This is a genomic window from Pseudoalteromonas sp. Angola-7, assembly GCF_028599255.1.
Classification (GTDB): domain Bacteria; phylum Pseudomonadota; class Gammaproteobacteria; order Enterobacterales; family Alteromonadaceae; genus Pseudoalteromonas; species Pseudoalteromonas atlantica.
In genome coordinates, this window is record NZ_JAQREL010000008.1 from 1 (window position 1) to 115,343 (window position 115,343).

The 115,343-nt window shown below is 37.4% G+C and carries 117 protein-coding genes (1 of these 117 running past the window's edge); 77 read left to right on the plus strand and 40 right to left on the minus strand.

Going from position 1 to position 115,343, the window contains the following annotated elements; all coding sequences use genetic code 11:
* The 8 genes from PSH50_RS11965 to PSH50_RS12000 all read right to left on the minus strand — a co-directional run.
* On the minus strand, positions 1-4,638 hold a 4,638-nt coding region (locus PSH50_RS11965), incomplete at its 3' end, for a conjugal transfer protein TraG N-terminal domain-containing protein (protein WP_273609647.1).
* 2 nt (positions 4,639-4,640) lie between these two features.
* Entirely contained in the window at positions 4,641-6,050 is a 1,410-nt protein-coding gene (locus PSH50_RS11970; protein WP_273587671.1) for a conjugal transfer protein TraH, read from the minus strand.
* Entirely contained in the window at positions 6,050-7,000 is a 951-nt protein-coding gene (gene traF / locus PSH50_RS11975; protein WP_273609648.1) for a conjugal transfer protein TraF, read from the minus strand. The genes PSH50_RS11970 and traF overlap by 1 nt, the downstream gene beginning before the upstream one ends.
* 179 nt (positions 7,001-7,179) lie before the next feature.
* Positions 7,180-7,695, minus strand: a complete 516-nt coding sequence (locus tag PSH50_RS11980; protein WP_273587673.1) for a hypothetical protein — start codon at positions 7,693-7,695, stop codon at positions 7,180-7,182.
* A 92-nt stretch (positions 7,696-7,787) separates the two neighbouring features.
* The gene (locus PSH50_RS11985) at positions 7,788-8,390 is read right to left on the minus strand and encodes a hypothetical protein (protein ID WP_273587674.1); all 603 of its coding nucleotides are present in this window, start codon (positions 8,388-8,390) and stop codon (positions 7,788-7,790) included.
* A gap of 4 nt (positions 8,391-8,394) precedes the next feature.
* Positions 8,395-8,712: a hypothetical protein gene (locus tag PSH50_RS11990; RefSeq protein WP_273587675.1), complete on the minus strand. Its 318-nt coding sequence runs from the start codon at positions 8,710-8,712 to the stop codon at positions 8,395-8,397.
* Positions 8,713-8,968: 256 nt separating this feature from the next.
* Positions 8,969-9,373 (minus strand): hypothetical protein, encoded by a 405-nt coding sequence (locus tag PSH50_RS11995; RefSeq protein ID WP_273587676.1) that lies wholly within the window; start codon positions 9,371-9,373, stop codon positions 8,969-8,971.
* A gap of 3 nt (positions 9,374-9,376) precedes the next feature.
* Positions 9,377-10,420: a hypothetical protein gene (locus PSH50_RS12000; protein WP_273587677.1), complete on the minus strand. Its 1,044-nt coding sequence runs from the start codon at positions 10,418-10,420 to the stop codon at positions 9,377-9,379.
* A gap of 1,037 nt (positions 10,421-11,457) precedes the next feature.
* On the opposite strand from PSH50_RS12000, the gene PSH50_RS12005 reads away from it, so the two are divergent.
* The 14 genes from PSH50_RS12005 (at position 11,458) to PSH50_RS12070 (ending at position 26,044) form a co-directional block, all read left to right on the plus strand.
* Complete coding sequence (locus PSH50_RS12005) at positions 11,458-11,958, plus strand: conjugative transfer protein MobI(A/C) (protein ID WP_273587678.1); 501 nt, start codon at positions 11,458-11,460, stop codon at positions 11,956-11,958.
* The gene (locus PSH50_RS12010) at positions 11,948-12,697 is read left to right on the plus strand and encodes a hypothetical protein (RefSeq protein ID WP_273609649.1); all 750 of its coding nucleotides are present in this window, start codon (positions 11,948-11,950) and stop codon (positions 12,695-12,697) included. Before PSH50_RS12005 ends, PSH50_RS12010 begins: the two co-directional genes overlap by 11 nt.
* A complete protein-coding gene (mobH, locus tag PSH50_RS12015) occupies positions 12,697-15,306 on the plus strand; it encodes a MobH family relaxase (RefSeq protein ID WP_273609650.1) in 2,610 nt (869 codons plus the stop codon). The genes PSH50_RS12010 and mobH overlap by 1 nt, the downstream gene beginning before the upstream one ends.
* On the plus strand, positions 15,299-17,320 hold the full coding sequence (traD, locus tag PSH50_RS12020; RefSeq protein WP_273609651.1) for a conjugative transfer system coupling protein TraD: 2,022 nt from the start codon (positions 15,299-15,301) through the stop codon (positions 17,318-17,320). The genes mobH and traD overlap by 8 nt, the downstream gene beginning before the upstream one ends.
* Positions 17,311-18,399, plus strand: coding sequence for a hypothetical protein (locus tag PSH50_RS12025; RefSeq protein ID WP_273609652.1), 1,089 nt, complete (start codon positions 17,311-17,313; stop codon positions 18,397-18,399). Before traD ends, PSH50_RS12025 begins: the two co-directional genes overlap by 10 nt.
* Positions 18,396-19,046 carry a hypothetical protein gene (locus PSH50_RS12030; protein WP_273587683.1) on the plus strand — a complete coding sequence of 217 codons (651 nt, stop codon included), beginning with the start codon at positions 18,396-18,398 and terminating at the stop codon, positions 19,044-19,046. The genes PSH50_RS12025 and PSH50_RS12030 overlap by 4 nt, the downstream gene beginning before the upstream one ends.
* A gap of 1 nt (position 19,047) precedes the next feature.
* Positions 19,048-20,007 (plus strand): S49 family peptidase, encoded by a 960-nt coding sequence (locus tag PSH50_RS12035; protein WP_273609653.1) that lies wholly within the window; start codon positions 19,048-19,050, stop codon positions 20,005-20,007.
* Positions 20,008-20,231: 224 nt separating this feature from the next.
* A complete protein-coding gene (locus PSH50_RS12040) occupies positions 20,232-20,576 on the plus strand; it encodes a hypothetical protein (RefSeq protein WP_273587685.1) in 345 nt (114 codons plus the stop codon).
* 159 nt (positions 20,577-20,735) lie between these two features.
* Entirely contained in the window at positions 20,736-21,035 is a 300-nt protein-coding gene (gene traL / locus PSH50_RS12045; protein ID WP_273587686.1) for a type IV conjugative transfer system protein TraL, read from the plus strand.
* Between the two features lie 11 nt (positions 21,036-21,046).
* Positions 21,047-21,697 carry a TraE/TraK family type IV conjugative transfer system protein gene (locus PSH50_RS12050; protein WP_273587687.1) on the plus strand — a complete coding sequence of 217 codons (651 nt, stop codon included), beginning with the start codon at positions 21,047-21,049 and terminating at the stop codon, positions 21,695-21,697.
* A gap of 9 nt (positions 21,698-21,706) precedes the next feature.
* Positions 21,707-22,789 carry a hypothetical protein gene (locus tag PSH50_RS12055; protein WP_273609654.1) on the plus strand — a complete coding sequence of 361 codons (1,083 nt, stop codon included), beginning with the start codon at positions 21,707-21,709 and terminating at the stop codon, positions 22,787-22,789.
* Positions 22,789-24,147 carry a TrbI/VirB10 family protein gene (locus PSH50_RS12060; RefSeq protein WP_273587689.1) on the plus strand — a complete coding sequence of 453 codons (1,359 nt, stop codon included), beginning with the start codon at positions 22,789-22,791 and terminating at the stop codon, positions 24,145-24,147. The genes PSH50_RS12055 and PSH50_RS12060 overlap by 1 nt, the downstream gene beginning before the upstream one ends.
* Complete coding sequence (locus PSH50_RS12065; RefSeq protein WP_273587690.1) at positions 24,144-24,587, plus strand: hypothetical protein; 444 nt, start codon at positions 24,144-24,146, stop codon at positions 24,585-24,587. Before PSH50_RS12060 ends, PSH50_RS12065 begins: the two co-directional genes overlap by 4 nt.
* A gap of 473 nt (positions 24,588-25,060) precedes the next feature.
* Complete coding sequence (locus PSH50_RS12070) at positions 25,061-26,044, plus strand: hypothetical protein (protein ID WP_273609655.1); 984 nt, start codon at positions 25,061-25,063, stop codon at positions 26,042-26,044.
* 214 nt (positions 26,045-26,258) lie between these two features.
* Here the strand turns inward: PSH50_RS12070 and PSH50_RS12075 are convergent, their stop codons facing one another.
* On the minus strand, positions 26,259-26,501 hold the full coding sequence (locus PSH50_RS12075; RefSeq protein WP_273609656.1) for a hypothetical protein: 243 nt from the start codon (positions 26,499-26,501) through the stop codon (positions 26,259-26,261).
* Positions 26,502-26,509: 8 nt separating this feature from the next.
* The gene (locus PSH50_RS12080; RefSeq protein ID WP_273587693.1) at positions 26,510-26,641 is read right to left on the minus strand and encodes a hypothetical protein; all 132 of its coding nucleotides are present in this window, start codon (positions 26,639-26,641) and stop codon (positions 26,510-26,512) included.
* Positions 26,642-26,841: 200 nt separating this feature from the next.
* Between PSH50_RS12080 and PSH50_RS12085 the strand changes: the two genes are divergently transcribed.
* Positions 26,842-28,035, plus strand: coding sequence for an AAA family ATPase (locus PSH50_RS12085; protein ID WP_273587694.1), 1,194 nt, complete (start codon positions 26,842-26,844; stop codon positions 28,033-28,035).
* Entirely contained in the window at positions 28,036-28,974 is a 939-nt protein-coding gene (locus tag PSH50_RS12090; protein WP_273609657.1) for a hypothetical protein, read from the plus strand. It begins immediately after the preceding gene.
* Positions 28,975-29,029: 55 nt separating this feature from the next.
* On the opposite strand, the gene PSH50_RS12095 is transcribed toward PSH50_RS12090, so the two are convergent.
* The 14 genes from PSH50_RS12095 to PSH50_RS12160 all read right to left on the minus strand — a co-directional run bounded on the left by PSH50_RS12095 (position 29,030) and on the right by PSH50_RS12160 (position 40,811).
* Entirely contained in the window at positions 29,030-29,470 is a 441-nt protein-coding gene (locus PSH50_RS12095; RefSeq protein WP_273587696.1) for a hypothetical protein, read from the minus strand.
* Position 29,471: 1 nt separating this feature from the next.
* Positions 29,472-30,914, minus strand: a complete 1,443-nt coding sequence (locus PSH50_RS12100; RefSeq protein WP_273587697.1) for a hypothetical protein — start codon at positions 30,912-30,914, stop codon at positions 29,472-29,474.
* A gap of 451 nt (positions 30,915-31,365) precedes the next feature.
* Entirely contained in the window at positions 31,366-31,848 is a 483-nt protein-coding gene (locus PSH50_RS12105) for a single-stranded DNA-binding protein (RefSeq protein ID WP_273609658.1), read from the minus strand.
* Positions 31,849-31,926: 78 nt separating this feature from the next.
* On the minus strand, positions 31,927-32,163 hold the full coding sequence (locus PSH50_RS12110; protein ID WP_273587699.1) for a hypothetical protein: 237 nt from the start codon (positions 32,161-32,163) through the stop codon (positions 31,927-31,929).
* A 154-nt stretch (positions 32,164-32,317) separates the two neighbouring features.
* The gene (locus PSH50_RS12115; RefSeq protein ID WP_273609659.1) at positions 32,318-33,115 is read right to left on the minus strand and encodes a hypothetical protein; all 798 of its coding nucleotides are present in this window, start codon (positions 33,113-33,115) and stop codon (positions 32,318-32,320) included.
* A gap of 16 nt (positions 33,116-33,131) precedes the next feature.
* Positions 33,132-33,560, minus strand: a complete 429-nt coding sequence (locus PSH50_RS12120; RefSeq protein WP_273587701.1) for a hypothetical protein — start codon at positions 33,558-33,560, stop codon at positions 33,132-33,134.
* Between the two features lie 105 nt (positions 33,561-33,665).
* The gene (locus tag PSH50_RS12125) at positions 33,666-33,845 is read right to left on the minus strand and encodes a hypothetical protein (protein WP_273609660.1); all 180 of its coding nucleotides are present in this window, start codon (positions 33,843-33,845) and stop codon (positions 33,666-33,668) included.
* Positions 33,846-33,856: 11 nt separating this feature from the next.
* Positions 33,857-34,660, minus strand: a complete 804-nt coding sequence (locus PSH50_RS12130; RefSeq protein ID WP_273587703.1) for a PRTRC system ThiF family protein — start codon at positions 34,658-34,660, stop codon at positions 33,857-33,859.
* A gap of 2 nt (positions 34,661-34,662) precedes the next feature.
* A complete protein-coding gene (locus PSH50_RS12135) occupies positions 34,663-35,409 on the minus strand; it encodes a PRTRC system protein B (protein ID WP_273609661.1) in 747 nt (248 codons plus the stop codon).
* A gap of 78 nt (positions 35,410-35,487) precedes the next feature.
* Positions 35,488-36,837 (minus strand): hypothetical protein, encoded by a 1,350-nt coding sequence (locus PSH50_RS12140; RefSeq protein WP_273609662.1) that lies wholly within the window; start codon positions 36,835-36,837, stop codon positions 35,488-35,490.
* A gap of 118 nt (positions 36,838-36,955) precedes the next feature.
* Positions 36,956-37,165, minus strand: coding sequence for a hypothetical protein (locus PSH50_RS12145; RefSeq protein ID WP_273587706.1), 210 nt, complete (start codon positions 37,163-37,165; stop codon positions 36,956-36,958).
* 21 nt (positions 37,166-37,186) lie between these two features.
* Positions 37,187-37,741 (minus strand): hypothetical protein, encoded by a 555-nt coding sequence (locus PSH50_RS12150; RefSeq protein ID WP_273609663.1) that lies wholly within the window; start codon positions 37,739-37,741, stop codon positions 37,187-37,189.
* A 118-nt stretch (positions 37,742-37,859) separates the two neighbouring features.
* Entirely contained in the window at positions 37,860-39,572 is a 1,713-nt protein-coding gene (locus PSH50_RS12155; protein WP_273609664.1) for a PRTRC system ParB family protein, read from the minus strand.
* A gap of 66 nt (positions 39,573-39,638) precedes the next feature.
* On the minus strand, positions 39,639-40,811 hold the full coding sequence (locus PSH50_RS12160; RefSeq protein ID WP_273609665.1) for a DNA polymerase III subunit beta: 1,173 nt from the start codon (positions 40,809-40,811) through the stop codon (positions 39,639-39,641).
* 315 nt (positions 40,812-41,126) lie between these two features.
* Here PSH50_RS12160 and PSH50_RS12165 point away from each other — a divergent pair, with 315 nt between their 5' ends.
* The 6 genes from PSH50_RS12165 (at position 41,127) to PSH50_RS12190 (ending at position 47,470) form a co-directional block, all read left to right on the plus strand.
* Positions 41,127-41,912, plus strand: coding sequence for a DsbC family protein (locus PSH50_RS12165; RefSeq protein ID WP_273587710.1), 786 nt, complete (start codon positions 41,127-41,129; stop codon positions 41,910-41,912).
* Positions 41,913-42,680, plus strand: a complete 768-nt coding sequence (locus PSH50_RS12170; protein ID WP_273587711.1) for a hypothetical protein — start codon at positions 41,913-41,915, stop codon at positions 42,678-42,680.
* A gap of 144 nt (positions 42,681-42,824) precedes the next feature.
* The gene (locus PSH50_RS12175; protein ID WP_273609666.1) at positions 42,825-43,571 is read left to right on the plus strand and encodes a TraV family lipoprotein; all 747 of its coding nucleotides are present in this window, start codon (positions 42,825-42,827) and stop codon (positions 43,569-43,571) included.
* 17 nt (positions 43,572-43,588) lie between these two features.
* Positions 43,589-46,159: a TraC family protein gene (locus PSH50_RS12180; protein ID WP_273587713.1), complete on the plus strand. Its 2,571-nt coding sequence runs from the start codon at positions 43,589-43,591 to the stop codon at positions 46,157-46,159.
* A 16-nt stretch (positions 46,160-46,175) separates the two neighbouring features.
* Entirely contained in the window at positions 46,176-46,892 is a 717-nt protein-coding gene (locus tag PSH50_RS12185) for an HDOD domain-containing protein (protein ID WP_273587714.1), read from the plus strand.
* Between the two features lie 8 nt (positions 46,893-46,900).
* Positions 46,901-47,470 (plus strand): hypothetical protein, encoded by a 570-nt coding sequence (locus PSH50_RS12190; RefSeq protein ID WP_273609667.1) that lies wholly within the window; start codon positions 46,901-46,903, stop codon positions 47,468-47,470.
* On the opposite strand, the gene PSH50_RS12195 is transcribed toward PSH50_RS12190, so the two are convergent.
* The 4 genes from PSH50_RS12195 to PSH50_RS12210 form a co-directional block, all read right to left on the minus strand.
* Positions 47,412-48,431, minus strand: coding sequence for a hypothetical protein (locus PSH50_RS12195; RefSeq protein WP_273609668.1), 1,020 nt, complete (start codon positions 48,429-48,431; stop codon positions 47,412-47,414). The genes PSH50_RS12190 and PSH50_RS12195 overlap by 59 nt on opposite strands.
* 19 nt (positions 48,432-48,450) lie before the next feature.
* Positions 48,451-49,476: a hypothetical protein gene (locus PSH50_RS12200; protein WP_273587717.1), complete on the minus strand. Its 1,026-nt coding sequence runs from the start codon at positions 49,474-49,476 to the stop codon at positions 48,451-48,453.
* A gap of 58 nt (positions 49,477-49,534) precedes the next feature.
* On the minus strand, positions 49,535-50,377 hold the full coding sequence (locus PSH50_RS12205; protein WP_273609669.1) for a recombinase RecT: 843 nt from the start codon (positions 50,375-50,377) through the stop codon (positions 49,535-49,537).
* A gap of 325 nt (positions 50,378-50,702) precedes the next feature.
* On the minus strand, positions 50,703-51,764 hold the full coding sequence (locus tag PSH50_RS12210; protein ID WP_273609670.1) for a replication initiation protein: 1,062 nt from the start codon (positions 51,762-51,764) through the stop codon (positions 50,703-50,705).
* Positions 51,765-52,766: 1,002 nt separating this feature from the next.
* On the opposite strand from PSH50_RS12210, the gene PSH50_RS12215 reads away from it, so the two are divergent.
* From PSH50_RS12215 to PSH50_RS12235, 5 genes are all read left to right on the plus strand, one after another.
* Complete coding sequence (locus tag PSH50_RS12215; RefSeq protein ID WP_273609671.1) at positions 52,767-53,888, plus strand: PD-(D/E)XK nuclease-like domain-containing protein; 1,122 nt, start codon at positions 52,767-52,769, stop codon at positions 53,886-53,888.
* A 90-nt stretch (positions 53,889-53,978) separates the two neighbouring features.
* A complete protein-coding gene (locus PSH50_RS12220; RefSeq protein WP_273587556.1) occupies positions 53,979-54,701 on the plus strand; it encodes an LPP20 family lipoprotein in 723 nt (240 codons plus the stop codon).
* Positions 54,702-54,706: 5 nt separating this feature from the next.
* Positions 54,707-55,186 (plus strand): metal-dependent hydrolase, encoded by a 480-nt coding sequence (locus tag PSH50_RS12225; RefSeq protein WP_273587557.1) that lies wholly within the window; start codon positions 54,707-54,709, stop codon positions 55,184-55,186.
* Complete coding sequence (locus PSH50_RS12230; RefSeq protein WP_273587558.1) at positions 55,183-55,719, plus strand: hypothetical protein; 537 nt, start codon at positions 55,183-55,185, stop codon at positions 55,717-55,719. Before PSH50_RS12225 ends, PSH50_RS12230 begins: the two co-directional genes overlap by 4 nt.
* A gap of 116 nt (positions 55,720-55,835) precedes the next feature.
* A complete protein-coding gene (locus tag PSH50_RS12235) occupies positions 55,836-56,291 on the plus strand; it encodes a hypothetical protein (RefSeq protein WP_273587559.1) in 456 nt (151 codons plus the stop codon).
* A gap of 520 nt (positions 56,292-56,811) precedes the next feature.
* Here PSH50_RS12235 and PSH50_RS12240 read toward each other — a convergent pair.
* Positions 56,812-58,446 carry a DUF4942 domain-containing protein gene (locus PSH50_RS12240; RefSeq protein WP_273609672.1) on the minus strand — a complete coding sequence of 545 codons (1,635 nt, stop codon included), beginning with the start codon at positions 58,444-58,446 and terminating at the stop codon, positions 56,812-56,814.
* Positions 58,447-58,514: 68 nt separating this feature from the next.
* Complete coding sequence (locus tag PSH50_RS12245) at positions 58,515-59,201, minus strand: ribonuclease HI family protein (RefSeq protein WP_273587561.1); 687 nt, start codon at positions 59,199-59,201, stop codon at positions 58,515-58,517.
* Between the two features lie 167 nt (positions 59,202-59,368).
* Here PSH50_RS12245 and PSH50_RS12250 point away from each other — a divergent pair, with 167 nt between their 5' ends.
* The 4 genes from PSH50_RS12250 to PSH50_RS12265 all read left to right on the plus strand — a co-directional run bounded on the left by PSH50_RS12250 (position 59,369) and on the right by PSH50_RS12265 (position 61,963).
* Positions 59,369-60,046, plus strand: coding sequence for a hypothetical protein (locus PSH50_RS12250; protein ID WP_273587562.1), 678 nt, complete (start codon positions 59,369-59,371; stop codon positions 60,044-60,046).
* Positions 60,027-60,236 (plus strand): hypothetical protein, encoded by a 210-nt coding sequence (locus tag PSH50_RS12255; RefSeq protein ID WP_273587563.1) that lies wholly within the window; start codon positions 60,027-60,029, stop codon positions 60,234-60,236. Before PSH50_RS12250 ends, PSH50_RS12255 begins: the two co-directional genes overlap by 20 nt.
* Before the next feature lie 468 nt (positions 60,237-60,704).
* A complete protein-coding gene (locus PSH50_RS12260) occupies positions 60,705-61,337 on the plus strand; it encodes a hypothetical protein (RefSeq protein WP_273587564.1) in 633 nt (210 codons plus the stop codon).
* Between the two features lie 29 nt (positions 61,338-61,366).
* The gene (locus PSH50_RS12265) at positions 61,367-61,963 is read left to right on the plus strand and encodes a hypothetical protein (RefSeq protein WP_273609673.1); all 597 of its coding nucleotides are present in this window, start codon (positions 61,367-61,369) and stop codon (positions 61,961-61,963) included.
* A 7-nt stretch (positions 61,964-61,970) separates the two neighbouring features.
* Here the strand turns inward: PSH50_RS12265 and PSH50_RS12270 are convergent, their stop codons facing one another.
* Both PSH50_RS12270 and PSH50_RS12275 read right to left on the minus strand, forming a co-directional pair.
* Positions 61,971-62,396 (minus strand): hypothetical protein, encoded by a 426-nt coding sequence (locus PSH50_RS12270; protein WP_273587566.1) that lies wholly within the window; start codon positions 62,394-62,396, stop codon positions 61,971-61,973.
* Positions 62,393-62,920 carry a hypothetical protein gene (locus PSH50_RS12275; protein ID WP_273587567.1) on the minus strand — a complete coding sequence of 176 codons (528 nt, stop codon included), beginning with the start codon at positions 62,918-62,920 and terminating at the stop codon, positions 62,393-62,395. Before PSH50_RS12275 ends, PSH50_RS12270 begins: the two co-directional genes overlap by 4 nt.
* Positions 62,921-63,070: 150 nt before the next feature.
* Between PSH50_RS12275 and PSH50_RS12280 the strand changes: the two genes are divergently transcribed.
* Together PSH50_RS12280 and PSH50_RS12285 are read left to right on the plus strand one after the other, a co-directional pair.
* Positions 63,071-63,361: a hypothetical protein gene (locus PSH50_RS12280; protein ID WP_273587568.1), complete on the plus strand. Its 291-nt coding sequence runs from the start codon at positions 63,071-63,073 to the stop codon at positions 63,359-63,361.
* A 41-nt stretch (positions 63,362-63,402) separates the two neighbouring features.
* Positions 63,403-65,343: a helicase-related protein gene (locus PSH50_RS12285; protein ID WP_273609674.1), complete on the plus strand. Its 1,941-nt coding sequence runs from the start codon at positions 63,403-63,405 to the stop codon at positions 65,341-65,343.
* A 117-nt stretch (positions 65,344-65,460) separates the two neighbouring features.
* Here PSH50_RS12285 and PSH50_RS12290 read toward each other — a convergent pair whose 3' ends face one another.
* The gene (locus tag PSH50_RS12290) at positions 65,461-66,231 is read right to left on the minus strand and encodes a hypothetical protein (RefSeq protein WP_273609675.1); all 771 of its coding nucleotides are present in this window, start codon (positions 66,229-66,231) and stop codon (positions 65,461-65,463) included.
* Between the two features lie 207 nt (positions 66,232-66,438).
* On the opposite strand from PSH50_RS12290, the gene PSH50_RS12295 reads away from it, so the two are divergent.
* From PSH50_RS12295 to traN, 5 genes are all read left to right on the plus strand, one after another.
* On the plus strand, positions 66,439-73,365 hold the full coding sequence (locus PSH50_RS12295) for an Ig-like domain-containing protein (RefSeq protein ID WP_273609676.1): 6,927 nt from the start codon (positions 66,439-66,441) through the stop codon (positions 73,363-73,365).
* 168 nt (positions 73,366-73,533) lie between these two features.
* Positions 73,534-74,037, plus strand: a complete 504-nt coding sequence (locus tag PSH50_RS12300; protein WP_273587572.1) for a S26 family signal peptidase — start codon at positions 73,534-73,536, stop codon at positions 74,035-74,037.
* Positions 74,024-75,442 carry a TrbC family F-type conjugative pilus assembly protein gene (locus tag PSH50_RS12305; RefSeq protein ID WP_273609678.1) on the plus strand — a complete coding sequence of 473 codons (1,419 nt, stop codon included), beginning with the start codon at positions 74,024-74,026 and terminating at the stop codon, positions 75,440-75,442. Before PSH50_RS12300 ends, PSH50_RS12305 begins: the two co-directional genes overlap by 14 nt.
* 202 nt (positions 75,443-75,644) lie before the next feature.
* Entirely contained in the window at positions 75,645-76,820 is a 1,176-nt protein-coding gene (locus PSH50_RS12310) for a TraU family protein (RefSeq protein WP_273587574.1), read from the plus strand.
* Between the two features lie 254 nt (positions 76,821-77,074).
* Positions 77,075-79,888: a conjugal transfer protein TraN gene (gene traN, locus PSH50_RS12315; protein WP_273609679.1), complete on the plus strand. Its 2,814-nt coding sequence runs from the start codon at positions 77,075-77,077 to the stop codon at positions 79,886-79,888.
* 74 nt (positions 79,889-79,962) lie between these two features.
* Here traN and PSH50_RS12320 read toward each other — a convergent pair whose 3' ends face one another.
* From PSH50_RS12320 to PSH50_RS12330, 3 genes are all read right to left on the minus strand, one after another.
* A complete protein-coding gene (locus PSH50_RS12320) occupies positions 79,963-80,823 on the minus strand; it encodes a hypothetical protein (protein ID WP_273609680.1) in 861 nt (286 codons plus the stop codon).
* Between the two features lie 85 nt (positions 80,824-80,908).
* A complete protein-coding gene (locus tag PSH50_RS12325) occupies positions 80,909-81,142 on the minus strand; it encodes a hypothetical protein (RefSeq protein WP_273587577.1) in 234 nt (77 codons plus the stop codon).
* Positions 81,143-81,145: 3 nt separating this feature from the next.
* Positions 81,146-81,373 (minus strand): helix-turn-helix domain-containing protein, encoded by a 228-nt coding sequence (locus tag PSH50_RS12330; RefSeq protein ID WP_273609681.1) that lies wholly within the window; start codon positions 81,371-81,373, stop codon positions 81,146-81,148.
* A 113-nt stretch (positions 81,374-81,486) separates the two neighbouring features.
* Here PSH50_RS12330 and PSH50_RS12335 point away from each other — a divergent pair, with 113 nt between their 5' ends.
* The 13 genes from PSH50_RS12335 (at position 81,487) to PSH50_RS12395 (ending at position 93,369) form a co-directional block, all read left to right on the plus strand.
* Positions 81,487-83,403, plus strand: coding sequence for a UvrD-helicase domain-containing protein (locus tag PSH50_RS12335; protein ID WP_273609682.1), 1,917 nt, complete (start codon positions 81,487-81,489; stop codon positions 83,401-83,403).
* Between the two features lie 571 nt (positions 83,404-83,974).
* Positions 83,975-84,298, plus strand: coding sequence for a hypothetical protein (locus PSH50_RS12340; protein WP_273602787.1), 324 nt, complete (start codon positions 83,975-83,977; stop codon positions 84,296-84,298).
* A 429-nt stretch (positions 84,299-84,727) separates the two neighbouring features.
* Entirely contained in the window at positions 84,728-85,360 is a 633-nt protein-coding gene (locus PSH50_RS12345; protein ID WP_273587581.1) for a hypothetical protein, read from the plus strand.
* A gap of 48 nt (positions 85,361-85,408) precedes the next feature.
* Positions 85,409-85,711 carry a hypothetical protein gene (locus PSH50_RS12350; protein WP_273587582.1) on the plus strand — a complete coding sequence of 101 codons (303 nt, stop codon included), beginning with the start codon at positions 85,409-85,411 and terminating at the stop codon, positions 85,709-85,711.
* A gap of 146 nt (positions 85,712-85,857) precedes the next feature.
* On the plus strand, positions 85,858-86,901 hold the full coding sequence (locus tag PSH50_RS12355; protein WP_273587583.1) for an AAA family ATPase: 1,044 nt from the start codon (positions 85,858-85,860) through the stop codon (positions 86,899-86,901).
* Positions 86,902-86,939: 38 nt separating this feature from the next.
* Entirely contained in the window at positions 86,940-87,491 is a 552-nt protein-coding gene (locus PSH50_RS12360) for a hypothetical protein (protein WP_273587584.1), read from the plus strand.
* Positions 87,492-87,586: 95 nt separating this feature from the next.
* Entirely contained in the window at positions 87,587-88,678 is a 1,092-nt protein-coding gene (locus tag PSH50_RS12365) for a DUF3150 domain-containing protein (RefSeq protein ID WP_273587585.1), read from the plus strand.
* Positions 88,679-88,851: 173 nt separating this feature from the next.
* Positions 88,852-89,025 (plus strand): hypothetical protein, encoded by a 174-nt coding sequence (locus PSH50_RS12370; protein ID WP_273587586.1) that lies wholly within the window; start codon positions 88,852-88,854, stop codon positions 89,023-89,025.
* A gap of 134 nt (positions 89,026-89,159) precedes the next feature.
* Positions 89,160-90,287: a toprim domain-containing protein gene (locus tag PSH50_RS12375; protein WP_273587587.1), complete on the plus strand. Its 1,128-nt coding sequence runs from the start codon at positions 89,160-89,162 to the stop codon at positions 90,285-90,287.
* Positions 90,280-90,528: a class I ribonucleotide reductase maintenance protein YfaE gene (yfaE, locus tag PSH50_RS12380; RefSeq protein WP_273587588.1), complete on the plus strand. Its 249-nt coding sequence runs from the start codon at positions 90,280-90,282 to the stop codon at positions 90,526-90,528. The genes PSH50_RS12375 and yfaE overlap by 8 nt, the downstream gene beginning before the upstream one ends.
* A gap of 257 nt (positions 90,529-90,785) precedes the next feature.
* Positions 90,786-92,639, plus strand: coding sequence for a hypothetical protein (locus tag PSH50_RS12385; RefSeq protein WP_273609683.1), 1,854 nt, complete (start codon positions 90,786-90,788; stop codon positions 92,637-92,639).
* A gap of 30 nt (positions 92,640-92,669) precedes the next feature.
* The gene (locus tag PSH50_RS12390; protein ID WP_273587590.1) at positions 92,670-93,020 is read left to right on the plus strand and encodes a hypothetical protein; all 351 of its coding nucleotides are present in this window, start codon (positions 92,670-92,672) and stop codon (positions 93,018-93,020) included.
* Between the two features lie 88 nt (positions 93,021-93,108).
* The gene (locus PSH50_RS12395; protein ID WP_273587591.1) at positions 93,109-93,369 is read left to right on the plus strand and encodes a hypothetical protein; all 261 of its coding nucleotides are present in this window, start codon (positions 93,109-93,111) and stop codon (positions 93,367-93,369) included.
* Between the two features lie 187 nt (positions 93,370-93,556).
* On the opposite strand, the gene PSH50_RS12400 is transcribed toward PSH50_RS12395, so the two are convergent.
* A complete protein-coding gene (locus tag PSH50_RS12400; RefSeq protein ID WP_273587592.1) occupies positions 93,557-93,907 on the minus strand; it encodes a DUF3085 domain-containing protein in 351 nt (116 codons plus the stop codon).
* A 744-nt stretch (positions 93,908-94,651) separates the two neighbouring features.
* Between PSH50_RS12400 and PSH50_RS12405 the strand changes: the two genes are divergently transcribed.
* From PSH50_RS12405 to PSH50_RS12420, 4 genes are all read left to right on the plus strand, one after another.
* Entirely contained in the window at positions 94,652-95,827 is a 1,176-nt protein-coding gene (locus tag PSH50_RS12405) for a hypothetical protein (protein ID WP_273587593.1), read from the plus strand.
* Positions 95,828-95,914: 87 nt separating this feature from the next.
* Positions 95,915-96,196 carry a hypothetical protein gene (locus tag PSH50_RS12410; RefSeq protein ID WP_273609684.1) on the plus strand — a complete coding sequence of 94 codons (282 nt, stop codon included), beginning with the start codon at positions 95,915-95,917 and terminating at the stop codon, positions 96,194-96,196.
* Between the two features lie 1,190 nt (positions 96,197-97,386).
* Complete coding sequence (locus PSH50_RS12415; protein ID WP_076922842.1) at positions 97,387-98,352, plus strand: tyrosine-type recombinase/integrase; 966 nt, start codon at positions 97,387-97,389, stop codon at positions 98,350-98,352.
* A 251-nt stretch (positions 98,353-98,603) separates the two neighbouring features.
* Complete coding sequence (locus tag PSH50_RS12420) at positions 98,604-98,912, plus strand: hypothetical protein (RefSeq protein WP_273609685.1); 309 nt, start codon at positions 98,604-98,606, stop codon at positions 98,910-98,912.
* Here the strand turns inward: PSH50_RS12420 and PSH50_RS12425 are convergent.
* A protein-coding gene (locus PSH50_RS12425) for an IS3 family transposase (RefSeq protein ID WP_273609686.1) occupies positions 98,869-100,016 on the minus strand; the annotation gives its coding sequence in 2 pieces (ribosomal slippage) (positions 98,869-99,779 and positions 99,779-100,016; 1,149 coding nt in all). The genes PSH50_RS12420 and PSH50_RS12425 overlap by 44 nt on opposite strands.
* 195 nt (positions 100,017-100,211) lie before the next feature.
* Here PSH50_RS12425 and PSH50_RS12430 point away from each other — a divergent pair.
* The 3 genes from PSH50_RS12430 (at position 100,212) to PSH50_RS12440 (ending at position 101,437) form a co-directional block, all read left to right on the plus strand.
* Complete coding sequence (locus PSH50_RS12430; protein WP_273609687.1) at positions 100,212-100,481, plus strand: hypothetical protein; 270 nt, start codon at positions 100,212-100,214, stop codon at positions 100,479-100,481.
* A 71-nt stretch (positions 100,482-100,552) separates the two neighbouring features.
* On the plus strand, positions 100,553-100,888 hold the full coding sequence (locus PSH50_RS12435; RefSeq protein WP_273609688.1) for a hypothetical protein: 336 nt from the start codon (positions 100,553-100,555) through the stop codon (positions 100,886-100,888).
* A gap of 24 nt (positions 100,889-100,912) precedes the next feature.
* Positions 100,913-101,437 (plus strand): hypothetical protein, encoded by a 525-nt coding sequence (locus PSH50_RS12440; protein WP_273609689.1) that lies wholly within the window; start codon positions 100,913-100,915, stop codon positions 101,435-101,437.
* 14 nt (positions 101,438-101,451) lie between these two features.
* Here PSH50_RS12440 and PSH50_RS12445 read toward each other — a convergent pair whose 3' ends face one another.
* A complete protein-coding gene (locus PSH50_RS12445) occupies positions 101,452-101,925 on the minus strand; it encodes an RES family NAD+ phosphorylase (protein WP_273609690.1) in 474 nt (157 codons plus the stop codon).
* Positions 101,925-102,368, minus strand: a complete 444-nt coding sequence (locus tag PSH50_RS12450; protein ID WP_273609691.1) for an MbcA/ParS/Xre antitoxin family protein — start codon at positions 102,366-102,368, stop codon at positions 101,925-101,927. The genes PSH50_RS12445 and PSH50_RS12450 overlap by 1 nt, the downstream gene beginning before the upstream one ends.
* Positions 102,369-102,588: 220 nt before the next feature.
* Between PSH50_RS12450 and PSH50_RS12455 the strand changes: the two genes are divergently transcribed.
* The 19 genes from PSH50_RS12455 to PSH50_RS12545 all read left to right on the plus strand — a co-directional run.
* A complete protein-coding gene (locus tag PSH50_RS12455; RefSeq protein ID WP_273609692.1) occupies positions 102,589-103,266 on the plus strand; it encodes a hypothetical protein in 678 nt (225 codons plus the stop codon).
* A 4-nt stretch (positions 103,267-103,270) separates the two neighbouring features.
* Positions 103,271-103,603: a type II toxin-antitoxin system RelE/ParE family toxin gene (locus PSH50_RS12460; RefSeq protein WP_273609693.1), complete on the plus strand. Its 333-nt coding sequence runs from the start codon at positions 103,271-103,273 to the stop codon at positions 103,601-103,603.
* Between the two features lie 72 nt (positions 103,604-103,675).
* The gene (locus PSH50_RS12465; protein ID WP_273609694.1) at positions 103,676-103,987 is read left to right on the plus strand and encodes a helix-turn-helix domain-containing protein; all 312 of its coding nucleotides are present in this window, start codon (positions 103,676-103,678) and stop codon (positions 103,985-103,987) included.
* Positions 103,988-104,004: 17 nt separating this feature from the next.
* Positions 104,005-104,196 carry a hypothetical protein gene (locus PSH50_RS12470; RefSeq protein WP_273609695.1) on the plus strand — a complete coding sequence of 64 codons (192 nt, stop codon included), beginning with the start codon at positions 104,005-104,007 and terminating at the stop codon, positions 104,194-104,196.
* Positions 104,197-104,336: 140 nt separating this feature from the next.
* On the plus strand, positions 104,337-105,389 hold the full coding sequence (locus tag PSH50_RS12475) for an IS66 family transposase (protein WP_273609696.1): 1,053 nt from the start codon (positions 104,337-104,339) through the stop codon (positions 105,387-105,389).
* Positions 105,390-105,591: 202 nt separating this feature from the next.
* A complete protein-coding gene (locus PSH50_RS12480; protein ID WP_273587613.1) occupies positions 105,592-107,097 on the plus strand; it encodes a hypothetical protein in 1,506 nt (501 codons plus the stop codon).
* A gap of 295 nt (positions 107,098-107,392) precedes the next feature.
* Complete coding sequence (locus PSH50_RS12485; protein ID WP_273587614.1) at positions 107,393-107,581, plus strand: hypothetical protein; 189 nt, start codon at positions 107,393-107,395, stop codon at positions 107,579-107,581.
* 87 nt (positions 107,582-107,668) lie between these two features.
* Positions 107,669-108,115: a thermonuclease family protein gene (locus PSH50_RS12490; RefSeq protein WP_273587615.1), complete on the plus strand. Its 447-nt coding sequence runs from the start codon at positions 107,669-107,671 to the stop codon at positions 108,113-108,115.
* A gap of 363 nt (positions 108,116-108,478) precedes the next feature.
* Entirely contained in the window at positions 108,479-108,829 is a 351-nt protein-coding gene (locus PSH50_RS12495; RefSeq protein WP_273609698.1) for a hypothetical protein, read from the plus strand.
* Positions 108,830-108,915: 86 nt separating this feature from the next.
* Positions 108,916-109,158 carry a hypothetical protein gene (locus PSH50_RS12500; RefSeq protein ID WP_273609699.1) on the plus strand — a complete coding sequence of 81 codons (243 nt, stop codon included), beginning with the start codon at positions 108,916-108,918 and terminating at the stop codon, positions 109,156-109,158.
* Positions 109,159-109,276: 118 nt separating this feature from the next.
* Complete coding sequence (locus PSH50_RS12505) at positions 109,277-109,657, plus strand: hypothetical protein (protein ID WP_273609700.1); 381 nt, start codon at positions 109,277-109,279, stop codon at positions 109,655-109,657.
* Between the two features lie 261 nt (positions 109,658-109,918).
* Positions 109,919-110,221 (plus strand): hypothetical protein, encoded by a 303-nt coding sequence (locus tag PSH50_RS12510; protein WP_273609701.1) that lies wholly within the window; start codon positions 109,919-109,921, stop codon positions 110,219-110,221.
* A 20-nt stretch (positions 110,222-110,241) separates the two neighbouring features.
* Positions 110,242-110,637, plus strand: a complete 396-nt coding sequence (locus PSH50_RS12515) for a hypothetical protein (protein WP_273609702.1) — start codon at positions 110,242-110,244, stop codon at positions 110,635-110,637.
* 23 nt (positions 110,638-110,660) lie between these two features.
* Positions 110,661-110,924 (plus strand): hypothetical protein, encoded by a 264-nt coding sequence (locus PSH50_RS12520; protein WP_273609703.1) that lies wholly within the window; start codon positions 110,661-110,663, stop codon positions 110,922-110,924.
* A gap of 354 nt (positions 110,925-111,278) precedes the next feature.
* Entirely contained in the window at positions 111,279-111,422 is a 144-nt protein-coding gene (locus PSH50_RS12525; RefSeq protein ID WP_273609704.1) for a hypothetical protein, read from the plus strand.
* Positions 111,423-111,634: 212 nt separating this feature from the next.
* A complete protein-coding gene (locus tag PSH50_RS12530; protein ID WP_273587624.1) occupies positions 111,635-111,805 on the plus strand; it encodes a hypothetical protein in 171 nt (56 codons plus the stop codon).
* Positions 111,806-112,045: 240 nt separating this feature from the next.
* Positions 112,046-112,942, plus strand: coding sequence for a LysR family transcriptional regulator (locus PSH50_RS12535; RefSeq protein ID WP_273587625.1), 897 nt, complete (start codon positions 112,046-112,048; stop codon positions 112,940-112,942).
* Between the two features lie 212 nt (positions 112,943-113,154).
* Entirely contained in the window at positions 113,155-114,189 is a 1,035-nt protein-coding gene (locus tag PSH50_RS12540) for a TauD/TfdA family dioxygenase (RefSeq protein WP_273609705.1), read from the plus strand.
* A 13-nt stretch (positions 114,190-114,202) separates the two neighbouring features.
* A protein-coding gene (locus PSH50_RS12545) for an aminotransferase class III-fold pyridoxal phosphate-dependent enzyme (RefSeq protein ID WP_273587627.1) crosses the window boundary here: on the plus strand, positions 114,203-115,343 show its 5' portion. It continues 80 nt past the right edge of the window; 1,141 of the gene's 1,221 nt are visible here — the first part of the coding sequence; it begins with the start codon at positions 114,203-114,205; its stop codon lies beyond the right edge, outside the window.

Consider the following 115,343-nt stretch of genomic DNA (forward strand, 5'->3'; position numbering starts at 1 on the left):
AGAAACATTAGTGCTCTCTGCCGAATCCGTATAGGCATTATTACCCTGAGCATTACTAGAAGCACTTGTGTTTGCTGGTGAAATAGTGGAATTAGCTGTAGTCGTGTTAATACCTTGAGACTCGCCAGCCGGCTGACTTGAAACATTAGTGCTCTCTGCCGAAGCCGTATAGGCATTATTACCCTGAGCATTGCTAGAAGCACTTGTGTTTGTTGGTGAAATAGTTGCATTAGCTGTAGGCGTGTTAATACCTTGAGACTCGCCAACCGGCTGACTTGAAACATTAGTGTTCTCTGCCGAAGCCGTAGAGGCATTATTACCCTGAGCATAGCTAGAAGCGCTTGTGTTTGCTGGTGAAGCAGTGGCATTAGCTGTAGCCGTGTTATTACCTTGAGAATTTATGAGATTGGCAAGTCCAGGTACGCCAACTGCAAACGCAGATACTCCCGTTGAAAGAGGAACATTGCTGTTGCTAAATAAAGCATTCGATGCGTTTTCCTCTGTAGCTTGAGTTGTACTAGGAACATTTCCACCTTGATCATTGCTAGAAACAATAGCGTTTGCTGGCGAAGTAGTAACATTAGCTGTAGGTGCGTTATTAGCGCTGCCGTCTTTGCTGGTTTCAGGAGAATTAATAGGAGTTAAATAGCGTGAACCTTGCTCATAACTATATGACTGTTTTTTTTCATCTTGGTAAATAAATGAACCATTCTCTTCTTGAGACTGTAGCGTATACCTATCAGAACCAGATTTAAATGTAGCTACCGGTGAGCTACTTTGACTTACTTCTTTAGGAACATCCACATTACCTGTCTTATCTATTTTATTATTATCTGTATAAGGTGCTAGTGACGTTAATCCCTGCTCTTTATATGCTTCGCCAGCTTGATCTAGCATTTCATTCATTTTTTCTTTATAAAGAGGCAAATGCCCAGTATTTGGTAAACTATTAACAGCTGATCTTATTTCATCAGAGTTTTCATAAACACTTCTTAATAGGTTGTTATTGCCGCCACTGAGCATTTTATCTTTTTCTATATCACTTAGATATTCACTATTGTAACCATTACTTTGAACCTCATGAGAGAGTAGCTTACCTATATCAGATACGGCCAAATCGGTATCATATCCACCATTATTTTCCTGAACAATGTCTTTAACAGCTTCACCAAAAGAACTTATTTCGGGGTTAGCGTACATATTGTCATTTTGGTAGCTTATGCCATCACCAAATAGGCTACCTTTATCGGCTTGCTCAATACCTTCTCTATACGATTTATTTGTATTTGCTAAATCTACAAGTGAAGATTCATAAGGGAATTGTGATCCAACTGTACCACCTTGACCAGCCATTAAGCCAACGGCATCAACAGCGGAAGGGACGCTAAATCCATTTTTACCGCCCATATCCATAACGTTATCAATATCCTGACCTAACTCGGTCTCACTTAAAGACTGCTCAACGGCTTGAAATGCCAGTGTGCTACCGCTAAATTCATCAAGCTCGCCAGCACCTAAACCGACTATCAATGAATCATTACCGGACTGTGTATTGGTTAAATAATCGGCTGCATGTGACATTTGGGCCATTGATTTCATATCTTCAAAAGAGGCATTACCGCTATTTATGCGGCCAAACATATCTTGTACATCTGCTGGTGTTTTGGAATTAAATAGTTGCACACCATCATAAACAGTCTTTTCATCGTAACCTAAATCCGAGGCGCGACTTGCAACAAATTTAGCAAATTTATCATCTCCTAGTGTCGCATTAAAAGCCCACATAGCCCCATTTAATTCACCGCTTTGAATTCGATCAATTACCTCTTGTTGCTCACCACTAAATAATGAGAATCCTTCTACGCGCTTGATAGCATCCGCTTGCTCTTCAGTCATAGCGCCATACTTTTCTTTAGAGTAGTCACTTTCTGAAGGTACATCGTTAACAAAATCACGATTAAGATTTGACGTTATAATTTTCTTTTCTGCGGCATTAGCATTAGATGTATCTATATCAAGACCAAGTAAATCTGGTTTAGCATTAGAAACTATACTTCCTTCTTCGGTTGCTTCATCTAGCTGCCGATATGAATCAGTCATTAATTGCAACGCATTAAGCTGTGAATTAGTTGCGTTATTTCCTTCAGCATTTTGTGTAACCACTTGCCCCCAGTCTGCAAGCATATCCGCTTGATTGTTGACTTCTGAAATAGATTTAGGTTGCTTAGCTAAAGTGTCATCCAGTATAGCCATCATAGATCCGTAACCAGCTTGTCCTGGCCCAGCTAATTCAGCTCCCTCTGCTTGATATTTGTCTTTTATATAATCTTTTTTCTCCGATATTGAGCCACCAGCCTCATCGCCACTTAATAAGTTAACCTGCTCATCTGATAAACCATCTATGTATGAGCTTAATGCATTGTCGTCTACAAGGGGCGCTAACGCTTCATTATTCAAGGCTTGGCTAAATTTAAGACCATTACTTGATTGGTACATTTCATTTAAATTAGACATAAGTTCACGAGATTGCGCTATTTGCTCTTGTAATTTATGACCTTTATTTAAAGACTCTTGGAACGCATCATTTGTAAGATTTGACTTACTAACATCATAAGAGGTTTGTTCGCTAGAAGTTGTTTGGTTTCTATGGTTTTTTGATACATCTTCCAAAGCAGATAAACCTGTACTATCTTGAATACCAAAACGTGATAGATCCATATTAGATAGTGTTGAAGAAACACCAGCCGATAAACCACCTTTACCAACGCCGGGTAATCCGCCTCCCATTGAGCCACTTGCTCCCAATTGACCCATGATCGCAAATGCGGCTTGTGATGCAGCCTCTGATGTTACACCTTCCTTATTATCAAGTGATCTTTTAAGGGCGACTGCTTTTTCTGCAGTATTCATATCGCCCCATGATTTATTAGTTGAACCTGATACAACATCTGAATTTTGCTCTAGGTGTGACATTGCCGTCGCGGCTGTCTGCTCATAGGCTTGGGTGTTTGTTTGTACATCTCTTTCTGCTATTGCAGCTGAAGTACCTAACGAATTGTTAATACCAGAATCAATACTAACATCAGCAAAGCGACCTGAATTACTGGTTTTAACATTCAACTCGTTTGCACCGGTACCACTATTGTATGTATTACTATGAGTACCCATACTTTGTGTACCCTCAGACCAAGTGCTTGATAATCTTGGAGCCATATTAGTACCGTCAACGCTACCTTTACCCGTCGGATTAATAGAGCTCATAACGCCCATCAATGAATGAACACCGCCGTAAAGTAAAAACATCGCGAGCATTGGAATGGCTGCGGTTAATGCAGACGCTACACCTAAAAACCCTTCAACTTCGGCTACTACTGCAGGAATAGCCCCCATTGCAAACGGGTCCATATTGGCAAAACCAGTTGATACAGAAAAAGCCTTTTCAGCAGCTTTGTACGTAAATAGATCAACAAAAACTTTAATAAATCCCCATAGATTAACAAACAATATGAGGTACATATATTTACCAATCATGGCAAAACCGGCGCCGCCCATTACAGATAAGAGAATCATTACAGGCCCAATAAAGAATGTGAACATTTCGAAAACTGAAATCATTGGTATCATATAGTTCATGAACAAGGCACGCTCACCAGCTTGTTCATACAAACGCTTCTGCATCGATTCAAATACCATTTTATTCACCCATGGCGAATCTTGCCCTTGTAACGCTTCATAAGTATGAAAAGCCAGAAAACGACCTGCCATTACTTCATATGGATTAGGTGCGGCCAAACTGTTTGATGTTAAAAGGTTATATGCAGCAGTTATTGAAGACGGATCAACACCACGCGCGCCATAATAACTAGCAACCATATCTGGGAACTTACCATTTTTGAGGTGGTCATATATTTGGTTATAGGCCAAGTTACATGATGTGTACTCACCATCAGGGCTATCATTTAAATATATTGTTGTGTAGTAATCAGGGTAAGTGACTTTAATTTTGTCAATGACCTTATCTATTCTAGCTGCATCTAGTCCTCCCATATTTCCATTGGCATTACCCGTACTTAACTTTTGATCTGGTATATAGCAGTCATTTATATAATTTTTGATTGAAGTCTTAAAATCATAACTACCCGGTTTATCTAATGAGTTAACTACAGGTGACATTGGAATAGAGTGCAACCTTACAAGTGCACCAAGAGGATCAGCGGGTGCATTAGTACCCATGGATGGAGTTATGAAGTTATTTGCTGCTATATCACGTAAACCACCAATTAAGTTGGTTCCTGCCCATGATGGCACTGCCACTAAGAATGGTACATTTGATACAGTTCTCACCGTAAGTGAGTTACTAGAAACTGATTGTAAATGAACAGTGAAGCGCGGCGATAAAGGGCCAACAAACATAACAAAACCCATTACGCCAAATACAAACTCTTTAAAAGGGTAAGGCGAACGCTCCGGGTCTAAAATATACTTAAAGTATGATAAAAACAGGGTTAAGAATATTAAAATCCCAGCACCAGTTTGTATTTGTTCATAAGTTGAGCCCGAATTAAACATACGAGCAACGGCAACTAGAGTGTCATTCGCAAACTCTAAATCACCTTGTAAGTAAACATTTAAGTCCATGATTACCCCTTAGTAAGTTTAGTTAAGGTTGCAATTTGCACTACAGTTTGGAGGGCTTGACTACTTTCTTCATTACTTACATGTATTCTTTCACTTACTATCTCATACTTTTTAGTAAACTCTTGGTATGCAATTTCATACTCCTTTTTCAACGATGTGCCGGATTCATACATATTTTCTTTAGCCGAAGCGGTCATAGAGTAGACTTTGCTAACTTGAGAATAAATTTCGTCGTTTATTTTTCTCATCAGCAATGTCACAGCATAATTAGCAATATCGTTAATATTTATATGGTTTTCTTTGGCAAATACTGCCCAGCGTACATACGGAAAAGAAAAAACTTTTACAAAATTCTTCTCATCGACGGTAAGAGGTGTTTGAGTCAAATATTTTGCGAATATACCTGGGTTAGCATCATCCCCAAGAAGCCTTGCTTTTACTATCATTTCTAACGGAGTGAAATCTATTGTTTCAGTTTCTACATTTAAACAGCGAAAGTCACCGCCGGTAGCTGTATCTTCTTCACCACATGATCTAATTTCGATAGGAACAGTTGTTTTACCAAAAATAAAATCTGAATAATTAGCCGGGCCAGTGTTATCAACATCAGGCTCTGCTTCGACATCAGTAGTGCCATCAGCAAACTTTATGACTTTGCTACCTAATAACGTCATTAGCATTGAGGCCATTTTTTTGTGTGGTGTATCACCTTTAAAATCAAGTGATTCTAAAAATGGCGTTGATGAAGAAGGCTCTAGTAAGCTAACCGCCTGATACACCGAATTACCCTCAAGTGAGAGTTTTCTAGAATTTACATCTTTTTTCTCATTGGTATTATCATCACCTATAATAGAACCCGCCCAACTACTGACGGTACCAATTTTTGAAGCCGTCTTTGCACTAATTAGAGAATCTTGCATCATTAACTTATCTTCGCCAACATATTCATTATTAGCTAAAAAATTCTGAGTATCAGCGCAGGCATTGCGCGCCAATTCATTTAATCGTTGTAATTTATTTTGTAAGTTTTCCATTTCTGCAGCGCATGTTGAGCAAATATTGTTTATAGCTAACTTGAAAAAATAGGCAGCAGCACCTTGAGCAACCGCTCGACCAACTTGAACCAGCTCATCCCCTGAAATCATCCCAAACGAGCCGCCGTACATATCAACGCCGCCGCAACCTACTGATGCCGAGGGCATTTCTACAGATATTAGGTCTATGCTTGGCTGATTCCAACGGGCAGAGAACTGACCTAGCCCCCAGTTATTTCCTCCAGCTACGCTCACATGATATGGGCCTAAGTCATTTTGATACGAATCAAATAAATCTTTCATTCCTGCATTTGCGTTAATAGAACTTGTTAATAAGCAAAAGCCAACAACAATTCCAATTTTACTTAATTTCATCATTATTCCCCTGAAAGAGAGTTAAATAGTTGTGCACCAACTGGTTTTGAATCGGCTAATTTTGATTTAAGTATTTCAGCTAAATAACCAGGATCATTTTCGATTAGTTCAGCGTCCGCAAGCATGGTGCCGTCGGTGTCAGTTAATACGTTTATTTCACGAACGTTTTGAGTTAGTTGGTATTGCTCATCTGTAATTACATTTTTCAATCGTGCAGATAAAAGAATACGATCTTGCATTAGAGGTAATGTGGTTAGTCCTTCACCTATCTTGGTAAAGCCAGAGCCATCGTTTAATGCCATAAACATGGTGGGAGTAAATGTAACGCCAAAACGTTCAGCTACATTCGTCTTATCAACTACAACTTCCATATCATCCATGCCCGGCAACACAGAGCCATCCATCGAGATAGCTAGAATGTTTACACCAAACCGTATGTTCAGCTCTTTCAACAAAGGCAACTGCTGTTTGCAGTAAGCGCAGTTAGATGAAAAGAAAAACCATATATGTGTTTTTTCATTGATAGAGTCGAGAACTTGACTGATAGATCTTTTAGTTTCTTCTTTAAATACGTTGAGAGAAAACGAAGACATGGGACGTCTCTTTGTTTCATCTAATTCTGACTCAAACTGATTAAACTCCGTTGCTTTAGTTGCAAAACGAGAGCTAATATCAAGCATATATCGCTGCGTATACAAATAACGAGCAAGGTTTTCGCGTGTGGGATTATTTATGGCCGCTTCTTGGTACTCTGGAATTTTTGAACGTAACCATGCAACATCTAACCGAATTTTATCTCCTTTTTTCTCATCTTCAGTTTTTTGTTGAGTTGGGGTAGGCGGTTTTTCTTCTTGTGGTTTTTCTTCTGGTTCAGTCGGTGGCTCTTCAAACCAATACCAACCTCTAAACTTATCACCATAGAAAGTAGGTTCAGCTGATGCGTGAAAGCACATAGCAAGTAATAAAGCTGTGAATATAGTAGATTTCAAAATGACCCCCTGTGTTTAATAGAGTCATTTTCTTACTTTACCTAGATATTACGAAATAATAGAGAGCATAAATAAGGCGCCTCTACGCTTTTTTAGTTTTTTTGTGGCAGTTTTTGAAAAAAGAGGCTAGGCCTCTTTAATAATCATAGAAATTGAGAAGGAATTTCACATATTGAAATTGAGTTTGGCCTGACATCATCATGTAGTTTGTTAATAAAGTAACCTGCATTTCTTTCAAATTTGAATTTATACCATGGTCGAGAAGCGCCCATTTGATTTGTATATAATTTTGCACTTGTTGCAAAATCAGTTTTAACCTTTAAAAGTTCATCCGTAACATCGCCCTTCAAGCGAGTACATTTAGCATTTACTTTTACATCATTAAAATTAAAGTGAAATCCAGACAATTCTTGATTTAGGTTAGCAACAATTAAAGCCAAAGAGGTTGGTTTATTTTCCTGTAGTAACACACCAGCAAGGTAGTGATTTTCACTGGCGCTTTTCAAGCCTTTATTAATAACTGCCGCTTGGTCATTACCAAGTAATTTAGTAAAGTTAATGCTGATTTGAGACTTATAGGCAGGCATTGAATTTAGCCATGCACTAGCCTGTACTGGCACAGTAGCCAACATAACTAATGATAAAAAAGATTTACGCATAAAAAAACCAATACTATACTCTATTGAATTGTATAGTATTGGTTTTCAAACATTAAAATCAAACTTTTTAAACGAGTCTCTTACATTAAAATTCACATTTGCTTTTGTTGAGGTAAATCAGCAAAATCATAGTCATCATTTCTAGACTTAGCTGCATATTCAAAGTCAGTAACATCAGATGAATTAGCGTACTTTTGTTTTTCACATTTTAATAATGAGCTTTCACATGAGGCACACAAATCGAAGCCTGCATTGTAATCGAAATGAACCACGTAAGATTTAGAGCAGCATTTACACTCAGGAATAATACCAACTACCTGTTCACGCAATAGCGGGAAGAAATAGAAAATTCTTGTAGGGTGTATATGCGATTTAGGATAAAGGGCATTATAAGCATAATAAATGTTTAGTAACTGAACAGCTGTAATAGGTTTGTCTAGCTGTGAATCTTTATACATTTTTTTGTATAGATACAGTATCCTATCACCCATCAAGCGTCCCTCTAAAGACTTCAACCATCCACCTTGGCCACGACGGAACTGCCTTGCATAAGGCATATCACTCCAGTAATGCTTAATATCTTCTTTTCTTCGGTGCGCCAAAGCATTAAGTATTTTCTTTTCGGTACCGAGAGCTGCCAATGCACAAATGGCTATCTCATTTTCATAAAATTTTCTTTTTGTAATAAATTCCATTTATTCAGTCTCCAGAGGAAAAAACATGGTCTATAGAACCAGCTTTAGGCCGGTTAGGTACCACTGACTCGATGGCGCGGGTTAAATGTTCACCTGAACAGGAAAGTTTGAATAACGGTATACGTGAGTCTGCTTTTTTTAAACGGGCAATATCTTGAACCTGTGCATTTTTAAGAGCTGTTACTAGACCTGCATCAAGACTAAGCACACCCTCTATATCGCAATCCATATCAACTAACGATTTAATAATTAATAATAGCTCAATATTACAGCTGAAGTAGTTGTTTACTTGTTCAGCGAGAGAATTACCATTTTCAAGCATTGTCATATATCCGTTTAAAATTAATCAATGAATTTCAATTATAGGTATAATATTTAAACATCACAATAAAAAATAGAATGTGTTTTGTCAAAAAATGTGAAAGACTTTTTATTGAATCAGGGTTAATGCCAATAAATTCAGTTACTTATGCTGCATTAAACATAACCGAATAACACAAAAAAATAAACCATATCAAACATGAAGTTACGTGGGGGAGGGGGTTTGAACCCCCATTCTTGCATTTGGAGGTATAAACTTAGTTGTTATTATAATTGAAATCTTCTAGATTTAAATTACTATCTTCAACATATTTATCTAAATAGCTTAACAAGTCTATTTCATTATCAGTGATTTGCTCATTTTCGCTGCTACCTACGTGTTCGTTGGCATTATCAGCTACATTTTGGTTTTCTGTATCAAAACTATTGTTTGTATTACTTATATGAGTATTTCTATTAGCTACATCAGCATTTGGATTGTTCTCATTAAATGCTAAGTTAAGAATAGAGTTTTTAGTTACAAGCTGCTCATAGAGAAGGCCTTGAATTGCCAACCTAATTAACTCATTCGGATAGCCAGATAACTGAGAATCATTAACCAAATGAATACCAAGTTTACTTTCTCTTTTTATTCTCGCTGTTACTTTAATGATACTACTCATATATTAACCTCTAACTACTTGCTTTCCAGCAAAGAACAACCCCTCAACAACGGTAGTTAAATTATTTTCTAGTACAATCATTTTATGATGTGGGTATTGCGCTCTAATAGCTGGTTCAAATGTTCTAATAGGTCCACCAAATAAAACAAAATAATCAATATCATCTCCGCTACCTACTACGTTTCTTACATAATTTGCAGCTGTACTTGTTGAACTATTTATATTACCTGTAACGTCATATTCAATACCGAGCTCATTATCTTCTTTTTTACAAATTGGGAATGGGTAATCATAACCTCTAACCCTTAACTTTCCATTTGTTTTCCAAAAAGCATCATCCACTAAGCGTCTTGATAAGTTGTTAGTTAATGAAAAAGCTTTTGATAGTGTCGGTATAATTTCATTCAACACAGTTGAAAAGCCGTTCTCAGTCGCACCACTTCTTTTTTCTATTGGCGTTAATCCACGAGATGTACATACATCTAGTGTTAAGTATCCGGCATCGACACAAACGACGTTTGCTGTTTTAAAGTTTTTTTCAAATTCATGCTTAGGCAAGCTTGTGGCATAAGAAACTAACCCAGCCACAGGTTGTGGCAACACCATCGTCTTTTTTACTATTCGTTGTTTACCACCTTTGAAATCATGAACACCCTCAGTCAGTTTTATAAGCTCATCCTTCTTTGACCAATGATTTACAGGAAGGCCAACAACAAGTAAATCAATGACGCGATCGTTCATAAGTGAAAGGCAGCCTTTCAGTAGAGCTTTATATTGTTTTGAACCAACATAATGATCACTTAAAACATCATCAGAGTCTTGGGCACTTAAATAAGCATCAGGCCCAACTTCGAAAATATCGCCATCAATATCTACCTCTACCGATTCACGCTTACCAATACCCATTTCAGCCTGACCTATTCGGCTCTCATTTACACGCCCAACAGAAGAGCTAAACGTTTTGATCACTGGTTTATCATCACCTGACACAGTAAAACTTACAGTTCCGAACCCAACTTCAGCTGCTCTCACAATCTTCTTAGCCATTATTTACACTCCTATATGGTTTATTCAGGCAGAGAATACACCCGGCAATTAAAAGCTTTAAATATTAGAGCACCCAAAAACAGCACCTCTAACCATGTTTATACATAATTAGGTTACTTATTAGTTGGGGAGCGGAACGAAAAATACACACCAATACAAAGGAGCGGCACGAAAGTGGCACAAAAGCGGCACAATGCGCCACTACGCATTTTTTGATGTTGGTTAAATTGTTCACCCAGTGCAAGTTGGAATGAAAGCGGCACGAAAACGGCGAATTATGGACTGAGAGCTTGATAATAGCGTCTAAATTGAACACCTACGGCGAATTGGAACAAAAGCGACACAAAAGCGGCATAAAAGCGGCCTTACCTATAAAAACATATAGATTATCTCAATACTAAAGTGAACTTCGTGCTGGTGGGTTGGCACACCCAGCTATATGCATGAGATGGTGAGCGATGAAAGCAATTCCCATATCAATAATAAAAAACTACCTGCAATTAATAGTGCTCTACTCAACAAACTGCCCGCATTGATACAACGACATTAATTTAGAGACACCACAGTAAACTTCATTTATTTCAAAATAAAATCCAACCAAATAGTAAGCTACCAATCAAAAAAACTGCCCTCAATTAATAGGGTGAGAATTTTTTAGCACCCTTTTTAGGGCGTAAATTTATATTTAATGATATTTAATTTTCAAAACTGCCCGCAATTAATAGCAATTACAATAAAACTGCCCCTAGGGGGCAGTTTAATCAGCTTACCTATACTTGCCAAACAAACCATGAAATGAATACAAACCAAAGAATAAATTAAACCCTAATTAATTGAGGGCATTTATGAGAAAACCGCCCTTTTAGGGGCAGTTTGTAGAAACTGCCCTCAATTAGATTTTAGGGCATTTCTTATAAAGTAAAACCTCCCCGGTAGGGGCTGTAATTTACAGCGTGCATTTAGACCCTCTCTATTTTTTTTCTCTTATAGATAAATGCGAGAAAATAACAGCACCATAGAAGCAAGAGTTTTAAAGAATGAACCCTGACGCATTTGAAGTTCGAAAGTATTTAACAGTCAAAAAAGACGATCTAGCTCTGCAGCTTGATTCGTTAGTGGATGGATACTGGTGTACTTGGCGAGATACTAATAGACAAATAATAAGCCAAGCTGCAAACCCAGACCGAAACGATAAAGTTGGCAAGGTTGCACCGAGCATTCGCATATACAAAACCAAAAACCATAACCGAGTAACGCTTAGGTGGAGAATTTACGAAAACAGTTGGGCAAGGCTCAATGTTGCTAAAAGTAATAAGCAGACGCTTCGATACGCCAAAGAACTCAAGCGGAATAAAGATGGCACTACAAGTAGATTCCAATTGGTAAAAAATGCTGAAAGTTGGGAGGTTGAATTAATTGACGAATTTCTAGTTAAAGCAGAACCGATTATCACGCTTATAAATATTATTCATCAAAGCTTAAAGCTACTAAACAACTCAAAAAACCTAGAAACTAAGGAAGAGCAAAATGCAGAATAAAACTCAAAACTATAAACCACCTAAAGCTGTAAATAATGGCAATGCCGCCATCGCCACCACAAAACATACCGGTAAAATGAAAACAATCATTACCACTGTGCGATATGAAACTGATCACACTCATTCATATTTAAAGCTTAATGAGCACAAGATATTAAATGCATTCGAGCGCTTAGCTGCAATTTTACGTATGGCAAAATCGTCTAGCGATGCGTACACAAGAATAAGTGAGTGGCATAGAGATATTAATTTAGGGGTTGCCCAAGCTCAGTTGGATATATTCCATGAACACCGACTAGAGCGTGAGAAAAGCTTACCGGTTATGGATGAGTTTACAATTAATACTCCAGATGACTACACCATGCAATTTGAAGTTTCGCACCCTGTAGGACTTTCAATTACTCAGTTAATCATGGCCGTGGACAAAGAGTTAAACGCAATAGAAAAACTATTTATGTGTGGCGCATTGGATGACCTTGAGTATGCAGAAGCATGCAGACAGGCCGCAGCAATTGTTACTGGTGTTACTAGCAGAATAATGAAAGTGACTTCGCCAGGTAAACGTAAAGGTGGCCAATTTTACCCACGATACTATTTGGAATTTTTACGTGATCCACACTTTAACATGCTTTCGTTATGTGGAATCCCTCACGATATAGCAAAAACAATACTCACTGACGAACAAATAGCTTTACTTGATAAAGCCAATAATGAAGACAGTGAAAACAAGGTAGCCTAATGTCATTTGTATCTACAATGAAAATGCTATTGGGTCTACCCACTTCTAAAACTCTTAATCACAGTAACGTAGAGGTGCTTAAAGATAACCCTAAGCCTATCCAATTACAGACCAATGTAACTGGAGAAATTTATTTGGATATTTACAACAGGCCGGTACACGACGCTGAAGCACAGTTTTACCCACCAAAAGTAAATGGTCTTAGCGTATTTTGTGTAGATGCGATTTTAAAGCGCTATAAGGACCAAATTATAGCGCTTGAACAACACGTTGATATTGGGTTTCACAGAACCACAGAGGATGGAATTAATCTTTTTGAAGCCCGTTATTTGAGTGTAATTCGCAAGCTAGCAGAATATGTGCACATGCTTCCAGCATCGGAATACCACCACCATTCGCAACCAGGAGGGTTATTCCGACACTCACTAGATGCAGCTTTAATAGCTTTGCGTAAGGCAGACAACCAGCTGCCTCCCACTGTGGGTAAAGTGGACTTAGATGCACAACGTCGTATCCGTTATATGTATGCAGCATGGGTAGGGGCGCTTCTACATGATACCGGCAAAATTCTGACTGATATGCAGGTAAGTGCTTATACCATTTTTGATGATGAACAAAATATGTGTGTGCCAATCGCTAGTTGGAGCAAATCCATTAAGCCTTGGGTACCACAAATTGAAACTCTAATTGAATGGGCTACGCGCAATAAAGTCGAACGATACTTTGTTCACTTTAGAGCTTCGCGTGTACACAAAGAGCACGTATCTTCAGGCGCGACTCTTTTACCTCACATACTAAAAGGTGAGGGATTAGAGTTTATTATGGACTCACCAGATGACTTATATAGCAATCTAACGTCTGCACTTAATGGTTATGCTCACATTAATGGATACCTTGCCACTGCAATTCGTTTTGGTGATTCAGTTTCCACAGCTAAAGATGTAAAAACAATGGCAACATCAGCTTTTGGTAACTTAAAAAAATCAAGAATGATGTCTATTGTCGATACGATGCGTAGCCTTAAAAGCAAGTGGAATTTTAATGCGCAAAAAGGCCATGCATTTGTGATTGGAGATTGTGTTTTCATTCGCTGGCAATCAGCGTTTGATGGAATTCTCAAAGCTGCACGCGCTAATCAGCACGACTCTCTACCAAATGACACAAAATCACTATTAGGAATGATGGAAGATTTTCGAATAGTAGAGCCATTCGATAAAGATAATCGGTTTGCGCTATTTGCTATAGGCAAGTTCACTGAGAAAGATGTAATCGACATTATTGACGAAAAAATCAGCATTAGTTGGATTGAATTGATCAAAGTAGTGTATCGCGAGTGGATATATGATTCTGACCCAGTACACCCAAATTTAGAAGGTTTACTTTACCTAAGTACCACAAACAAGTATTTCATAACGAAAGAAGATGGGAGCTTTACAGAGCTAAGCTTTGACACTACAGAACTGAACATAGAAAAAGAGACGGTAATTGAAGATACTAACGAACTGCATGACAAAGTAAAAATAAGCCCCGCTAAAAATTCTGTATCAGTTAAAACTGAAGCAACCCATGTTAATAAAAATGCCGGTACCACAAAAACAGAAAATACTGCACCGTCTCAAGGTGAACTAAATGCGGGGAAAAAAAATAAAGACACGCCCAAAAAGACGAAAATGCAAAAGCCTAAAAAACCGGAGAAGGCTAATGTTACACCAATACAATTTGAGAACAGCAGCGAAACCACTGCAGAACAAGCAACACCTTCGGCACAAAGCGAAAAGGTTAATCCTACGCCACAAAGCGAACGAGCAACACCTTCGGCACAAAGCGAAGAGGTTACTCCTACGCCACAAAGCGAAAAGGTTAATCCTACGCCACAAAGCGAACGAGCAACACCTTCGGCACAAAGCGAAGAGGTTACTCCTACGCCACAAACCGAACAGGTTACTCCACCAGCCTTGGAGAAAGGTAAACGCATTACTCAAGACTATGTTTTGCAAATTAATAATAAATGGTACGTAGACGTTAACAAGTACGTTAAAGCTTACGACACTAATCAAATAGAAGCTGGCCAAGCGCTGTTAGATAGAGGCTTTATACGGCAAAAACTTGGTAGTTCCTCTCTTGCAACCCTTGTACGCCGTCAAAAAGGGAACTCGGTTGTTTGCTTTGAACTAACACCTTTAGGCAAGTCCACATTAATGGGCTCTGTAAAAAGCAGTGTAGAAAATACAGAAGGTCTTAGCTCTAAACCAAAAGGGGTGACTACCAAGACAAAGGTAACAGCCGGTAAAGATGAATTAAGTCTAACGTCTAGCGACAACACAGAGTTTGAATTCACAACAACAAGCATTAAAGGAAGTCTTGGCGAAATCCTGTTAGCTCATAAAATTAAAGTGGCAGGAGGTCCAGAACAGATAGATATTGTATTAAAAGACGTTGCTTTAGCTAGCGACTCACACCGCTCTTTTATAAAGGGAATACGAATAAGCAAACTCATCCAATTAATGAAAGCGCGCTATAAGCATAACGTAACAATCAATGATATGAGTTCATTTTCCATTCAAGTCCACATACATGATGTATCAAATACTGAGGTGTTCAGTGAGTAGCAAATATAATAGAACTGATGGAAGATACGTTGAATTTCTATTTCGACCTATCTATGAAGTTAACACAGCAATTGCTTATGGCATTGGCGCCATAACAACTCCATTTATGACGTTAGGAGCGTTTCAACCTGGAGCAACAATATCATTCGGAATAGCCGGGGTTTTGGCTGGTGGAAGTTATTTATATGCCAGAAAAGCAAAACCATTAATTCAAAGGCAGTTAAAGCTTAAATTAAACAAAAAAGAGTTCATGGATTGTCAAACCTTGCGTGAAATTAACTCACTGGAGGCGAGGATAACCAATGATAAATTTGTTGATCCAAGACACAACTTCATGGGCTATGGGTTTGAGTGGGGTTCAGAGCATGCGAACCGTATTTATCAAGTAATGAATATGGACTCTAAGTTAACCGACATAAAATTGCCTTTCTTCATAAGGAGTTTAACTAATGCCCACCAGCATGAAACTGAAGAGTTAGGTGGTAAGCCATTTATACACGCTGTTGGTGATGAAACGGAAATTAAAGTAGTTGAAGACACTTACTTTGGCCACACACTTATATCAGGAAACATAGGTACAGGAAAAACCACACTATTACGCTTGCTTAGCCTTAACGCTATTCATATGGGCGCTAAAGAAAGTTCAGCTCGTTTCAATGTCAATGAGCAACAAAGTAATAGCAAACACGATGGTAAAACAAAAAATAACAACAAAGTAATCGTCGTTATCGATCCAAAAAACGACACTGATTGGAAAGAGTCTATCAAGCAGGAAATGGAACACTTGGGCTATGGCGATAGGTTCTTCAGTGTACACCCTGCAGCACAAAGTGAGTCATGCCGTATACCTTTACTGAAAAACTTTGTACGAGTCTCAGAAATTGCAGACCGTGTAGCCCCTCTTATGGGCACCTCTGGTGGCAGCAAAACGTTTGAGGACTTCGCCTACGAGCAGATAACATTTGTCGCTGCAGGAATGGAGTACATAGGTACACCGATTCGATTAACTTCAATCCAGAAAGCCTTATCATCAGGAAAAATAGCCTTTTGTGAAAAGGTGTTACGTGTATTTTTTGATAGGACACTTGGCCAGGACTATGAGATACGCTTGAACATGGCAGAGTACATGAAGAAAGGTGTCGAGCCATGGCAAGTTATGAGCGAATACTACAAAGCACGATTAAGTGAAACAAACGAAAATGCCGCTATTTTGGGGATAATCCAGTTAATAGAACATCCATCTGAGCACTTTATAAAAATGATCACGTCGCTGCGTCCAGTTTTAACAGCTTTGACATCAAAGCCTATGGATGATTTGTTCTCACCAATAGATGACCCAGAAAGTGAAGATGAGAGACGCATTGTTGATTTAGATAACTTAATGGAAAAGGGTGGATGCCTTTATATCAGTTTAGATTCAATGACCGACAATAAAACGGCAGGTTTCTTGGCACGTTTAGTAATGGCTGAGATAGCAGCAGTATCAGGTCGTAGATATAACAACAATGATAAGAAAGCATCACGAGTTGCCGTATTTTTAGATGAAGCTCATGCGGCACTAGAAAACAATGACAGTCTTTTAAACCTATTAGCTGTAGGACGCGCATCATCTATTGAGCTTTACCTTGCCACACAAACGATAAGCGATATAGCAGCAAAAACAGATGAACCTACTGCCAATAGGGTTTTAGGTTTATGTAATAACTTCATATCGTTTAGGACAACAGATCCAAAAACGCAAGAGTATGTTGCGGCACAATTTTCAAAGACAGCAATAACCAAAGTTCAGAATCAAAGTGCGTCTGGAGCATCAAGTAGCGAGAGTATATTTAGCTTCAACTCTATGCATGGCGAACGTTCAGCAAAAGAAATGGATGAATCATTTCCAATGGGGCTTATGGGTGACCTGCCTAAGCTTCAGTATATAGCGCGCTTAGCAGATGGAAGGAAATTAAAAATGAGGTTACCGATAGTAATAAATAGTAAGCCAGAGGAGCGTGCTAAATGGTTATAGAAAGTTGGTTAAAGAAAAATTTTAGTCCGCTTACTGCAGAAAAAGAATGGTCATCCCTGAATGATATAGAAAAGCAGCAAATAAAGAATGCAATACGTTTACGCTTAGACGATAAAATTTGGCGCAAGCTTTTATCGTTATGCAATAAAGATGAAAGCATATTTGAGCTCGCCCGGAACATAGCAGTTTATGTAGGTTTAGATACAAAGATCTACACTGAGCGCCTATTCAGCTTGATAATGAATCGCTTAGTGAGTGAGCTCACTGATTCGTCAATAGAAAGCCAAATTCATGCATTTACTGAAAGCATATATCCAATCACTTACGCAAAGATTACGGGCAGACCAAAAGGGCAGACCCAAAGGGCAGCGGTCACGTGGGATTTTACTCAAGGTAGTTTAAAGTCATGGAGTGATAACTCAAACTTCGACTCAATATCGACGAGCCAATTAGAAGTAAAGTTAGAGTACCTGCGTAAAGATGAAGTTGGGTTGCTTATTTTATATAAGTTCTTTAACGCTGAATCTATTTTAAAGTTCATGAGCACAATCAAAATGAAAAAGCTTCAAAGTAAAGCTCAAAGGGTTGAGGCAATTGGATACAAGAACATACAGATGCAGCTAGACGCAATAGATACCATCAACCCGGCAGTAGTAAAAATCTGCAACAGGGTTAAGGATTTTATGGGAGATGTGGATTTATTTAATAGAGGCCTACCCACTTACTACAACATAATTACATCGTCGCTAAGCGCCTATTACGCAGAAGCCGAACTCCAGGGGCAGTCATCAGCATTTATAATTTTTTGTGATTATATTTCAAATCAAATAAATCAATTGTGCTGCATGAAAATAGAATCGAAAGGACAGAGTTGGGATTGGACTGCGGAGAGCTTAAGAAGTTGGGTAAGTAAGCACCCAACGGGTAATTCAATTACCTTACAAACACCGACAAGAGAAACAAATAAGAAGCTCTATTTAGCATTTAGCTTATTAGTATTCTCACGGGCAGATTTAAGTATTTGGGGAGTGCCGGCGGTAGGCAGAAAAGAAGCTGTATTTTGGGGTGATGCGCTATGAAGACAGCTGTCACGAGTAAACATACACGTTTAGAGGTAATACTGCTGGTGTCATCAATATCAATAGCAGCGATGTTGCTTATGTTGTTGCTCACTGATTCAGAAGAATACAAGTCAAGTGTACTGGATGAGTCATATCAAGTTAAAAACGTGATTTCACAGAATGATTGGACAGTGTTACATAATGAAACATTGGCTCTTCAAGACAAATGGGTCAATGAAAGCGGTTTATATAAATGGTTTCTTTCAAAGTTAGTGCCGGAAAAAGACACCGAATGGGATGGTGTAGTTGGCAGTACCATGCAAGAGCGATTGGCTATTAATGGGCAGATACTGGCTTATCAAATCGCCTTACGTGTAACCATGTTTAAGTATTGGTTTTTTGTATCACTGCCACTTTGTATTGCATTAATTTATGGCTCTATTAATAAGTATAAAGCAAATGCGTACAGGCTAGGCGGAGCCAAGCCCAACTTGGTTCGCTTATATATAAAAATCATTTGGATTTCTTTTTGTTTATTTACCTTTTTCATGTTGGCCCCCAACTTTGTAGGTGGTGCCTTACCATACTTTCCATTTATTTATTTAATAACAATATCTCTGTTGATTTCAGGGATCATACGTAACTTCCATAAAGGCACTAGCTAAGATGATTAAAAATTTATTGAGAAAATCCAAAATAAAGAAAACGTCAATTGAAAGGGTTGAGCCCGAAAACTTAACGCAGGCAATTTCTCAGTTAACAAGCACTGTTGAATCGAAGCTAGGGCCGGTAGCCAAAGCGTATTCATTTTCGCAAGTATTCAAAACGTTCATCCTTTTTGGCGGGTTCATTACAGCGATATTAATAAACTGGAAAACAGATACGTTAGAAATTAAAAAGCCTAAATATGTGTCACAAATTAAGCTTGAAGGGGAAATGACCGATGCTGGTGGCGGCTCTGGATACAATTTAGCGAAGGAAATTCAACGTGCTGATGCAGATGAAAATGCTAGCGCTATCATGCTGTTAGTTAACTCTGGTGGGGGATCTCTAGTACAAGGCGAAACAGCATACTCATTTATAAAAACCTATACAGAAAAGCCTTTATCAGAACGAAAGCCTCTGTATGTAAGCATACAAGCAGTATGCGCTTCAGCTTGTTACCAGGCTATATCACCAGCAGACAAAATATATGCACATAAAAGCTCAATGGTCGGCTCAATAGGTGTACGCATGGACTCATGGGATTTTACCGGGTTAGCAGAGAAGTTAGGGATTAAAAAACAAATTTTAACTTCCGTGCAGAAAAAGGTACTTATTGATCCATTTAAACAGCTGAACGACGAAGATGAGCAGCTACTAAGAGATGCTTTAATGATGCCAATGCACAATAACTTTGTCTCGGCAGTATTAGAAGCCAGGAAAAATAAGCTAGAAAACGATCCTAATTTGTTTAATGGAATGGTTTGGCTTGGAAATGACGCACACGCTAAAGGTTTTATCGATGGTATAAGCAGCACAATAGAAGTTGAAAATGAGCTAATGGAGATAACAAACACCAAAAACGCTAAATCATTCAACGCGCAAGGGTTTAGTTTAAGTCGTTTATTAGGTGGGATTTTATAAATAGAAGGTTACAGTTGCGTTTTTAACCCTCTCTAAAATTTATAAAAAAGAAAACATCGCGTAATAATGATTTTGCTGAGAATGAATAGAACAACATTAAAGGTGCTTCTTTAAATTTGCACAGTTTAGAGTGGCCATTTTAGTACGCTCTAAAATTTTTAAATTAACTAACAACAGTGAATAATCACTTTGAAATTTACAACACTCATTAATCGGAGATAACCATGAGTATAGCAATAGCAAACATCGAAACTATGAACAAAGTTGAGACACCTAAAAAAACAAAATACTTTATGATCGCTTTAGCAGTAGCATGTGTGATTTTTTCAACATTAGCGCTTGCTGCAGGTAGTGGTACAGAGTGGAACACGATTTATACGACGTTTGATGGTTGGGTAAAGGGTATTCCAGGTAAAACAATATCACTACTTGCATTCTTTTACTCTGTTTACAATATCACTCAGCAAAATTACACAATGGCCGCTGGTGCATTCCTTGGCGCAGTATTAATGGTTAACGCTGGTGCAGTTCTAGACTTAATCTTTACTGCTGGTATCCCAGGCCTTTAATAAAAACGTAGTTTCCCCTCCTAATAAAAAAGGCTCTTCAAAGAGCCTTTTTTATTGCCACAAATTTATTACAGATAGCAAATACACCCTCTGTATTTTTATGAAATCCCTCTCTGACGATAAATAATACCGCATATAAATTAATAAAAGGAAAAGCGAATGTCAGACAATCCTTATGAATACAGAATGCCGAAAAGGGTGAATGAGCCGCTAACTCTAATACTCTGGCCAATGCACTATGTACTTATGCCAATTATGTGCTTTGGATTTGGCATCCTAGTAAACAAGCCAATGGAACTGCTTACAGTTGGTTTATTTTGGTTTTTCACACTCAAATATACTGAAGAACGTTATTCGCGTGGTTTTATTTTGCACTTCCTCTGGTGGAATGGCGCTTTGCCATTTTTAAAGCAAAGTAGATACATACCAGATCCATATAGCCGTGAATATTTTCAATAGGATAGATTTAGATGAAAAAAAGTGAAAGCAAAGTTATAAAGTCCATTAGTGAAATCAAGGCTTCTACAACACAAAACAAAGTGATTCAATATGGTCTACTGGGCATATGCACAGTGCTTGCTTGTGCTTTAGCGTTTAAAGACACTAAAGTAATCGCCACTCCCCCTAACTTTAGCAAGCCTCTTGTAGTAGCAGGTAATGTAGCCAATAAAGAGTACAAATTACGCTGGGCTGTGGCGGCGGCATCAATAGCCGGTAACTTATCTAAAGACAATGCTGATTTTGTATTAAACCAGATTGATAGCATGCTCTCACCCTATTTACGACAGCAAATATTACCCGCACTGAAAAAAGAAGTTCAAATTTTAATAGCGCGCGATGCAGAACAAAGCTTTGTAATTAAAGATGCAATTTATGACCCTGAAAAAGATCTAGTTTGGATTTGGGGTGATAGAACAATCAAATTAAAGTCTACAAGCAATAAAAGCAACTTACCTCATCGTTGGACTTATGAGTTTAGGATAGAGCCTTTTTCAGAGCGTGCGGCCATAACACACTTTAACTCCTATAAAGGCTTACCAAAGAACCGAGATGTTGAATATCAAGTTGAAGAAAATCCGATGTTAAGCAGCGAAATCAAAGAAGCAATAAGTGACGATTAAGGAATTAAAATGAAATTAATAAACAAGTTAACCGCATCAATCTGCTTAGCATTAAGTCTTTCTCCGGCAGTTTATTCAAAGGAGAACGCACTAGACATACCAATAAAGACAGACTTTGGTAGAAAACCGATGAATGCTACGCCAGTTGGACAGCCTGTTAGCCAGCCTAATACCCAAAAAACGTATCAAGGCGCTAATGATTTACGAACAGCTACAAGTCCGTATACAGCAGCAAGCAATCAAGCCGGGGTTTCCCAGCATGCAACCTCAAACTCTGAGCCGGATTTTTTACAAAAGGTAAAGCAAAGCTTTAAGCCTGAGCAGTCGTACAAGCTGAAACCGGGTAGAAACATTGTTATTCCTGTAGGGCAAGGATTTAGTAACGCTATAAGAACCAACTTTAGAAGTTTATCAGTGAAAACAAGTGCCGATTCAGAACAAGCTTTATTAGAAGTCGAAGATGGCCACCTATATGCAACACTAAGAACAACGCAGCCTATTAGCTTATTGCTATCAGAAGATGGCGTATTAGAATCGGAAATATCAATTGTTTTAGTACCAATGTCATCTCCCCCAGCCATGGTTGAAATTGATATTGAAATGCCTGCAGAAATGAAATTAAAAGCATTAAATTATTTTAATGAGTTAGAAAAGCAGAAGAAAATTGATAAAGCGAAAATGGAAGCTCAAAACTCACCAATATTGCGCTCATCAAGCTACCAAAAGAACATTGTTTCAATATTAAAGCCGATAGCTCAAGGAAAGACACCTGTTGGTTATTCAATTACAAACGACATACCCAAGTACCTAAAGCACCCCTGCCGTATTGCTATATACCATGAGGCGGGCCAGCGTTTAAGTGGAAGTCGCGATTTGATTGATGTTGTATTGGTGCACAACGATAGCGATCGTGTTTATCAAGTACGTGAAGAAATGTGTCTAAATGATGGTGTCACTTCGGTAGCGCTTTACCCTAAGTCATACCTACAGCCTGGGGAAGAAACTGAGATTTACATTATTCGCAAGATACAAAAGGCCAGTTCTGAAGCGTATGGCCAGACAAGACCGCGATTAACGATGGGAGCTAAGTAATGCTAAAGGAAAATATACAAACCTACGTTGAAGACAATCCATGGTTACGAAAAGCTATTTTGGGCGGCATAGCATGTGTTGTACTGTGGTTTATTGGAAGTTCATTGTTTGCAGATGAATCGATGACAGAAACGCAAGTTCAAAATCAAAGCGTAACATCGATACTAGGCCTATCTGACTCACTGGAGACTATTGACCAGCAAGAGGCTGAGGGCATAGTGGATGAGATGAAAGTGCGCTTGGCCGATAAAGAGCGTGAAATGGAAGCTAAGTATAGTAAAGATGCTGAAAGCGTGGAGCAGTTGAAGTTAAGCATTCAACAAATGCAAAATGAAATTTTTGAGCTTAAAAAACTAAATTCAACCAATAAGAAGCCGGTAGACATAAGTACACAGCTTAATAAAAGGGAATTTAAAGTACAGGGGGAGCCAGTTAACTATCAGGCAAACCCACAAACACCTAATGTGCTATATAGGCCTCAAACGGAAATAATAACGCAATCACCTCAAATTAAAGGCAACGTAATTAGAACTATTACCCAGCGTAGTATAAGAGAAGTACAACGCTCGGGCGAAGTAACTATAAGTGATATTAAAGTTCAACGCTTAACCAATGAAACACAGAATGTAGATGATAGTCGTGAAGGCTCAACTGCAAAGGTTAGTAAAGAAAGGAACCCATCAGCCAAAGGCGATAAAGGTGAGTTTACGCTCGCGATGGGGTCCATATTATCAGGAACACTTATCAACGGTGTTGCAGCACCGACGAAAGTGGGCTCAACTGAAACGCCTATCCCAATTCTTTTACGCGTAAAGCGTGAAGCAATCATGCCTAACTTTTTCTCACTGGATATACGTGAATGTATGATACTTGGCGCTGGCATAGGTAACTTAGCGAGTGAACGTGTTGAAGTACGAGCTGAAGCAATTTCTTGTATTACGAATGATGGCCAAGCAATTGAAAAACCGTTAACAGCTTATGCCGTTTCTAGTTCGGACGGTTTAACAGGTATTCGCGGAACGGTTATTGAGCGCAGTGGTAAAGCCATAGGCAACTCGATAAAGGCAGGTTTCTTATCAGGATTTGCGAGCGCGGCAAAACCACAGCAAGTACCTTCACTTAATACCGAGCTGAGCGCATCTACAGTTTGGCAAAGTCAGAACTTAGACCAGTACGCCGGTGCAGGTATTATGGAAGGTGCGAGTAGTGCAATGGAGAGGGTTGCATCATATTACCTAGCTATTGCTGAAGCTATGTGGCCAGTAATAGAAATTCCCGCGGGCATTGAGGTTGATTTTTTAGTGCAAAAAGGTATGACACTTCAATTAAACCAAGACGATATTAAGGACATACAATGATGAAAAGCGTCTTAATTAAATTTGTTCTAGCCACCAGCATTGCGATATTAGCTTTGGTGAGTATAAAAACTTATCTACAAATGAAAGAAATTTCTCAGTTAAAAGCGCAGGTCACCAGTAAACAACAGCAAGTCATTGCTTTAGATGCAAAACAGTTGGTGAACAAGTTCGTCGAAGATGGGAGCTCACAATATGAAGCGATGGAAGCGTTTGGTTTATTAATAAAAATGATGGAAGACGAAGGCGTTTTGATCTTAAACAGCCAGCAGACTATAACCGCGCCATCTAATAGACAGTTTAGAAACTTAAGTGTAAGTGACATATTTACAATGGCCGAGAAACGTGGGGTAGACATAGAAGCGTTTCAAAAAGGAATTCTAAAACAAGCAGAAAAGGATGCGGATAAGTTAATTAAGAAATTAGAGAGCTTGCAGCCTTAAATAATAAAAGGCCAAGTACCCAGCGGAGAGTAGTGCTGGATACTCGGCCTAACCCTTAAGAGATATAATACGCAAAACTAATTTCTTGGCTACCGATTGAAAAAACTTATCAAATTAAAAAACTAAACAACTTTTGGGAATTTTCTTGATCAATACATTTAACGCAAGTATGCTCTGACAGAATTTCAGAAACACTAAGTAATTTAAAAGGTTAATTTATAGAATAAAAATAAAATTATAAAAGACATTGCAAAACAATAAAGAAAACAAAAAACCGACAATAAAGTCGGTTCTAAATAAGGTTTTATTTTTATGTAAATGTTGTAAGCAACCAGCGCCAACTGGTCAATCCCACGAAAACTAGGGTTAGCTTATAACTACATAAAAATAAGGTCAAGGGCTTTTTTGGCTAAAATTTAAGTTATAAGCATTTTAATTATGAAAATAACTCTCTTTGGTGTGCATACCAAGCAATGAGTGATTCTGTATTAACAGGTCGCTCAGTGCATAGGCATTTGATCCCGCACTTTGATTTGAAATCTAAAAATCCAATTGCGAAGATGCTTATGACACATATAGAAAAGCATAACTTTCAGCGTAATCCGTATTTGAATAAAATGCGCTATGCTGGTGGTGTTGTTAATCTCGGCTACAGTCAAAAAATACTTCCAGCGCGCACTAATCGCCTTAGAATAGAGCGCGAGCAGACACTTCGTGAAACCATGAAAGCGTTAGTTTATTGTGCCAACTACAAGCTAAACTCAGAGTCGCTATTTGAAATTAAAATGTCAGTTAAGAGTTTGGCCAAACAGATAAACCAACTCCATGTATCAGAACCCACGAAAAAGTACCGACACGGCCGTGATAACTACAACCCTGTATTAAACGCTCTTAAAGACTTAGCTGCCGCCGGGCTCGTCATGCTCCAGCAAAACTACTGCGTGAAGCTGAAACGCTATCAAAGCATGCGTATATTCATCACACCGGAACTTTTTTCATCCCTCGGTGTAAACAAGAAAACAATTAAAAAACTCATCCATTCTCAGCATAAGCACGATGTTAAGAGCGGCTATGACGTAAATAAAGAAAATAAAGCTCAGCACTTACGAGCATTGGTAAGCGCGTCAATCCAAGAAAATGACAGTCACGCCTTAAAAGCACTAAAAGCTAGAATAAAAAACGAATTCAACCTTCCTGGTGATATTAAGGATATAAAGAAGAAACTAGCATCACTGATTAAAAATCAAAAAAGTGATAACGCACAAACAGAAGCACCGCAAAAACCACAGCTCTCAGCTGAACAGCAATTTAACCGCTTGGTTGTTAACCTTAACGTGCCAGTGTTCTCAATTTTTGAAATAGAAGAAAGAGTAAGGGAACAGCACCCAGCGCTTGATAAAGGCTCCCCACCCTATTACGAAGCAATGATAAAACTAGTAAAAGACTTTCACCAATAATTCACACGCTGAAGGCACATAGCTGCATCCCCCTCAAAAAAACACCATAAATTCGCTAATTTCCAATCAAAATACACTGATTAATTGAGTTAAATCTTAGGGCTGATGCTTTGTTATAAGAGCAGCTTTGTTTGAAAACAATTATTTGGGGGATGAATTAACAGACATACTTAAATAAATTTATTAGAGCTGCCTTTAGAAGCGCAGCGTCTAATTAAAGATCGTGAGAAAGACACCGTTCTTCGTTAAACAGTATTTCAGGACGATTTAGATCAATAAAATAATCAGCTTTTAATAAGCTATGATCATCGTTGTTGAAGTTATCAATAGCATCTGGTGAATGTAATGAAACACCACATTCACTTAACTGTTGCTGTGAAGCAGTATCAACAAACATAGATGAGCTTATACAGATTAAGAAAAACAAGCCCATTAAAATTATGAATAAAGCAATCATGATAGCTCCTAGTGAAATGTCTTTGGCTTAAAGTTGTTAGCTTTTGCCTTGATGGCAAACATTAATTCTTCAGTTGAACGTTTGGTTAAACCAAGCTCTTTTTGTGCTTCAATAACACGTTTAGTAAATAAACTACCCATTAGTTTCTCGCTCTAAGTGATTTGTTATAAAGATATTATCAACATTCACTTTTCTGGCTACCGATCTAAATATGAGTTATTAAAAACCGTGTACTAATATTATGTGCGGTTATTGCACGTATGTAAGTTTGAATATAATATGTAGGAATTAAACACAAAGACAAAAATGCTACATATATTAAAATGACGAGGTTTAGAGAATGAACTTTCACCACATGGCACGAAAAGCCAAAGCAAAACTAGCCCAATTTTCAGACTCCGTAACTGAGCAAAGACGACTTGCAGGAGAAGAATCATATTCACTTACATACACTAAATCGAGCTTACATAAAGTGTTCCCGGATCTTACACGTGCGGTAGTTGATAATACTGTCGCAAATATGGAAGCAAGTGGTTATGAATTTAATCGTGTTAAACAAGGTGCAAACAGTGTTTATGGTATTACCATAGAAGATGTTACTAAAATCTATGAATATAGAGGCCATGAAAAGTTAAAAGATTTTCAACCCAATGCCATAACTGTTTTTATGTGTTCTTTAAAAGGGGGGGTGAGTAAAACCGTTTCAGGTGTGACACTTGCGCAATCATTAAGAACTTCACCTAACTTAGTGCCATACGATATAAAAACACTGGTAATTGACCTAGATCCACAATCGTCAGCTACGATGTTTATGAACCATAACCTTACTAAAGGAAGCCTTGATACCACCAGCGCGCAGGCGATGTTGCAGGATTTGCCTAAAGAAGAAATCCTTTCTGATTACATTTATCCTTCAGCCATCCCAGGTGTAGATATTATGCCAGCGTCAATTGAAGATGCATTTCTAGCAGCAAATTGGGAAGCTATTTGTGTAGAGGCCGAGATAGCGAAAGACGATATATATCAAGTGTTGAAGAAGAATATTATCGATAAAATTAAAGATGAATATTCATTTATTATCGTTGATGCGGGACCACATATTGACTCCTTCATGCTTAATTCAATGGTTGCTGCAGATATATTGCTTACACCGGTTCCACCAGCGCAAGTTGATCTACATTCAACGTTAAAATTTTTAAACCGCCTGCCAATGTTAGAGCAAAAAATCATAGATTCTGGCGCGGAGTTAAATGTAAAAGCTCACATTGGATTTATGACTAAATACCAAGATAAAAAGAGGAATAATATTGAGGCACGTAGGCATACAAAAGCAGTATTCAACACCATGCTTAATAAGTCCCTGCCAAAATTAGACGCGTTTGAGCGTTCAGGTGAGTCTTTTGATACTGTTATTACAGGTTTGCCAAAAAATTACGAGGGTAGCGCTGAAAGCCTAAAGCGCGCGAAAGATGCAGCACATGACTTTGCTGAATCGTTTTTTGAAATGATTAATGAATTGCGTGAGAGTGAATAGATGGGTACTAGAAAAACATTTGGAAGACCTTCAGCTGATATAGATTTAGACCTAGATGAAGGCACAGAGTGGGAAAGTCCGATTACAGGGAAAACCTATGTATTTAAATTAATTAAAGTACATAGCAGCAAGATACCCACATCGGTAACGGTCTCTTCGTTAAACCCTAGAAATCAACAGCACTTATCGCTTGCGGACGTTTCAGATCTTTATCCGTTAATTAAAGCAGAGAAAGGCAATACGTTTCCAGTTAGAGCGGTAGGCACTAAAGATGAATTAACAATTCTCGAAGGTTCTCGACGTTCATATTGCGTGAGCAAAATTGAAGATGCTTATCTTAATGTACTTTTAACTCCAGAAATGGATTTAAAAGATCAAGCTCACATAGCTACAATCGCTGACATATACAGAAAGCCGACAACTATAGATGTAGCTTTACACATAGAGAAAGAAGGCCTTCAAGATAAAAGCCATCAACAGATTGCTGACATGCTTAAAATATCTAAAACGACAGCTTTTAATGCAAAGAAAATACTTTCGATACCTCAAGAGCTTTATTCATTGTTTCCAGGTTTAAGCTATATCACAGTACGTTTTCTTACATCGTTGAAGGGTAAAGAGGATGAGCTTGGTGAAATAATCAATGCATGCTCTGCGTTTACTGAACACCTGACCCCAGATGAGCTTGAACAGCATAATAGCGGTACCCTATTAAATAGTGATATTTACACTAAGGCTGCCAAAGCAGTAGAAAAAGAAATCACAGAATATATCAAAAAGCCAAGTAAGCAGTTTGAACTACCACCAAGTTATGCGCCTCTAGCCAGCGTAAAGGGTGTGAAAATCGCTACCAACGCCTCTGGAGAAGTAAAACTGACATTAAGTAAGGAATTAGCTGAAGGAAAGGCTGAGCAGCTTAGAGCTATACTTGAGAGCTAATAAAGCTAATACATATAAATAAAAAATGCGCTGAAAAGCGCATTTTTTTTGGTTGTCAGTGATTGGATACAAACTTGCTTTTAAGAGTATCGACTAGTTTCATCAGGCTTATCTTGAGCGCTTTACCAATAGGTAACGAAAACGTGGCTATTGGAAAACTTAATTCATTATTACGTTTTAAATAATGAAGCTTAGCACCAAGTAAATAACTGAAAATGATATATATATCCTGGCTATACGAGTCGGTGTGCCGACAATATGTAGCTCGGTGCATAACTGTATTTTTTTTATCTACCGGATAATGTACATCTCGAACATTAAATACTTCAACGGGCTTTTTACAACACCCACACATTGCAGGCTTGTCTATTTTAATCTCTATTCCATTTGGGCAACTAATTACATTGGAGTGTAAGGTTAAGTTAGCCGCTTTTTTGAAAGATTGCTCTGCTGTTTGCTTAATAAGGCTTTGAACCAAACTTTCTAATTTATGCATATTACTTCTCGTCATAATCAATAGCTCGTGCCATAACGTAACCATGAGTTCCATTATGTATCACTTGGGCCCACCCCCAATCATCTGAAGAGATAAATGTAACTTCATCTCCAACATTCAATGAGCTAATTATCTTACTTTGAGGGTGCGCATTTTCTCTAAAGTTAACAGGTCGGTTAATGAGTGCAACGACCTTTTGAATATTTGTTTTTTCAGTATGAATATCAGTCTGCTGAGCGTTTTTAATTTTAATCTGTGAAACTGAATCAGACTTAACAGGTGTTTTAGTGGCGTTATTAGGGGGCTCAGTGGACACTTCAACTTCTTGAGCACCTTCAAGCTCATCTATTACTTCAACGCTATCTTCATCTGCATATAATAACTTCGATTCAATATAGCCATGAACCCCTTCTTGATCTGCTATTACAAAAACGAGGCCATTTTGATGTTCATCTACTACATTAATTTGGGAACCTTGCTCTATTAGAATAGGAGGTTGGTTATTTGCTTGTTCATCTGAAACGATATAAATATCTTTATCGATAGTCATTGAAGGCTTTGAGTCAAGGAGCAAGTTTTTATACGCTAAAGCGCCATTAACATTATTTGCTATTGCAGTGGAAAGTAATGGCCATGCATCACTGTAGGAGTTGTGTTCTTTGATAAAATATTTTGCAAGAATAAAGGAAGCCTTAGCAACGCCCTGTGAAGACAATTTATTTAATAATGACTCTATAAAAATCAAATCATCACTGTTGAACATTCCTTTGTCATAGAGTGAAATCAAATCACTTATCGCATCTTCATTTCCTTGTTTAGCAGCGACTTTCAACCATAAAATAGCGGGGGAGGCATCATTCAACGGGTGTGCTTTATTGAGTTTCAATAATTCTGAAGCGTATATGTATTGAGCTGAGGAATTCCCAGCTTGGGCTGCTGCAATGAGCGCTTTATCGGCTTGCTTTTTATTCCCTTCGCGCTTTTCTAAAATATGCAGGTTGAGATAACCTAGCGCGTCACCCTTATCTCCAGCTTCGCTATATAAAGTGCGAGCTTGAATTAAATTTCCTTGCTGTTCTTTGATGTAACCCATATTAACCAATGATTTAACATAACCATTTTTTGCCGCATCTTCATAAGCTATGTAAGCTTTTTCCAAATCTACTGAGCCAATCATTCCCTTTTCATACAATACACCAACTGTAAACTGCGCCTTTGCATTGCCTGCCTGGGCAGCTCGTAGTATTAGATCAATACCCTTATCAGCTTTATCGCCGGGAACTTCAATTTTATTGGTTAGCATTAATTGGCCAAGCAAAAGCTGAGCTGCGGTGTCACCAACACTGGCTTTTTGTTGTAAGTCTATGATTTCTGTTTGCTCAATACTTAGCGCACTAAAAGAGATAGTGGCCAGTAGGCTCGTATAAATTAACTTTCTTAGCATTACCTGCTCCGCTTATATGATGTATAAGCGTATTAAAGCGTTTTTTATCTTTGAAGTTAAAAAATAGAGAGTGCAAATAATGCCTGTGTAATTAACTTGATGTTTATTTGGATTAGTAGAAGAGGGGGGAAATGACGCACCAGTGGAGAGTAACCAATTCAAAACTGATGCGACACCAAACTTACGTTTTACTGCTCAAAACCCTATGAGCAGACTTCATTTTACACCACATCCCTTTAATTTCAATCGGTAAAATGAAGGTTTTAATCACTCAGGTAATAATTATTTTATCTTTTCTAAATTAATTATTACTTCCGCTATAATTTGGGGGGAATAATTTTATGCCAAAACGATACGGGGCAATTTTCGGGTCGCCGGCAGGTAAACGAAAAAAAGAGTGCTAAGCACTCTTTTGATTTCACTTCTCAATGCTCTTTACTGATCGCTTAACTTACTCAAAATCTGCCTCTGGTGCAAAGCCACCCTGCTCAAATTGTGGTTGAGGCGCACTATTACTTGCTAGATTATTTCTTTGATACTCGTTGTAAATAGGAGCTTTAGGTTCATTACCTTGTTCCAATGTGTTGTTATCCATATAGGCATGATCTTTATTTTTGCCGTCTAAAAATTTAATTGAATGGCCTTTTATTTTTTTATGGACAATCTTGCCCTTAACATCGTCATTTTGAATAGAAGTGCTCTGCTCACCTATCACAAAAACTAAGCTGCCTTTGTTAAGATATTTTTCAATATTAACAGCAACTTTACCTGTAAAAAATACATCATGGCTTTCCGTTTTCTGTTGCTTTTCCCCATTAACAACATAATAAGTGTTAGTGCCGATACGTATATTAACGATAGGTAAACCACCAGTGGTGTAACGCATTATAGGGTCTTGGAATAAATTGCCGAGAACAATAGATTGATTAAACATAAAAAGTCTCTTAACGTTTATTTAGTATAAAACTATTAAATCAAATTTAGTAACTTAGGCTACTGACCTAGAATCACTTTAATTAGCTGTTTCTTTAGTTGAAGTTAAAGTTATACGTTTTGCCTTATCAGCTTTACGTACACCACGATCTGCTATATAAAAAACTGAAAGCATTAATAAGCTATATTTTAGGCTCTCTTTGAACACAGCGAACACATACTGACTTTCAGTTATGGTGGAATCAGTTGCTATCTCCATTGGTGGAAATAATGACAAGCAAATAAACATTATTGAAGCCACTAGAACAATGGTCATACAAAGCACCACCATACTTATGCGTACAAATTTAAAGAAGTAACGTAAATACATTTGTCTTATCGCTTTAAGATTTAATTCGTGGACATTAATTTATCTATAAAATGGCACAAGTAAAAATAATACAAAGGGTAAAAAAGACCTCTGTAATTTATTATCCGACCAATTTAAAACTAGTTTGATTTAATTCTGAAAAATCATAGTAAGTAGAATAGTTACCTTCGGGGGTTTCACCATCTTGTATAGCTGCTTTAGTGATTAATGCATCGTCATGTATATAGATACCCTTTAAGCCTGTTTTTGGTGCGGTTGTTATACTCATTACATCATGTGCGAACAAATCAGCAGGGTGGCCACTTAAAACATAATCACGTCCACGTAATAGAACATGATTAATCAACCCCTCAAAAATAACGTTATTCGTATTAGAGCTGGTGGTCTTTCTAAGCATTAGGTATATGCCCATAAAAAAATACAAGGACGGTACATTGTAATTATCATATGCTGCATGGCCACTCGTTACCGTACTTAGAGAAGAGCTGTACGCTAAACCAAAGTCGGTATCGAAAAACGCAGCGGCTTTATCTAAAAAGATTTCATCTTTGCTCACTGTAAATGAAGATAAGCGCTTAGGAACGTGATCTGAACAGATTGAATCGGCAAGTGAGCGGATTGCTGCCGATGCCGTAGTAATAATGTTAATAATATATTCTTTTTCCATTATTTCGACGTCTTTACGGAACTCACCATAGTCACTCACATTTTTGGCCACCACCTTCAATTGTGAGAGGGCTTTTATTGATTCACGCTCCACCAACTCACTAACAAAAGGAAATTGGTCAAATCGATGATTGGTGTTAAGGACTAACTTCAAAAAATCCCTATGCAGCAACAAGCTAGCTAATTGCATAAGAGATACTTTTAATTCAAGGGGAGTTTTCATGGCAAACATTATTTTTGCTCCTTAATTATTTACTGATGTTTGGAATATCGCTAACGAAAGCCATATATGACGCGCTTTGGTATATGTTACCCTCATAAGTCACTTCACTTGGCAGTTTGCCTAAAACATGAAAATAGCTACGCGCTTTGCGTCTAATGTGTGAAATGGCACTCTTTGGAATTGGATCACTTACTTCGCCATCGCGTAAATTGGCTTTAATTCGTAGGAAATTGACTTGTAATTGCTGTTCAACTTTTTTAGCGCGTGTATAAAGGCCATTTAATTCGGGGTACATTTTCAGCAGGGCGGGGTTGTGACGATGCTCCAAAGGAAGTTTTGATTTAGCGTAAAGTCGCACTTGCATTGCTGTACGTTTCGCGTCATTGACTTCACTGTATAGATCAGGAATAGATTTAATACGAGCTAAGCGCTCTTTATAAGAATCAATTTTCATACTGACAAACCTAACTAAATTGAATGTAAGTTAAGTTTGTCACAAAATGAAATTAGCGCTACCGAACAGAATTTCAGGGGAGGGAAGTGAGTTATAATTATCGGTTTAAAATATGTTACTAATAAAATATGACTCTAAATATATATCAGATGTTCCAAACCAAGACACAGCCTGCTTTGCTGCATCGTCTAAGGCCATACCTACACAATTGCCCTTTGCAATCACTGTTTTGCGAATCTCTTTTTCTTGTTTTTTGCAAAGAAAATCAAAATGATATTGTTTCATGAATTACTCCCTTACTCACAGTTAGCACAAGGCGAACTTGTGAAGCCGAACATTGTCCAGATTTCAGCGTCTATTGGCAAGGCATTCACTGTAAAAGATTTAAGGTCAACAATAGCGCCATGCGCGTGTATTTCACCTTCACGGATTAACTGCCAAATTAACTGAGTCATTTGCATGGCTATTGCATTATTTATACCTAGAGTTTGCGCTCTAATTGCTTCAACATGAGAGCAACTTTCAGTAGGTATGTATTCCTGCGTTTTTAGTTGTTGGCCATACAAGTCATAAACAGAAGGTAAACGCGCAAAAGGTAAGTCCTGTCTGTTCTCATATGTGCCGCATACAACCTGTCCGTCTGATCGTCCGTTTCCTCCATCAATCCAAATGACTTCGCTCTTAATGCGTTTCTTTAAATGCTCGCCAACGGTTACACGCGCAATAGGGTTATCAACACATGTAAATACTACACAATTATTTGGTATAAAATTGCGTATGTTCTGTGGCGTTACTCGCTCAATAACATACTCCCAATTTAAGTTACCAAACGTATTAAAACGATCTATTAGCGTTTTTGATTTTGGCTGAGAAATATCAAACGGGTAGAACGATTGGCGGCCAATGTTTGTAGGGCTAACTATGTCATCATCAATTAAAGTTACGTCTAATCCCGCGCTACCCAGCTCAATTAGTGTGTAATTAATTTTGAATAGCTGGCTAATTAACTCAGAGCCAGTACCACCAGCACCAATAATAACAACCTTTGTTTTTCTGCCTTTAAATTCGTTATCCGTTAGCCATTGAGGTGATTTATACATTGTTATGCTCCTTGAGTTAATGTTTTGAAAGACACAGTAGACAAGACAAGTTCACTCGCTTTTGGCACGCGATTTTCTTTTTCGAATTTTTTCCAAAACGCAATATGACCTGCTGTTGTCACTTTCTTTTTACTCTTGAAAGTCTCGTAGTTATTCACATGACTAAAATTTGTATCAAATAACGCAGCTTCACATGCCTTACGCAGTTTTTTGCTATCAGATTGAAGGTTATCGGGTAATTTTGCAGAGCCAAGGCAAAGGTCGCCACTTTGGCTCACGTTCATTAATGGTGCGTTATAGAGTTTAGTATCAGGTGTAGGGCGTGATTTTGATTTACAGGCAAACACATTTAATCTACGGGCGTTACGATTAAGAGAAAAGACAAAACTTGGTGTGTGTACTCTAATAGAAAATTTTTCTTCACCAGAGGTAAACCATAGGGTTCTTAATTGGGCGGGGGTATACCAAATTAATAGCGCATCACTAGTATACAAAACATCAGTATCAACCCAATTAGTTTCATCATCATTAGCATCAGGGTTTAAGGTGGCCAGCGCTTTAACAGCTTGGGGTATGTCGATAAATTTACCATCTTTGATTTTATTTTGATCATCAATGTCATGGTACGTTAAATATGCTAAACCTTGATATTGATTAACAACAATAGCGCAATGACCCTTCAAGCCGCCTATTTCCGCAATGTCATCAATATGCTTTATATAATCATCTGAACTCTTTTGTGCAAACACTTTATCCACTCCTACATTTCAATATAGGTTCATAATAAAATATTTGAATATTCAGACTACCGAACGGAATTACCCAAACTAAAAGCAAAAATGTTTAGGGCGCTCACTAAGAAAACCCAGCAGGTTCATACAATACGAATTGATTAATAAATTTTTTACGGCTGTTATATGACTTTCATTCATCGACATTTGATAGGTTAATGTAAGCTCGTCCACTTCAAAAGCGTGATTATAAACATCATCAATGGCGGTATAGGCATCTTCGTTATTTTGATTAAGAAATTCAGGTAAAACAAACGTTCTTAAACCAATATGATCTTCATTAGCAATTTCTAAATAAGTATTGTCTACAGCGTTACTAGCAACCTCATATATAGCTGCCAACATTTTACCCGAGCTTGATTTTTTATTGTTAAGCTTTGAAAACAATTGAGGGTCTTTAAACCTTGAGGCTAAATAACTAAAACTCGCCATTGTGGTTAACATACGGTGTATATGCACCACTAATTCTTCCATGTTAATGTCTGACTCTAATCGGCTGTTAGCAAATTCATCAACATAGTTTTCATCACATGCCAATAACCGCTCTGAATCTAGTGCGTCAAAATTCATCATAAGCGACTCAGATATTTCATGATCATAATTTTTTTCAATATCAGCCAACAATGGTAATGCTAACTTAACCCACGCAATTTGTTGCTCTAATTCATCTAAATCCAACTTACTAGATAGTAATTTATTAATGCGCCCTACGGTTTTAGTATCTGTGATAACACCACCAGCTTGCATGTGATTGTAGTAAGATGCGTTATACCCTTCATCAAACAAGCTACCTTGTTGGCATAGCATTGAAACAAGGGCGCTTGCAGCTTTAGAGTTACCACGAAAGCTCTCAATACTGACCACTAAACAACCTTCGATAGTAGGCGTTTCTAAAACAAGTTCATTGTTTATATAAGAAAAATCAAATTCAGGGTTAAACTTTTCTTCAAATTCTTCAATTACTTCACTAGGAATACCACCTGCTATCAAGTCTTTTTTAGCATTGTGTACATGTGGCATAAGCAGCTCAATTAGCTTATTGGGAACACTAGCAAGAATACTACGGATAGTATCAACTGACTCTTTAGCATCTGCCAACGTTGTTGGGCGAAGATTTGGCAGTTGGTTTGGGTGAATTAATTTTAAATTAATAGCTTCAATAATATCGTTCGAATATTTTTGAATAAAGCCATTTGCTTGAGCTATGCAATAAGCCTGATTAAGTGACTCTAAATAGTCTGAATCTTCATAAGTTAGCGATTCACCAGTAAGGCTAATTAATGGGTTTGTTACATTAATGGCGGTGCAAACATTCTTAGCACATTCACTGGCGCTTGAGTTTTTAGTAATTTTTGTTTCAAAACCACAACCTTTGATAAATCGCATGTTTTGTATTCCTTCTCAAATTTAATGTTTACTCTTGGCTTGCTAATGTTATTTTTCACAGTGTTATTGGTTTTATTAAGCTCAATCAAATAATCGTAATTTGATTGAGCTTGCGGCGTTACCCGTTCGTTTTGCATGGTGGTAGCTCCACTTCGTATAGAATTGAACCATCTTGTTGTGGTACACCATCACTCTCAAGAACATGCGTGAAACGAAACATCGGGAAATTAACCATTAATTGCTCAACATTTTGCTGCAAAGTGCCATTCGCTAGTGGAGCTTCAATCTCACGCGCACCTACTTTAAAAATTCTTTTTAATGTATTCATAATATTTAAAACCTTATAAAATTAAATTGAGTCTATTTCATCAAAATCATTAAATAGATCTTGAGTTGGTTGAGGTTCAGGCTTATTTGTTTCTTGAACTGTTTGCAGTTCAGGCTTATTTGTTTCTGGCGAAGGTGTGTTGCTATTCGCTTGTTGTTCCGTTGCATCAGGCGCGTTTACAGGCTTGGTAACGTTAGTTTTTTGCGTTGGTTTTGCCTCAGTTTTTTTGCTAGCAGTTGCATTAGTTAGCGCCTCGATAAAGCTAGAGCTATTCATAGTTGCATTTGCTTGTTTAAATGCTGTTCCCGCACTTTCATAAAAGGCGTTTAATTGCTCTTCAATGCTTTCAGGTGTGCCACTCATAACCCAAGGAGTAGATAACGTTTTACGTAGATTGAAGTCACTTTCTGCATTAGGTTTAGATGCACTTATAATCGTGCTGTGAGCGCTTTTGCTTAATGGGGCTAGTTTTGGTGTAAACACAATGGCCAACTCTGAATTGCTAGGCGAAGTTACGTTGATAGCTACACCCGCTAATTCCGCACTATCTATGATTTTTTTAAGAGTGTTTAACATGGTTATCCCGTTTATTAAGTATCTATGTTTTAAGTGTCTCCATAATAAAATAAACGAAAAAAACCGCTACTGATTGGAAAGTAGCGGTTTGGCTGGGTTGGGAAGGAATGGAAAGTGTTTAGCGTTTAATTAAATTTAATAACGCTGGTGGCGCGAACTTATGCCAGTTAAATTTCGTGCTTAAAATTGATTTAACAAAATCTGATTTCTTACCAGAGTAAATAGCTTTGAAGCCACCTTCGGCAACTTCATCAACGTGCTTATCCAAGCCACTGCTAGAGCATAGCTGTTTAAGCCCTTCAATCGTGTAGCTTGAAATATTATCTTTAGTCGGTTGCCATTCTTCGACAGCTTTATCAGCTAAACCATCGATACCTTTAAAAGCCAACTCATAAAACTGGAAAGCATTGGCATTATCAGCTCCATTACTAGTTAAAATAAAATCGGTGATAGACTTTGAAAGCTCTTCCATAATTTCGGCTTTAGTTTTAGTTGAGGCTAATTCAACGGCAATTTCTGCAACTTTATTGAAACCTCGCAGCTCTGAATGAGCGCTTTTAACACAAGCAACAGCAAGGCTTAATCGGAAAAGCTCATTGCTTTTAAGCTCTTTGCGCGCAAACTCAACAAGTTCTTTTTTATGTGATTCAATGACCACATTGGAGGGTTGGCAAGCAACTGGTTCAGCTTGTTCAACAGGCACAGTCGATGTATTGTGCGGTTTAACCGTATTGGCTTTATTTTCAGTTTGAGATATTGGCTTTTTGTTTTGTGCTTTTTTTGCATTTTCTTTTTTAGCTTTAACCAAAGCAGAAACACACTTATCATTACAATCAATATCAATACACTGATTTTCAATTACATTACCCTCGTGAGCGGGGCGATCATCAAGCAACACGATACGTTTAGAGCATTGTGTACAACCGCTAGTGAATTGCTGCTCACCTACGGTAGTCACATCTACATCACGCCTATCAGCTGGGCTTGATTCACTTACAAACAAAACTTTTCCGTACTTTTCTTCTAATTGTGCTTTTTGGTGACTTAAATAGGCTTGTGTTTTGTCGCGATAGCATGTGGCAAAAGAACACGTAGAGCTTTGTTCATCACCTAAATCGAATAAACCAACTTGACGCTCACTATTATGCTTACAAGAGTTACAATCTGTTTTATCGAATTTTGCACTGCCTAATGGCAGCTGTACTTTAGTTGCACGTTGTTTTAACTCTGCAACAGTAAGTTTTTCGTCAATAACTCGCTTCAACGTACCGATTTGAATTTTTTCTGGCAAGATAGATAAAATTAAAGCGTGACCAGCTTTAATTTTTCCTTGGTCTAGTGCGTCTAATACCTGATCACAGCAATGAATAAGCTCAAGGCGTTCGTTTAGCTTTTTTACGCTCCACATAAGGCGCTTTGCTGCACTTTCTCTATCCCCGTTGAAAAAGCTTAACCAGCGTTTAGAGGCTTCAATTTGACTAACAAAATCCAAATCTTGACGTACTGTATTCTCACAAAGATGCATTTCCATAGCTTCACGGTCAGTAAGGTCTTTATGATCAACATCAATACGCTCAAGACCCACACATACAGCCGCACCAACACGCCTATGACCAACAACAATTTCAAGCTCACCTTCGCTATTAGTACGAACCACTGGCTTTTGAATGATGCCAACATTGCGAATAGACTCACATAGCTCATTAAAAGCGTGTTCGTCATTTTTTCTACGAGTGTTACCCCCTTTAAACTCTTTAAGTTCAGCAGGGTTCACAGATATGCTTTGTGATGGATTTACAATTTCTTCTTTAATTTCAGTTACTGTATTCATTAATAATCTTCCCAAACCTTAATAAGTTATAAGTATGCTAACTAATTCTCATTTTCTGGCTATTGATCAGGTTCTAAGAGGAAGAACAATCATGCGGCTTGTTTCATTTTCACCTTGGATAACGAGATATTTATCCTTCGGGTGTTGGCCTATTCGTGCAATTTTACTGGTCACATTAGCGACAGCTTGCATTAAGAAGTTTAAATTCACTGACAGGGCATTTTCTGGTTTTATAGTAACTTTTGACTTTAGGTAGTCCTCACCAAGAATTTTACCACCTTGAACGGTGCGCAAGTGAGTTTCCTGAGTGGCATCATCAATCATCAATTCAATGGCTGGCAATCGTTTATCGGTAGCAGCAGATAAACGACCTAGCGCATCAGCAATGTCCTTTTGTTCTAAATCCATTAACCACTGCGGTTCACTTTGAAATAATTCTGATAAATCAGGAAATTTATTATCAAGCAACTGTGAACGTATTAAGGTAGATTTAAAAGTCACTTCTAACGAATTGGAATCAGCACGTAAGCGAACTAAATCATCATCATTAGTCGCTTTTAGACCTTGAAGCATATCAATAAGCTTTGTAGGTACAACAATGTTGAAGTCATTTTTAGCGTTTGTAACAGCAAGCGTATTATCGTAAACACGGTAGCCATCAGTGGCAGTCACATTAATGCTTTTAGCTGCGCAGTTAAGTTTAAAATTAACACCATTTAAAGCGGGTCTAGCGCTGTTATTTACTGCTACCGAGCTACGACCTTTAATTGCCACATCTTGTAACTGAGTTAATGGGATAGTCAGAACAGAATGGTCTGCACTCAGTTTAGGTGGGGCTGGGTACGCACTAGGGTCTGCGGTATCAATTTTCATTTTTGAACGTTTAGCAGTAATTAGGCCGCCATTGTCACCAAAGCTATCCCATGAGATTTTAACTATTTCAGTGCTATCGAATGAGGTATAAGCGTTTACAATTGATAATAACTTTTCGCCACAGAGAAGAACCTCTTTATCTTCACTAAGCATATCTATATCGCTTTCAAAGCTCTCAATTCTACGAGCCATTGATTGCCCGCCATTTGAAGCGCTCGCGTAAGCAGCTTGCTTTCCCGCCTTGGTGGTAATAAGAATACGGGCGAAACCAAGTACACCAGAGCCTTTTTTATTAGAGCAAGCAAGGCGAGCGATTGGGTTTAAGATAGAAATAAAATCTGCACAAGATAATTTAATAAAAGACATAAGGGCTACTCTCCGTAAAAGTTGTATCTATATTATCTATATTTAAAAACCTGACTACTGAACGGGAATGAAAACTAAAAACTTGTAAATACAATGCGTTATGAAATAAGAAGAGCAATTAAATAACCTAGAAAATGGGGGAGGAAATTTAAAGGTATGAAGGCAATATTTAAGGTGATCGGGCTTTTAAATTCACAGAATAATTTTGAAATGCAAGCTCAATTAATTACAGAGGTACTTTTCACCCTCTGTATTTTTCGCCAATGCCATTTAACGATGCAAAAATAGACTTAATAAAAATTGATAGGTCAAATTATGAAGTTGAATATGAAAAGCATCACAGCGCTAGCATTGAGCGTTACTTTTTCACTTGCAGCAGATGAAGCGAATGTAAGCGAACCGCAAACTCAAAAATCAAACGCAGAAGTCAGGCTACAAGCAGCAATCGATAATTTCACTAAGCTTGTTCCAATTCCAATAGTGACAATAGAAGAAGCACCATTACCAAACATGGTGCAAGTCGTTACTGAAAAGGGCGTGTTTTATGCGACTAAAGATGGAAAGTATATTGTCGCTGGTAATATTCACGAAGCCAAAGAAGGCCTACCTAATTTAACTAAAGCGCGTTTAGCAAAAGAGAACGGAAAAAAAATTGCCAAATTAAAAGATAGTTTCATCACTTACAAAGCTGAAAACGAAACCAGTGAGATAGTCGTTTTCTATGACACCTCTTGTCCATACTGCACTAAATTTCATAACGAAGTAAAAGACTTCAATTCGGCGGGTGTCACTGTTCATTATGCTGCGTGGCCAAGACAAGGTGTTTATAACCCAAAGAACAAATCTCAATACACCGGTGCATATTACAAATTAGAAAACGTGTGGTGTGCTGATAATCAGAAAGCGGCGCTAGACGCAGCGGCACACAGAGCGAATGTACCAAGAAGTACATGTGAAAACACAATCCCTGAACAATTTGCACTAGGTCTTAGCTTAGGTGTAAGTGGAACACCAGCAATTTTCTCAATTGATGGTCAGTTAGTTCAACGTGGATATGCTCCTGTCGATGAATTAGTAAAAAACATAAGAGAGGTTAACTAAGTGAATTTAAAACTAATACCACTAGTAACCGCACTCATAAGCCCGTTTGTTGTTGCAGATGAACAAGTAAATAAAGATGAAATTAAGTTACCTACTCCGTCACGCACCGAATTTGCAGAGCAAACCAAACGTGATTTAGGCAAGTATGGTGCGGTGAACGCAATTCAAGAGTTACCCATTACACGTTTATATTTTGTCGAAGCTGAGAGTGGCAGTTACATCATTAGTTCTGACGGTCGTTTTGCTATAGAGGGTGCAGTTAAAGATGTGTGGCATAGGAAAACAATAAAAACGGTAGACGATGTACGCGCAACATTGCGCATGCCTTTATCTGAAATGAAATTCGACTTTCAAAAAGACTTAGCATCACTTGTTTTGGGCAATCCAGACATACCACGACAGGGTGTTATCTTTGGTGATCCAACGGCAAAACATACACGCGATTTAGTTGCAAAGATTAATGCCAACAAAGACAAATACCACTTTGTGTTTGTAATGATGCCACTTATCGGTGGTGAAGAAGCTGTGAAAAGAAGTATGAGCATACTTTGCGCACCAGATAGAGATAAGGCAATCGAAGATTTAGCAAACAACACTGACACATCATTTTTAGATACTAATGAAGGTTGTCCTGACCAAAATTTGATGTTCACAGTTTATATGCAGGAAATTTTCAAAATCACGAATTTACCGCACCTTATACGTGAAGATGGTTTTGTATCAAAAGGTGCTCCTACAGAGCTAGATGAATGGTTGGAGGCTCCATGACTAAATTATTAACCGTACTTATTTTAACGAGCATGCTTGGGGGCTGTATGTCACCTATAGGGTCTGATCCAGATCCAAGAGAATGCCCTCGTTATTTCAAACAAGCAAATGTCATGTACAACCATTCAAATTTAGGGATTTAAAATGAAATTTAAACTGTTAACTACTTTAACGATAGTGATGAGCGCCTTATCTCTTCAAGGTTGTATTAACTCTCTAGGTAAAGAAGAGTTTAGCTGCCCTAATTTAAAAAAGGGTGGCGTATGTGGTGGGCCTCGTGATGTTTATAAATTAACAAATAACCGAGTAAGCCTTGAGAATTTAACTCAAGAGGAACTTGATGCATACCGTAATGGCCAGAACAATCAAACTGTTTCATTGTATGAGAATGATGGTGAAACTAAACAAGTAGTAGGAAGCACTGGAGAAAAAACACAGCTTAAAAACAAAACAACCGATAGAGGGCTTTCAGATAACAGTGTCACGTATGCAGCGCGCGGTGATGGCCAGCAGACACCAGATAATTATCAAACACCGGAAGTGTTACCTCAAACTCGCTTTTCATATCAACAAAACAAATATGAACAGTGGCCTAGCAACAGTGAGCCATTAGCGCCTGAACCACTTGCTACTCTTGAGCCAGCACAAGTAATGCGCGTACTAATTGCCTCTTACACAGACTCTGACGGGCTATTACATATGCCAGGATATACATTCGTTGAAGTAACACCAAGACGTTGGAATTATGGTGAGGCTGCTAATGAAAGACCATCCCGCGTAGTTCCTTTAGAAGTCAAACGCAGAAGCGAAGAACAATTCAATCGCGCTCGTAATCGTTCTAATGGAGTAGATGCCATGGAAGTTGTAAATCCAATGAATCGTACTAAGTAGTCGTAGAGGAAGTAAAAATGTCAGCATTCCACCGCCGTAATGAAAAATTACTTAAGCATGAGTCTTTTTCAGACTTATTTCCTTTTCTAGAATATTGGGAAGATGAAAAGCTATTTTTGTTAGACGGGCCCTATTTAGGCTTTGTAATGAAGTCTATGCCAACGAACGGCGGTAACCGTGAAATATTAAATAGCTTAACAGGTATCTATAAAACTAAATTCCCTAAAGGCACTTTAATTCAAGCGTCGCTAATTTCATCGCCAGATATTGAAAATCAGCTATATGGTTTTCGTTCTTCACGAGGTGGCAGATACTTAGGTAGTGACCAGGAGCAAGTTTCTGCTATTTCACAAGCTGTACATGATTTTTACCGTAGAGGTACAACTAATCCCATAAATGAATCTGGCTTCATATTCAGAACCTTCGAGTTTTTATTTACAGTAAAAATTCCTATTAAAGAACTAGAGCCTACAACTAGCGAGCTCACCACAGCTAAAGATATTAAAAAACGCATTATTCGCTCACTGTCTATATTGGGGGCAGTTGAATTAGATGAAGTCGCTTTTAGACGGCGTATGCGCGTCATGTTTAACATGTTTAACACTAATAAATGGCGTACACGCCCGCACTTTAAAGAAAAATCACAATCATCAGGTTTGATGCGTGAACAGATACTAGACCCTGGTAAACGCGTCGAAATAGAAAAAAGCGGTATCAAAATTCTCGATGAAAAAGACGAGGAATGTGAATACATTAAATCATTGTCTGTAACTGAAATGCCCGAACATATGGTTTATGGCCAGATGATGGATTTACTTGGGGATTGGCTTGAAGGTAAGGCAATGCCGCTGACAGAGCACTTCATGGTGACACTAAATATGTATTATGAAGACTCTATGAAAGCGATTAAAGATATTAAATCTAAGCGTAGCTTCATAAATTCACAAGCCAAAGGCAAGCTTATTCAATGGGTTGACCGGTTACGTTTTCAAAATAAAGATTTTAACGATATAAACCGTGAAATTGAGCAAGAAAAATCAACCATTGTTAAGTACGCTCTTCAAGTGAATGTGTTTGCAAAAAATGAACAGCGTGCAGATGTTTTTGCTGAAGAACTCATAGCTTTGTACGAGCGTAAAGGGTGCTCACTTGTAGACAATAATTTTTTCACAGTTCCTATGTTTATAAGCTCACTCCCTATGGGGCTTAGTGAAGAAGTAGTTAAACTTTCAGGTCGCTATAACATTTGTACTTCAAAAGCTTTGCCTTTTTTAACTCCGCATATGGGAAGTTGGGCAGGTAACGCTTCTGAACCACGTATTTTATTAACCTCAAGGCTTGGCCAATTAGTCAACATTGATTTTTTCAAATCACAGACTAACTATAACTTTTATATAGCTGCTACATCCGGTGCAGGTAAGTCATTTTTTACCGGGTACTTAATATCAAATATGCTTTCTTCTGGCGTTAAGCTTCAAGACGATCCTGATAACCCAGCACAAAACAAAGACTTTAATGATGGTACGCAAGTCTTTGTTATAGATGTTGGTCGTTCATATGAAGGCTTAGCTAATCAATTGGATGAAGCCCAGTTTTTAGTATTCAATAAAGATTTGGCTTATACGCTTAATCCGTTTTCATACATTCATGAATTTGATGGTGAAGAAGGTCAAGGCATACAGTGTTTAGCTCAATTAAAAACCATGGCTGCGCCATCGGGCAAAATCTCAGATTTTCAAAGTTCGCAAATGCTGACGCTATTAACTGCACTATGGAATGAAAAAGGCAATAAAGCGTGTATTGATGATTACTATGAGCTGTGTTTGGCGAGCGAGCATGAAGCAGTACGCGAAATTGGGCACCAATTAAAGCCATTTTGTAAGGGCTTTTACTATGGACCTTTTTTTGATCCAGAAAAACCACCAGTGGACTTTTCATCACGTTTAGTTGTGGTTGAACTTGAAGAGCTAAAAGGAGACCCACACTTACAAACCATCGCATTGATGTCTGTAATAATGTCAATTCAGCAGTCTATGTACCTGGGTGGTAAAGAGCGACGCCGCCTATTTTTGCTTGATGAAGCGTGGGAGTACCTAAAAGGGGATCAGGAAACCAAAGCAAGATTAGGCTTTTTTAGTCAATTTCTTGAAACTGCATGGCGACGCTTCAGAAAGTACAATGCAGCTGGTGGCCTAATTACTCAATCAGTAATGGATGGATACAGTTCTGATGTTGGTCGAGCAATCCTTGATAACTCAAATTGGTTACTTTTATTGAAGCAAAGAGAGGAGGCAGTTGAAAAACTGCAAAATGAGAAAGCATACTCTGGTAGTGAATTAGATTTCAAACTGATAAAATCTACACATACAGTTCAACCAGATCCTACACGGACGGACATCGCTTACTCTGAGATATTTATTAAGTACGAAGGGCAATCTCAAGTGTGTCGTTTATATACAGACCGACGAATTCAATTAACTTTAACGACAAATGCTGATGAGAAACAGCGCAGGCAAGAGTTAATAGATAAGGGGTTTTCTTTCATGGATGCGATAGATCAAATGGTACTGGAAGATAGCCGCCAGTAAATAGTGATAATAAAAAATGTTTAATTTAAGTAATGAGTCTCTAATTACTCTAGAAGTAAGGCGCCTTTTCGGCGCCGGTCGAAGTTTGGTAAAAGCTGATAACAAAGTTATATCTGAACTAAAGGCAGCCTGTTTTGGGCCAGTATACGATTGTGATAAAATAGTAGCACTAGCCCAATCTAACGGAGCCGTATTAGCGAAACTTATAGAAGTTGCAAACAGGACAGTTAGGTACAAAAGGAAGTCACCTATAACAGATCCATCTGAATGCGTAGTTCGTATCGGCCAAAAGAGCATACAAGGGATTGCCCTGAGTCTCGAAATTGAGGCTGCAAGCACAAAGCTGAACGGCTTTTGGAAAAAAGTCTTTGCAAAGGTAGAATCAAATACCAAAAGGGCGTTAGAGGAAGCTATTAAGTTAAATAATGGACAAAATAAAAAGCTATTTGAAATAACAAATAAAACGTTATTACTTAGCTTGTCGTGCTACGCGAAAGTAATAGCGTGTTCGAAGCTAGAACTTAAAATTACAAAAGATGTTCTTACATATATTTTAACGCCTGAGCCTGTCATGGCCGAGTTAATCCAAACGTCTATGGGTGTGAGAATAGAAATTTTGAGTTTTTCGGAAGATGATGTATCCACCAGCTCTTATATCGCTTCTCATGCCTGGTCAAAAGTAACCGGTGATACAGCTCAAGTGAACGTGTTTAACTTAGAGTTTAGCCCGTAGGAGATTAAATGAGCAATGATATATTTGAAGCCGTGGAGGCAATAAAAGCCGGCGTTTCATACTTTGAAAAACAAGACAGTATTATTGATGCTGTTTCAAGCTTAGAAATGATGGCTTTTTTGGAGAATGCATTCAAAGGAAGAAAAGTAAAAATCTCTGCTAATTATTCTAAATCAGCTGGTTATCATTTTACTATTGAAAGGCCAAAGGCAGGGTTTATCGTTTTAAATTCTATTTCAGGTCAATGGCAGCATAACAATTATTTAGAACAATTTTTAATGCGAATTCGCTTATGCGAGCTCACAGTTTTACCTTATGAGTGGGTAAATGCACAAAATGAGCGCAACCACGATATAAAATTAATAGTTACACATGAAGGAGATAAATCCTATTTGGAAGCACGTAGGCATTTTGATTTATATGGTGGTGTGCGATGCGATAATCTGTGTAAGACTATCGAAGATTTTACGGTTTCAGCACAATTATTATCTCAAATAGTACAACGTGACATAGGGCCTGTTAGTAAAAAACCACAGGCTCCCTATACAAGTTCCCCTCACGAGTACACGCAACACTAGCATACTCAAAAAAATTAAAATGTGGCCTATTGTAAAACACACTAGGCCGCTTGGTTATTTCGCCGGTAGTTACGTTTAAACATTCAATATAGTCACCAACAAGGCTTAATGAGGCACGAGCTGGCATTAAATCATCTATAATTAGCGTATCAATACTGCTTTGAGCTTCATTCATTAAAGATAATGGCACTGATTTTTCTTTTTTAAGGAATAACACTGAACTATGCCGAATTGAATAAGCAGCACAACCTAAATTAGCACGAGTTGATGTTTTAAATTCTGCAGATTTAAACGTACTTGATTTAACTTTATCTAAGGCGCTTCTCATCAGCTTAATACGCTCGCTATAAAGCTTATCGTTCAGTTTACGACCATTGAAAATAGCTGCATCTACGCCAATAAACCCGAATTTAGCAGAATAAAATCCTTCAATGACTGTTAGGCCTAATCCAAGTCGCTTAAACGCTACCTTAATCATGTTTGTGTACGATTCTGGCAAGGGCAACGCAGCACCTTCAATTCCTATCTTATTGGCTGGGTAAATAGTGACGTTATAAAATTCGTCAAATACCACAGCCACCTGAAGCCCTGAATAGACTTCTAAGCACGGATGCCCGATTAACCCCTTAATTTGCTTATCTACAAGCTTTGAGTACGATAGAGGCAGTATAGGCTTCGATTTAAGGGTGTTTAAATCAAATATTTCAACTGGCGTATCATTTCGCTTGGCTACTTCAAAGCCGATTTGTTCAAGGCATGTTATTTCTTCTTCGAGCCGTTCATATGCCAAATGCTCACGTTTAAACCCACCAGCCACAAACTCTTCGTATTCAAAGTTAATGCCTGTGCCGCAAATGTCTAGCCTGACAAATGTCTCAGTATTATCCTCGTACAAAATAATGCGGATTGACTTGCGGGTGGTGTCGTTACATTTCAATATAACACGCGTTTTAATATTCATAGCCACTACCTAATCTCGCTTAACAGAGGAAATCGTTAACAACAATTTCGTCATACGAATTAATTTCTTCATGCTCTTCGAGTGATATTGTGTTTTCACTAACTGTTATATGATTTTGGTTCTCAATGGCATCTACGTTGATAAAGTTGTCAAAATCAAATGGGTCTAAGTTGGCAGTATCGCAAGTGGCGCTAACTTTATTAGGGACACGTGATTGCGCAATTTTGAATCCGCCGTATCTAGGTAAGTTTTTCTGCTGTAATAATTGAGTAGCGCTAAACAGAGTAGTCTTTCTACCTATAACACGACCAAAGTCATTTTTAATTAATGAATCAGCTCTTTCCTGTTTACGAAAAAAAACATTATGCATTTCAATAGCAACTTTATATTTTGCAGTTACAGGCTTACCCAGTATTTTTTCTGGGCATTGCAGCGCATCATCTTCTAAAGCGCGTCTGTATGTAGAGGCCTTGTATATATCAAGCCATTCCTCGTCATTAAATGGATTCATGCCCCCGTATTTAATATCGATGTAAAGCTCTTTAATAGTGTGAAGCTCTTTAAGGGATAACCCACAAGAAGCTCTATTTGAGCCAATGTTGAAGTTGATGCATGCAGCAATAACTTCACTATCTTCTTTCATTGGGAATTGACGATAATTTATATGCTCATTGTTACCACATAGTTGATACATGTCAGAGTTGTAAAGTATGAAGTCTTCGTGCACTTTAGCATTAGAGCTTGAGTTAACTAAATTACGAAAGTATTCCGACTTTAATTCCACAACAGCTGTGAGCTTTTTAGAAATACGGTCAATGGCAGGCACTATCGAAACGAAGTTTAATAATTCATTTACTTGCAAATCTAACTTTTCCAACGCTTCATTTAATGTCAGTAATATGTCTGACTCATTGACTTCATGAAGGGTAATTGGAGTATTTTCATGAATGATCACACGATTATACTGGCTTTGGACAAAGTGAGTGATTTTAGCTGTGCTATTGCTTTTATAGTGCTCAGTTATAGCTAAAATTATTCTACGCATATATAAAACCTTCAAAAACGAGTCGAGATGGCCACTATAGGCCATCTCATTATTTAGGCTACTGACTTAGCTGGCTGGCCAATAGAGCTGCAAAATCTTCATCTGAAACACTTTCTGTATCAGTTTCGCTTGGGGGGCTTTTTTGTACAGTCTCAGCTTTTACAACAACACCTGCGTCATTAACGCTTCTATTATTCGGTAATAGCCCAAGAATATTCGCTAGACTGTTAAATGTGCGTCGTAAAATAACATTTCGCACACATCGGCTAGTAAAATTTACCCAAGCGTTAGCGCCATTTTCATCGGCTCTATGAATTTGATCTGAAATAATAGAGCGAATTTCTTTTGTACCAATATAGGAGCAGTAGTAACTATCATCTGTAAAGGTTATAACCGAAAAAGCAGCAACAATGTCATTCACATCAGTTTCATATGAGTGGATGAAACGCGGTGGTGTGTTTTCACCAAACCATTCAAATTGGTCTCCGTCATGAACAACACTGAAGTTTGTCGATTTTATCTTAGGGCTCGCTCCAAAAAATTGATTCATGCCCTGGATGCCAATTTTTACAGTTGGGAATACTTGTTCGCAATGTGTTTCCCAGTGAATAAACAAATATGCTTCTTTGTCGTAAGGGTTTATAGATAGCCCCATATTTGCAATTTCAAGAATACATCTAGCAAGCTCTTTAGTTTTGATATTGTCAAAGCTCGGCTTACGGTAGTTTGAAATTTTCTCTTTGTTTACTTGAGAGGTTATCCAAGCGAATAGTTCACGCAGTTGACTGTTAATTTCACTTATATCAAATGAACGGTCGATTTTATTCGTTTCATACGTGGCTATAAGCTGAGCTCTAAATTCTTTATCTAAAAATAAGTCGATGTAGTTGTTATGTGACATTGTTTGCCTCCAGAGTTTTCAGTAGTTAAACATAATTGAAAATTCTGGCTACAAACTGGGATATATCACTTTTTTAAAAGTTATACACATATCCACAAACCCTATAATTTCTATGAAATGTATAAAAACTAGAAAGAGATATAATACTATAGGTTTTATATCTATTTGATTTGTAACACAAAAAAAGACTTTTTAGATCTTAATTATGGTGTTTGTGATCACAAAATTGGTGATTCAGATCACAATGATGGTGTTACTGATCACTTTAATGGTGTTACTGATCACTTATCTGGTTTTTAGTTAACACATTTGTGGTGTCTAAATATTAGTAATCGATATCTTTAGTTAACTCTAATAACGACTCAAGCTCACTCTTTTCATCTTCGGTTACAGTCTTTTCAACATTTTCTTTTTCTGTATATGATTGTAGTGCTTTTTCTACTTTATCCGCTTCTTCATCTATTTCTAAATAACGATATGCCATCATTAGCTTAGTTAACTCGGGAACACTAAGCTTCTCTTTTTTGGTAACTTTTTTAGCAATCATTTCTTTCACCGTTTGTAGAGCATCTTGGGTGTTCAACTCATGGTACGTGCCTTTTTCATGCCATTTGATAAGAAATTTAATTTCAGATATGCGATTCCCTTGTGTTTTAACTTCATACCCAATATCACCTGTTTTACTTTCCAGAAATAGCAGTTCCTTCCTTACTATAGGGTGATTGCTTAATCTATCAATGCTATCTCTTATGCATCGCTGCATAAAAACACCATTGTTTCTAAATGAGCTTTTGTTCTTCTTTAGTTTTCCTCTTTCATCGAGTAATCCAAATAAGCCTTTGAGTATATCAACCTTAATAAAGTGCATTTCAAATCCATCTTTTTTAAAGCGGCTTAGCAACTCGTAAAGCCTTTTAGAATACTCTTGTTTTAGATCTAAGAATGTTTTTGTAGTTATCAGTGCAAACCCATGGTGATATTCAATATATTCACTCTCAAGCATGTCATTAGGAACCATCGTTAATAGTCCCTTTTTATATTTGATATTTTTGAAGAGAGGTTTGTAATCGAATTCGTCATCTTCCGTTTCAGATTCAATTTTGATGCCTACTTTATAACTTGCAAGCCTTTCTGCAGCAGGGGCTAGCACCGAACCAATATGTTTAGAATCTATGTTTAACCATTCAGATAATTGGTTGGCTGTGTATGTGTATTGTGGTGTTGATTTAACCCAGTCAGAGCTTTTCATCTGAGCCATCATTAGTGCAAATAAATCGGCCTCGCGTGGTGATAAGTCTTTCCGACTAAATACCAATTTATGACCTTGTTTAATATGTTTAGGTAAATTAGTTCTTGAAATAGGTATATCACTTAGCTTTTTACTCATAGTCGGACGCCAGTATTGTTGGGTTCTAAATAATTTTAATCTAATAATGTAATATTTCACACCAAGATTGTGTATTCAATGCTTTGTACATTACATATTCTTGGTGTGGTACACCATAAATATGTGTTCAATACTGTATACAATACATCTTCTTGGTCTACCACACCATAATTATGTAATCAATGCCGTACACGTTACATATTCTTGGTGTACGACACCATAATTATGTAATCAATGCCGTACACGTTACATATTCTTGGTGTACGACACCATAATTATGTAATCAATGCCGTTCACGTTACATATTCTTGGTGTACGACACCATAATTATGTAATCAATGCCGTTCACGTTACATATTCTTGGTGTACGACACCATAATCATGTAATCAATGCCGTTCACATTACATATTCTTGGTGTGCGACACCATAATTATGTAATCAATGCCGTTCACATTACATATTCTTGGTGTACGACACCATAATCATGTAATCAATGCCGTTCACATTACATCTTCTTGGTATATGACACCATAATTGTGTGTTCTACACCGTGGGCATTACATATTCTTGCTGTGTGACCCCACAATTGTGTGTTCTATACTGTGAACATTACATATTTATGGTGTGTGTCACCTTCATTGTGTGTTCAATGCCGTACACATTACATATTCTTGGTGTATGACACCATAATTGTGTGTTTAATGCCGTGCCCATTACACATTCTTGGTGTGTGACACCATAATTGTGTGTTCAATACCGTTCACGTTACATATTACTGGTGAGTAACACCACAATTGTGTGTTTAACGCCGTATGCGTTACATAATACTGGTGTGTAATACCAGAATTGTGTAATCAAAATTATATACTTATGAAATTCGTACTGATTAAGTTTAGCTTTTAGCAAGATTAACTGCCTGATTAATATGTAATTCTAGATTAGTAGCCTGAATTTCTATCTATGGCATTATGGTTGGCATAAATAGTTAAAGGGCTAGAACGATGTCAGTAGCACAACAATTAAATTATGGTCTTGATGATATTCAAGATGCGATTACAAATAATGAAATTGAACTAAAACCAAATTTTAGTAATTGGGTAGAAAAAGCCATAGAAGCTTTCGATGCTAATGGCGAGCCTAACTATGTTGATTCTAAAGGGGAGTTAATTGAAGGCATTTACATTAATATGCCTAACGATTTGTACCATAGCCTTCCAGCTTTAAGTTCATCTCAACTTAAAGAGTTTAAAGAGTCTCCGCCTCATTACTTCCGTAGATACCTATCAGGTATTGAAGTTAAACGCACCCTCCAGACGCAGCGTACATTAGATGCGGGAACTTTAGGCCACGAGCTTATACTTGAGCCTGAAGACTTTCATAATAAATATTTCAGAGAGCTACTTCCAATAGATGAGCCTGATGCGCTTCATACTGAAGCGCAAATTAAAGCTGAACTTGAAAAACTCAACTTGAAAACAACAGGGTCAAAAGCGGTTAAAACAGAGCGGCTATTAAACAAGAACCCAAACGCTAAAGTTTTTGATGATTTACAGCGCAAAAACTGTGAAAAACAGGGCGTGCAAAGCACCGCAGTAATAGAAGGCGAAGAGAAAACATTGTATGGGGGAAAACTTGGCGTTGATGGGCAGGTTTGGGATAGCGCTCTTCGTATTGTTAAATCTCTAAAGAATGAGCCTCAAGCAGATGCTTATATCAATTACGGTTTGCCAGAAGTAGCCATTATTGCACGTTGTCCACGCACAAACTTGCTATTAAAAGTAAAATTCGATTGGCTTAGGTTTGATGATGAAGCGGCAGATGTAAAAACAACGCGTTCAGCTAATCCAGATGACTTTTCACGTCAAATGCGCTCTTTGAAGTATGATCTTCAACAGGCTTTTTATACCTATGTTGCTAGCTTAGTCGGTATAAATATACGTAGATTCTTATTCGTTGCTATTGAATACGCTAGCGCTGACTATTGTCAGTTATTCAAAATAAAAGACACCCGTCTTGCTAAAGCCTTTGAGGATATGCACAAAGCAAAGGAAGAATTTGTTGAGTGTAAACGCACTGGCAAATGGTTAAGTAGATATAGTGGCTCTGTCATAGAGTTAGACTAGTAATTTACAACACGGTATTAGAGGCGCTGTAATTTTAGTTTTTATAGGGTCTCGATGTTAATATTTAACTTTAAAAGAAGGTACACATACATGAAAATTAAGATAACTACATTAACAATCGGACTAACTGTTTTATCCGGTTGTTCTTCTAATAGCGACATGGCAGATAGACTTGAAGCACTGGAAAATCAACGCGCTGCCAATGAGGCTGCACAACTAGAAAAATCTACAGAAATACAGCAAAAAGAAATTGATGCTTTACCAGAATGGGTATTAACACCACCGGCTTCTGATTCAACGGGTTTTTATGGTGTTGGTATAGCACAATCAAAACAATTAAATCACTCGCGCCGCTCAGCTAGACTACAAGCTGAATTTGAGCTGGCTAAGCAAACTGGCCAGGAGCTTTCAGGTTCAGAGCGGTCATTTGAGCAAGGTGGCACCAGTGGAGATGTAAATACGCAAACAACATTTCTAATAGACCAAATTGTCGATTCTATACCGGTCGTTGGATACCAGATTGTCGATCAGAAATTAACAACTTTAAATGGGCAGTTTCATGCGTACACCTTGCTTAAGTTACCATACGAAGAATTCAACAAGGCTTTACAGCAATTAAAAAATAAAAGTAACAACGCGACGGTTCAAAAGCAGTTTGATGACCTTGAGAGGCGTCTAAGTAAACGCCGAGCTGAAAAAGAGAAGGCTGCACAAGCAGAACACAACCGTGAAATTGAAATGATTAATACTCGGACTAACGCTTTAAAATCAGACACTGAAGTTAAAGCTGGCTCCAGCTCTACTAAGAGATAAATCGTATGATGTTTAAAAGCCATTTAGCTATAGCTGCTGGTGGCTATTTTGTTGCGTTAAGTTCACTGAGTAATCATTTTGAATACGTGACAACACCGATGCTGATGGGAGGACTATTAACCTTAATCGGTTGTATTTTCCCTGATATTGACCATAAAAATTCATTTATAGGTAAGAGGCTTAGATTTATATCTGTCCCCATAAGCTTTGTGTTTGGCCATAGGGGAATAACACATAGTTTGGTGCCTCTAGTATTCCTTATTATATTTTATGGCCACCAAACACCAGCTTGGCTAATGTGGATTTATTTTGGATATTTCATGCATCTTATTGGCGATTTCATCACTGATGCAGGCATTCCATTATTATATCCAATTACAAATAAGAGATTCAGATTTTTATTAGTGACTAAAACAAACTCTATTGGCGAGCCTATCTTGGTAGTAGGTTTTTTAGTTGCTTGTTTACTATGGGTATTTTTATGAATAAAAAAGCATTTGAAGCAGACAGCAATCCATTTGGTTCAGATCTTAATGAAGACTTAGGCCAGTTAATGTCATCTGGGCATTATCAACCAGGCGAAATAATTGAGAACGTAACTATGTTTGATGTAACTCAGTTAATTGAAGAGGTTGTACTAGATGAGGCCATTTATGATGATAATCGCTTGATTTACGAATTAGATTATTTTGATTTAGTAGTTAGACCTCTTGAGAATGTTACTAGCTGGAAAGGGGAGGAAACAGTAAGCAGCCTCTATTTTGAAAGCCGCGTTAAGAACCTTTCGTTTTACGATTATAAGTTACTATCAGAAATAAACTTGCGTTATAAGCTTTTAAAAGTATTCATTAACAATGAAAACCAATTATGTTTTTGCTTCCCTTTAATTTTAGAAGGCGTAACAACGGAGCACCTAATTGGTGCTATTCATTCGTACATGTCAGATTTACATAGCGCCAAAGCGATGATTAAAAATCTAGTATGCTTTCAAGACGCTCTCAGACTTCCAAAACACTAACTTTATCCATTGTTTGGCGTGACGTAGAGCACGCCATAACAATATTCCAGCTTAGTAGCCAGTTTTATGATTTAGTTTAAATTAGAGGTCTATACACAGAATGAAAGGTATATTTTATGGCTAATATCAAATATTCAGATGAGCAAATAGAATTCTTAAGCTCTAATATTAATAATTATAGCTTGTCAGAGCTAACTAATCTTTTTAATGTAACTTTTAAAACATTTAGATCTGAAAACGGAATAAAAAACACTTTAACTAGGTATAAAATTAAACGGCCAAAATCACCTGAAATTTGCAAAGAAGAATTAAAGAGGTTTTTCTCTGCCAATTTAAATTGCACAATGGATGAGCTCACTCGCAGGTACAATAAGCAGTTCGGTTGCAATTTGTGTTCGGCATCAGTCAGAACAAGACGCCGAAAGTTTATTGATAACGATGTTTCAGAAGAAGAACCATCATTATCATTTACAGAATGCAATGACAATATAGTTCCACATGTACACGAAATAGCTTCAACTACTTGGGGATCACTTTTAAGCAAGCCATATACAAGCCAAAAAGTAGCATAATTGAAAAAACATTTACTAATGCATTTGATTCGTTAAATACATAATGCTGATTACCATCAGCATTTATCTTAACTCAGCCGTTCAACGTTGAACGATTTTGATAAGTTTACCCACCTAAAAGTTAATCTCTGCCGTTCAACGTTGAACGATTTGGTTAAGTTTACCCACCTAAAAATTTAAGCCCAGCTGTTCAACGTTGAACGATTTTGTCTAAGTTGGGCATCACAACGATTTGACTCTGCCGTTCAACGTTGAACGATTTTGTCTAAGTTGAGCATCACCAAGAATTAACTCTACCGTTCAACGTTGAACGATTTGGTCTAAGTTGGGCATCACAAAGGTTTGACTCTGCCGTTCAACGTTGAACGATTTTGTCTAAATACGGCATCACAACGATTTGACTCTACCGTTCAACGTTGAACGATTTGGTCTAGTCAGGCAGCTTAATTATAGCCTTGTATTTTTTTGACACATAAAAAAAGGGCTAACAAAAAGTAGCCCTAGCGAGACAGATTTACAGTTAATTAATGCTGCTCAAAAGCTTCATGGCATTATTATTGACTTTATAGTTACTTCGAAAGGCTTGTTTAGCGCAGTCTAAATCAACTCCTGATATTTCATCTTTAGCTTCTGCGGGTGTGCTAATCCATCCCTTTAACCGGCCGAACTCCACATTTAGCCTAGCAATATAAGCCTGATTAAACTTGAAGTGAATGTTTCCGTTTAGATAGGGCCTAGCTGTGAACAATACCACTTTCTTGTCAGCAGTATGATCATAGTAGTGGAATGTTCTTAATTTCCCTGGTTGCCATTCTTCAACTGTACTTGAACGCTCCATACCAGCGGTATCAAAACCTAAGTTATGAGCTATTGTAATTAGGTCATCTATTTTAGATGCCGATGACTTAGAAAAACCGTTTACTCTTTCGAATGAATAACCACCGAAATTTGAGTAGGAACTTGTAACTATACGGTAATCAAGCGCAAACCTATCTAAACCTGAAGGCTTCCTATTATATTGCCATTCAGACTTACTGAACGTGCGTTGATTAGACTTGTACAAAGTAATATTGCACTCACCAATTAAACTTTCGTAAACAGAGATTAGCTGGGAGTCTATATATTTATTTACGTTTTTAATTGCCCACTCAGCGATTGCATAAGCATTTTCTCGCGTGAAATCGACGTTAACATTTTTCATTAGTAACGTCTGCATGTCTTCGCGTGTTGCAGAGCATAGCTTATCTGTTATTGGGCTAAACCGACTAAATAGCTCTTTCCAATATTTGTTTTTTAAAGATTTAATGCGAAGTTTAATTGCAGCATATATAGAATCAATGGATACGTTTAGTTCATCTAAAATACAGCCATCAACTCGCTCTAAACCCTTATAAGTTTCTATCAACTTTTCCAGACTGGCATCATAGTGATTTACTAATGTACTTATAAGATCACCACCAGCAACAATTTCAAAGTTTTCTTCTTTAACCTTTGTTTTAAGAGATGCAGCCTTACGGGCAGCACTTCCAATCGCATCTATATTAAAGTTATCAGCGAACCATGTAGCAAAAGGGTCTACATCAACTGTAGCTCGACCACGAGCGTAAGAGCGATATTGAGATAAACTGATGTGTATAACATCTACCGTGCATCTAGCAGCTCTATCTGCAGCGCTATAATCTGAGCTGCCTAGGATAGTATAAGTTGCATTTCTGCGCTCTAAAGCCTCACTTATAGATGCATTGTTTTTCCAACGTGAAGGCAGAATTAGATACACATCCGGGGCTAAAGATTCTGCAATAATTTTACATGCAAATTCAGCATACTGGCTAAAAGGGGGGTTATTGAAGATAATATTGCAGTCGATATCGACAAGTGTTTGGGCCATGAAATCAGTTCCTACAATCATAATGTCTGCAGGTAAAGCCCTTATAAGAGGTAGAGACTTCTCCATGGCATACTTTTCACCGTGTTTATGAGCTAAAGCGTTAAGCACTCGACCGTCCCCGACACCAATATCTAAAATCGAATAGGCCATATCAAATCTTAGGCTATCAATATGATTTTTTATTAGTGCAATGTCTGACTCTAATGTCGGATAAAACTCAAAATCACCATATTCTCTTACTTCTTTAATTAATTTAGCTATGCCCATTTTCGTGCCCTTGTGTTTAATTTCTTAAACACAATAAAACAATTGAACAATCACGCTACTGTTTGAAATTACCCAGCTTGATGCACAATACTATTTTTGGAGTATTCGATGGCAGCATCGATATGCTCACATTTTAATTTACCGCACGAACAAGAAAGGGGGCTTAAATTGATTGAATATAAGCGTTTATCTTGAATAATTGCAAAGCCCACCCCTTTAAAATACTTAATTAAATCTATTTTAAGTGAAGTTGGTTTATCAATCGTTATCACGTTGTCGGCTGTGTAACTATCTTCGGCCATGGAAGAACTTTCAGAAAGTGATGCAGCTACTTCGCTTTTACAATTTGAGCTGGTGGCTGTCTTATTCTCCAAAGCTTGCTGGCTTAACTTATCCGCATATGAATTGTCGGCTCGTTTAATCCAACTTAAATTTATAACTTCGAATTCATAGCACAATTTCATGGCTCGTTTTTGAAGAAGGCGTAGGGCGTTATCATTACAATTCCACACACCATTTAGCTGATTAATGACTAATTTAGAATCGCCATACACCTTGACTTGAGTTACACCAAGCTCATGAGCTTTTTCAAGAGCGTAAATTAGTGCGTTATATTCTGCTTGGTTGTTAGTACCTTGCCCATTAAATATAGACAATTCAGCCACAACGTTATTTTGACTATCAAATATTACAGCTCCGCACCCAGTAGGACCAGGATTTGGATTACATGCGCCATCGAAGAATAATTTATACATAAGCTCCCCCTAGATTGAACTGGAGGATAGCACTACTAGCTTTTTTGACTATTGATTAGAGATTTAGTTGTTAGAGAGGTGGTTTTAGGTATCTCTAACTTTTGAGCTGTAGCCAATGATAGTTAAAAATAGCACTTAGTCATTCAATTTCGAAGAGGATTAAAGTAATGCCTAGATCAATCATGAAGATACTTATTTTATTATTTGCGACGTCCATTATTAATTTTGCTTATGCCACAGAGTTTAAAGAGGGCGTTCATTACGATACTTATCCTTCTTCTAAGCTAACTAGCAAGCCAACATTTATAGAATACTTAAGTTTCTTTTGTCCAGCTTGTGAAAACCTAAATACATTCCAAGATGAAATTTATCGCTCCGTTCCAAAGGGGGTTATCAAGAGAAGGGTGAGTGTAAATATGATCAGAAAGACCACCCCAAAAGGTTTTACTGCACTTTCTAAAGCAATGGCCGTAAATGATGAGCTATACGATGAAATAGGCAATTCATTAGTTGATTTAATCTTTGTAGCTATTCACAAAGAAAAAGCAACAATCACCCCCTCCCTGATTGAGAAATTAGTTAAGGCCGTAGATAAAAAATTTGAAGTGGACGTTTGGGGGCTATATATAAAACCCAAAACAGAAGAGGTTGCCAAATTCACTCAGACAAATCAAAGACTAATGGCTTCGCGTGGAATGCTATCTACGGTTCCAAGGATAATCATTAACGGCCGTCACGTAGTAAAGTTTGATGGCTTAGACAAAAGCAATTTTTTTAAAGAACTTCATGCACTCACTAAACATTTGGTAAATAAGGATTATGGTAATGGCAAATATAATAACTAACTTAGAAGATGTTAAATTCATAGAGGAGCAAATCATAAGTGACCCAGCTGCGAGCTATTGGTTAAAGCATCAAATTAAAGAAAGCTCTAATAGAGATATATTGGACGCTTTAAACGATGTAGATATTTTGCGTTCAATTTTATCTCTTCGTCATGAGGCTATAAAGATCTCTGCGCAAAAAGGTCTATAAATCAACTGCTTAAGTCCGATACTGCTTAGTATCGGACAAATGAGGTGTAAGTCATTGATTTAAAATCGTCTTACTTGGTCGCGATAATTTCATAATAAACCAGCGGCTTAATTTCACGATATTGCAATTATAATGCTTTTAATAACTTTGATGTAACGTGCAACCAAACCTAGTCAGTAATATCCATTCCAACATTCTAAAAATATAAGCTATAATAGATTTAAAAAATACAACAAAAGCTATCTTAAACTGCCGTATTAGAGAGAATTTTTTTAAATTGCCTCAATATTTTTAAAAGCTTACTATCTTTAAGGTCTCTGTTTAACCGTTTGATTTTATCAGGAATTTTATTTTCTTTTTTTTGTTTTACTTGAAACAAGCTTAAAATTCACGGTTATTTAAAATGAAATAAATAATTAAGACTACGGATAGTTTTATAAAAATTATAATTATGGATACTAAAATAATATGAACACAGTCGTTTTACAAAAGTTACTAAGAGAACTTAAAAATCCCAACACCTCTTCGCTATACATAGCTTTTAAAGATAAGTTATCCGAGTTTAATTTCGATAAAACTAAAGCATGTAACCAACAGTGGCTTGAAACATGGCTAGAAACCAGACCAGGTAGCGCTATACGACTAATTGATGAAGGAGTATATATAACGCTTTCAATCAGAGAAACTATATTAGAACAGCTGGTTTTGATTTTAGAAAAAAGGTTATGCAAGACTGGTTCTAGGCCTAATGAAAATCCATCTTGTACAGTAGAGTTAATCACTCAAATAGAAATTGAAAGATGGTTTGACCTAGAACTGGATTGGCTGTTAACGCTACTATCAACAATATATTGCAACGAAAATGAAATTGATAACCTGAGTATTAATCCGTTGATGAATGGTAGGTTTTCAATTTATGCCGCCAGTTATAATGATAGAGTTCAACTAACAACCGAAGCTATAGAGTATATGGATAGAGGAACTTTAAATCTGAGCAATATTGATGAACTTTTAAACTACTTTGGAGCATTTTTTCTTTTAACATTCTGTCAAGATGACATGCTAAAACAAAGAATTATTAATATCTGTGGTGACCTCTGAGCCCCCTACTCTTACTCAGCATTCTTTTATTGGTTAATTTTGCCCTGAGATTGAAAGTAAGATCTGCTTCGTCTTCATGGTTACTAAAGCTAATTTTTACTCTTGGCGTACCTTTACATGAGCTGGGGCATTACATTGCTTGTAGAGCCTTGTTTTTGAAGGTTACAAAAGCTCAATATTTTCCGAATTTTAAAGACCCAAAACAAATGGGTTTTGTTCAGTTTATACCACGCAAGGGACTTGTAGGAGCATTATCAAATATGCTGGTAGGGTTAGCACCTATGTTTCTAGGTGCTCTTGTACTGTTCGTTATGTTTGAGCGCACACTGACTTCTGAGGCAGGTTTTAAGGAGCAGGTTCTCATCACATTTGCTTCTGTAATCTTAATGCAGAGCATGCTCCCTTCTTGGCAAGACATTCAGATCTCACTAAGGGGGTTATTTATCACGGTAGCTGTCGGTTTGTGCGTTTATTATATCTTCCCACTCCCCGCCCAAAAAAATTACATTGCTTCTCATGAAATCTCCTATTATGTAGAATTAGTTATTCCGCATTTATTCCTCTTAACACTGTACCAGGCAACCGCCCTATTGGTTGTCACCCTATTATCATGTAGGAAAAGATAAGCTCAAATCACCCTTCACTCTTCCTAACTTGCAAATTGATTGCTTTATCCAAGTCATATACAAATTGTTTCCAAACACCAGAATATTCCTTTTTTAACGTGTTCTGATCTAAAGAGTTCACCATTTTAATTGTCAAAGTATTCAAATATTCATCCGCCCGCAGATAGGTCAAACTTAGTTGCTCTAAGATTTTCGGATTTGGATGCGCAGCAAAACCTACCCACAATATAATCCCTGCCGCATAGTCGGCCTCACTAAGCTCTATGTTGTCGAAAGGGTTTGTTGTTGAAGTGAAATAGTTGTTTAGTAACATTTTCTTTATGGCCAGCACTTCGCTATTTGAATGCTGGGGCTTTCTTATTATTTTTTCACACAAGACTCTATATAATGGGGAGTTAATAGTTTTTATAGCGCTATCTATATATACGTTCATAAGGTCTGCATTTCCTTTTCTGTAGGCTCTATAATCTCTAAATCCTTAAATTTTACGTTTTCAAAACGCTCTAATAAGATAGGCTCATCGTTATCTTTCAAAGCCCAGACACTAGCCCCATTAACGATAAATGATAAAGCATAGTTTTTACTCTTAAATTGCAGGTGCTTAGCGTGTTTATCTAACTGAATGTTAACCCCGTCACAGTTAGTCATATTAGAAAATGACTCCTTAATTTCAGGGCTTACACGTTTAGATGTGAGCGTACCGGTCATTGGTGATTGAGCCCCACCAACGGATAGGCCATTTTCAGAAAAGGTGTATTCGAGTAGACCATAGATTTTTAATTTTTTGTCACACTTTGCCGGGTTATGTACCCAGTGCCCCGTTATCTTTTTGAAATCTTGTTCACGTATATCTACAAATTGTAATTTTGTCGCCTTCTGTTCTTCATCAGTAAGTAGTGAGTCACAGCCTGACATTGATATACATAATATGGATGTAAAAATAAGTTTCTTTAACATTACAGCATTCATCTTTTCAAAAAATATATATTAACCCCCCTAAAATTCAGCATCAAAATTTAGAGCATGGGAATATACATGCTGTAATTTTTTGTTTGGTGTTAAATCCCTTGTAATATCGAATTACCGACCTTCAAATAATTAATAAATATGGATAAAAGCAAAAATATACTTAAACAACTAATCTCTGGCGATATGGTGTTTGAAGAGTTTATTGGTATGGAACTCCAGTTGGCTGAATCGGTGCAAAAGAGCTGTTATAGCAAACCAATTTTGCATGAAGACACGCCCCTATCAATTCTATGCATGAATTTATACCAGGCTATTAAAGCTGAAAATCCAAAGCATGCTTCGTCTTTTAAAATCTCAAGTATTCAACAAAGCCCTTTATGCCAATATTGGTTTAATAGAGCACAGGATGCATTACAGAACTGTAGCTAGATTTTGCGTATGTGGTTTAATTACCGCAAGGAGAAGTTTACATGACAAATATAGATATATTTACGAAGCACCCTGCCCTGTATTTACCTACATCTTTGGAAGATAACACTGAAGTAGTAGATAACTTAATGAACCTAAAAGCATGTGTTGGCCATGAAATAATTGTATATGGAACAGTCACTAGGAAAGGCACACATACAACTAGGCGAAACGTAAGATTTAGCAGTTATGAAATAAAGGACACATTAACGTTTGCTACCTTTGTCTTGTTTGGCGATATAAACGATAGAATTACTGAAGATAATCAACCACAGTATATAAAGGGAATAATTGAGCTAGAAAATGGCTTACTAAAAATCAATAAAGCTTCAATTGTAGACGAAAATAAAGCAGGCAAGCTTGTACCGATATATAGTGGCGTTAAAGGCAAGCTCAAAAAAGCTGACGTAAATGATGCAATGCTTACTTTGGATTTAAATAGTGAAATTGAAAAAGACACTGAATTAATCCATAAAGAGTTAGAGCGGATATTTGGGCCAATATACATAAGCATACTAGAAAAACTTGGTTTTGCGGGCTGTACGTCTATTGCCAATTTGTTTAAAAGTTGCCACAAGCCTAGCCAAGTTAATGAGTTTTATAGGTCGCTTGAGATGCTTAAACGCCTTAGCTCAGCTTTAATGGCAGGGGCAATTTTAAAAGAGCGAATAGTGTCGCCAGTATCAGCAGCAAAAGCCTCATCCAAAATAAATAATGAATTACTGGCCAAATACGTTCCCTTCACTCTCACCGGTGAGCAATTTTATGTATGCAATAAAATTAATGACCGCCTTGCTAATGGCGGGAATGCTCTAGATGGCTTGCTTATTGGTGATGTTGGAACAGGAAAAACAGTTATATTGGCTATGGCTGCCCGACAGGTTTTACTTTCACAGAGCAATAGTAAAGTTATCTTTCTTGCCCCAAACGTGTCTTTATGCGAGCAACTAAGGAAAGAAGTAACTGCGATGATACCAGAAGTTCAAAGCGCATTGGTATGCGCAGATAAGAACAGTTTTAGCGCATCAGCGCGTTTAATATTTGGTACTACCGCCCTGCTCCATATGCAATTTGATAATGTGGAGTTATTAATAATTGATGAGCAACAGCAACTATCAGTAAAACAACGCCGATTAATTAAATCAACGCATTATCTTGAGGCATCAGCAACACCAATACCTAGATCTATGGCGCTAGCAAAGTACAGCTCTGAAAATGTATTTTTTCTTAAACAGCAGCATTTACCGAAAGAAATATATACGCGCGTAGTGCATAAAGAACAAGGCTCTGAACTTATGCATTCAATAAAAGAGACTCTTTCTTTCGGTAGCAAAGTACTCATTGTATGCCCAAAGCGCGATGGTGATGGAAAATCAAATAAAATGATTGATGCTGAATCACTGGCTAACAGTCTGAATTCATATTTCCCTGGGCTTGTACGCGTCTATCATTCAGCTCTTGACGAAAAAGAATGTGAAACAGTGTTGAATGAATTTAAAACTCACATACCAATTTTGATTTCAACATCGAAAATCCAAGTTGGCTTAACTATACCCGACTTACGCCATTGTATTGTTTATGGCGCAGAAAGGTTTGGCCTGACTACTTTACATCAGATTAGAGGGCGCTTAGCGCGTACAGCACCTCCTTCCGGCATTAACTGGGGTAAGTTTGACTTGTTTTTACCAAATAAGCCATCAGAAACAACAGAGCAAAGGTTGAACGTACTTACTCAAAGCTGTGATGGATTTTATATTTCAGAAAAAGATCTTGAACTACGTGGAGCGGGTGAGTTATTACGAACAGGTAATAAGCAGCATGGAACAACTGACTCGTTGATTAAGAATATTAGTATTGATTTAGATAGGCTAACTGCGGCTATACAGTATTTAGAAGCCTTCATGAAAAAAGAGATTGAACAACCGCAAGTAATGGCCAGTTAAAATAGCCCTCATTGAGATAAACGTTGGTGATAGAGCTTAAAATATTTATTAAAACAAAAGAAAACCGCAAGCTTTTTAAAAAAGATGCGGTTATAAAAATGCCTAGAAATGGCCTACTTATTGTCTGGTGTTTTTTTTCATTGGAAAGCTATTACAGTTATTCATATCCTGACACATGCGATTAATATTTCTTAAAATAACATCTGATCCTAAGCCTTCAAAGTTAGCGGTGTACTGCGCTAACATAAAATGACCAATGTTTAATGTTGTTGGCCAATCCAACTTAACAGCCATTGAGCCACCTTTGTGAAATACACTTGCAAACAAGCCATCATTTTGTCGCTCAAAATTAAAGCCTTTATCTTTATTCTGACCATGGTTCATAAATTGGCATGAGGGAGCAATACCAAGAAATACGGCTATTACGATAGGTAATTCAGTGAGCATAACTTGTACACTGAGCTTATCATTCCAATTATAGCGCTTATCTTTAGGGTCATTGGGATTAATACGGTTAGCACCTTCAATCATTATAGTGTCAAAACTAAAGTTTCTACCTTGGCTTTTTCTTGTCTCACTTAACTTAAATTGTAAGGCAGCTCTCTTTGAGTAAACAGGAAACATGGTGTAATCACGCTCATTGTCCTCATTATGATTACGGCTCTGTGCTTCATTTTGAGATTGGGTATTTTCAACCTGTGAAACTGGGTAGTGATTAACTGATCCTTGATGCTGCGGGCGAGGGCGCGGTCGTTGTGCTGGGTTGTTACCATTGTTCCCATAGCTGTTAGGTTGATGATAATTACCTTCATATGCTTGTTGCTGTCTACTTTGATTATTATCAAATGAATGTGTTCTTGGCGCTTGGTTAAAAGGATCTGGTTGCATTACTCACTCCAAAAGTGTCACTTATCTTGTGAACATTTATATCAATTTTCTAATATCGCGCTACTGACTTGATTATGAGTACACGTTTTACAAGGTTCCAGAACAAAACTCAAAGATTACAGGTGCTCATTTAGGGTGCTGTAAAATTTTTATGCATCCATTCACTTTATTAAACTGGGTTTAAATTTGGGGATTTTAGGAAAACTCATGAAATCAGATAAAAAGTTACTAAGTAGGATGTTATTTGGCATGTGTGCTTTAATGGGAGCCACATACGCTAAAGCGGATATAGTTCAATACTCCTTTTCTCATTCTCAGAATGGGACAAATATGACCATACCTACACCTAGCTCGACAGAATATTTAAGTGTTAGAAATTCGTTGTCGGTGTATTCATCCGCTGGGCTTGATAGAAAAATAAAAATAAAATTACTAAATAGTTCCGGTCAAACTGTATCTTCAAACGAAACTGGCATTATTAGCGCGTCTGATAGGTTTAATGTAGGTGACAAAAGTTATTATGGCGGCATCGTTACTTTACCTAGTCCAAGTGATGGGAAGTACACCGTCGTTCAAGAAATTTTAACTAAAGAAAACATAGTTGTAGAAACTTTTAATAGAGACATTATCATAGACACGGTAGCTCCAACCAGTAGCGCTAAATTGAGATCAAATTCTCATGGCTATTCAAATGATACTACATCGGCTGTTTGGAAAATTGGTACCGCAGGTAGCTCAGACAATGATATTTTTTTAGATGATATTGAAGATGATATTGGCGTAAAAGAAATCGCTATTCGGACTCTTAGACAAGATGGCAGTGAATATAAATCAGTATCACTCGGATATAACGTAACAACTAAAGCAATTCAATATGGTTATAATAACCTTTTTCCTGTCTCTAACTTGGATGAGCTGTTTAATATCAAAGTTGATATATATGATTTAGCAGGAAATATTAGAACTGTTTCTCAGCCAGTTTATTATGATAACTATGTTGGCGCTCCATCAGAACCGTATGCAGTTTACGACCCTGATTCTAAGACAAGCATAGTACCGGGTGCTTCAGGTTATGTGCCTTATGTTGCTGGTATGGGTGTTAAGACGAATCCAATCAAGATAATTTATCGCCTTGATAAGAATAATTGGCATTCGTTTAATGAAGCTGGCCTAAAAATATCTAGCCGTTTTGGTGGCGCCGGCCTTATATATTCCGATGACAAATATGCATACATCACTTTCACATCTCCTATAAATTCATTTAATCAAAATGACGTTAAATGGTCAAATTTCGGTGCATGGGGTGGAGGGAGCATACAGTATAATTTGGTATTGGCTCCAGGCGTTCCTGAGACACCAGAATTTGCTGCTGATGCACAATTCTATTATTCTGATATTGGCTGGGATACTTGGAGGAAATATTATATCTATAACGATCGCCTTCCTCTCTCGATTCCTAAATTAAAAGTAAATGTCTCCCCTAGGACGTTTGAACAAATTGTAGAGTTTAAAGGATACAAATGTACAGTTCCCACAGGTGGAACATCTTGTATTATTACATTTTCAGTGCCACTAGAATTAAAAAAAGGAACTACAGGATATATTCATAATGAGATTAATATATATAACGCTGAAAAAACACTTTACGCACAAAGACGGTGGGCAGAAGTAGAATGGAATGATGCGTACTACCCTGAGATTACTACAAATTATGATGAAAGTTCGTCAAAACTAACTGCTGAAATTTACCAAAAAGGGGAGGGCAGCTATTTTGGTAGGCTCACGTTAAGTAAAGTATGGATTGAAGATAAGACGGGTTCTGTATTTGACGTACCTATAAAAAGAATAAGTTCAAATGGGGGTAATTATGTATACCAGTGGGAATTGAAAAACCTACCTGAAGGCTCACACGATGTAGTTGTTGCCGCAAAAGAAAGACATGGACCTTTAACTAAAGAGTTCGCTACGGCGTTTACCTCTGATAAATCAGCGCCTGTCATTCAAATTGAGTTTGAAAATAACTCACCAAGCATTTCAAGCTTAGATCAAGTAGTAATAACAGCATATGATGCACATTCTGAGATAACATTAACAGATATACAGCTAGTGGATGGCCCAGCTAGCGAGGATGTTTATCTTACAAGTCAATCTATAGGCACCAATAAGTATGGGTTGCTTTATCCAGTTCTTTTCCCTTCTGAAACGCAAAGTGGTAATTATACACTTAAAGTGACTGCTACAGATAAACAAGGTAATTCAGCGACAGCAACTAAAACCTTTTTTTACGATCCGCCCCGAGTTCAATTGTCGGGTAATAACTCACTGCTAACGCTGCCAAACATTAAAGAAAGTGTACGTCGTGCCAATGGTGATAGGACAATTTTATCGGATGTATTAAAGGTTAAAGGCGAAACAATAAGTGGTACTTATCCAGTATTTGCTACTTTAAGGAGCGATGCTGTAGGGAGCGTCGTTGTGCAGGGAGTAGTATTAAATCCGGGTGATACAAAAACTATAACTGAAAGTTATAACTTTAATTCCAATAACGCTAAATACAATTTAGACTTTTATCCAAGTGATACAACAATCGAGACCACTGGCAGTTTGTTGATTGGCTCCACGGCTCCAAATACACCAGTTTTGGTTTTCGGCTATGACTTTAAAGAGCTTAAAACAGATAGAACAGTCAACACTGAACCTTTTGCTATCATCGAGGCTATGACCTCGGAGGTAAAATTAGCATCAAGCAATCAGTATTGTAAAACATTAACGCACGATATAAATATTGCAAAAGCAAGTAATGCGTTCGATACACCAATCTGTCTAGTTACTTACTCAATAAATGCAGTGAATAAAAAGCTATCTACGCAGAATAACGCTGTAGCCTTTAGTGGTTATATGGACTCTCTTGCATATGAAAATATGAGTGTGCTTATTTCTGCCTACTCAGGCACAAGTAAATACACTCTGGGTGAATATGAATACCTAATCAAACCTAAAAGCCCAGAAGGACAAATTAAATCTCATTTAAGTGAGGACATTTCAAAAATACTGCACAAAATTGAAATGGTGGAGTTTTCAGCAGAATTCGATACCTTTTCTGGTTGCTCTATCACTGGAGATAGAGGGATCGCAATGGAATATGCTTTTGATAAAAGCGTTAATAATGGTGAGACCAAATGCTATCTTGAGTGGACTGCATTACCTGATGGCGTGCAAAAAATAGGCACGAGTGTCGCTGCAAAAGGTTACGCTAACGTTGTAGGTAACAACACTGTTTCGTGGAATTTATCTATATTCCATGATGGTGATCAAAGTTTATTGATTTCCTCTGGCACGGTAGATAGTAATGTGGTTATTCCTGAAAAACCTGAATTAATTGGTACGACCTTAAGCTATAGTAATGGGCGTCAAACTAAAGGCGTGGAGCACTTACTTAGAGATAGTAACGCTAAAGTAAAAAACATCCAGTTTGAAGTAGCACCACGAGATTACGTTCAGGTAGTTAGCTTAAACGGTCTATCGTGCACCATTCCAAAGGGTATCCATGAGTGTCGTATAGCCGTGGATATAGGGCCATTAGGAAATCAGGATACCCAAATTACAGGTATGCTACCAATAGATACATTGATAGATTCGAGTATCCCGTATTTCCTTGCAAAGAATGATGTAAGTTTTAAGCATAAACTTGATTGGGATTACACACCTCCAAAATTGGTAAACGTACTAATTAATAATACAAAAGACAATTCAGTTATAACTGAGGAAGTCGATGGCCATGAAATAAAATTAAATGAGGACGAAGCAGCCTTAATTTTATATAGCCCGTTTACAAACCTAACGGAAGATGAAACTTGGAAATTAAGAAACCCTAATCTTAATATATCTTCTGATGAAACCATCACGTTTGAGCAAACTGTGCTTATTGACGGCAACCACTTTTTCTTTGCCCACGATAAAATTAATATAGATGATGAAAATCGTATTCTTACTGACAAAGTTGAAGTGTACGGTCACTACATAGTCTACCGTTATAACTTTCAATCTTTACCAGATGGTGCTTTTACATTCGACGTTGATTTGCGAGATGAATATGAAAATGGTCAAGACTATAAACACGACACTTTCATCATGCAAAGAACCGCGCCTCAAATACAATTAAGCTACTTACGTGATAGAGCACGAATTGTTGACGGACTCTATTTTGCATCGGATTTCGGCGCAGTAACGAATCCGGGTTGGGATAGCAATAATACAATTATTGAAGCCACACTCGGCGGCGAAAAAATGACTTTAGTCGATGATCCTGCTGAGCCTAGAAAAAACGTAAAATTTTTTGCAGGTGAATTTGAAACATTAACACCCGGACAAGAATACCCTTTAATTATTAAGGCGAGAGATACCGCCGGTAACATTGGTACATTTGAGCAAACGCTAACTTATGCACCGTCATTCTTTAACATCAAATCAAGCACAGGCATAACTGAGCTATACCAACATGTTCAGCGCGGTACGGCGTATATTTCACAAAGCAGGTATCTTTGTAACTATGTTGGCTCACAAGAAATGGCACGAGTAATTACCCGTGAAGCGCGTAAAGGTTGCTACGTTAAAATTGACAACTTACCTGATGGTATGAGCACCGTTTGGCAAGGGTGGGCTCTTAAAGTAACAGGCTCTATACATCAACGGTCAGATAATGAAATTGAATATAGTGCTTATGTTGTAAACCCAGATGGTCAAGAAGTTAAAGTAAGCAATGAAACGTTTGCTTGGGATGTTAAACCGGCGCAAACAATGACTTTTGATATGTCACCAATCATAAAGTTAGATGAAACTGTATACGGAGTTATACCAGAGAACCCAGTGCTTGCTAGATATACACTTGAAAACGTGGCGGGTGAAGTAAATATAAACGTAACTCGTGGTGAATACTCTAATAGTGAGTTTATGGCACAGCGAAGTCATAAAGCTATATACGAATTATTAGGTGTTATTCGTGATGATGATGCTTCTAAGCGTAAAGTGTTTGAAAGATACCCTTTGAATATAGAGGCTTCATATAGCTTATCACCAGATAGAAAAGCGGGCACTTATGGTGAAGTAATCGTATTACCGTCACGAAGAGTCGCTTTAAATTTAACCATGGAAAGTAACGATGTCATATTAAGCACCGACGAGGTTAAAGTAACAGCACATATAGGGCCATGGAATTGGCAAGAAAAATTAAGTGATTATGATAAAGACACGATGGCTGAATGGGATGTTTATCTAGCCTATAAAGATAATAAGGGCGTAGAGCAGCGCATTTCTGATATAAAGAAAAATGACGCAAATGGACAAGTTATTTTCAATTTAAGTATTGAAGATATATTTAGAAAAAGCTCAGGCTTTTATGCTGTTGCGCAAGTTAAGTCGCCACACTCAGAATACACTCAAAAGTTAACATCTACTCCTATATTCATGCGTATTGTGCTAGGTACAGGTGTCAGTGGAAAACTAGCTAGTAACAAAGTTCGTGGAAAAGTACCGTTCACTACTTTGATACGTTATGACTATAACACTATTGAGGATATGGTTGCTGGTAACGAGTCAGTTTGGCTTAAATCTAAGGACAATAAAACGTGGGAAGTCATGGAAGAGTACGCAGGACGAAGTGCTATCCCATTTTTGATGAGTGAAGCTGGTGATTACTATGTTAAAACAAAAGTAACTAATAAAAATACAAATGAGTCTACGACAACGGAAGCACTTAAAATCAGTGGTTATGATAAAGCGAGCTTAGTTATTAATGGGCCAACTCAAGTTTATGACGGGCAAGATATGAATTTGAAAATGGTTGATTATATAAATGAGCTAACCGATTACGATGGTATCGCCCAATGGTCACGCGATAATGGTGCTACATGGGTTGATGGTTCACCACAACAAACGTTGGTTGCTACGAGTGAGCAAGAAGTAATTTTGGGTCGTTTCAAATATCACTCTTCTACAGCTGGAGGGGGCGATGATGCATGGGCTGTAGCAAGGTTCTATGTCAGACCAGTAGGCCCCAGAACGGTAATGGCACAAATAAAAGCGACGCACCTTGTTGAGTTAGGAGTACCAATTAAGGTCGAAGCGCAAGTTTTAAACCTTAATGGAGGAGTTGATTTACCGATAGTATATGAGTGGGTAAAGCCTAATGGGCAGACTAGCGATGAGGTTATGTTTGAGTATACGCCTCAAGAAAGCGACCTTGATCCACAAGGAAGGTTAAACTTTTCACTTAGAGCCTGGGTAAAAGGTTATAAAGAGCAAACATTTAGAGAAACGCAGCGTAACTTAGAAACGTGGAAATATGAATTTCCTGAAATGAACATTGCCGTCCGCAGCAATATCTTAGTTGCACCAGCAACAATTACAGGGATGATCGAAGTTAAGCGCACGTTTATGCCAGGCATTACTTATGAATATGAGTGGCTGAAAAATGACAGTATTGAAGCGAAATCACCAACTAGAATATATAGTGAATTATTAGTTAAGAAAGCTGGCGTTCATGAGTTACAAGCGAAGGTAACGGATAGCCGTGGAGCAAGTCGCATATTAAGTAAATACATAGATGTGTTAGAGCCAGATGAAGCCCTAGGTAAATTTATATACTTTCCATCTAATCGTTATAGTAGAGCGCCATTAGGACTAGTTTCTAGGGCTCAAATAACTGGTGGCCACCCACGAGATTATATAATTGATTATAAATGGTACATTAACGGTGTTGAGCAGGAGACTTTGCAGCCGCGTAGCCCGATGTTCCGCTTTGAAATTGAAGAGCCGGGGGATTATGAAATTAAATCTGTTGCAACAAGTCAGTATGGCCAAGTAACTGAGGTAGTAGAGAACTATACTGTTAATGCTAATTCATTACCACAATGTACAAGTGATCAATTAGAGCGCTCTGGAACCATTCTCATTACAGCAAATTGTAAAGATGAAGACGGTTATGTAATCGGTTTTGACTGGTGGTTTAATGGTGAGTATGTTGGTCGTGGTGCGGCTTCAACGCAGCTTAGATTGTCGGAGTATCCAACTATGAATATAACTTATGAGGCCATCGATGATGCTGGTGGTAGAACAAAAGGATCATTTAGTTGGTAATTAGATAAATAACAAAACCCCATTTAATGAAAATTAAATGGGGTTTTTTTATGATTTTAAAAAAAATTCTTTAATGAGCAATTACAGAGGCATTATTCATACTCTCTATTTTTTAACCTTTAACTTTTCATGTTCGATAATAGTGAAAATTTACAAGGTTGAGAAAAAATGAAAAAGCATATGCCGGCAATAATCGTTGCTACTTCATTCCTATTATATTTTATCTATTTTTCGAGTCGCTATACATTGGCGTATCCACCAGGGCAAAGCGCATGCCTACATGCTTCTTTTTTTTTGATTGATAAGTGGGATACAGATATTGATCAAGGTGACCTAGCTTATTTTGAAATGAATGTTGAAAATCAGTTTTATCCTACTGGACTGCGCTGGATAAAGAAAGTAGCAGCCATGCCAAATAGCAAAGTATCGATTGAAGAGAATAGAGTTGTTGTAGATGAGGTAACTGAATTTCCACTTTCGCTGCGCCACATTATTACCACGTTAAACTTATCGGGCAACAGCATAGGTGAAATTGAAGATTATACGAAAAATATCCAACTTAAAGATGATGAAGTATTCATGATTGGCGAGACCACTAACAGTTTTGACGGCCGATTTTGGGGGCCTCTAAAGATAGAACAAATAAAAGGTACAGCTTATGCGATTTTCTAAATTACTGACTCTTTTCATGGCACTTTCATGTGGTGCACACGCCCAATCACCTGAGCAACAGGCTACCCAAGCAAAGCTAGAAGCTAAGAATGTGATCGACTCAATAGATTTGAATAATTCACCTTTTGAAATACCAGAAAGCATGAAGGAAAAATTCCGACAAGCAGCACAAAATAAGGGTGATTTTGCTCTGCCTGATAGCAGTATGAAAGCTATGCAAGAACTAACGCCCGCGCAACGTAAGCAAATGAAAGTATCAATAGATAATATAAAAGCTAAAGCTGAAGAAATGAAAGCGAAAGGATGGTTAGACCCTTTTGAAGAAAAAACTGTTAATAAACACGTTGAAAAATATAGGCAATCAGCTCAGTTATTGAGTGAGCAATCTATGAGTTCACTAGAGCGAGCATTACATGAACATGCCGGATTAAGTAAGGAACAAGCAAGTCATTTTAATGCTAACTCTGAAAGGCCACAGTCACGCCAAAATGAAGCAAATGAAAAGGCAATATTTATTAGCTTTTCAATGGATGCGAAAACGATAAAGGACTTAATTTATTTAGCTAAAGATGAAGGTGCAGAGGTTTACATAAATGGGCTATACCCTGGTCATAAGATGATAAATGACACCATGCTTCTATTACGAAATATGGTCGCAGGTATAGAAGAGCCGCCAATTGTTCGCTTCAACCCAACGGCATTCAAAAAATATGATGTGAATTCGGTGCCTACCATACTTTATAGAGAGCTTGATAAGTATATTGTTGCATCAGGTGTTACAAGTTTTGACTGGTTGCAGAATGAATATAAAAATCAAAGTGAGAGTGTTAATTACGGTGTATCTGGACCAGTAAGTCAAGTCATAGAAAAAAGCATTATCGAAGAAATGAAAGAGCGTATGGCTAATTATGACTGGAAAGCACAGCGTAAGCGCACAGTAGATAGTTTTTGGTCACGTCAAACTTATACTCCTTTACCTAGAGCCACCAGCACTGAAGAGTGGTTAATAGATCCAACAATAACCGCGTATAAAGATGTAACTACACCGCGAGGTGAGCTTATAGCAAAGCAGGGTGCTGTTATGAACCCGCTAAAAGGCCATAGCGCCGGATTTACAACATTAATTTTTAATGCCACAGACATAAAACAAGTTGAATGGGTATCAAGAAAGTTAAATGAAATGAACACAGTTGGACAATTAATGTTAATCACATCGGAAGTTAACAAACTGAAAGGTTGGAAACATATTGGAGCTCTTCAAAACCAGTTTAAGCAAAAAATATTCCTAATGCCTAAAGAGTTAGCATCTCGATTCCAACTATCGGCATTACCAGCAATAGTGAAAACTGATTTACAAAAATCAATGCTACACGTAACGCAATTCAATATTAATGAGGAAAAATAATGAAGATAATACCAGCCCTATTTTTCGTTGCCGTTGGCATATGGGTAACTTATACGTACCCAGATATTGCAAAGCAGGCTTACTCATACATTGTTATAGGCGTTAACTGGGCTCTTACAATACTTAATGATTTAAGGGGGGCTTAATGTCATTCTTTAAAATTGAAAGTGACCTCTTAAAAAAATTACCAATGTTCAAATTGATGAATGTTTTAGTATTCTTTTTAGTGTTTTTCACTGGCCAAGCTAGCGCGGAAGATGTAATTCCTAGTGGAGATAGTTCAGCTGATGTTGATGCTTCATCGGCTGTTTGTGAAGATGCAAATCTTTTTACAAATGTGTTTACTGGTATTTGCTGGGACTGTTTTTTAGATAACGTTTCATTACTTGGTGTTGGTAACCCACCAGATGGCGCAGCGCCAAGTTCGCCAGTTTGTGCATGTGAAGACAGGGCAGGCGTACCCCAATTAGGTTGGCCTTTAGCCTTTTGGCAACCACAACGCGTTATTGAGGTTACAACTATCCCGTGGTGTAGTGGCGGTCTTGGGGGGATCAGGCTTCAAAATAGCTATGAAGGTTTAGGGCACTCTAACGAGGTGCCGAAAGATGGCACACGTTCAACAAGCGGTTTTTACCAATATCACTATTATTCATACCCAATAATGGTAATGCTACAGATGTTCGTAATGCCTTCTTGTAGCTCGGAATATGTAGATTTTGATTTGATGTACCTCAGTGAAGTTGATCCGTTATGGCACAATGATTTACTGGCCATACTACTCAATCCAGAGGCTATTATATTTTCAAACCCTATTGCACAAGCATACTGCTCATTAGATTGTGTACGTGCGACAGCAGATGCGCCAATAGAATCATCTTTTCCTTGCGCCGGTTGTGATGGGAACTTATACCCATTAACTGGTTTTGTGTACCCACAACCAGATCAAGTAGCCGCAACTTCTTTAATATCACAAAGAGCTATAGCGTCGTTACATCGAAAAGGCTTAGCGAGAAAAACGATGGGGCCTGATGCACAGTGCGAACCAACTTGGGCACCAATGACGCCGAGGTCACAATATAAATTCTCAATGCTATACCCTATCCCCGAAGCGAGTACATCTATCGTTCCTGATTTTGAGGTTGATGGAGAGCTTACAGGTCCAGACTCAATGACAGAGAAAGCGGGTGAAGGCGAAGAAATTGAGCCATATGATACATGCTGTCATCCTATGGGTATGTCAACAGCTCGTTGGTGTGTGCCGGTTGGTGGTAGGAAACGGCCGGGGAAAGATAAAACCTTTTTATATTTAATTTGGAATTACCGAGATTGTTGCGTAAGAGACTTACCAGGTGGTGGTAACTCTGGAGGTGAAGAATAATGAAAGCTCATTTAAGCTTTTTTTGTTCCCTAATCATTTCTAGCATTATCATAAATTCTAGCGCGCTAACAGTAGGCATGATGTTGAGTTTTTACTCAACATCAAGCTTCGCGGCTGAAGATGAGGATAAGCTACTAAAGGAACTTGAACATAAGTACAACATTTCTGATCCGTACAGGCATAAAAATTTAGAAAGTAATAAATACGATATTACTCCGCGAGCATCAAAGGACTTGAAAGACAAACTTGAGAATATGATCTTAAGGTCTAATAGCAATGAGCACACGCTTGATATTAAGGGTATGAACGAAGGTGGCGCAGATATGACCTCTGCGCTTAAAAGTGCCAATATCGTAAGCTCAACGCAAACCATGCCCAGCATAAACCCAACCACCAATGAAGTAGATGTTAAACTCAATAGAGACAGGGCATTTGAAACATATCGCACGGAAGATGGTGAGATAAAAGTTCGACTCAAACCGGGGGCGAGCAACGAATTAAAGCCGGTTAGCGTATCAGCAGATCAACTTTATTCCTCAGAAATTAATCATGACCAAACAAAGTGGGAGGGTGAGGGCACCTATGGTGATGAAGATGCCCTATATCAAGCAGGTCGAGATTCGAACGCTAGGCTCTCATCTAGCGCAAACAACACTACAGAAGCTGTAGCTTATAGAACAATACTCGATAACGCCCAGTCTGGTGCACAGCAAACAGTACCCGATGTGTTAATGACCCAAACTTATGCAACGCTAGATAATGTAGAGCAGACTGGCGGGGGTTTTTTTGATTCTTGTGGCACCACCACTGTAGCGAAAAGCGGAGAATTATACGCCCCAAACATTCAAGAAAAATTTTGTCAGCGATTACAAAAAGACAACCCCTTTCATTGTCAGGTTAAAAGAGCAGTGCCTGTTATTACAGATGCACTTCTTACCGTTGCAGGACAAGGGCGAACTATACTTACTGTTGAGTTTAATCTCCAAACTGGAGAAGTTAAGCCAATAGAGCCTACGGACTCGATTGCATTTGACTTTAATGTGGCCGCAAATGATGCTTTTAGAAATATGTGTGACACTGATCCAGACGCCACTTTTAGCCGGGTTAATTTAGACACCTGGGAAGGGACTAGCCTTACGGGTAAAATTGATACATCGACTAGAATTAATGAGTTACAGGCACCAAGTTGTGCTAATGGCTTAGTTGGTATAATCAGCATCGAAGATAAAACTGATGAGTATAGCGATACCGAATGGATTCTAAATGCACAAGCAAGATACCGCTTTGTTGGCCAGCTAGGTGAAGATACTCAAATCCCCGAGGGTTGCTACGACGCCCTTTCTAATGACGTAAAGAAATCAAATGGGCTTACCTCTTTTCCTCCAGATCCAGTAACAGGCGAATTTGAAATAGATGGAAATTGTACGTTTACAGGTTATACAACTATTCAAGGTGGGCTTCAGGGCTATGATGCTGAAATGCTTGCAGATATATTGCCATGGTACAGCGGTGATGTGGAAAATATCTCTTGGGAAGTAAACCTAGATGGATATACATGCGACCCCTTTAAAGGTGAAGAAGTTTGTACTAATCAAGAGCAAGAAGATGGAACTGTAGTTGAAGTTTGTAGAACATGGGAGGAAATAAAGTCTTCGGGTGGAACTTGTGATGTTTACGAAGAAAAGGATGAATGTGTTGAAATTAAAACAGAATGTACAGACGGCTTTACTATTGATGGTTGGAATTACTGTGTAAATGAAACTGTTACATATGAATGTGACAATGGCCAAGACGTAGATTTTGAATATGAAACTACTGAATCAGCATGTGAAGGCATGCTGCCATGCTCAGGTGGTGAATGTAGCTGGGGAGAAAAGGAACAAAATGATAATTTCTTTCAAGCTGCTGCTATCGCTAATGTAATGGAGCAAATACCAGGCGAGGCATCATGTGAAATACCTGGAGACGTATCTACTTGTAGAATATTTGAAGGCGAAAGGCAATATTGCTCATGGGCTACCGCTTCAGATTGGGGGAATGATTGTTGCGAAGCACCAGAAGGTATCGACTTTCTTGATTACTTAAACATGACACAAATGATGCTCAAGTTTGAAAATCAGCAAATGGGTGGCGTGTTTTCAGAGCCAGCGGCTGAAGCAATTAACGGAGCATGGACAACAGTATCAGACGCTGTAACTTCAACTAATGCTTGGGAAAGCGTTAGCTCATTTTATACGAGTGCAGTAGAAACCGTTACTGGCAACGTTGCAACGACAGTGCCGGGAGCGGCAAGCAGTTCTGCCGGCGCTGCTGCATCCACTGTAGCAGAGGCGGGTTTAAGCCCTATGACGCAGTATATTTACCAACTTATTTATGATGCGTTACCTCAACAACTCGGGGAACTTATGTTTACAACTTCGGTTTCACAAACTACCGGTGAAACTGCTGTAAAAGGCCTAAGTGAAGGTATGGCAAGCGCGGCTAACTTTTTAGGTGCAGTTATGTTTTGGTACTCTATGTATCAACTAGCACAGCTCGTGGGCTCTTTACTCACAGCTTGCGATGATGTTGACAACGATACAGCTCTCAAGCTAGAAATGCGTCAATGCTATGCGGTGGAGAATAAATACTGCGCTAAAGAAAGCTTAGGTGTGTGCTATATGAAAAGGCAAGATTATTGTTGTTATGGTTCTATTTTAAGCCGAATAGTTATGGAGCAAGCTCACGTTCTTTTGGATAAGGATATGACCGAGTGCTCAGGGCTTACTCATGAGGAATTACAGGCACTAGACTTTAATCAAATAGACCTTAGCGAATGGATAGGAGTAATGGTTGAGTCCAACCTAATCCCAGAATCTAACGAAGATGATTTGAGTGCAAGTGGTCGTTATGAAAACACACAATACAGACAAACACCTACTGAAAGAACCATTGAAAGAACGAGTAATGCAGCTGAAGGAGCTAAAGTGATCAAGGAAAAAATGAACGAACCGCTAGATTGCTCTAAATATCCGAGGCCCCAAATCTGTGAATTTGGGTTTTCACTTGGTAGTGAAGAAGGTGGTTGATATTAGTTAGAAATAAAAGCCAGCCCTTAAAGGCTGGCATCTAAATCCGTACTCCCCATAAATAAAGGAATATATTATTTCAATTTAAAAGATGAATTTTCTTTTGTAAATAAATGCATAGTATTGTTATGAATTACGTAAGGGGCGGGAACGGTGTATTTAATACCACTTCCCCATACACCATAAGACTTTGGCACAACGGCAAAGCCAGAAGTGGCAACAGCCATATCAGTAAAACTTTCGTAGCCATTAATAAAAGTCAATGTAATAACATCTTTAATTTGATTTTTGTATTCGACTTTACCAACAACTTCGATTTTTATGCCTGCGGCACATGAACCGTTGAGCTTACGATCAAAATTTAGAAGGTTAGAGTTTTCAATTTCACCTGTGAAATTGAAAGTTGTATTCTTACTTGGGTCGCATATAACACCGCCTTTATAAAAGAGCATAAAATTATTATCAAAGTGATCGCTTTTTATTCGTAGCAATGCGTTAAATTTAGTACCCTCAATATTATTGAAAGTATTAGTAAGCTCTCTTTCGACAACTTTTACTGCATCAGCATCGATGTTTTGACTATTTAAATCACCTAAAAACACAAGCATAGGCTTCCAATTAAAAGCTCTATCGGCCTGTGATTGAGCACCCATACTGCCCGCCAAATCAACTAAGCCACCAGTTAAAAAAGACATAGCGTATTCAGCGCCTACTAAGCCACGATTAGCCTTGAATTGTGCATCTTCTGGTAGCTCTACATCTGATAATCCCGCTGTTTTACGTGTCATTTGAGCTACATTTAACGCAAAGCTCGCGTTATCATCAAATTGATAAACCTCGTTTGATTCTTGTGTAATAACAGGAGGCTGAGTAGACATACAGGCCGTAAGAGAAAGCACCGATAATGCCAAAAAAGAGTTTTTAATTGATTTCATTGCTGTGTACCGTTTTTATGTGTTTTTCAAAAGTTAATGTATTTAAACATATTCTTAAAACTAGGCTACTGATTTATGAGTTGAGTTACCAAGTTTCATGTATTCGCCATATTTCTTCGGCAGTCATAGACTCATCAGTATATGTATCTTTTAAAGCGCCACATTCTTGCACAGAAAGATATAAAACTCGGCGCAGGCCACTATTTTGCAAGTATTTAAGGGATATATGACACCCTTTAACTACTGAGAGGTTTTTTATGAATTCGTCTAAGCTGTAGCTGTTTTGGATCACTTTTCCAACACATTCAATTTTAATCATCTATTAATTCCCCTGTAACAATAAACCGGCAGATAATCGATCGGTATGGCTTCTCAATATTGTTGATAATCTATTAAGCTGCCTATGTGGAGGAAGTTCCTCGCCATTTTCCCACTTTAAGTAAGTTTCGACATCTACATTAATTTTTGACGCTACTTGTGTAGCTGTTAGAAGTTGTTTTTCTCTTTGCGATTTAATTCGACGCCCTAAAATACGACCGTACTTTTTCATATACTTATTTTTCCAAATTCATATTTACAGTTGCCATTTTTACCTATTGTAAAATTCTGGCTACTGATCAGGAAAAGTTAGAATGGGGGTTTTAAGCACTTGTAAGATTAAATATGGCATTAACGAATGATCAGAACGAAGTGGTAATGCATAGAGATGAAAATAAGTTAGTCCTTGCTTTACCCGGTAGCGGTAAAACCCACCTCTCAATTGAGTTGGCCAGTCGAATATTAAAGGCAAATGAAAATAACTTTTTGATAATGGTTACTTTCACACGTTCATCAACGGCTGAAACTCAACACCGAATTTCAAAATTAGTAACTGACGATGAATTAAAACGCGTGGATATAAAGACTTTTGCGAAGTTAATTTTAGAGCACGCACGCCCACTATTAGGCGGTAGGCAATTAATTATGGGGCCTAACCATGAGCTATTTAAACGCCGGGCAATAGGTAAGGATGAAAATGAGCTTCAATTTATAGAAGTAGGTTTTCCTGCAGAGTATTTAAATTCAAATGGTGATATTAATAAACTATCTGAAATTTCAAAAAATTACCTGACCGCGCTTAGACAGTACAATAAAGTAGATTTAACAACGCTCAGTGTTGAACTGATTTTTGCGCTCAGAAATAAAAAAATAAAACCGTTAGAGTTCACCCATATGCTGGTGGATGAGTTTCAAGACACTTCAGAAATTGAATACGCTTGGATAAAAGAAAATAATGTAGGTGAGCGTTCTTTTACGGTAGTAGGCGATGATGATCAGGCTATATACTCTTGGAGAGGGGGTAACGGGTATAAAAATATGGTTAGGTTCCAGGAAGAATTTGACGCAAAAGCTTTTCTATTAAGTATCTGCTTCAGGTGTCCGCCGGAAATACTTGAGTATGCTGGAGAGCTCATAGATTACAACATAGAGAGAATGCCTAAAACAATGAAGTCAGCCAAAAGCGAAGGTGGCAAAGTTATATTTAAAGAGTATTCACGCATGGCCATTGAAAAAGCATTACAAATAGAACCCGAAGAACTCTATAAATATCAGAAATATGTAGTTGAACGTAAGATTGTACCTCCTGCTGCAAGCTGGCATTACCGTAGATCGCTTGAGAACTATCTAAATTTAATCAATCAAAAGACCTATAAATATAAAGAAAGTGATTTTATATTAGCGAACACCTCTGTGCCCTTTGAAAGCCATGGTGTAGTTGCGCTTGAAATAGCGAAAAACCCGAAAGGTTGGGCTGTATTGGCTAGGACAAATAGATTGCTTGATATGATGCAAGAAGAGCTTGTAAACCTTGATATACCGGTAGAGAGAATTGGTGGAAAAAGTATTTGGGAGTCATCTATGGTTTATGGCTTAGTGAGTTTATATAAAAGTTTATCTAACCCAAAAGATTTTAGCTGTATAGATGATGCTTTAAGTTTTCTCGGTGTGCCCAATGACACAATAAGTGATGCCCACCAGCATTTAACAGAGGTTGGCGATATAAGTAAGGCCAGTACACTTTCACTGCCGGAAAATGAACAGTTATCTTTGTATTTAGATTTGGCAAAAAATCTGCCTAATAATGGCGATGAAGAAGGTATTAAACAATACATAAACAATGTTCTGGATGCCTCAGTAAAAATTTCAAAAGATCATGAAAAAGCATTTAATAAGCTTCGCTTAGTGGCGCTTCGGCTTCTTGGATACAGCGGTTCGTTAAGAGTGCGAGTAGCAGCGTTAATACGGCTAATACAAACAAAAGACGAAGTTAACCATAGTGATAAAACAAAAGTTATTTTGGCTACAATGAACGGCTCTAAAGGTCTGCAGTGGGAAAAAGTTTGGGTACTTGATGCGGAAAAAAATCGAGTACCAACTAAGTTTAAAGGTGATAGTGATAACGAGGAGAGTAAAACAGCCTTTCTTGAAGAAGAAAGAAGGTTATTCTACGTTGCTATGACCAGGGCTGAGTCTGAGTTATACATAAGTTACCGCGAAAGGAAGCACTCACGGTTTGTAGAAGAAATGCAACTTGAATAAGATTTTTAATCTTGCGGTAGTTTTAAATGAATAATTTACCAACAAACTGTTATGAGCGTATATTTTCAATAAAAAATGTTACAAGTATTGAAAAATAATTATAGCCGTTATATATTCATCGAAACACTATGGCTATGCTTAGTTAAATATACAAAATACTGAGCGTAGCCAAAAATAGTATAAAGCTTCATTGTGAAGCCAAAACCCCATTAGGCTAGTCCTAAAAAATCGCCATCTATGTATTTTGCATATGGCTTTGTAAGCTTTTTAAATTAGTTTACCAACCCCCCTAAAACCAGTTTGCATTTTTTAAAATTTGCTTACCTGGCCTTTTTTCGTGCCCAAAATTAATTGAAAACATAACTTTAGAGTTATGTTCTGAATTATTTTTACCATTTTTTTTAACTGAAGTTTTTAACTTCGACTCCTTGCATGGAGTATAAACCCTCGCGGCTTTACATCCCTGTAAAGTGACGATTCAACCTTTTAGGTCAATGAATCTTTTGCTTCGGCATTAAACCCACATAGCCCTGCTATTTAAAACCTTAAAAAAAATGGAGAGTAACCACTCATGCGAAAACTTAAAAAAGTCGCTAAAAACCCCAAGGCAAATAAAAACGTTATAAGCAACCTGTTCAACCTAGTTGGATTAGTTACAAAATGTATTTATTTACCGACCTATTTAGTTTCAAAACTTTTTCATAGCGAAAATTTCTTTGGGCGACTCGTTGTATTGTTTATCTGGCTTATGAATGTAATATCTTTAATGTTTATTGCATCTAACATGACAAGCACTACAGGCTTATTAACCAACCTAAGCAATTTTATTGTGATGTTTGGTCTTTTAAGTGCAGTCCCCGTTTTAATTTCGCGCTTCAAAAAAGATATGATTTAAGTTTAACCTCTTAAATTAAAACTAAATAAACCCAAAGCAAATAAAACACTATTAGTTAACTTCAACCTAGTTGAACTCACTATTTAGTATTTTATTTCAACACAGTTTAGTTAAACCGCCTTTCCTATCGCAAAATAACCTAAATCTACGCGTTGTAATGATTACCATCATTTTGACTTCAATATTTTTATTGTCTTCTTAATCTTGGTCTTTGCTACACACTTATTTGCAAACTCGAATCATATTTGATTTTCGTTTGTACTTAACGTGGTTTTTTAATTTTGCACTTTGAAAGTCTCTTTTTAAGCATACACACTTAAATCGTAACTAAATTTAAACCCATGGCTTAGGCCTAAACCCCCGCGGGAGTATTTTTACACTCCTTTGGGGTGCATGTACTCCCGTTTTTATATATCCCGGAGAGTAACCATGCAAACCCACGCAAAGAAAAATAAAGTTAACCATCAAGACAAAATTGAATGCGTTTTTCGTATCAAGCACCACGGCTCGACTATTCCAGCTTGTGCAAAACGTTTTGGTGTTACTGATAAAAAGGTAAAAAGTTGGCTTTCTATGCATGAAAAAGGTGAATTAATAAAGCAACACGCTCATTGGTCACCTAGTTGGAATAAAGAAAATGTAATTCAACACCCGTTGGATTTAGATATTTTGCAGGCTATTAAGCGCGGTAACCCGACTTATGAAGACTCAATTATCTCTTTATTTGACCCTGAACTCGATGCAATTAACTGTGTTACACATGTTGAATGGACGGATGAAGAAATTGAAAAACTATGCTTATGGATGGTTGATCGTTCTTTAGAAATTATTCGAGATGTGGCTATTGATACAGAAGATATGATTACAGAAATTGAGTTCATTAGTTCTAATTATTTCACTTTAATTTGTAAAGCTTTCGGCTTCGATCATGTTGAATTACGTAAAGGTATTTATCATGAACTTAGATTACGCGGAGTTAACAAGTTCGCTTTGGAAATGTTAGAAATATCAGATGCTTATACTAAGCAAGGAGTAACTTATGTACCTAAAGAGGGCTACTAGTAACCTTGTAAACGTTAAACATAAATTAACTGATAATGGAGAAATTAAATGCTAGAAAAAATATTAAGAGAAAGTTTTTCTTATAATTTAGTTGAAATTTTCACTTCGAAAGTTACATCTAAAATTCTAAATTTTAATTCCTTCATAAACGATACAGACCTTATTGTTTGGATAGCGCTAGAAAAAGGTGATGTAGTTCCCAGTATGTATATTAGTCAAATTGATGAAGCCTTAACGGATTTATCGACTGATTTTGCTGGAAAATACTTAGCCGCTTATAAACTAGCCGTTCAAACATATAATGAAAGTGCTGCTATCGATTTAAAAATAGAAGAGCTTTATAGCGAATAATTTATTTTTATTTGTATATATAAGCTCATAAACCCTTAATTTTAATGTTTTTCATTAAATAAAACCCTATCGGGGATAGATTATCCCTGATTGGGGTAATGCTATCTCCAAAAACTTAACCCTTACGGAAATTTTGGAGAGTAACCATGTCAAATACAAACACAGCAGAAAACGTAGCTCAAATTCAATCAACTAAAGTTAATTACAACGAATTAGAAAAGGTAGATGCACACAGCATTTTCCCTGATTTTTTCACCCCAGGTGAAAGGTCGCTAACTCGTCGTAAAAACAGACACCCTGATTGTCAAGGCTCTAACAAATATTACATTCCTAATGAAAAGACGCTTAAACGCTTCTTATCTTGGTGGATGGCCCCAGTTCAACTACAAACCTTTGGTTTGCACGGTGAGACAGGGACAGGTAAAACAGAGATGTTACTTTATGTAGCAGATCACTTAAATGAACCTGTGTATATGGTTAAATGCCACGGTAGCTTAATGCCAGAAGATCTTGAAGGTTCTCGCGTTCTTATGAATGGCGAAACACCTTTTAATCCTGGTCCAGCTGCAAAAGCTTACGCAAGCGGTGGGTTAGTTATTTTTGATGAACTTGATAAGGTAAATCGCAACACTGGTGCTGCGATTCATGGACTACTGGAAGGTAAGCCATGGCCTGTAGAGCAAATTGGAAAGACACTAACTAAACACTCATTGTGTCGTATTGTTGCCACAGGTAACACGACAGGCGAGGGTGGTTCAGAATTTTATACTTCTTCACAGAAGTTAGATGACGCACTACGTTCACGTATCGGTTGGTACAGAACGTATTACCCACAGCCAGCACTTGAGTTAAAAATAGTACAAAAGCAATTCCCAGCAATCCCATATGCACTTGCACACAAAATGATCTTAGTCGCTAACGAACTAAGAAAATTACGTGTCGGTGATGATGGTAAAGGCATTGATGATCCAATCGGTTGTATTTTCAGTACACGAACTTTGGTGAATTGGGCCTACCACACCATGGTGTTTGGTAAAGATGCTGAGTGGCGCGAAGCATTAGATTTCTCTATGCAAGGTGGTGTTGATAGTGATAGCCAAGAAATAGTTGATGCAGTTTTGCAACGATTATTAGGTTCAGATCTTGATAAGACCAGTGGAGAAGTTTTTGCCGCGCATGAAAAAAAGTAAATAACTCTTCCACAACGCCGGTAGCTAGTTTTTACGATATGACAGAATGTTTAAATAATGATGTATTTGAAGCTAAAGAGCTTTCAGATGGGTCATTTATAGCAATGTCTATCGGAACTAATGCTAGTGGAAAGAGATTATCGGTAACTTTTAGCCCTGTGAACGCCTTTACTGGCCTTAGCAGTGTATACAGAAAAGTGAGTGATATTAAATGGGTAGATAACGATACACACCTTGAAGATGTGGGTACTCATTTTAATCTTAAACACGTTACTGAATACAAAGGCGTGGAAGCAGTTGAATTAGGTTTTCTACCATGTAGACCTTCTTCATACCCAACAGCTAGTTTTGATGTTGTTACTTTAAGTAAGAGCAAAGATGAGCTTTGGGCCATTGGTCGCGTAAATAATACGGTTTATGTTTTTTATAAAAAAACTAATCGGTATGGCGACTATTGGGTTCCGCAAGAAGTTAACAATAAGGTTGCAGTGAGAGAACGTATTCAAGAAAAACTTGATGATGGTTATTTTTCTACCGTCAACAATTTTGAGTATGATCACAAAACTAGAACCTTAGAATATTGTAAATAGAGGCTAACACCTCAAAACCTTAACCCTACAGGGGCATAACTCCCCTGAACAGGGTTGTTATGCTCCGAATTTAATCAAAACCCCGGAGAGTAACCATGACAACCCAAAAATATACAGTCGATTCAGCAAAAGAAGCTTCAAAATTAGCCGCTAGCAATGCCAACTTAGACATTAAAAGCGGTGCTTGTTTAATTTCAGTAGAAGTTCAAGGAGCTTGTGGCGAGAGTATTATCTCAGATAGTAAATCGCTAATAGATGGACAAGTGCTCGATTCTCAGTTGCTTTCAGGAACCAAGTTACGTTGGTTTCCAAAAGAAAAGCTTAGATTTGTTAGTAAGTGTTCAGCTCAAGCTCGTCGCGCTCTAAATCAACGAGGTATTAGCTTTGCAAAAGGCGCTACCCTTGTACCAATCACTCAATTAGATGATTTGATTACAGAGTTAGAGGCTATTGATACTGAGTTTAAAGCTGAAGTAGAGCAATTAAAAAACCTCTATGACAGCACTATTGAAGAGCATGTTTTAAATAATCAGCCCGTTGAGGCTTATATTCGAAAATGTGCGGAGGAAGCTAGTAAATTTGCTAGTCGATTCACCTTCAAGGTACACCCGCCTATGGCAATACAACCACTATTTGATGGTGATGAAGATGTTATGACAGAAGAGGCATCTCAAACTTTGTTTGAAGAAGTTTCTAATGAAGCAGCTGAAATCTATCAAAAGTCGTTTCTAAGATCTGAAAAAGCAACTAGCAAGAAGTTAAAGCCAGTTTTCGCATTGCGCGATAAATTGATTAATTTATCGTTCTTGGATTCTAGTGTTGCTCGGGTTGCGGAACGTTTTTCTGAAGTCCTTGATGAACTACCTAAAACATACCCTTTAATGGGTGGTGACTATCATAAAGTGTGTCATTTTTTGACGCTCGTTAGTGACCAAGCAAAAATGACAGCTTATGGAAATGGTGGCGATGAATTAAGTGAACCAGAAGAGGTTGAGTTTGAAGAAGAAGTGCCATTTGATGATGGTGTATCGACTGAAACGCCTAGTATAAACACTGAAGTTGACCCCTTCAGTCAAAACCCATTTGGAGAAGCAGCAAAGCAGTCAATAGATGACCCATTCAACACTGAACATACAGTTCAGCAAGAGAGTGTGGCCATAGACAGCTTTGCTTTTGATGGTTGGTAATTAATTTTAGCAACTTCAAACACCAGTAAAAGCCATGTGCTTTTGCTGGTGGCTTGCTCCTTAAAAGCACTTTTCTAAAGAGTGTTTTTAAAGATTAAGACTAAAACCCACGCGGGTGCACCTACCCGCTTGGGCATGGTTGCACCCAAAATTTAATATTTCGGAGAGTAACCATGAAAAATAAATTAAAAAAATTCCTTGAAGGTAAAACTGTAAACACTGTAATTCGCGGTAATTATGAATTTCGTGTAGTTGAACATGAAGGGAAAGAAATTATTGTAAGTGCTCAACTGCTTATTGGCGGTGCTTCTCAAAGAAGTAAAACCAATAAATTAGCTAAAGCATAACCACCACTCAAGCTCGCATTGTGCCCGCTTGGGTGGCGAGCTTTCTTTTTTACCGGGTCACGGTGATCACCAATACACCTGAGACTCGGATGTATTGGGATCATCGTGATTTCGATATATGAGGAAGCAAAAGTATGAATTACAATAATTTCGATAAAATTAACCATGTAAAAGCATTAGTAGATCAAAGTGGCGGTTGGGAGAGTGTTCTTTCTAACTACCATGGGTTAGCGCAATCATTTGAAAAGGGTACACGGCAGCAGCCTTGTCCTCTTACTGGTGGAGGCCGTACTAAATTTAGATGGTTCAGAGATTACAGAGAAACAGGTGGAGCATATCATAACGATGTTGGTCCATTACCTGATGGCATAGCTGTAGTTTCTTGGTATGTAGGTTGTTCTGTTTCGCAGGCTTTAGATGAAATTATACGCATTTGTGGTGGTGACTTATCAAGAGTTACTGAATCGGATGCAGTTAAAGCAAAGCGTAGACACAGCCAACAAAGTGCATATAAAACCTCAGAAGAAGCTCTTGCAAAAGCTAGAAAAGTTCTCCGGAACAATAAAGCTCAAGCAAAGCCAATTCTAAATACTCATGCGCAAGATTACCTTCGTAAACGCGGTATTCATTGTGACTTAACAAATATGTCTGATTTGGGTTTCCATCCAAAACTTGCATATAAGGAAAGCGATGAAACTGACTGGCAGCATTTCCCAGGAATGCTAGCCATGGTTCGTGATGTGAACGGTAAACCAGTCACAATGCATAGAACCTTTCTTGACAATACACAACCCGTTAAAGCTGATGTTATGCGCTCTAAGATGATTTTTGCGCCTATAGCAGATGTACGTGGCTGTTCTATTCAGTTAGACGAGCCTAAAGACGTTGGTTTTGGAGAGAAAGTTATAGGCATTGCTGAAGGCATTGAAAATGCTCTTAGTGTACGTGAGGCAACTGGTACACCTATGTGGGTCGGTATATCGGATCGTTTGATGGAAGCAGTTAAATTTCCTGATGATGTGACGTTTGTATTGATTTGGGCTGATATTGAGCCAAGTGGGGCCGGACTTGCTGCAGCGAAGCGCTTAAAGGAACGTTTGGAAAAAGAGGGCAAAAATGCCGAAATCTTTATTCCAAATTGCCCAGATGGTGTAGATAAAATTGATTGGAACGATGTTTATCAGTCACAGGGTTTTTCGGGTTTTCCACCAGCCCTAAGACCAGAATACCAACTTGATACTGGAGTTGAGATTCATGATTAACATTATTACTTCAAGCAAGCAGCACCATAGCGTTAAAAGTAAGGGCACAATACTCGAAAGCCTTGAACAAGGGTCTGTAATACACAAATCACAGTGTAGAGCAGGAATTTGCGGGTATTGTAAATGCAAATTAAAGTCGGGTTCTGTGGCTTACGTCACAGAGCCTTTAGGCTTTATGTCTAGTGGTGAAATCTTGCCATGTATATCAATTGCAAATGGAAATATAGAAATAGAGAGCTGAAAAGAGCCATTCTTTTTGGTCCTCTATTTTTCTTTTTGTTGTTTAATTTATTGAGCAATAAAACGAAAGGCAGATGATATGAAATTAAATTTGAAGTTTACTTCAACTCACAGCTGAGAGTTTAAAATCAGCGGCTTTACACCCTAGTGAAGTGACAACTCAATACGAGTTAACTGCTTCGGCAACAAACCCCAATACGGCTAAGCCGTAAAAACCCAATACGGCTTAGCCGTAAAAACCCAATGGAGAGTAACCCAATGAAATCAAAAAACAGAGTGATTAAAGTAGCAAAAGTATTATCGAAGCTTATGAGTGACAGAGATGGTATCGAAGTAACAGTAAGTGGAAGTGGTGCTTGGAGTTGTGGTGGAAGAATTAATATTCCATTTGGTGATTTTACTGATCCTGACTATGTGACTATGACACATGGTTATATTGATCATGAAATAGGCCATGAAAAACACACTGACTTTAATACTAAATTTAAAAGTAACCTACATGCAAACCTATGCAATATCTTTGAAGATTCACGGATGGAAAAGTTAGTAGGTTCTGAGTATCCAGGCGCCAAACAAAACCTTGAAAAGTTAGTTTTACTAGCGATTAAAAAGGGTTTATTTGGTGAGCCTGAAAGCTCAGATGATCCACTTTCTCTTACATTAAGTTATTGCTTATACAAAGGCCGCGTTCTAAATGTGGATAACCAAAGCCTAGATAAATACGCTGAACAAGCTTTAACGTATTTAAAAGGTGTGTATAGCAATTCTTTTATAGAAACTCTAACTGAAATTGTCCATAAAATTACAAGCGCTAAGTCTACTCGCGATTGTTCTACTATGGCATGGGAAGTTATTGAACTTTTAAAAGAAGCTAATGAAGAGGAAGAGCAGTCCGATGGTGGCCAAACAGATGATGAGCAATCAGATGGCGGGCAATCAGATGGTGGCCAATCAGATGATGAACAATCAGGTGATGCACAATCAGGTGATGAACAATCAGATGATGAGCAATCAGATGGCGGGCAATCAGATGGTGGCCAATCAAATGATGAACAATCAGGTGATGAGCAATCAGGTGATGAGCAATCAGATAGGGGCCAATCAAATGATGAACAATCAGATGATGGGCAATCAGATGATGGGCAATCAGATGGGTCTAGTGATAATACTAATGGAAATAAAACCTCTGCTAGTGAGCAAGATGTTAGCGAACAATCTTCAAGTTTAATCAGGTCAGTTATCGAAGCTATAGAAAACGATAATGTAGAAGTACCTGATTTTCATGAAATGATAGCTGATGAATTGAGAAAAGATGCAGAAAACTTTGAACCTTCAGAAGATGATTCCGAACTTAGCAAGATATTCAGTGCTGCATTGCCAGTAACGAATAAATGCAAAATGTTGGGATTACCTTTTCACAATCCACATTTAATACCTAGTGCTGGCAAAGCAGTATACCGCACGCTACACAGGGCTTTAATTGATGAAACTGAAGAGTTTAATGGTTTTAGAAATCGTGGCCGAAAGTTATCTAGCAAAAAATTAGTTGGTTCAACGCTAGGTGATGATCGGATCTTCAAGACACCGGTAGTAGAGAATGACCTGAGCGCGGCTATTAGTATTTTAATAGACTCGTCTGGTTCAATGTCCGGTGACCCTCAAAAGGTTGCTAATGCAGTAGCTTTAGCAATGTCAAAAGGGCTGCAGAGTTTGCAAGTTAGTAATGAAATTGGTTTTTACTCGTCAACCATGAATCTATATATAGCTAAACCTTTTAATGAAAAACATATTAACCCAAAACGTTTTGAAGTTTGTTCTGATTGCTATACGCCAAGTGGTGAGGCAATGAAGTCTGCATTAATGCGACTTTATAGCCAAACCGAAGATAAGAAGTGCTTATTCCTCGTAACTGATGGAGAGCCTTCTTGTAAGGTGTCATTTCAAGAAGCTTTAGAACTGGCGGAGATATTAGACATTAAAATAGCTGTATTAGGTGTTGGCATGGAGAGAGATAACATACCTGGTTTAGATGATAAGCATTTTACGAAAGTAGAATGTGTGTCAGAGCTTAAATCAGCGTTATCGAAAATTGTGAAAGCCAATGTAATTTAACTCTGTAAAAATCGTATATAGGAGCGTGTTATGGACGAAGCAAATATTGTTTCGGGCTATGCGAAAACTTTTGTTCAAGTTATCGCAGCTACTGTAAGTGGTGATTTGATTCATCTACGTGATTTGACGGCATTAGATAATAAAGCAAGCAGCTTATACTGCGCTGTATCTTGTGGTGAACAAAGAACGTATGCAGAGTTGAAGGTGTTAGACTCAATGCTAAGTGAAAATAATCCTAGTTTATCAGGTGAAATTTTCCATATTTACAATGAAGCTAATAACTTCTTAGAGCCAATCTATGATCTTGCTGAAGTTGCAAGTGACTCAGATTACTTAACAGAACAATACGAAATACCTTCTCAATTTGAATTTGAGAATTAACGCCGGCAACTAAATGTTGCCTTAAACATTAACCCAAGGGGGTCGCTCTCCTTTGGGATTGCTTCCCCCTCAAAAATGAGGAAAAGCAATGGAAAATAATAAGAAAAACTTCGACCAAATACTGGTTGAACTTGTGCTTCTGGCTATTCTGGTTGGTTTTATACCCAGCTTGATAGTAGGTGCTTTTGAAGACTCTTTCGGAGTCTGTATAAGTCCACTTACAGCTATATGCCACCAGCTCCAAGTTCAAGGATTAGTTAAAGCAATTTGTGCATTAGTTTGCGCAGTTGCAGCGGTCGTTGTTTCATTTACTATTTCAAAGCAGTACAACAAAAAAGAGGACAAATAATATGGAACCAAGTATTTATCAAATAGCTACGATAATAGTGGTTTTGTCGACTGTCAGCATTCTCGCTGGTGGTCTTTACTTGATAGCCAATAGATCTTCCAGTTGATTTTGAAATAAAGAAGTTTAAAGCGCCCCTAGTGGGCGTTTTTTTTTGACTTTAAAAAACATGAGTAACAAATTAAGTAGATTAGCCTGAAAAAGTAACGGTTATACTCGAAACTTTAAACCTAAAGTTAACTCGGTTGTACTTTGAAGCTAGGAATTGCTTCAAAATTGATACCTCAAATTTCTCAGAAAAATCATGAGCACCTAAAATCGCTCTTGCCTTCTCATAATAGTCGAGGTCAATTTTTGGATCATAACCTTGTATATGCTCGACACAAGTTTGAAAGTTATTATTGGCAATTGAGCCTGTAGCAGCTAAAAAATAGAGTTCTTTATCTTTAACAAACAGAAAATTTTCTTTTGAATGTAAATCACAAAATTCACGCAACCGATGAGCTTGTTCTCTGTTAAGTCCGACATTAAAGTTTTTCATTTATAATCCCCTAAAAGTTTTAAATAAATGATACTGCTGACCGGGATTATGGCTATAAACCGACACAAGTGTCAGCTTCTATAGACACTCTGAGTACAAACACTTATGAAATCACCAGACCAAGACGCGTATAGAACAATATAAGCATTAGAGTGTTTTGCATTTTTTTCACTCATTTATAAGTGTAAAGATATTTAACAATGCACGAAACGGTTTATGAGAGCCTAAACAGAGGTTGTGAGGGGTGTAATGGTTTAAATTTTTGATTTATATAGATTTATAAATATTTTAGCGTGAAGTATAGTTTTGGATGGCTAATTGCAAATTATGCTTGCATAGACAATTGTGTTTATGCAGATATATTTGGAGTTTTTATGTCTTTGTACACAAGAAATTATTTGTACACTTTCATCACTATAATTTGTATGTTTTTATCATACAGTTTAATCACAACTCATTTGGGCTCAATAGATTTAGCTATATTTGTATATTTAATTTTAAATATAATTGCTAAAGTTTTTTTATAAAAGCTATTTATCATAATGCTTATTAAGATTTACTGTTAATGTTTAACATGTGTTTGAGTGACCCCTGGCTACGAACAATTTTATATCATGGGCTTATATTACAATGAATGTTTCATGGGCCAGAGCGTTTTTAGTGTGGTTGAAAATTAAACTTTTATTGATGAGAAATTGCTGAACGGCTATAATCTTTGCATACTAACTTTTGAGCACATTTATTATGTTGGATACTACTAAAGAACTAAATAAAGAGAGCGTTAATAATTTTAATGATCGAACTTCTACTAAAACTCTAAGCCATAGTAATATCCCAATCATGTTGTTTAACCCTGAAAATATTAGCTCACATTTAAAATTGGAAACTAATTCTAGCAAAGCCAAAGACACTGAAGAATTTAAGTTTTCTAGTCGCTTTGTGGAAGGTTTTACACAATTAATGAAGGCAGAATTGGCCGAGCAAAAAAAAGTGATAGCCGATAAATATAAGGCTGAAATGGATAAGCAACATGAAGCCGATAAATTTTATCAAAGTTATATAGATACATTAAAAAGTAAAATACGTCAGCTTGAAGAGTTAGTTACCTCAGCTACATTAAAAGCAAATAATGAACGTCAAAAGCGCATACAGTCAGAAGGTATAGCGCGAAAGGCATTTGATGAGCTTATCAACAACGCTGCAACACAAAACCAATTAATAAACCAGTATGAAGTTGATAATAATAAATTAGCTCTTAAATTAGATCTTATAAACCAAGTGCACAAAGACTTACTACGAGAGATAAATGTTAGCACTATTAAACTTGAGGATAGTGAACAACAAAATCAAATGTTAAGAAGTGAAAATACTACTTTAAGAGGTAAACTTACAGCGCTCACATTTGAAATAGAAAATGCAAAAACTGCGATTAAAGAACAAAAGTCAGAATTGGTAAGTTTATCAACTGTTCACACAGGCTTAGAAGAAGAGATTACTCGCCTAGCTAGTGTTGAATCTGAGAATAAATCTGAAATAGCTAAGCTGAGTGAGTCAAATGCTAAATTACTAAGAAAAAAAGACTCCCTTAATACGGCTATTGCCGATGCTCGTACTGAGATCAACGCACTGAATGAAGACTTAGATGTTGCAAAAGCACGATATTTAAACTTTAAAGAAGCCAATATAGAACTAGAAAAAGAAAATAAAATATTAAAAGCTAGCTCTAAAGAGCCAATAGAGCTAAAAGGTAAGGACAAATTGCCTGCAGATAGCATCAAGGAGCTCAAGGTTCGACTCAGTGCCGCACTTGATAAAGTTAATCAAACCAATGCGAGCAGACTTGAATTGCTCATTAAAGTGAAAGAGCAAGCTGATACAATTGACTTATTAACCAATAAAGGCAGTTTGTTAGCTAGTTAAGTTTACAATGAAAAAATAAATCTTAAATTTCTTGATTAAGTACTAGGTCTATTTAAAACTGTTACCCTATTATTAAAAGGAAGATTTATGTTTATAGTAGTTATTTTAATATCCCTATTACTATCTGGATCATATGCATTATCTAAGCTTATAAATGGCGCCGCGGGTATATTTTCTTTATCCATTGTAGCTTGTACATTTTTCTCATGGAATTACTTCAATGCCGGTGGTACAACTGAGACAACTAATGTAATTCAAAACACTTTAAATTCATTTAATGAAATTAATTTGCCTTTAGCAATACTTACACTGATAGTAAGTACATTTTCAGGGATCTATTTATTTGCCTTGAAGGCCACTAGCAGTTAACATTAAGTGATATTTTATGTATTTCGCAATCATATAATAGGTTCATTAGGAGGTTTTATGACCACAATTCAAATCGCTACTTCAATAACAATTTTATTAACAGTGCTTGCGTTGGCTGGTGGCTTTTATATGTTAACGAAGCGTAACGCGTAAGCCAAGTAACTTCCCATGGTAACTTTCGCATATACTTACTAGGTATTTTTACCTATTTGTCTTTATGTGATTTTAACAAAATACACGCAATACATTTAAATAACACCTGTAATAACAACCAGTATCATCAATAGCTTTGCTGCTAAAACATAATTACAGCTCTGATACGAGCCCTTAACCCCAGCTTATCACCACTGAAAAACCTACTATTAAAAGCTCATTTTTGTACTAGCAAAAGTGCAACACCCCTAATTTCAACGTTACATACTGAATATAAAAGTTTTCTCATTTTATGATAAATGGAATTGCAAGGTTTAACCTTGTGAGATATTGAAATTTTATAGCGCAAAAAAACCTTACGACATAGTTTTTAACCCTTTCTAGGTTTATAGCCTGAATATCGGCATGTGAGATAATTTAAAAATAGATAGTTCAGCTGGAGTAGAGCATGCTAGTTTTTTTTATATCATCAATTTATTTAACAGGTCACTTTGGCACCTATTATGTGTCAAACAAGTTAAGGCTAGGTGATGGGCCAAATACTTTGGCTTATATGGCCTCGTATTATTTTATTCTTTTTTTAAGTCCGATATTCATCTTGGTGGTTTCATTGATAGTCACCAATGTAGCGAATCAAAATGGATTTCTGATACATGCTGAACATTGCGCAGTGTTTTTAGCGCTACTTTTGATAGCATCTATTACTGTTATGGCAATTAGTAAAATTTATCAAAAAAAAGTTACGAGTAATAACTTTTAAAAACCCTGGTTGATTACCCAGTTTTTTTATTTAAGGTTCAATTTAACATAAAAATAGCTATCGTAAATAGCAATTTACAAGAGTTATTTTCACTACACAGGGGTTAGCTGTTATAGTGGGTAAATGCGACACGATAGTTTGTCCGTAAGCGTTAAAGTTTGCCTGTTAATCAGTGCCGGTAAAATACCTATTTATGATGTACGGGTTTAATTTCACAGATTTAAATCAAAACATTTCGATTTAAATCTATAAAAACAAAATATACAGAGGTTCTATTGTGGCCAGGTTTGCAAAAGAGTTATTTGAAGAGCGGCATGATTTAGTCGTTGCCAATAGTAGGTATAAAAAGACGGTAATCTATAAAGATTTAAAATGTCCGATATACAATTACCTTTTATCATTAAACTCCGAATCGTCTAAACATACTGTTAGCCGGGTTCTACAGACTGTAGCCCGGCATATGGGTAGGGAGTCCATTTACGAAATCAAGTGGGGTAATTTTAATAGTGTCACAATAAACGCTTTAATAGATAGTTTGAAGTCTAATGGAAATTACGCACCAAACACTATTACCCTATACATATCTGTTGTGAAGCAAATTGTTGAGCACGCGTATCTTCTAGGTCATATGTCCACACGACAACGCGATGCAATTAAAAGCAAAAAGGTAAAAACAGGTTCAAGAACGAAAGATTATGAATTGTTAGATCATGAAGATGTAAACGCGCTTTTAAGTAAAATAGATGAAAAACGTCAAAAATATGTAGTTAAATGTCGTGACTATGCAATATTTTCTATTTTGTTACGTTGTGGTTTACGACGTGAGGAAGTGACAAACCTTAAAGTGAGTGATGTAAAAGAAAAGGCAATTCGAGTAATAGGGAAGGGCAATAAAGAGCGTAAAGTGGCCATGCACCCGGTTGTGTTGGAGGCAATAAATAAATGGCTTGCTGTTTATTCGTATTCTAACAAAAGCAAGCCTTTATTCGTCCGTATTCTAAAAGGTGGCCACATACAAAATGAAAAATTGAGCGCCGATGCTATTTTTAAATTATGCAATAAATATGACGCGCCAGCCCCCCACTCATTACGTAGAAGCTTTGCAACAAATCTATATAAAAATGGTGCAAATATAAAAAACATCTCTCTTTTATTGGGTCACAACAATATCTCAACAACTGAAATTTATGTGCGTAGAGATGATGAAGACCTATATAATGAGGTTATAGATAATCTGTTGTGAATATAATTATTATATAGTGAGATAATGTTTTGTTTAAACTTTTGATGGCTTGGGAGCGTGGGAGATGCTTGTTTTTCCTTTAGTTTAAAATGTTTTTTATCCGCATTTCTAATGCCAAGGCTACCGTTAAGTTCTATAATCATTGGTGTTATCGCCTTGATTTACAAGGGTGCTTTTCATGCGCTCTAAATTTTTATTTACTCTATATAACTTGCGATAATAACGCTTTATATTTTTGGAGAGTGCATTAAATGAATATTCATAACTTAGAGCGTCAAGAAAAAATGCTTAAGCGAGCTGCAGCGGTGGCTATATGCACTGCTATTGCTTTGGGCGCTTATATGGCATCCCCTTTAAACACTACCACTGACATACCAACTTTGAAATTTGGTGTGAATGATATAATCAAGCATAAATTAATAGAGTTAAGCCCAATTAAAGTTGAAAAGAACACTGCATACTTTACGATTAACTGCAGAAGTTTTGATATAGGTACTTTGGACTTCCCAGCTTTTACTAGACAGTTTCTAACTCAGAAAAATACGCTTCCTCAAACTTAGCTGGTGAAACACCGCCTGTGTGTGAATGGCGTTTTTTTGGATTGTAGAACATTTCTATAAAATTGAATATCTCAGCTTTCGCATCTTCTCTTGTCGAATATATCTTACGCTTAATTATTCGCTTTTTAATCGTCGCAAAAAAGCTTTCAGCAACTGCATTATCGTGACAATTCCCAGCTCGACTCATCGAGGGTACAAGGTTATGTTCTTTCATAAAGGCTAAGTAATCAGCGCTACTATACTGGCTTCCTTGATCACTATGTACCATTACGTCAGCTTTGGGTTGGCGCTGATAAACTGCCATGAGCAATGCTTTAATTACTATGTGCTTGTCCATGTTTTTATCCATCGACCAGCCTACGATGCGCCTAGAGAATAAATCCATTACTGTCGCCACATACAAGAAGCCTTCATAGGTTCTCACATAAGTAATATCACTTACCCAAGTTTGATTCGGCGCAGGAGGATTAAACTGACGAGCTAGCAAGTTATCTGCAATGCGCGATGTTTTACCGCCTTTAATATGGCGACGTTTATACCCTATTTGCGCTTTGAGTTTATGTTGGCGCATGATCTTAGCTACGCGATTAACACTACATTGCTCACCAGCTTCACGTAAATCTGCGTGTATCCAAGGACTACCGTAAGTGCCACCACTGGCAACGTAAAACTCTCTAATAAGCTTAAGCAAACGATTATCTTCGATTGCTCTGTCACTCAATGGCTTCTTTAACCACGCATAAAAGCCACTGCGGTGTAGCTTAAATAGTTTACACATCGCAACAATAGAAAACTCATTTTGATGCTCACGAATAAAAGCGTACTTTACTCGGGGTTGCTGGCAAAGTACCTTGCGGCCTTTTTTAGAATGTCGCGTTCCTCCGTGACACGTTTTAGCTCGGCCTCAAGTTTGGCGATCCTTAGTTGTTCATCTGATGATTTGGTTTGTTTGGGTTTCCCTGATAACTGGCTTCGCCAGTGATATAACGTTTTGGTACAAATATCTAATCGTTCTGATACTTCAGCAACTGAATAACCACGTTCAGTTATTTGTTTAACTGCTTCTATTTTAAACTCTTGGGTATACCGTTTGCCTTTGCTCATAAAACACCTCTAATTAGAAGTTACAATGTAACTCATTGGGTGTCTAGCAAACTATGGGAAGTCCAAAATTAAGGTAACCAACAGCTATACAAAAACTAAACCAGCAATTAATAATTAACGTCTTTACCGCTTTGTAAAGTGGAGGAAGTCACTAGATAAGCTATACTGTATAAAAAAACAGTTAACGGTGGTTTTATGTCTTTTGGTGATGGATTAAAGTCAGGCAATTACTCTAAGAACCCTTACAATGGAGGTAGTGCGGAGTTTGATAGCTTTGAAAGAGGTTGCACTCAAGCGCTTAAAAGAGGTTTATTAAATATAGGCAGGTTACGTGCAGACTTTGACTACCACTGCAGGAATCGACCTGAGCTTATTGATATGTCTGAACTCAAAGGCTCCAAAGTCATAGAGTCAAATAATCAAAAGCCTATTTCAAATAGCTATGCTCGTGCCAAAGGCTATTAGCTATGCTAATCGTTTACTATAAAGCGGTTTTATTATAACTTGGTCTATCGCGCAAATAATGGAGATATTGAGTGACGATTTACGGGAAAAAGAAGATAAATGTTGATGTCCGCGCACCCAGCAGGGGTGAATTGAAGCGAATAGGGCTCTCAGCGGGGGTCATATTATGTGGGTTTGTTGTAAATAAAACAGACACCGATGAATATTTAACTTTCTCAGAATTAACCGGTCGTGAGCATAAGCGAGGTTGGGGTACTAATCCCGAGTCAGCACAAGTGTATTCAAACCCTAAAAAAGCATTGAGTGCTATAACCGGCTACGACATGTCACTCATTGAAATATGTGCTTTGTTTGAACATAAGAAACAGATCTTTGTGTGGCCGATGCCTGAAGAAGCTTTTGAATAGTAAGTTAAAAAAGGAATTTTTAGTATGACAGTAACTCAATGCAATTTAACCATTGATGATATTTTTGGTGAAGGCGCTATTGATACCCAGAAAGAATTATCGCCAGAAGCCAGGGCTCAAAAGTTTGCTTTGTTTTCTTCGTTCCCTGAGCGATTAGAAAGAACTAAAATAGAGAAATTCAATTTTAACTCCGTTCAAGAAATACCCATATGCAAAAAATATAAGCGACCAACTAAGTTAAGGTTCATCAAAACAGATGAGACTTTTTGTAATTCAACGCTGGTGGCCATAAGTGTTGATATAGATCGGCTAATAGCGTTTGATGAAAAGCACTTTTTGAGCTTACACGCTGAACGATACGATAAAGTTAAAAATGCAATTGCTAACGGTGTAATTGATATGCCAATGGTTTATTTATCAGAAGATAAATTACCGCATGTTGGTGACGGTAGGCATCGTATTATTGCGTTACATAAATTCGATTTTTCATTAGTGGACGTCATGGTACCTAGCGAACAGATAGAAGCCATAACGCATTGTTTATTGTAAAAATATTTTATTTTCTACAACTTAGTAGCTAGACGATTTGGGTAAACAAAGTCAGAACAGTCAATGCATTTAATTTTACTTGCATCAGGATGTTCAGGATTGATAATAAAGTTATATTCTTCTACACATAGACTTGATGGCACTTGAAGTACAGCAGCCTCATTGGACATTAAAAAGTCACTCCCAATTGACTGAGTATCCGCAGCATATGGGTATGCGTTCCAACCCGAAGGTAGCTCACCCTCAACCAATCGTTTTACCTTCAAAGTATCTGGAATTTGTATAATAACGACACTTAGATTTTCTTTAAGAATTTCTTGAGAGTCATTAACCAACCGCTCAAGCATACCAAGCGACCGCGTTGAGGCGGTATAAACGATAGGGGCACCTGCATAATGCCACCGGCCTTCTGCGACCATGCCGCCTAATCCAGAAAGGCAGTTGCTCGGATTGTTATATTGCTTAGGGCCTATACGATAAGCAATCATTACGCAGTAAATCCATACTGTAGTCCGTTAATAACTCTGCGTATCAATTCTCGCCCACGGATACTGTCCATCATTGAACGCGGTGGTTGATTATCAAATTGAACGTTCGGCCTATCTAGCCAAGTATTCCAGCTGTCGATATTACCGAAATATGCCGCACCAAAACTTGATAGTCTTGCGATTTCAAGCGCATTCTCACTGATCTGTTTATTTAAGGGTTTTTCTTTGTTGCGTAACAAAGTGCGTTCAGTTGTCCCCAATGCTTTGGCTATAACACCCATTTCCCAATGCATTAACGTAGAAAATGCACGCAAACCGGCTGTTGTGATCCCAATTTGTGCGGTGGCTATTTCTGCCATCGGGTTTGAGTGTGTATTTAATTTCCCCAGCGTCACAACATTGAGAAAGTCTGGCCGTGTGCTTTTATGTTGTAGTGTACTCATTATAAATTTACCACTTAAGACATTTGTCCTTAATTGTAGTGACACTTGTCTACTTTGGCAATCTGAAAGTTTATATATGCCTGGGTGATAGATAACAATATTACTTTAAACCACTATTCCAATATCATCCCAGCCTAATTAACCGAATTTCCTTGTTAATAGACTGTGATAGTGTAATCTATATTGCATTAAACAACATTTAAATAATGCAACTATTGAAATGCTAAGACAAATATTAGTCGATAACGATATAAATCTGCTTCTAAATGACGCGTGTACTGGTAAGTATTCACTTAAAGATAAGTATCTAATAACCCAACTTGCTTGCGTTCCCTTGTCACTTACAGAGCATAATTTATTAAAACTACATCAGTTGATAAGTGACAAAGGAGAAGTTTATCGCAAGTGGGTTTTGCCAGCAGAATATAGTCGAAACAAGAATGAGCGCATTATCGAAGTGCCTGAAGTTTTTTGCCAAGCACTAGAGCAATACTTAGACTGGTACGAACAGCAACAAGATTTACCAGTTGACTACAGGCATAGCTTAGGAACGTACAGGGGGTTTAGTCAAAAAGCCCCTGCTTTACTTAATGACCGCCTAACTGCGTTTGCTATGAGTGAGCGAACCGTTAAAAAGGGTATTAATAAACAACCAACAAACCTAAGAACCAAAGTTAATACACTGCTTAAAAAGGCTGGTTTAGATTGGGCTACAGCTAAAACCTTTGAGGACTCGCTCATAATCCATTTAGCAAAAAACGTAGATCATGGTGTTGTAGCTGACTTGTTTGGTTACGCATCAAGACAAGTAGTAACAGATAAGTACAACGGTAACCTGCTGCAATTATCGGATGCTATCAATAGCGTGTATTCAAGAATTAAAGTTACAGGACATTAGGAAGTTGAAAAAGTTTAAGTTCATAAACAGTCAATCAAAAAAAGAGTTTCTAGCGTTGCCAGATAAAATTCAAAAGCGCTTTGCAAATGATTTAAACGCTATCTGTCAAAACAAAGAGCCATTTAGCAAGTTCAAGCACTTAAAGGACAGTGTAGGTATTGGCGCGGTTGAACTGATTGAAAACGGTAGACCAGCATACAGAACGATTTATGTTGCTAAATTTGCTGACACTGTTTTTATTTTGCACTCATTTACCAAAACCACTAACGGGGTAGATAGGCAGGCAATGGACACTGCGAAGAAACGATACAAACTAATGCAAAAAGAAATTAAGTGACATATATCAATACTTGTATATATATCAATACCGGTATATAGTGCTTATAAGTTAAACAATAAGGTTGTTAATATGACTCTTGAATACTCAAATATCTTTGATGCAATCACAGAAGATAAAGCAGAGGCCTCTGAACTACAGACGCGCTCAGATCTGATGATTGTTATACGTGACATTATCAATGCTAAAAATTGGTCACAGGCCGATGCAGGGATTAAATTAGGGCTAACTCAACCTCGCGTAAGCGATTTGGTAAATGGCCGAATTGATAAATTCAGCATTGATAAGTTAATGACTTGTTTGTATAGAATTGGTTTTCGTTTCAAACCATCCTTTACAGATGATCAGTTAACAATGGTAGTCGAAGCCGTTAAAACACACTAGTTGGAATGCGGGGATTTATGGCTAAAGATACGCTCATAAAAATAGACGATGCACTATTCGACGTTACTGGTTATTTAGGTGAGTTAGCGGGTCAATTCGCCCCCCTTAAAAGCTCAGAATATAAAGATGCTTATGAACATATATCAGCTCTACAAGTAGAACTTGTTAGAAATGTTAGAGCCCTAAAAGAAATAGTGGAAAAACCGTGACTGAACAAAGAGATGAATATTTACCATTTGATATAGGTCGAGAAGCTTACAAAGCTCGAATGACACCTGATCTAAATCCATACCGTTTTTATTTGCCCTGCAAACGAGAAAAGTGCATAAAACTTTGTTAAATTGCAGGGATGAAACTTGATGCACACTCACTTCCTGATGACCGAGAACAACTCAAGCGCATGCTGCTTGAGTTGCAACATGTCGTCGCTAAAAAAGATGAAGAGTTAGCTAAAAAGGATGCGCAAATTCACGAATTGCTGCAAGCTTATAATGCGAAACTTGCCAAAGAGTACGCTAAGAAATCAGAAAAAATGCCGGGGGCGGGTGAAGTATTCAATGAAGCAGAAGAAACGCTTGATGAGTATGATAAATCGCAATTGGCCACATCGCCCTCAGTAAAGAAAGAAAAAGCCAAACCGAAACGCCGCCCACTGCCGGCGCAATTACCACGAGTAGACGTGATTGTTGACCTCAATGAGGGTGAAAAAGTATGTGATTGCTGTCAAAGCACCTTACATAAAATGGGTGAAAGCAGCAGTGAAGCATTAGAGTTTGTGCCAGCACATATCAAAGTGATTAAAACGATTCGCCCGAAATATACATGCCGTCACTGTGAGCAAGAAGGTATTGATTGTGTGGTGAAATCCGGCCCGATGCCCGCATCACCCATTCCAAAAAGTATCGCAACGGCCAGCTTGCTGAGTCAAATAATCACGTGTAAATACCAGTTTGGCTTACCGCTTTATCGCCTAGAAACAATGTTAGGCGATATTGGTATAGAATTAAGCAGGCAAACCATGTCGAGCTGGATGCTACGTTGTGCACAATTGTTGTCACCCCTGTATCAACGCTTAAAAGAGGTGTTGTTATCGCAAGCAGTTATCCATAGCGATGAAACCCCGTTAAACGTCATCAACGCAGATAAAGCGACAAGCTATATGTGGCTGTATTGTTGCGGTGATGATAAACCGGGTAAAAGCACTAATATTGTCCTGTTCGATTATCATAACAGCCGTGCGGGCCAATGTGCGGTTGATTTTCTTGATGGTTACCAAGGCTACATGCACGTTGATGGTTACAAGGCTTATGAGCAAACTCAGGCAACACTGGTTGCATGCCTTGCTCATATGCGTCGTAAATTCATCGAAGCGAAAGGCAATAATATGAAATTGTCGGACTGAGTTATCTATATAAAATTAATACGTTTCATATTTTATAGTTACACATAAGCTATATCGCGCAAGTAAGTTTATAAGTTATTATTTCTAATGAAAAGTAACTTAGTTATAAATATTTTATAATAATAATGTTGTTTATTACCTTTTTTAGATACACTGTTTATGTTCACTATTTGAACGTTTTAATTTGAAAGGATAATAAATTATGAAACATAAATGCTTAGCAGGCTTTTTGCTTGGATTTAGTATGTGCTCTCACGCACAATTCGAAAACTCATTACCTCTTAAAGACTTTGCGTTTACGCCTTCCCAAATAGACAGCCTGGAAATCCTGACTCAAGAATCAAGGAACCATCTTGACCTTGAGGACATGAATTTAAAAAATGAAATAAATTTTGGTGGCGACAATACTCACACAATTAAGTTTAATGACGACGAATTCAAGACCAATCTTACTTTTGGCCATAATGATTCAGATCTGACAACAAAAGAATTGTATATAACTGAAATTACACACCTGAATAATAAAATATATTCTATTTCTTTAAAAAGCCCTTCCCGTAAGTGGGACTTCAGTTTAACCTTTATACACGATACTCCATTCAAAGATGAAATTGGGGATATGGAGCTTCTAATTAATGGCGCTAAATTCCAATACATTATTGCAATCGATAAAAGCTGGACTGTTAAAAGTGCGAAAAAATACTCCTTTGTTGATGAAAATATAAAGCTAGAAAATGATACTTATGAAGTACCTGAAAGTGCAAAAGTTAACATCCCTTACAGCCTTGATTTTAAGCCAGACAGCTCTATAAGTTCTAAATCCGTTAACGGATGGACTGTCAAATACCCTTTAAACCCTGAAAATGCGGTAAAATTAAATCATTCAGTACAAATACTCTGGCTTGTCCACCCTTCTATAGCCAAGGTTATGAGAGATTACAAATTTAGAAGCCGTTACCCTATTCCTGTTTTGAAAGACATACAAAACATATTTGTAAACGAAAAGTTTGTTACAGGTGAAGCCCCTAATTTCATACCTTTTATTTATTCTACTGCTTATGAGAAAGTTCCTGCTTCTGGTGGTAATTTTAACTCAAGATACGCATATAGCCTACCACCTAGCGACGTGTGCGGGTCGAGCTGCCCTACTGACTACAAAACTATCCTAGAACGTATGTCAAATAGTCCGCAGTTAAGGGAAATGCGTAGACAGTGGAAAGCGGATGTAGTTATGTTTGTACATTTATCGTATGACTCTACCAGTCAATATGCTGGCCTAGCTCTAACCCCTTATGGATATGGAGACTACAGAAATAAACATACAGGTTTTGCTGTTGCTGGTTGGGGAATAAATCCAAATCCAAACCTGTACTATCCGCAGCATGAGCTAATGCATATATTGGGTGCTGGGCATAGTAGATATAATGATGTTCCAGGGAAATCTTATGCAAGAGCTTTTATAGGAAGTTATAAGGATAGTAACGGTAGTGTAGAGGCAGTGAGATCCTTTATGGCATATGACAATATATGTAAGGAAACTATAAAAACTAGTTATTGTACTGTATTCCCTTATTTATCTTCCCCTTCTCGTTTAGTTGATGACTACGAGAAGAAGAAGAAAATACGCCTTGGGGCTGGAAGAGAAAATAATAAGAAAGCGGTAGCACTTTACCTAAGAGAAGTTAGTCAATATAGCGACTCAATATAATAGCCCCTACTTCCAGATGGAGCCGCTTATTGCGGCTTTATATAATAATCAAACCCCCACATTCTACTTAGTTACATACAGATTCACTTTTACCTTCCTTTAAAATAAATTCAAGTAATGACACTTCAAATTAATCAAAAATTATAATCAAACTATAGCTTTTCTTAACAAGAAAAGTACTGTTAATTACGAAAGTTTATGACAACATACCTTTTTGGTTGATGGTAATATTCTTAGCATTGAGTAAATTTAGTCAACAAAATAAAGCGCTTTCCCGTAATAAAGGAATAAATAGATGAAAGCTAAAGCTCTACAATTAATTGGTACTATTTTACTAGCATTAACGATTATATATGTAGCCTTATTTAAAGGTGAAGTAAATATTGAAAAATCTATTTGGTTAAGCGAGGTGACCTACATGTATATTCTAGGTGCATTGTTGGTTTTCGCTCCATTTATTAAATCGAAATTAAAGTGGGAATAAAATGGCAAAGTTTTTGAACATAAGAATGAATTTTTGAATAACTATGACAGCAAAACCACTATCTAAATAAGCATTTGAGTTGAAAACATGAAATTTTTACCAATAATCTTCTCTGCTGTAATTTCACTGTTTTCACAGTCAGTAAATGCAGGTATAGATGATAAAAACTTTGGAACGTTAAAAGTGTCTTCTATTAGCTCTATATATGACGGTGATACATTTAGAGCCGTAATCAAAGATGTTCATCCATTGTTAGGCGAACGCATTGGTATTCGTGTTTCCGGTGTTGATACTCCAGAAATACGAGGAAAGTGTAAACTTGAAAAGTCCCTAGCTAAAAAAGCCAAGAAATTTACTGTTAACTTCCTTCGTTCATCAAAGAAAATAGAGCTTAGAAATGTGACAAGAGGTAAATATTTTCGAATTGTTGCAGATGTTTATGGCGATGGTCGCAACTTAACGAAATTACTTATTAGATCTGGTCATGCGGTGAAGTATGATGGTGGAAAAAAGTCGAAAGACTGGTGTAAATAATTAAGCATTGGAAATTATACAAGCCATACGACTTTCAATTTTTGCTTGCTTTAGATAGTGCTCAATATGAATCATTGCTTCATGGATATTTTGATGAATACCGCCGCCGATATAAATGGCTTCAGGGAGAGATTAAGGGGCAGCACTTTACTAAGAAAGAAGCTAACACTTTGGCTTTAATGTTTTTTAAAAAAGATAAAATTAGCTATAACTCTACTCAGACGCATTTTGGAAAAACACTATAGTTACAAGAAATGAGGTTTTTGCCATTCCACCCCGCACGATTGGCTCTAAATTAGAAAATTTAATAAAGCAAATCATAGAGAATTAAGTATTGGAAGTAGGTTTTGTATAGGGCGTAAAATGAACTACAACACAATAAAGCTATTAAAAAGCCAGGCTATTATTATCATTCTTCTAGTACTGTCATATGCGTCAATACTAATGGGATATAATGGTTTTTTTATTCCTGAAATTGATAAAAATCCGATCTGGTTTCAACGTAGTGGATCAATAGCTGTAATCCTCTCAATATTTGCTGAATTATTCTTCATTAAGGAATCCCTTGGATTTGCTGAATTAGAAGAAGAAAACGTAAAGAAGAGGTATAAACCGCTAATCGTAATCACCAATATCTTAGCTTTTGTTTCGATTGTTGTGGGAACGTTTGTTTGGGGTTATGGCGATTTAATTTATATCCACATAAAAAACTAACATTGGAAAAATAGCTTTTGCCAGTGGCGTTTAATTAAGCGCCACTCACAAAAGTAACATGTTCAACTGGCTTAAAGGGAAAAATAATGGCTGTAATAACGAAGAAAGATGAAAAAATCGAAAATGTGGTTGATGAGTTAAACGAAGGATATTCATTTGATGACTTCATTAATAAGTTTCAAGAGCTTTACCCAAAGGATTGGAGCAAGATTGAGCGTGAACATGCGAAACATGAACGCAAAACTAAGCCAGAGAAATCACATCCTATGCCTGAGCCAATTCAGTACCTCAAAAACGCTTTGAACGTATGGAATAAAAAGAACAAATAGTTTAAGTGGAATAAGGGTAAGCTAATATGAATGGTTCGTTTGAACAAATGAGTAATTGCTATGAGTTCATTACATAGTATCCCTAAATACGAATACGCAATTATAGGAAAACTGAAAAATGTATAAAATTAACGAAGATATTCTGATGTTTGCTCTTTCTGAATATTTTAAAGAAAAAGACTTATCACCCTATGATGCGATGCTCGAAAATTCACAGCTAGGGAATACCGCAGAAACGTGGTCAGCCGTTTTACTGCGCCTCATGAATTTTGAGAAAGATACATTAAAGCGAAATGAAATACTCAACGCTGATCCACTTAAAAATTTAACTCTCTTTAACGAGCAGCTGATAGAGCTAAACAACAGAACATTCAAAGTAGCATTTATTAGCGGTATGCTTTACCAAAAGTGGATATGTGAGAATACAACACCCCATAGCGATGATAAGTATTTAAAGAAAGCAGAGCAATTTATTGAAAAAAGCTTAACTGAATATTAATTTCTAAGATTGAATATTAAGCATTAATCAACCTTTTACACTTCTAAGAACAGTACGAGTTGGAATATCACCAAATTAACGGGACACATATGAAAATTATATTAGAAAGCAAGAAGTGAAAGGACCATTTTTACCATGGCGAATAAATTTCCTATCAACAACACGTTAATTTTTCTTTTCTATTTTTCTACCGATTTTGAAAATAGTGATAAAATAGACGTGTAGCTTTGAAAAACTTCAAAGCAAAAAAGGAGCTTTATTATGTTATTTCAAATAGTTTTGATGTTTGTGTTAGGCGGTCTTCTTTATTTTCTAATGAATGAAACAAAGTATACAAGGAAAAATGCGTTTTACAGCTGTTTGCTGTCACGCGCAATTGTCGGCTTGCTTGTAAGTATGCTGCTTCACACTGATTTTGAAGTATTCAATTTAAGCATTAACGATGCAATGGCGCATGAAGAACAACTTTCACTTTTTTCAATGTGTATTGTAGGGGGATACAGCATTGATATAGTCATGAAAAAACTTGTTTTAATCTTCACAACTCAAACATCTGCTAGTTAATTTATCGAGTGGAGTAAGCCATGGCTGAATATGAACGTAGATTATTGGATAAAGATGATCTAACTAAGCTATATGAATTGACTAACCCAAAACTAAGCCGAAAGCCAGCACTGCATACTGTTATAAGTTATCAATCAAATGAGTGGGAGATAGAAGATTCACACCAATTGAGGGGTTATAGTGCCAGCAAACGCTCATTAGCTATGAAAGTACGTAAATATGAAGCTAAAAATGCTTGGCCTAGTTCGTGTAGGTTGGGCATTGGTGTATTTGAAGGTGATAAGTTAATTCATGTGCTAATAGCTAAAAATTTAGGTAATAAGCCAATTGCTGAGGCAAAGCCTAGTTTGCCCTTGGATAATGTTTTGGGCGCTATTGGCTTATCAAGAAGCGATATTTTAGGCAACCGTAAGTGAAGTTGGATTTAAGGTTAGCTAATATGAATGGTTCGTTTGAACAAATGAGTAATTGCTATGAGTTCATTGAGTCAAGAAAGAATGACGAATGTTGTTGTCCAGAAGAGGACTGGATCATAGGAATGCTTTATACAACTATTCATATTGAGCCTGATGGTAGCGGTCATATTCTTATAGATAGTGGTAATTGGGAAGATGAAAAGTTAGTGCCTACAAAATCAATCGAAGAATTGCGGGTAGCCGCAGTAAATTGGGTTGAATCTTTCCCTATTAACAACGAACTTTAATTGGCAAACGATTCTGCATTGCCTTCATAAGTGCATATCTCGTAGACTAGGTACAGTGCTTTTTATTAAGAAATACTCACGTAAGTAATCAATAGGGTTCAATTTATGTTTAATAATTTTAAAAGAAAATACCGACAAGAACCAGCGTTACACCTTTTATTTTCGTTAGCTTTCGGTGGAATTTGGGCTCTTTCGTATTTCAAGGTTGATGGTTTTGTACTACCCATGTTTTTTCACAAATTACTAGTTTTTCTTATTTCAGTAAGTGCATTTGTAGCACTGTATTTTTGCTTTAGAAAGAGACTAAGAAAGTAAATTAATAGCTACCAAGATAATTAGAATAAGGAGTAAGCGATGGATAACGAAGAAATTAAAGACAATAATAACAAATTAAATTCTATAAATAGCAATGAGAATTTCTTTATTAGAAATATACACCTATTACTCGCTGTAATTTGGGGGCTTTGCGCCCTCGGAATATATTTATACAATTATTAAGGATCAAGCGGTATTTTCTATTATTTAATTTTTACGTGGTCTTATTTTCCATTGAAGTAATATTTGAAGCTGCCTTATGGGTTTCGAATAGAGCAGAACAGCGATACATGGCCATTACTGCAGCATAGTGTTAAATGATGGAAAAACGCCTCTGACATTAGTTTTTTATCAAGCGCCACTAATAAAGGCAAACAATAGATGGAAGTAAGTTAATGATCGGGTTAAATGTAAAAGCAGATTATGTAATCCACAGTGAAGGTGAGCCTAGTGTTGAAGCTGAAAAGCTTGAAATTGCACTACGAGAGTTTTTTAAATACTATAGAGCTGAGTCAGGTGAAGCTCTAGCGTTTCACGTAGAAGTTTTAGGTAAAGACGTTTCATGATTTAGATATTGAGATGTCGAAAAAGACATAAATAGGATAAAGATTTTACTAATAGCATTATTTATAAAAGCAATTAGTTTAATATTTTAATCTTATAGCTGATTTTTATAAAGGCATCTGGGAAGTGGCTTCTGAGCGAAAGTTAAACGTAATAAAGTATGATAACAAGCTTATAATCTATGCTAAGTTAGGAACATTTTCATAAAAGATAATAATAACATGTGCGTAAATAATTCTGAAATGAACCCAAAACTTAGCCTCTTAATGCAATCATTTTACCACGTCGCAAACCTTGGTAGCTTTAGTAGAGCCTCCCGTATTTTAAGACAATCACGGAGTACTTTAACTAATCATATCTACGAGCTTGAATCAATCTATTCGATAAGATTAATTAATAGAACAACAAGAAGCTTTTCGCTTAGCGAAGAAGGGGAGCAATTATTAGATAAATGTAGGGAACTAAACTATTTACTTCAGTCAAGTAATGAACTCTTATCTAATTTTTCAAACAATGATGCTGGTGGCCTGTGCATTAAAATTCCCACAGTACTTGATAATAAGAACTTTCATACTCTACTCAGGAAGTTTAAAGAAAAGTATCCAGGCGTTATTTTAAAAATATTAGTAGACAATAATGTTTGTGACCTTGTAAATGAGAAAGTTGATGTAGCACTTCATCTTGGAGAATTACAAGATAGCAGCTACATTTGTCGCACTATAACATCTTTTGACACCTACGTTGTAGCTAGTAAATCATTCTGGGATAAATACGATTATCCTGTTCATCCTAACCAGCTAAGAGATTTACCTTGTGTAAATTATCGCCACTGTAAAACCGGAAGTAAATGGAGCTTTATTGAAAATGGGCATGTGTTTTTGGTAGACATAGGTGCCTCTCACATATGCGATAGCGATGAAATGCTCATGTCATTTGCACTAGACGGCTCGGGAATTACTACCCTCTTAGATTTTACTTGCTCTGATTTGATTGCTGAGGGTAGATTAACCCCCTGCCTAACAAATTGGACCCATAAAGTTAAGCTACAAGCTTTATTCCTACAAAGAGAAAATACACCACCTAGGGTTAGGAACTTTTTAGATACATTAGTAGATTTAGCCCCTTTATTAAAACCATAAATATCGATGGCATCCTATAATTTTCAAACATTTTTACTCTGGTCTCTTTTCTAAATCCATTAATCCAGCCGGTTTAAACTGTACTCCATTCGCTACTTTCCTAACATCTGTTGTGCAAGATTATGCACAATTACCTGTGTAATATATAGAAATTGCAGTGAGTTTAGTTGCTATATTTTTTTAGCGGGTATGGTTTAAAAGGAGGTTTAATAGTGTTTCCAATTCAAGAAAATGCTAACGGTAGAGGGCTTGAGATAGATTTTAAATCTTGCAGCTTGTTACAACAAAAATTAGAAAAACAGCTGAGTTTATACGATCAAGAAACTCAGCCTTATGTAATTAGTGAGTTAGTTAAACAAGTTATTAGAAATGAAATTATTGATAAAAAAATAGACCTTTCTTTAATAGAAAATTTTGAAGAAGATGAGCGTTACGATTGGATTTTATTCAAGAACTGCTTTGATACCTCTTTTATGCCATTAACTCCAATAAATGATACACCTCCGGAAAATGAGTTGTGGAAAATCCCTGCAGCAATCCTCATGGGGCTAATTTCATCAACAGGTCACAAAGTGGCAAGCTATAAAGGCGAAATGAAAGGTCGTTTAGCTCATATGGTTATGCCAGCCCTAAATAATGAAGTATATAAAAGCCGTTCGACTAAGCAGTTGATGCCTCATACCGAGATTGTAAATGGCTTATGGCCTGAAGAAATATTCTCGAACAATGCAGGGTATTGTATAGCTCCCAATGTTTTTGGATTAGCTAGCATTAGAAACCCAGCTAAGTGTGCGACACGAGTTTGGTACTTAGAAGGCATTTTGAAAAGCTTACCATTTTCTATAGTAAGAGATTTAATGAGGCCAGAATTTAGCACAACTAGCCAATCAAGTTTCGATGTTGAACATAACTTAGAGGGAGTTAGTGTAATTTCCCAATTCGGTGATCGTATGAGCATTCGATTCAGTTATTCAAAACTCAGAGGTGACACTATACGAGCTAAAAATGCATTGAAACGCTTAAAAGAATATCTAGATGATGCAAATAATGTAGATAGGCTCGTTGTTGAGCCTGGGCAAGTGTTGATACTAAACAACCGAACATTATTACACGGCAGAGACGATTTGAAAAATGACTCATTTTACGATGGTAATGATCGTTGGTTAATAAGAATGTATGGGTTTAGTCATGATGGCTGGAAAAAACTACCTAAAAAAGAACATTTACAACATGTAGCTACTTTATAAAAGGAAATTAAATATGTTATCCCCTTTAGTTGGAAGTGATAGATACTTTGATGCTAAAAATGAACCTATATTATTTAGTCACGGTTCAGAAAGCTCTATATTTGACCAAAATAACAAAGAATATACGGACTTTGTTTTAGGTTTGGGACCAGTAATATTGGGTCACTCAGACCCAGAATTTATCTCAAAAATTACATCAGAGTTGAACAAAGGGCTTTCTTATCCAGGCTTTTCAGAAGTACATACACAGTTAGCAAGCGTATATGAAGATGTGTACAAGTCTCATAAAGTTGTCTCAATTTTTAAAACAAGTTCAGAGGCGGTAACTGCAGCTATACGTTGCGCTATGATCGAAACTGGACGGAAGAAAATAATCCGGTGTGGTTTCTTGGGATGGCATGACACTCAACTTGCAAAGACTCCTAGTTGGCATGAATGGCCTGGTAGTGACAAGCGTATACAAACTCGGTTCAAAACTGGGATGCGCGGTATTGATGATTCAGAGCAAGTATTTAATTGGTTAGATGGTGACTTGGATTACCTAGAATCGCTTTTAAGTATACACGGTTCACAAACTGCCGCATTTGCTATTGATGTCTACCAGTTAGCATTTATACCCTTAGAAACATTTAGTAAGGCCATTAAACTTACTTCAAAATATGGGATTAAAATTATAATAGATGAAACGAAAACCGCAGGTAGAGGGAGTGCTGGTGGCTATATTGATACATCAAAGTTTGCAGCTGACTATATTGTTTTAGGTAAAGCGATAGGAAACGGTCTTCCTTTATCAATCCTAATGGGCCAACCAGAACAATTGCAAATTTACCGTGAAGCAAGAATTGGTGGTACTCATACAAAGGAAACCCTTTCGGCAAGTGCAGGGATTATAGTTGCGAACATCATGCAAGAGCGGAACGGCTATGCAAGAATTAAAGATGCTTGCCAAAAGGTAGTTGATACTTTCAACAAAGCAATTCAACTCTCAGGGACAAATGAATTCTTAAAAGCTGTTCCACTATTAGACAATACTTTATTTGACCTTAAATTTTCAGACTCGATGATAAATAATTACACGTCAAGAGAAATCTTAAAAAAGGAGTTCATAGCCAATGGTGTATTTGTTTTGCAGGGGCATAATTCATTCATTTGCT

Bases quoted from the DNA above. Each gene is read 5' to 3' on its own strand.
- PSH50_RS11970 (WP_273587671.1), bottom strand. From the start codon at position 6,050: ATGATGAAATTAAGTAAAATTGGAATTGTTGTTGGCTTTTGCTTATTA.
- traF (WP_273609648.1), bottom strand. From the start codon at position 7,000: ATGTGCTTTCACGCATCAGCTGAACCTACTTTCTATGGTGATAAGTTT.
- PSH50_RS11980 (WP_273587673.1), bottom strand. From the start codon at position 7,695: ATGCGTAAATCTTTTTTATCATTAGTTATGTTGGCTACTGTGCCAGTA.
- PSH50_RS11985 (WP_273587674.1), bottom strand. From the start codon at position 8,390: ATGGAATTTATTACAAAAAGAAAATTTTATGAAAATGAGATAGCCATT.
- PSH50_RS11990 (WP_273587675.1), bottom strand. From the start codon at position 8,712: ATGCTTGAAAATGGTAATTCTCTCGCTGAACAAGTAAACAACTACTTC.
- PSH50_RS11995 (WP_273587676.1), bottom strand. From the start codon at position 9,373: ATGAGTAGTATCATTAAAGTAACAGCGAGAATAAAAAGAGAAAGTAAA.
- PSH50_RS12000 (WP_273587677.1), bottom strand. From the start codon at position 10,420: ATGGCTAAGAAGATTGTGAGAGCAGCTGAAGTTGGGTTCGGAACTGTA.
- PSH50_RS12005 (WP_273587678.1), top strand. From the start codon at position 11,458: ATGAACCCTGACGCATTTGAAGTTCGAAAGTATTTAACAGTCAAAAAA.
- PSH50_RS12010 (WP_273609649.1), top strand. From the start codon at position 11,948: ATGCAGAATAAAACTCAAAACTATAAACCACCTAAAGCTGTAAATAAT.
- mobH (WP_273609650.1), top strand. From the start codon at position 12,697: ATGTCATTTGTATCTACAATGAAAATGCTATTGGGTCTACCCACTTCT.
- PSH50_RS12025 (WP_273609652.1), top strand. From the start codon at position 17,311: ATGGTTATAGAAAGTTGGTTAAAGAAAAATTTTAGTCCGCTTACTGCA.
- PSH50_RS12030 (WP_273587683.1), top strand. From the start codon at position 18,396: ATGAAGACAGCTGTCACGAGTAAACATACACGTTTAGAGGTAATACTG.
- PSH50_RS12035 (WP_273609653.1), top strand. From the start codon at position 19,048: ATGATTAAAAATTTATTGAGAAAATCCAAAATAAAGAAAACGTCAATT.
- PSH50_RS12040 (WP_273587685.1), top strand. From the start codon at position 20,232: ATGAGTATAGCAATAGCAAACATCGAAACTATGAACAAAGTTGAGACA.
- traL (WP_273587686.1), top strand. From the start codon at position 20,736: ATGTCAGACAATCCTTATGAATACAGAATGCCGAAAAGGGTGAATGAG.
- PSH50_RS12050 (WP_273587687.1), top strand. From the start codon at position 21,047: ATGAAAAAAAGTGAAAGCAAAGTTATAAAGTCCATTAGTGAAATCAAG.
- PSH50_RS12055 (WP_273609654.1), top strand. From the start codon at position 21,707: ATGAAATTAATAAACAAGTTAACCGCATCAATCTGCTTAGCATTAAGT.
- PSH50_RS12060 (WP_273587689.1), top strand. From the start codon at position 22,789: ATGCTAAAGGAAAATATACAAACCTACGTTGAAGACAATCCATGGTTA.
- PSH50_RS12065 (WP_273587690.1), top strand. From the start codon at position 24,144: ATGATGAAAAGCGTCTTAATTAAATTTGTTCTAGCCACCAGCATTGCG.
- PSH50_RS12070 (WP_273609655.1), top strand. From the start codon at position 25,061: ATGAGTGATTCTGTATTAACAGGTCGCTCAGTGCATAGGCATTTGATC.
- PSH50_RS12075 (WP_273609656.1), bottom strand. From the start codon at position 26,501: ATGATTGCTTTATTCATAATTTTAATGGGCTTGTTTTTCTTAATCTGT.
- PSH50_RS12080 (WP_273587693.1), bottom strand. From the start codon at position 26,641: ATGGGTAGTTTATTTACTAAACGTGTTATTGAAGCACAAAAAGAGCTT.
- PSH50_RS12085 (WP_273587694.1), top strand. From the start codon at position 26,842: ATGAACTTTCACCACATGGCACGAAAAGCCAAAGCAAAACTAGCCCAA.
- PSH50_RS12090 (WP_273609657.1), top strand. From the start codon at position 28,036: ATGGGTACTAGAAAAACATTTGGAAGACCTTCAGCTGATATAGATTTA.
- PSH50_RS12095 (WP_273587696.1), bottom strand. From the start codon at position 29,470: ATGCATAAATTAGAAAGTTTGGTTCAAAGCCTTATTAAGCAAACAGCA.
- PSH50_RS12100 (WP_273587697.1), bottom strand. From the start codon at position 30,914: ATGCTAAGAAAGTTAATTTATACGAGCCTACTGGCCACTATCTCTTTT.
- PSH50_RS12105 (WP_273609658.1), bottom strand. From the start codon at position 31,848: ATGTTTAATCAATCTATTGTTCTCGGCAATTTATTCCAAGACCCTATA.
- PSH50_RS12110 (WP_273587699.1), bottom strand. From the start codon at position 32,163: ATGACCATTGTTCTAGTGGCTTCAATAATGTTTATTTGCTTGTCATTA.
- PSH50_RS12115 (WP_273609659.1), bottom strand. From the start codon at position 33,115: ATGTTTGCCATGAAAACTCCCCTTGAATTAAAAGTATCTCTTATGCAA.
- PSH50_RS12120 (WP_273587701.1), bottom strand. From the start codon at position 33,560: ATGAAAATTGATTCTTATAAAGAGCGCTTAGCTCGTATTAAATCTATT.
- PSH50_RS12125 (WP_273609660.1), bottom strand. From the start codon at position 33,845: ATGAAACAATATCATTTTGATTTTCTTTGCAAAAAACAAGAAAAAGAG.
- PSH50_RS12130 (WP_273587703.1), bottom strand. From the start codon at position 34,660: ATGTATAAATCACCTCAATGGCTAACGGATAACGAATTTAAAGGCAGA.
- PSH50_RS12140 (WP_273609662.1), bottom strand. From the start codon at position 36,837: ATGCGATTTATCAAAGGTTGTGGTTTTGAAACAAAAATTACTAAAAAC.
- PSH50_RS12145 (WP_273587706.1), bottom strand. From the start codon at position 37,165: ATGAATACATTAAAAAGAATTTTTAAAGTAGGTGCGCGTGAGATTGAA.
- PSH50_RS12150 (WP_273609663.1), bottom strand. From the start codon at position 37,741: ATGTTAAACACTCTTAAAAAAATCATAGATAGTGCGGAATTAGCGGGT.
- PSH50_RS12155 (WP_273609664.1), bottom strand. From the start codon at position 39,572: ATGAATACAGTAACTGAAATTAAAGAAGAAATTGTAAATCCATCACAA.
- PSH50_RS12160 (WP_273609665.1), bottom strand. From the start codon at position 40,811: ATGTCTTTTATTAAATTATCTTGTGCAGATTTTATTTCTATCTTAAAC.
- PSH50_RS12165 (WP_273587710.1), top strand. From the start codon at position 41,127: ATGAAGTTGAATATGAAAAGCATCACAGCGCTAGCATTGAGCGTTACT.
- PSH50_RS12175 (WP_273609666.1), top strand. From the start codon at position 42,825: ATGAAATTTAAACTGTTAACTACTTTAACGATAGTGATGAGCGCCTTA.
- PSH50_RS12180 (WP_273587713.1), top strand. From the start codon at position 43,589: ATGTCAGCATTCCACCGCCGTAATGAAAAATTACTTAAGCATGAGTCT.
- PSH50_RS12185 (WP_273587714.1), top strand. From the start codon at position 46,176: ATGTTTAATTTAAGTAATGAGTCTCTAATTACTCTAGAAGTAAGGCGC.
- PSH50_RS12190 (WP_273609667.1), top strand. From the start codon at position 46,901: ATGAGCAATGATATATTTGAAGCCGTGGAGGCAATAAAAGCCGGCGTT.
- PSH50_RS12195 (WP_273609668.1), bottom strand. From the start codon at position 48,431: ATGAATATTAAAACGCGTGTTATATTGAAATGTAACGACACCACCCGC.
- PSH50_RS12200 (WP_273587717.1), bottom strand. From the start codon at position 49,476: ATGCGTAGAATAATTTTAGCTATAACTGAGCACTATAAAAGCAATAGC.
- PSH50_RS12205 (WP_273609669.1), bottom strand. From the start codon at position 50,377: ATGTCACATAACAACTACATCGACTTATTTTTAGATAAAGAATTTAGA.
- PSH50_RS12210 (WP_273609670.1), bottom strand. From the start codon at position 51,764: ATGAGTAAAAAGCTAAGTGATATACCTATTTCAAGAACTAATTTACCT.
- PSH50_RS12215 (WP_273609671.1), top strand. From the start codon at position 52,767: ATGTCAGTAGCACAACAATTAAATTATGGTCTTGATGATATTCAAGAT.
- PSH50_RS12220 (WP_273587556.1), top strand. From the start codon at position 53,979: ATGAAAATTAAGATAACTACATTAACAATCGGACTAACTGTTTTATCC.
- PSH50_RS12225 (WP_273587557.1), top strand. From the start codon at position 54,707: ATGATGTTTAAAAGCCATTTAGCTATAGCTGCTGGTGGCTATTTTGTT.
- PSH50_RS12230 (WP_273587558.1), top strand. From the start codon at position 55,183: ATGAATAAAAAAGCATTTGAAGCAGACAGCAATCCATTTGGTTCAGAT.
- PSH50_RS12235 (WP_273587559.1), top strand. From the start codon at position 55,836: ATGGCTAATATCAAATATTCAGATGAGCAAATAGAATTCTTAAGCTCT.
- PSH50_RS12240 (WP_273609672.1), bottom strand. From the start codon at position 58,446: ATGGGCATAGCTAAATTAATTAAAGAAGTAAGAGAATATGGTGATTTT.
- PSH50_RS12245 (WP_273587561.1), bottom strand. From the start codon at position 59,201: ATGTATAAATTATTCTTCGATGGCGCATGTAATCCAAATCCTGGTCCT.
- PSH50_RS12250 (WP_273587562.1), top strand. From the start codon at position 59,369: ATGCCTAGATCAATCATGAAGATACTTATTTTATTATTTGCGACGTCC.
- PSH50_RS12255 (WP_273587563.1), top strand. From the start codon at position 60,027: ATGGCAAATATAATAACTAACTTAGAAGATGTTAAATTCATAGAGGAG.
- PSH50_RS12260 (WP_273587564.1), top strand. From the start codon at position 60,705: ATGAACACAGTCGTTTTACAAAAGTTACTAAGAGAACTTAAAAATCCC.
- PSH50_RS12270 (WP_273587566.1), bottom strand. From the start codon at position 62,396: ATGAACGTATATATAGATAGCGCTATAAAAACTATTAACTCCCCATTA.
- PSH50_RS12275 (WP_273587567.1), bottom strand. From the start codon at position 62,920: ATGTTAAAGAAACTTATTTTTACATCCATATTATGTATATCAATGTCA.
- PSH50_RS12280 (WP_273587568.1), top strand. From the start codon at position 63,071: ATGGATAAAAGCAAAAATATACTTAAACAACTAATCTCTGGCGATATG.
- PSH50_RS12285 (WP_273609674.1), top strand. From the start codon at position 63,403: ATGACAAATATAGATATATTTACGAAGCACCCTGCCCTGTATTTACCT.
- PSH50_RS12290 (WP_273609675.1), bottom strand. From the start codon at position 66,231: ATGCAACCAGATCCTTTTAACCAAGCGCCAAGAACACATTCATTTGAT.
- PSH50_RS12295 (WP_273609676.1), top strand. From the start codon at position 66,439: ATGAAATCAGATAAAAAGTTACTAAGTAGGATGTTATTTGGCATGTGT.
- PSH50_RS12300 (WP_273587572.1), top strand. From the start codon at position 73,534: ATGAAAAAGCATATGCCGGCAATAATCGTTGCTACTTCATTCCTATTA.
- PSH50_RS12305 (WP_273609678.1), top strand. From the start codon at position 74,024: ATGCGATTTTCTAAATTACTGACTCTTTTCATGGCACTTTCATGTGGT.
- PSH50_RS12310 (WP_273587574.1), top strand. From the start codon at position 75,645: ATGAATGTTTTAGTATTCTTTTTAGTGTTTTTCACTGGCCAAGCTAGC.
- traN (WP_273609679.1), top strand. From the start codon at position 77,075: ATGATCTTAAGGTCTAATAGCAATGAGCACACGCTTGATATTAAGGGT.
- PSH50_RS12320 (WP_273609680.1), bottom strand. From the start codon at position 80,823: ATGAAATCAATTAAAAACTCTTTTTTGGCATTATCGGTGCTTTCTCTT.
- PSH50_RS12325 (WP_273587577.1), bottom strand. From the start codon at position 81,142: ATGATTAAAATTGAATGTGTTGGAAAAGTGATCCAAAACAGCTACAGC.
- PSH50_RS12330 (WP_273609681.1), bottom strand. From the start codon at position 81,373: ATGAAAAAGTACGGTCGTATTTTAGGGCGTCGAATTAAATCGCAAAGA.
- PSH50_RS12335 (WP_273609682.1), top strand. From the start codon at position 81,487: ATGGCATTAACGAATGATCAGAACGAAGTGGTAATGCATAGAGATGAA.
- PSH50_RS12340 (WP_273602787.1), top strand. From the start codon at position 83,975: ATGCGAAAACTTAAAAAAGTCGCTAAAAACCCCAAGGCAAATAAAAAC.
- PSH50_RS12345 (WP_273587581.1), top strand. From the start codon at position 84,728: ATGCAAACCCACGCAAAGAAAAATAAAGTTAACCATCAAGACAAAATT.
- PSH50_RS12350 (WP_273587582.1), top strand. From the start codon at position 85,409: ATGCTAGAAAAAATATTAAGAGAAAGTTTTTCTTATAATTTAGTTGAA.
- PSH50_RS12355 (WP_273587583.1), top strand. From the start codon at position 85,858: ATGTCAAATACAAACACAGCAGAAAACGTAGCTCAAATTCAATCAACT.
- PSH50_RS12360 (WP_273587584.1), top strand. From the start codon at position 86,940: ATGACAGAATGTTTAAATAATGATGTATTTGAAGCTAAAGAGCTTTCA.
- PSH50_RS12365 (WP_273587585.1), top strand. From the start codon at position 87,587: ATGACAACCCAAAAATATACAGTCGATTCAGCAAAAGAAGCTTCAAAA.
- PSH50_RS12370 (WP_273587586.1), top strand. From the start codon at position 88,852: ATGAAAAATAAATTAAAAAAATTCCTTGAAGGTAAAACTGTAAACACT.
- PSH50_RS12375 (WP_273587587.1), top strand. From the start codon at position 89,160: ATGAATTACAATAATTTCGATAAAATTAACCATGTAAAAGCATTAGTA.
- yfaE (WP_273587588.1), top strand. From the start codon at position 90,280: ATGATTAACATTATTACTTCAAGCAAGCAGCACCATAGCGTTAAAAGT.
- PSH50_RS12385 (WP_273609683.1), top strand. From the start codon at position 90,786: ATGAAATCAAAAAACAGAGTGATTAAAGTAGCAAAAGTATTATCGAAG.
- PSH50_RS12390 (WP_273587590.1), top strand. From the start codon at position 92,670: ATGGACGAAGCAAATATTGTTTCGGGCTATGCGAAAACTTTTGTTCAA.
- PSH50_RS12395 (WP_273587591.1), top strand. From the start codon at position 93,109: ATGGAAAATAATAAGAAAAACTTCGACCAAATACTGGTTGAACTTGTG.
- PSH50_RS12400 (WP_273587592.1), bottom strand. From the start codon at position 93,907: ATGAAAAACTTTAATGTCGGACTTAACAGAGAACAAGCTCATCGGTTG.
- PSH50_RS12405 (WP_273587593.1), top strand. From the start codon at position 94,652: ATGTTGGATACTACTAAAGAACTAAATAAAGAGAGCGTTAATAATTTT.
- PSH50_RS12410 (WP_273609684.1), top strand. From the start codon at position 95,915: ATGTTTATAGTAGTTATTTTAATATCCCTATTACTATCTGGATCATAT.
- PSH50_RS12420 (WP_273609685.1), top strand. From the start codon at position 98,604: ATGAATATTCATAACTTAGAGCGTCAAGAAAAAATGCTTAAGCGAGCT.
- PSH50_RS12430 (WP_273609687.1), top strand. From the start codon at position 100,212: ATGTCTTTTGGTGATGGATTAAAGTCAGGCAATTACTCTAAGAACCCT.
- PSH50_RS12440 (WP_273609689.1), top strand. From the start codon at position 100,913: ATGACAGTAACTCAATGCAATTTAACCATTGATGATATTTTTGGTGAA.
- PSH50_RS12445 (WP_273609690.1), bottom strand. From the start codon at position 101,925: ATGATTGCTTATCGTATAGGCCCTAAGCAATATAACAATCCGAGCAAC.
- PSH50_RS12450 (WP_273609691.1), bottom strand. From the start codon at position 102,368: ATGAGTACACTACAACATAAAAGCACACGGCCAGACTTTCTCAATGTT.
- PSH50_RS12455 (WP_273609692.1), top strand. From the start codon at position 102,589: ATGCTAAGACAAATATTAGTCGATAACGATATAAATCTGCTTCTAAAT.
- PSH50_RS12465 (WP_273609694.1), top strand. From the start codon at position 103,676: ATGACTCTTGAATACTCAAATATCTTTGATGCAATCACAGAAGATAAA.
- PSH50_RS12470 (WP_273609695.1), top strand. From the start codon at position 104,005: ATGGCTAAAGATACGCTCATAAAAATAGACGATGCACTATTCGACGTT.
- PSH50_RS12475 (WP_273609696.1), top strand. From the start codon at position 104,337: ATGAAACTTGATGCACACTCACTTCCTGATGACCGAGAACAACTCAAG.
- PSH50_RS12480 (WP_273587613.1), top strand. From the start codon at position 105,592: ATGAAACATAAATGCTTAGCAGGCTTTTTGCTTGGATTTAGTATGTGC.
- PSH50_RS12485 (WP_273587614.1), top strand. From the start codon at position 107,393: ATGAAAGCTAAAGCTCTACAATTAATTGGTACTATTTTACTAGCATTA.
- PSH50_RS12490 (WP_273587615.1), top strand. From the start codon at position 107,669: ATGAAATTTTTACCAATAATCTTCTCTGCTGTAATTTCACTGTTTTCA.
- PSH50_RS12495 (WP_273609698.1), top strand. From the start codon at position 108,479: ATGAACTACAACACAATAAAGCTATTAAAAAGCCAGGCTATTATTATC.
- PSH50_RS12500 (WP_273609699.1), top strand. From the start codon at position 108,916: ATGGCTGTAATAACGAAGAAAGATGAAAAAATCGAAAATGTGGTTGAT.
- PSH50_RS12505 (WP_273609700.1), top strand. From the start codon at position 109,277: ATGTATAAAATTAACGAAGATATTCTGATGTTTGCTCTTTCTGAATAT.
- PSH50_RS12510 (WP_273609701.1), top strand. From the start codon at position 109,919: ATGTTATTTCAAATAGTTTTGATGTTTGTGTTAGGCGGTCTTCTTTAT.
- PSH50_RS12515 (WP_273609702.1), top strand. From the start codon at position 110,242: ATGGCTGAATATGAACGTAGATTATTGGATAAAGATGATCTAACTAAG.
- PSH50_RS12520 (WP_273609703.1), top strand. From the start codon at position 110,661: ATGAATGGTTCGTTTGAACAAATGAGTAATTGCTATGAGTTCATTGAG.
- PSH50_RS12525 (WP_273609704.1), top strand. From the start codon at position 111,279: ATGGATAACGAAGAAATTAAAGACAATAATAACAAATTAAATTCTATA.
- PSH50_RS12530 (WP_273587624.1), top strand. From the start codon at position 111,635: ATGATCGGGTTAAATGTAAAAGCAGATTATGTAATCCACAGTGAAGGT.
- PSH50_RS12535 (WP_273587625.1), top strand. From the start codon at position 112,046: ATGAACCCAAAACTTAGCCTCTTAATGCAATCATTTTACCACGTCGCA.